The sequence below is a fragment of the Secundilactobacillus odoratitofui DSM 19909 = JCM 15043 genome, assembly GCF_001434895.1.
GTDB classification, from domain to species: Bacteria; Bacillota; Bacilli; order Lactobacillales; family Lactobacillaceae; genus Secundilactobacillus; species Secundilactobacillus odoratitofui.
Genome location: NZ_AZEE01000029.1, coordinates 331,952 through 447,294 on the forward strand (window position 1 = coordinate 331,952; position 115,343 = coordinate 447,294).

A 115,343-nucleotide genomic window follows, 5' to 3' on the forward strand; every position below is an offset into this window, starting at 1 on the left:
GCTTCAGTGATGCATCAATCTCATAATCAATCAACAGTTTATCATTACCAACAAACGCCTGTTTACCATCAACAGTAGCTTGAACCCCCTTACCTTCAATGGCCTTGAAATCGCTAGCTGCTGGGACCGTTAATTGATCCGAGGTAGCCTTGACTAAAATAGCGGCGGCCAGTGGATGCTCAGAAGCACTTTCAAGACTGGCAGCGACAGTTAACACTTGCTGGTGGTTACCAACGACGTCCGTCACTTCAGGTTTACCCATGGTAATCGTTCCAGTTTTATCGAAGACAACGGTCGTCACATCATTGACCGCTTCCAGAACTTCACCATTTTTAATCAAAATACCCATCTTAGCTGAACGACCAGTCCCAACCATTAAGGCAGTCGGTGTCGCTAAACCAAGTGCACATGGGCAGGCAATGACGACGACGGAAACTGCGAAAATCAACGCATTAGCGACACTGGCACCCAGAAAGACGTACCAGACTAAGAAAGTGAGAATCGCGATAATCAAAACAACTGGGACAAAAATGTCAGAAACTTTATCCGTTAACTTTTGAATGGGTGCGTGACTTGTCTGGGCTTTTTTAACCAGCTCAACGATTTGTGACAGCATCGTATCACGGCCAATTTTTTCAGCTCGGAACGTAAACGTCCCGTTACTATTGATGGTTGAGCCAATCACACGGTCGCCGGACTTTTTTTCAACTGGCATACTCTCACCAGTCACCATTGATTCATCTACTGACGACTGACCGTCAGTAATAATCCCATCTACGGCAATCTTTTCACCGGGTTTAACCCGAATTAAATCACCAACGACAACTTCGTCCAACGGTACCTTGACCAGCTGACCGTCACGTAAAACTTCCGCTTCCTTGGCTTGTAAGTTAACGAGTTTTTCGACCGCACTCGATGCATTGTTACGCATCCGTTCTTCAAAGACTTGGCCCAGCAGAACAAACGTTGTGACGAAAGCGGCACTCTCAAAGAATACGGCTTGGTGCGTAATCATCGCATAGATACTATAGAAGTAGGCTGTTGCAGTTCCAATCGCCACTAAGGTATCCATGTTGGAATGGTGCTTCTTAAATGACGACCAGGCACTTTGGAGAAATGGACCGGCCGAAACTGCCATGATGACGGTTGTTAATGCCAGCATCGTCCATTCGCCCCCAGGCAACATCCAGCCAAACGGATGAAATATCATTTCAGCCAACATTGGTAAAGACAGTACCAATGACACCCAGAATCGAGCCGTGATGCTCATTACTCAATCACCACTTTCCCAAAGAACATATCCATACCGCAACTAAAGCTATATTCACCTGCCTTATCGGTATTGATTGTCACCGTTTTCGTTTCATTCAACGGAAGGGCCTCTTCAAAGCCAAAATCCTTAGAGTGAACAACGTCTAAACAACCTTGATCGTTCGTTCTCGTAAAACTAATCGTTGCTGGAACACCTTGTTTCAAAGTGACAACATCTGGTTTGTACCCGCCTGCTACTTCAACACTTGCCTTTTGTACGTTTTCACTCATAATTATTTCCTCCTCAAAGTTCGATATTCTTGAATTACTTAATAATTAACTTGCCGTGAAACATATCCATCCCACAAGCCCACTGGTACTCGCCGGCCTTGCTGGTGTCGATTTTGATTGCTTCTAATTGCCCCTTTGGCAATGCACGATTGATGCCGAAATCTGGAAATACCACCCGGTCTAAACAGCTAGATGGGTCATGGCGCGTAAAGTTTAACACTGCTGGCACACCCTGCTTTAAAACAACTTGTTCTGGTGAATAACCACCGTTGACATCAACATCCACTTCCTGAACGTTATCAGTTACCTCAGCAGTTTGAGCAGCTACTTCGTGCTTACCAAAGAACCACCACCCGATAAATCCAATAATTGCTAAACCAGCAATCAATACAATGAGCTTAATCATGGGAATCCCCCTCTTAATGACTTTTATCGTTTACATTTGTAAACCTTGATTAAATACTACCCCCGGGGTTTACATTTGTCAATGATAACTGATTGAATTTAGGGATTGCCCTTACTCGCCAGTGCAACTTTAAGATACTAGGGGTGGGACAGGGACACTCACCTATTTAAGGTTTACGAGACTTCGCCCAAACTAAAAAGAGTACGATCTGCTCCTTTTGAGCAAGCTTCGTACTCTTATTATTTTTGAGACTGGAAACGTCTGTCAGCTATTCACCATGTTCAGTAACGTGGGCCTTCACTTGCCCGACAATTGTCATAATGTGTCGATCGGATAATTCGTAATGAATATTTTTGCCATTGCGTGTGCCTTTAACCAGGTTCTGCTGCTTGAGCAAACTGAGTTGGTGTGAGACCGTGGACTGATTTAGATCAAGGACTTCCGTCAACTCGGTCACACTGAGTGTCGTTTGCGCTAACGCTAAAATAATGCGAACTCTCGTCACGTCACCGAGCGCCTTAAACAGTGCCACCACACGCTCTAGTTCTGATGAGACCACCAAATGATGCTTTAGGTGGTCAACAATTTCAAGATGTTTAGGATCTTCCATTGATTCGTATTGCCTCCGTTTAGGGGATTTCCCCTATCTTAGTGATAATCTTCAACTACTGTTGCTTTCTATAAAGAAAGCAGTTACAATACATATTGAGATATGTTCATATGTTAATACGTATTGAGGTGATTATGATGAAATCTTTAACAATCTCCTCCCGCTCGCGTCAAACACTGCGGGGACTCATCGATCATAAGCTTGAACTACTTATGATAGCTAGCTCAACCATTATATTATTAATAACCCTTCATTTTCCAGTATCACAGTTAACTATTTTCTTCTACTTACTGGCTTACCTCATCATTGGCTTTCCGGTGATTCGTCAATCCATTAAAAACATTGCGGTTGGTGATCTCTTTGATGAAAACTTTTTAATGACGATTGCGACGGTCGGTGCACTGGCCCTCGGTGACTACGCTGAAGCCATCGCAGTAATGCTATTCTATCAAATTGGCGATTTATTCGAAGATATCGCGGTTAACCAATCCAAACAATCTATCACGGCACTCCTCAAAGTCAAGGCGACAACAGCTACTGTCAAAACACCGACCGGGCCAAAAGCCATGAAACCTGAGCAGGTTCAACCGGGCCAAATCATGCTCATAAAACCTGGTGAACGCGTTGCCCTTGATGGTCAGTTAGTCGCTGGACAATCTAGTCTAGACACGTCAGCACTAACTGGTGAATCACTACCACGCGATGTCAAAACCGGCGACACAGTGCTCAGCGGTACCATCAACTTAACTGGTGCGCTGGAAGTTCAGGTTACGAAACCTTATCAGGAATCCACAATTGCTCATATCCTGGACCTTGTCCAAAATGCTGGTCAAAAGAAGACGACAACGGAGAAGTTTATCAAGCGTTTCGCAAGGATTTACACACCGGTCGTCGTTGGACTGGCCCTACTACTGGCCATTGTACCACCGCTGACAGGTCTAGGAACCTGGGCGACCTGGATCAACCGTGCGCTGGTTTTCCTTGTCATCAGTTGTCCGTGTGCACTGGTTATTTCAGTGCCGCTCAGCTTCTTCGGCGGTATCGGTGCTGCTTCTCGTCACGGTGTGTTGATTAAAGGAAGTAACTTCCTTGAAGTGCTCAATCACGTTGACACGATTGCATTTGATAAAACCGGTACTTTAACTCAAGGGAAATTTACGGTTAGCAAAATTGCACCAGTTGCACCGATGACCGCTCACGAGTTACTTGGTTTGGCAGCGGCCGTTGAACAACATTCTAATCACCCCATTGCCCAGTCAGTTGTCGCCGCATATCCAGATAATCTGGTTGACTATGATGTACAAGATATCACTGAAACAGCCGGTCATGGTATCAGTGCCACCGTGAACGGCCAGGGTGTCATTATCGGTAATGCACAAGCACTGGCTGCTCACCAGATCAAACTCACTGATATCGAATTGACCGGCACTTGCGTCAACGTCGCCCTTGATGGTCAATACGTTGGCCAAATCACGGTTGCCGACCAACCAAAACCAGATGCTGAATCAGCCATTACTGCATTGAAGCAACATGATATTCAAACGGTTTTACTCACAGGTGATAATCGTCATATTGCTGATCGAATCGGTAAACAACTTGGTATTTCCCATGTTAAGTCCGACCTGTTGCCTGCACAAAAAGTAACTGCCATCGAAACACTCACACAGGCCGCGCATGCCAAAAATCACCGTGTTGCTTTCGTTGGTGATGGCATCAACGATACCCCCGTCCTAGCACGCGCTGATGTTGGAATTGCAATGGGTGGTCTCGGTGCGGACGCTGCGATTGAGGCAGCCGACATCGTCATCATGGATGACCAGCCGACTAAGATCAATGTTGCGATGAAAATCGCCAAGCGTACGAAAACCATCGTTTGGGAAAACATTACGTTCGCCTTGCTTGTCAAAATCGTGTTTCTAGCACTTGGTGCCGTTGGCATTGTTGGCATGTGGGAAGCGGTCTTCGCAGATGTCGGTGTGACGCTGATTGCTATTGTTAATGCTCTAAGGCTACAACGACTGTAACAATTAATTGTTCAATTACGTCAAAGCACCTCAATATAACCTATTGAGGTGCTTTTTATGTGGTTCGTCGACTGTCAGCTAACTATCTCCGTCAACAGTTGTTGTCATGACCTGAGGTAAACTATCTCGTTCTTAATTTCTGGTTGCACTCTGCTACACTGGTGTAAAAGCACTGTTTCAAATGTCAGATCAAAGAATCTGTTTAAAAAAATTTCCTGGAAGCGTGGTAACTAACATTGATGCTCACATTCATTAAAAAGGGGCTCGTCGTTATACTTGGAGTATTTTTCGCAGCGGAGGCAACGATATACTTAGACGAGACTATTCATACAAGAGTTGTACTGTTCTTAATTTTCTCGGTCCTGAACCTGATTGCTTTTAATGACTTGGCAATGACCAAAAATATTGTAAAAGTGTTAATCAAAGATAGCCATACCCCCATTCCTACTTGGCTAGAAATGCTCGGCGGGATAGTCGGGGTCATTTGGACACTGCAAGTCACGCCGGAGTTACCTTTTTGGGAAACAACCATTTGGATTATCACTAATACAGTATGCTCTGTGAGCTGCTTATATGTGATTTACAAATTCGTGCGACGATTTCTGCCACAGCAATAATAGAGCCTGAATCAAGAAAAAAGAAGAAGCGTTGGTATATCAACGTTTCTTCTTTTCATTTTTAGATTATCAAAATCACCCGTTAACCATATCGTTTAAGCTTACGCCGCTTGCAATAGTCCCAACACTAAGTGGAGTTGTGGCTGTAACTGGGCCGTTATCTCAGGTGTCATATGACGATTATTTTTAATTAATAATTCATCGTAGATCACCTTTTGATAAATTGAGACAACAACGCGTGCCAATGGATGACACTGATCCGACTGAATTGGTAAAATGGCGGAAATTGCCTTAAATTGAACCGCAATTTGATCCACCAAACCATTGAGCACACCCAATAACCAATCGGCCTGTCCTTGTGATAGTAGCATCCGTTCACGAATCGTTATCATGAACGATTGGTAGTTTTCCTCATTTTGAAAAATCGACCAAACTCGTTTGAAGACCGTTAGTAATCGCTGTTCTAAATCATCAGTTGATTCACAGTCCGTTAACGTAAAGTGTACCTGTTTCATTCGTTCTGTGATGCCTTGATACACAATAGTATCCAGAATTTCGCGTTTACCATGTGGAAAATAATAGTACATTAACCCCTCAGCAATTCCCGCTTCTTGGTTAATTTTACGTGTTGTTGTTGCTTCAAAACCATTTTCCGCAAACATTTCCCGGGCAATACTAATAATCTTTTCCCGTTGATGATCACTTTTGGTTGCGTTTTTTACCATGTCACCCATCCTTGATTTTTATGTTCAACTGGTTGCAATGATTTTACTAAAAAGGGGCGGCCCCATCTGTCGTTACTGGTACCCACCCTTTTTTAGCTACATTATTTTTTGAATATCGGTCAAGAACGTTTCAATGTACGGCATCAACGTTTGACCAATCAGGTAAATGTTCAAGATGATCAATACAACAGTAATCACCCAAGCACTGTACTTGACCCAAGTACGGTTAGCAAATTCGCCCATTAAGGTCTTACTACTGGTAAAGATTACTAGGGGAATGACGGCAAACGGTAAAGCGATACTCAGGAACACTTGCGAAATGGTCAGTAAATCTTCAATTTTAGCTTCGTTACCATGATAGTAAATCGCGAAAATTAAAACTGGTGTAACTGAGAGTAATCGTGTCACCAACCGTTGTACCCACAATGGTACTCGAAGACGGATAAACCCTTCCATGATAATTTGACCGGAAAGCGTCCCAGTAATAGTTGAACTTTGACCTGATGACAGCAATGCGATCGCAAAGAGCATACTCAACATAGGACTGGCAATCGCACCAACAATCTGACTATTACTTAAAGCGTTGAACAAATCAACGAATCGGCCGAGTGAGCTATCAGTTCCAAAGAATAATGCGGCACCTAAGATCAACAGCAAACTGTTCACGATGAACGCTAAGAACAATTGAATGTTAGAGTCAATTGTGGAGAACTTGATTGCCTTCGCAATGTCATTTCGATCCGAACGATCCAACTGACGAGTCTGGGAAATTGAAGAACCGAGATACAAGTCATGGGGCATAACGGTTGCCCCAACAATCCCAAGGGACAAGTAGAGCATTGAATGGTTAGTAATCACGTCGCTTGAAGGTACATAACCGCCCAAGATACCAGCGATACTTGGGTTTGATAACGCAACCTCGTAAGCGAAAACTAACAAAATGACAGTAACCAAAGTGGCCACAATCGCTTCAATTTTTCTGAACCCTAACTTCATCAATAACAGCAGCAACAAAACATCAGCCGCGGTAATGATAATGCCGACAATTAACGGGATGTGGAATAATAGCTTAAGTGCAATACCCGAACCAATAATTTCAGCAATATCAGTCGCCATAATGGCTAATTCGGCAATCACCCAAAGAACGATTCCCATTTTCTTAGAAGTCCGTTCCCGCGTTAGTTGCGCTAAATCCTTACCTGTCACGATTCCCAGTTTAGCCGACATCGCTTGAAGCAACATAGCAATCAAACTGGAAATCAAAACAACGGTTAAGAGCTTGTACTTAAACTGAGCACCACCGGCAATTGACGTAATCCAGTTACCTGGATCCATATAACCAACTGCAATTAAGATTCCTGGCCCTGTATAGGCCATCAAAGTCTTCCAAAAGCCAGCGTTCTTAGGAACTTGCACACTCCCATTGACTTCATCCAAACTCTTGCCGTCACCGCCAACACCTTGGACGAATCCTGCGCGCTTTTCTTCATCTGCTTCTTTCACAATTAAAACCTCTTTTCTATTGGCTTAGAAATTCGGTTGGTCATCGAAATACGTGATTTGATATAACGTTAAGCGTTGCCGTTTAAATTCATATCAAGTTATGCTTTCTTTGATCCAAACATTCAAAGCAATTCTATTCATTAGGTGGCTAATTGAGCGCCCGCTCAACTGCCACAACATACTATACCACCATAAATCTAAAACACAAGCGTTTCTTAATGATGTAAGCGGATTTAATTAAGGTTCTCATTCAATTCACCTATATTTATCCTGGAATTATAATTTTGGACTCCCTAATTTTGTTGATTGATCGTTTTTTCTCACCAAATTCAAGCAAAAAGACCAAGTTTCAAATCGAAACTTGGTCTTTTTCACCAATTACTTCAAATATCCATGTGCCTTTAAATATTCTCGCGCAACCACTGCTGCTTTTCGATGTTTAACAGTGACTTGATAGTTCATATTTTGCATATCACTGACTGAAATTTTACCGCTCAGCTTTGATAGGCTCTTAACGATACCTGGATGCTGTTTAGCAAACGACGTCTTCATCAACGGTGCACCTTGGTAAGAAGGGAAGAACGATTTATCATCCTTCAACGCGACCAAGTGATCTGCCTTAATCTGTGGATCAGTCGTGTAGCCATCCGTCACATCGACACGACCATTGGCAAGTGCCTCGTAACGTAGCGACGGCTCCATTGTCTTTGCTGCTTTGAGGTGTAACCCATACGTCTTCTTTAAGCCAGGATAGCCATCCGCTTGTTGATAAAAGTCCGGATCAAACGCCCCAGTGAATTGATCTGAAATGGCAGCTAAATCTGACACCGTTTTGAGATGATACTTTTTTGCTGTCGAAGCACGAACGGTCACGGAGTAGTCATTTTGATAAGCCATTGGTTTGAGATACGTCAGGTTAAACTGTTTTTTCAACGCTTGTTTGGCATCCTGATACGCAATTTTAGGATTCTTATTAACGCCCTTGTTCGTTTTAACTAATGATTGCATGACCGTACCAGTAAATTCCGGATAAACGTTAATTTTATCACTCTGCAACCCTTTAAATAGAAAACTGGTACCACCAAAATTAGGTTTTAGAATCACTTTTACGTTTGAGTTATCCTGCTCAATCAGGTCCTTATACATATTAATCAGGATTTCTGGCTCGCCGCCTAACTTACCGGCAATCGTGATGGTTTCAGTTGGCTTGGTGAACAATGCATGCCCAACACTACCACCAACACCTAACACGGCCAGTACTAACACACCGATTCCTAGGCGTTTTAAAGGTACTTTGGCTAACACTTTGATCAGTAAGTTTGCGAGTAAAGCCAAAATAGCTGATAAAATCGCTCCCACTAAGAGAGCCGCATTATTATTTGTCTGAATCCCCAGTAAGATATATGTCCCAAGGCCACCGCCACCAATCAAAGCAGCCAGTGTTGCCGTTCCGATGACTAATACCGTGGCAATTCGAATACCTGAGAGAATCATGGGCATTGCCAGCGGCAACTCAACACGAAAGAGTTTAAATCGTGGTGTTACGCCCAAGGCGTCCGCTGCCTCTAGTAAAACCGGATCGATATTCGTGAGTCCTGCGTAAGTGTTTTGAAACACCGGCATAATTGCATACAAAACCAATGCTATAATCGCAGGAACGGTACCAATACCAACAAACGGAATCAAGATACCTAATACGGCGAGGCTGGGAATAGTCTGTATCACACCCGCAACCTGTAAGATAAACTCGCCAACTCGCCGATGATTAATGAGTACAATCGCGAGTGGAACAGCGATTAAAATGGTGATTACCATCGCGATGAGCGAAATCGTAATATGCTGCCACAACGCAGTTAAAAGGTCACTCCCATTTTTTTGAACATACGCTACAATCGCATTAATGACGGTCACCCCCACTTTCCAATGAAGCCATATAGGCGATTAAGTCTTGATCAGTTAAAACCATGTTGCCCACAATAATTTGGTGCTTACCCGATTCATTGAGGGTGGCAGCCATTTCAAACAAGCTTTGGCCCTTACTCATCGTTAATCCAATATCTTCAGCCTCTTTAGGCCGCCCAAAACCAGCTGCAATCACCTGACCAAGCAACTGATTAGTCTGCTGCTCATCGGCAAAGAAATTACCCACAAATGCGTTTGCGGGTTCAGTTAAAATATTTTCCGGTGTTCCAACTTGTTGTAGTTGACCGTTATAAACAACCCCAATTCGATCGGCAAGTCGAAGCGCTTCATGCATATCATGAGTCACAAAAACAATCGTCGTATCGAGATCACGATGCAAATCTAGCACAATCTCTTGTAGCTGTCTTCGTGAAACAGGATCAAGCGCGCTAAACGGCTCATCCATTAACACTAACTTAGGCTGACTAGCTAAGGCCCGAACGATTCCTACCCGCTGAGCTTCACCGCCGGATAGTTCACTTGGCATTCGACTTAAAAAGGCATCGGGATCTAACCCAACCTGGGCCATAAGCTGCGCAACGCGTGCGTGTTTTTTATCCGTTGACCAGCCCAGATTATCGAGCTGCACGCTGGCATTTTCCTCAACCGTCATATTGGGAAACAACGCACCCGTTTGAAGGACGTAACCAATGCGACGACGCAGCAACTGTAAATCAACACTGGCAACATCTTGTTCATCAATTTTAACTTGACCGCTAGTCGGCACGATCAATCGATTAATGGTTTTTAAAAGTGTCGTCTTTCCGCTTCCAGACGGTCCGACCAACACGAATAATTCGCCATCGTTAATCGTTAAATTCAAATTTTCAAGGGCGTACTGCTCATCATAAGCCTTGTTGACGTTCACTAATTCAATCATTGGTTTCACCTCGATCTCACATTCAGTTTCTAACTATACTATTCTAGAATCGAACCGCAATCAATTTAACTTACAAGTTTTAATCAGATTGGTCTTTTAAATCAGAAAAATTGAGCTTTTTGGTAAATACGAAGGTAATCAGCACATAACCCGGGAAATAATCATCTGTTTTATTTACTGTTATTTTAAACTACGAAAAAACGCCCGCAATGTTGCTAAACATCGCACGCGTTTAATCTGAATCATGTTACTAGCTATCAATTACTCTGCCAGTAAAGCAGTAATCCCCACTGGTAGTTCTTCCGGTGATGTTACGATTGCCGTTGCATTTGCTGCTCTCAGTTCAGCTGCATCACCAAACCCATAGGTCACACCAAGCGTCTTAACTTGGTTTTCCTGGCCACCGTTCATATCAGTATAACGATCACCAATCATAACGCTTTGCGATGGCGTGGCGCGACTTTGACGAATACCATAGGCTAAAATATCGGCCTTTTTGCTCCGAATTCGCTCATCGACAGTCGCACCATACACACCAGTAAAATAATCCTTTAACTTAAACCGATTTAAAATGCGGTGCAAAACATCTTCCGGCTTGGCGGAAGCAATATTAAGTTGATACCCAGCTGTTTTAAGTTGGTCTAATGCCGTTTCAATACCAGGATAAACTTCAAGCTCAAAAATGCCATCTTGTGCGTAGCTCGTTTGATAGTAATCAACGCCTCGCAACACTTGATCTTCTGACAGCTCTGGGAAGTACTTATTTAAGCTAGTTGTCATTGCTGGACCAATAAACGTCCGGTATTGTTCATCCGTTAAATGAGGTAGTTTTAACTGGTCGATCATATACTTAATTGATAAGATAATGCCTTTTTCTGAATTAGCAATCGTACCATCAAAATCAAAAAATAACTGGTTACTCATAGGTTTTTGTACGCTCCGTTTCTTATATATCCTGTGTTATAGGTTACCCTATCACAAGCTCCAAGACAAGCGCACTTGATTATAATCACAGCTTACAACCGCTAATTAATTGCGTTTTAGGCCACCTTCAGTCATTCATCATTGAAACATCAGTATTTTGATTATGTACAAAAAGGATACAAAAATGGCGCATTAATTTTACAGTTACAAATTAATACACCATCTTCACTTTATTTTCATAACATATCACTTAATTTAAGCGAATGATTAACGGTGGAAAGTTTCACCATTGGCAAGTTTATCAAGCCATTCCTGACTAATTTTACGCTGCTTGAAGTAGTATTTCTTATCGCGTTCATCGAATTGGCGCACCACCCGCGCCGGATTACCGTATGCCAGTGAATTAGCTGGAATCGACTTCGTCACAACGGCGCCGGCACCAATCACTGAGTTGTCGCCAATTGTAACACCTGGACAAATCGTCACGCTACCACCGATCCAAACGCGATTTCCAATTTTTACGGGAACTGCGTACTCAGCACCAGTCCGTACACGAAGCTCAGGGTCTAGTGCGTGACCAGCAGTGTAGATACTAACGTTAGGGGCAATTAAAACGTCATCACCAATCTCAATTGGTGCGGTATCAAGCAACGTCAAGTTACTGTTTGCAAAGAAGTTCTCGCCAACTTTAACGTTAAACCCATAGTCTAAATGCAGTGGTAATTCAAAGAAATAGTTTTCACCAACTGAACCTAACAGTTCCTTTAAAATCCGCTTACGACTATCTAGGTCACGGTAGTTCAATCGATTGTATTCAAATAACAAATCACGTGCTTTCATTCGAATTTCAAGTAATTCAGGTGTTTGGTGATATAGCTCACCGTTCAACATACGTTGATAATTCAAACTTTCTGTCATTTTATCTGCCTCACATTTTTATATTTATCCGTACCAATATTATACTATATAATTTATTCGAATCAATATTAAAATGTAAGGGCTTTTATACAATGATTCAATCAGAAGTCAACATAAAAAGGCTTGTAGATTCCAATCCAGGAATTTACAAGCCTTTTCGATAATTCAAGCTTCAAAAAATAACGGGCAATTCGATATACCACAAATCGGCGATCATTCAGTTAATAGCGCTCTGATCCGTTGTTGTAAATCAGGAACCACATCAGCTTCAAACCATGGATGTTGGTGCATCCAACCATAGTTGAGTGGTGATGGGTGAACTAACGGAAAGTAGTCTGGCAAATAATCTTGGTAGTGTTCCACTGTCATCGTCAAATTTTTTTGTCGCCGTTTTTGTAAATAATACTTTTGGGCATACGCGCCAATCAATAGTGTCAGCGATACTTGCGGCATTAGGCTCAGCACTCGTTCGTGCCACTTTTCGGCAAAACCCTTGCGTGGTGGTAGATCACCTTGTTTACCTTTTCCCGGGAAATAAAAATCTAACGGCACGACGCCTAGCTTCCCCGAATGGTAAAACTCATCGCGGCTCATACCCATCCATTCACGTAACCGATCACCACTGGGGTCATCCCAGTAAGTCATCGATGCCTGCCCCTTACGACTCGGGGCCTGACTAATAATTAAAATTTTTGCATTTGGTTCAACGTGATAAAGTGGCTCAATTCCCTGCTCAGTAAACTGCGCGTTATCTGGATCAGCCATTATTGCTTGGTAAATTGATTCTGCAGATGTCATGCTGTCACTCCTAGAACCGTTTAGTTCCATAATACCACGCTACCCTTAGTAGTAGAAATAGCCCAAGTCACTGGCAACGCTTGGATAAATTGGTACCCAGTTCTTGATCTCATCGGCTGGCGTTTTTGCAGTGATCAGCTGCGTCAAGTCGTTGATCAATTCCTCAGCATTAATTGCTAAAACGACTGCACCCACTAAAAGACCGGACTGCTTGTCTTGAATAGTGGTTACTTGTGCATCTTGGTCTTGCAGTCGGTGATAAGTGTACCAGTTACCAACAGCTTGATGACGCACCGTATAACGTTCCGGTGACTGTTCTGCTTGCGTCAGCGTCACACCAACTTGAGCCAGCTCTGGCCCCGCAAAAACCGTGTGCGGAATTGGTGCATAGTGAATTGGTTCAACGGTTTCGGCCAACAGTGTTGACGCGACGTAACGACCTTCAATGCCAGAAACCGGCGTCAACTTAGGCGCTTGCTTGGCAATCACATCACCAATCGCGTAGATATTATCAGCCGTGGTCTTTAAATGCTCATCGACCAAGATACCACCTTTTTCAGCCTTAACACCAGCCTTTGATAAATCAAGCTGATCAATATTAGGCCGACGCCCCGCTGCGGCAAAAATAGCATCCAAGGTAAATGACGCATCACCATCCGTTGCCACACGGACTTGGCCCGTTTCTGTTTGCTGTAGCGCTGTTACGGTCGTATTCATATGAAAATGAATGCCTTTTTCGGCAAGGATGTGCCGTAAGCGTTGAGTCTCGTTCTCTGGGAATCCGCGAAGTAACCGATCATTGTGTTGGAAAACGTAAACCTCAGCACCGGCTTCAACGGCAATATTAGCAAGTTCAATTGCCACGTAGCCACCGCCAACAAACCCAATTTTGTTAGGTAACTTCGGCAGCGATAAAAAGTCGGTACTCGTTTGGTAAAGCTCACTACCTGTAATATCTGGAATTGTTGGTGTAGCGCCCGTTGCAATCACAATTTTATTTCCCGTCACAGTTTTTGTACCAACTAATAGCGTATGGGCGTCCATAAAATGGGCAGTCTCTGACAAGTGATCAATACCAGCGCTCTCAAGCCCGGCTGCCGTGCCCGTTGGCACCTTATCCGTATACGTTTTTTTGAACGCCATGAGCTTGGGCCAGTCGATCTGAGCAGTCGTCTTTAACCCACTATCTCGGTACCGAAGCCCCTGACGCTTTGCCTCGACAACTCCGTACAACATTTTTTTGGGGTCACAGCCAAAGTTTGGGCAGGTACCACCCCATAAATTACCTTCGACCACTAGCACGTGTTGCTTGTTGTTCAAAGCATACGCCGTCGCTAAGCCACCGGGTCCACCGCCAATTACAATCGTATCGTAGTCAAATGCCATGTGAGTACCTCCTGTGTTCAAGTTTTCAATTTATTAATTCTTACCTCCAAAATACTACATGAGCCCTAGTGAAACCACTATTTAGCCCCTAATTCCTGTTAGCCACATATAGCACGTGTGTCTTAATTTACGAAAGCTTTACACGTAAGATACAAACATTTACGAAGGATTTATCCCGACTTTACAATCACCCGTTAGTATTAAACCTGTTAAAAAATAGATAGGAGCTTATGCCATGAAATCATTGAAAACAAGTTTGTTTGCCGCCGGAATCTTAGGACTCGCCCTCACAGCTGCAGGATGTAGTTCTAACCATGCAGCCGGTGACTCTGCCAAGGCCAAGTCACTCACCGTTGTCTTTTTACCTGGTGATTCTGCTAAGGAAGCTGGTCCAGCTCGGACAGCGTTAGCTCACGAAATTAGCAAGGCCACTGGCAAAAAGGTTGATGTTAAAACAACGACCGACTACAACGTTGCAATCCAAGCCATCTCCTCTGGCAAAGCCCAGCTTGCTTTAATGGGTCCAGATAGTTACATCCAAGCTCACAAGCAAAACGCCGCTGTTGCCCCAATCTTAACGTATTCTGGCAAGTCTGGTACTTTGAAAGACGCTCAATATCACAGTTATGTAATGGTACCAAAGGACAAAGCCAGTCAATACAAGGTTAACGGTAAGTATAGTTTACAAAAGATCAAGGGAAAACGGATGTCATTCGTTTCTAACACGTCAACTTCCGGCTTTGCCATTCCAGCGGGTGCCATTGCGACAGCCTTCAAGGTTAGCAACAAGGATGACCTCCAACAAAGTGGCAAGTTCTTCTCTAAAGTCCTCTTCGGTGGTTCACACCAAGGTTCAGCCGTTAATCTGTTAAAGGGTGATGCTGATGTTGCTGCTTTCGATGATATGGACCTTGTTTCATACGGTAAGTTTACGAATGATTCAACTAAGGCCGGTGCAGACTTCAAAGTAAATGCTAACGCGCCAGCGCCATTTAACAGCGTTCGCGGCAAAGAAAGTATCGCCCTAGCCGCCTATCCAGTTCAAAACGAACCAATCGCTGTTAACTCAAAAATGGTCAGCAAGTCTGACATCAACAAAATCGTTAAACGTTTGACTTCAAAGGCCGTTACCAACAATCCTAAGTTCTTTGCGCCATCAGATGCTAAGGTGCACAGTCTGTTACCTAAGGACGGCAATACTCAATTTATCGGTATTTCAGATAAGTGGTATGCCCCTACTCACAAAGTACTTGGCGAATAATTAAGTGGTAAAGGAGGCCCAACATGTTAACAGTTAAACACTTAGCAAAAAGCTATAACGGTACTAAGAAGTCCCTAACTGACGTTTCTTTTAGTGTTAGTCCTGGTGAAGTGACGGTCATTATTGGGCCTTCTGGCGCTGGTAAAACGACAATTTTACGTAGTATTAACCAATTAATTCGCGACGACGACGGTGAGATCTTATTTGATGACGTTGACATGCGACAGTTAAACCGCCGGCAGTTACGTGATGCCCGTAGTCATATCGGCATGATTTTCCAAAATTACAATTTAATCGAACCGCTGACAGCACTTGAAAACGTACTCCACGGTTGCCTAGGTACCAAGTCTAACTTGGCTGGTATGTTTTCCCTCTACCGTAACAGTGAAAAAACCGAAGCGCTTCAACTCCTTCAAAAAGTTGGCCTCGGCGACTTTGCCTATCAGCAATGTCGTAATCTAAGTGGTGGTCAAAAGCAACGGGTTGGGATTGCCCGGGCCTTAATGCAGCACCCAAAAATCATTTTATGTGATGAACCAATCGCTTCGTTAGATCCAAAATCGACTACGGTCGTCATGGACCTGCTACGTGACTTAGCAACTAATGACGGTATTTCAGTGCTGATCAACTTGCACCAAGTCGACATTGCCCGAACTTATGCGGACCACGTTATCGGCATTAATAATGGGCAAGTCGTGTTTGATGACCGAACAGCCGCTCTAACTGACACGGCAGTCACCGATATTTACAGGAAGACAACTTCGTCAGAAAGGAGCCTTGTGTATGAAGGTTGATGTAAAAGCCGCTAATCAATTTTTTAACCAGAAACGGTTGCGATTAACGGCCATCATTGTTGTTTTCGGACTCGCCTACATCGGCGCTTCACTTGGCCTTGGGTTTCAAAGCCGCTCATTACTAGGCGTACAAGATGGTATTGCCTGGTTAGCTCAAAACTTCATTCCAAATGAGGCCTCAAAGGGCTATTGGACCGAAATTAGCCAACAACTCTTACGGACCTTTTTAGTCGCCGTTGCTTCAACGACTTGCACAGCAGCAGTTTCACTATTTTTAGCCATTCTCGGTGCTAAAACGCTCGCTGTCAGCCGCAGTATCAGCTGGCTAATTCGCGGTTTTGCGTCCTTAATGCGGAACATCCCAATCGTAGCCTGGGCAATGATTTTGCTGTTCTCGTTTAAACAAAATGATTTAACTGGTTTCTTAGCCCTCTTTTTCATGACGCTTGGGTTTTTAACCAGAGCGTTTATGGAAACCATCGAGGACTTTGGTACCGAAAAAATTCAGGCTCTCCAGGCTACTGGTGCAACTTATCTGCAGATTATTTTTCAAGGACTCATTCCTGAAATCGCAATCGCATTAATGTCTTGGATACTATACATGATTGAAAACAACGTGCGTGATGCAACCTTAGTCGGGCTGTTAACGGGTACTGGCATTGGCTTTATCTTTAACCTCTACTTTAAAAGTCTGCGCTATGGCGCCGCTGGATTGGTCGTACTTGCTGTGATTTTGTTGGTTGTATCCGTGGAACTCATTTCTAATCTGATTGGGAGGTTACTATCATGATCAAACCTGAAAACCAAGTTTCGCTACCCACACAACTACCAGCAGGCCCCCGATTTACGATTCCATTACGATTTAGAGATCGACGGCGCGTCACGATGTTGATCACCCTATTGATTTTGGGCTATGTCACACTGATCACGCTGCCGACTATGATTCCCGATCACTTTAAGTTAGTTGAAGCGATAACCGGATTCACTGAAAACATCAAAATTATGTTTTTACAGCCTCATCTCAGCAATACCAGCTGGTTGAGTCTACTAGGTGGACTCGGTCAAAGCATTCTATTAGCTTTTTTGACAACATTGATTGGCTCAGTACTCGCCTTTTTCCTTGCATTAGCAAGTACTCGGCGGTTTGCGCCCACAGCACTTGTGCTTGGCATTCAAAGCTTCATGGCGGTTATCCGTGCGATTCCAACCGTCCTGTGGGTCTTAATCTACAGTGTTGTGTTTGGCCTTGGTGCTAATGCTGCCGTGATTGGTATCACATTTCACAGTGTCGCCTACCTGACTAAGGTGTATGCCGACAGTATGGATGAACTCTCTCCTGAGGCAATCGAAACCTTACAGGCTATGGGACTCAAAAGACCGGCCATCATTTGTCAAGCGTTGATCCCCTATCTGAAGCCAAGTTACCTGAGTTGGACCTTCATCCGCTTTGAAATCAACTTTGCGGATGCAGTCGCCATTGGTGCAGCTGCTGGTGCTGGTGGTATCGGCTATCAGCTATTCATGTCCAGCAGTTTTTACTTCGACTTCCATGAGGTTGGCGTCATGGTTTACTTAATTCTAGCTTTTGCGGTAGTACTCGAAATCATCTCATACCGCCTACGTAGTAGTAACACAGCACAACATTAGCAACCGTAACCCCGTTATTCCAAGGAGGACTCAAAATGATTGAAGCGATTATCTTAGATTGGGCCGGCACAACTGTTGATTACGGCAGTCGTGCACCCATCATTGCCTTTAAAAATGCCTTTGCGCACTACGGCATTGAACTCAGCGAAGCAACTATTCGTCAAGACGTTGGTTTAGACAAAATGACCCACGTCCGCAAAATGCTGCAAGAACCAGCAATTGCAGAAACTTGGGAAGCTGACCACCACGATATCCCGTTAGCAACGGCCGCTGAAAAAATTTATCATCAATTTCAGATTGAAATCAGCAAGGTGCTGACTGAAACAGCTCAACTTAAAAGTGGTATGACAGATCTTATTCGGTTTGCTGATGAACACCACATCCAATTAGCCACTACCACCGGCTATACACAAACGATGCTGGATCAAATCTTACCACTGGCAGCCGACCAGGGTTACCATCCTCGCTACAACATCACCTCAGAACAGACCAATCACATTGGCCGTCCTCACGCCGATATGGTGAACCTGGCAATGGCAAAATTAAACGTCACTGATCCTAACCACGTCATTAAAGTGGGTGATACGATTAACGACATTTTAGAAGGTAAGAATGCCGGTACTTTCTCAATTGGTGTCGTTGACGGCGGTAACCTGATTGGCTTATCTCAAAGTGAATTTGAGCGTCTCAACATCGAAGACCAAGACCGTTATCAAGCAAAAGCAACTGCAATTCTCAAAGAAGCCGGGGCAGACGATGTCGTAAACAACATTGCTGACCTCATTCCGTTAATTGAGTCAATTAACGATCACCAACAAGAAATGCCCCTTCTCCTCACGCCTGGTCCATTGACTACTAGTCGGGCTGTCAAAGAAACCATGCTGGTTGACCATGGTACTTGGGATGATGATTATAAGGAATTAACACAGTGGGTTCGCCACGAGCTCGTTGCCCTAGGTCACGCGTCAGATGAAGACTACACAACCGTTCTCATGCAAGGTAGCGGCAGCTTTGGTGTTGAAGCCGCACTGGGAACCGCTGTACCTAAGCAAGATGCAACTCTATTGATTGCGGCGAACGGTGCTTACGGTGAACGAATGACCGAAATTGCAGATTATCTGGCAATTCCATACGTTGTCGTTGACGTTCCAGAAGATCAAACGGTCACGTTGAGTGCCGTTCAAACGGTACTCGAACAACATCCTGAAATTACCCATTTTGCAATGGTTCATTGCGAAACTACAACTGGTATTTTAAATCCTATCGAGACCATCATCCCCGTTTTAGCGGATAAAGGTATTGTCACGATAGTTGATGCAATGTCGAGTTTTGGTGGCGTGCCGATCGACTTAACTGCCTTAAACGTCGATTACCTTGTAACCAGCTCCAATAAATGCGTTCAAGGTGTCCCCGGTTTTAGCATCGTACTTGCTAAGCGTGAAACATTAGACTTAACCCAGGGCAACGCCCGCTCATTAGCCCTTGATCTTTATGCGCAATACCGTTGCTTTGAAGACAATGCCGGTAAATGGCGCTTTACATCCCCAACTCACGTCGTATACGCCTTCGCAAAGGCGCTTCATGAGCTTAACGAAGAAGGCGGAATCTCTGCACGTTTCCGGCGTTATAGCACCAATGAATCACTGCTACGTCAGGGTATGAACGACCTCGGTTATGAACTTGTCATTGACGAAAATGTTCAATCGCCAATTATCACATCGTTCAAATATCCGATTGCTGATTTTAATTTCCGTGCTTTTTACGAATATCTTAAAGACCGCGGCTTCATTATCTATCCCGGTAAGGTCTCTAAGTGCGATAGTTTCCGTATCGGTAACATCGGTGAAGTTTCAGCTAGTGACATCAGTCGATTACTAAACCTAATTGAAACCTATACAAAGGATACCCTTCAATTATCAGTTGCTCGCTAAATTATGCGGGTTGAAAAAGGGTCGCCATGACAATTCACGTCATGGCGACCCTTTTTCGTTGTATAGGCACTCGGATTAACCGGGTGTCGTTTCAAACCGGATGTAACTCCGATCATCAAATGACCGGTTACCGACTACAAGTCCCTTAGTCGACCGGTATTGCTGACAACACAGCGGATCGTTAGCAAGAACGGTGGCTAAGGCTGCCTCAGTGGACGCAAGTTCCAAGGTCACCTCTGGGTAGCCATCACTTGCCAAAGCAATCTCGTGTGGTGCATCATCCAACGTGATCACTTTCAGTAGCGCGTCAGGTATTGGGTCGCCATTTAAAACGGTATAGCCCCACTCGTTATCCGCGCTATTTGCAAACTGAGTCGCTTTTAAGAGCCACGGCAAAATCGCCTGCCGTCCGGGGTCAGCTTGCGGTTCTAAGGCCGAGTTAGACAGTCCGCTGGTTTTTAAAATCAAACTCCGAAAGTTAGCCAAGACATCATCACTAGGCTTAGTATTTGGCTGCATCTGACCATCTAAGTTAATTTGAGCATCGCCAATTTGCCAAAGCTGATGGTAATGACGCGAGTAAACGACAGTAACTGCTTGAAGGCCCTGGCTAGCCTTATCGTATGGAAAATCTACTTGTTCGTAAAACTGTGCGAAAAAGCTATTCACACGCGCTACAAACTGGTTAATTGTCATCTCAGGCGCACTATTCTTCAAAATTGATGCAATCATCGTTGACGCTAACTTACCACTAGTTTGACCGTTAAATCGAAAAGTTGATTTTGACGTGACGCCATCTACAATCCCGATGAAATCGGATGTATTAATAATCACATCTTCACACTGTTCATCACTGATTTTACCTTGATAAAACTGTTCTTTTACTTGAACTTGAACCATTCACTCACATCCTCAATTGTTTCACGTGAAACTATTATGAGCTCGAAGTAACTTGTTTGAGAGTTACTTCGTCACTAACTGTTTCTATTATAGATACTCTGAAGCCCTAGAGCCACCCGTCCGTCATAACTCACTGGTATTAAAAACCGCGTCAGTATCAAAATAATACTGACGCGGTAGTCTTGTAATAAAGTTTAATCTCTAAAATTTCAGTGCATCTAGTTCTCAGCACTCTTCTTCGTGTTTTCACCACGACGCATTTCCATTTCAATCTCTTCAAGCGTCTTACCACGAGTTTCAGGTACGGCGTAAATAACAAAGAAGATTGAAACGATAGCGAAGAAACCAAAGACGGCAAATGGACCACCAACGTTGTTGTGGAAGGTGCTCAACAATACCAAGAAGAATTGTGACACGATAAAGTTACCAATCCAGTTAGCAGCTGAACCGATTGAATTACCAACACCACGAACGTTTAGTGGGAAGATTTCACCAATCATCAACCAGCAAATTGGGCCCCATGAAACGGCGAAACCGAAAATGTAAACGGCAATCAGAATCATGGTTGGCACAGCGGCTGCTTGGACGCTTAACGTAAAGTTCAAGATTGACAAAACAATGATTGAAACAGCCATTACAATTGAACCAAACAATAGAATGGTTCGACGGTTAAACTTGTCCATGATCTTGTAGGCCAAAATCGTACATACAAAGTTGACAATCCCAATCCCAACTGAGATCCAGATGGCATTGCTTTCAGCAAAGCCAAAGCCTTTAATAAAGACTTGTGGCAAGAAGTAGATGACTGAGTTGATTCCGACGAGTTGTTGCAATAGCATCAAGCCAATCGCAACGAGCACGGCTGGACGTGCGAACGTAAATAGTTCACGCAGACCACCCTTAGGCTGATTAGCAACTTCTTGGATATCGCTTAATTCTTTATCGGGGTCTTCATCGGTGTTTTCACGCAAGCCGTGCAAAATCTCTTTTGCTTCATCCACACGCCCTTTTTCAACCAAGAACCGTGGTGACTCTGGTAAGATCAAAGAACCGATAAACAGAATTGCGGCAGGAATCAAAGCTGATCCAAGCATCCAACGCCAGTCACGAATACCTAACAAGTTGTGACCCAAGAAGCCCAAGTTAGAAACATAGGCTAACAAAATCCCTAACGTAATCATCAATTGAAACATCGTCCCAAGTGATCCACGGTGTGGCGCATCAGCTAATTCAGCCAAGTAAGCAGGTGTTAAAGCTGAAGCAGACCCAACGGCGAAACCTAAAATAATCCGAGCAATAACCATTGAGATAAACCCAGTTGCGACCATTGAGAGTCCTGAACCTAATAGGAACAAGATTGAAGCAAACAGTAACAGGCGCTTCCGACCAAACTTATCGGAAAGTGACCCAATTGATAAGGCACCCACTGATGAGCCAATCAGAACGGATGATGTAATAAACCCGGTCTGTTCAATATTGAGTTTGAAATCCGTTTCAATCAGAGAAGATGCCCCTGAAATAATCCCAGTATCAAACCCAAATAAGAGGCCACCAAGTGCGCCAAAAACAAAGATGAAGAAGATACTTAAATGATGTTTTTGCACAATACTCTCTCCTAACCTAAATACGAAATATTAATAATAGCTTTTCAACGTTTCCAATTCTAAACGCTTACAAGAAAAATGCAAGCGTTTACATTCAACATTTTCAAAATAATGTAACATGTTTACATTTGGTCTGAGTCCTAAGTAACAACGCCCAAACAGCGTCTGATTTTGTGCAATAGTACACACGGCCTGTGGTATATAGAACGCCACACCAATGTCGATGATAAGCGGCTATTTATGATTTGAACGGTCCGATTATTGGTCAAAATTGGTATACCCACCACCAAAATAAAAATTATTTTTTGATGGGAAAAGCGTACATGGCCTTACCTATATCAAGAACGGGATAGTATCACTTTAACCGTATTGAACTGTCGATTTTCACGAATTTTGAAAATAAACGCGTTAATTTCTGAAAAAAACGAGACCGTTCAAAACAATCCGCTTACATTCAGGAATTCGGATGATTTATGTCGCACTCACCACCTAATATCTGATACTATATAGGAACGATCTATTTTTATGGTCGATAATCAAAAAGTGAGGTACTAGCTTGTTAACAGTAACGAATGTGTCCATGAGCTTCTCGGACCGCAAACTATATGATGATGTTAATTTAAAATTTACACCTGGCAACTGCTACGGCATTATCGGTGCTAACGGTGCGGGTAAGTCCACTTTCCTCAAGATTTTGGAAGGCCGTCTGTCACCAACAACTGGCACTGTTTCCATGGGGCCGAACGAACGGATGAGTAGTCTTAAGCAAGATCACTTTGCCTTTGACGATCAGACTGTTCTAAACACCGTATTGCAGGGCCACGAACGACTTTACCAGGTCATGACTGAAAAGGATGCATTGTACGCTAAAGCTGACTTCTCTGATGAAGATGGCATTAAAGCGGCCGAGCTTGAAGGCGAATTCGCCGAAATGGACGGCTGGAACGCTGAAAGTGACGCGAGCCAGCTGCTACAATCCATGGGTATTACTGAGGATCGTCACCAGACTTTGATGAAGGATTTACCAGAAAGCGAAAAAATCAAGGTCTTGCTGGCCCAATCACTGTTTGGTAAGCCCGACGTCCTCCTTCTAGACGAACCAACCAATGGTCTTGATCCACAAACTATCAGCTGGTTGGAGAACTTCTTAGCCGACTACGATAACACCGTGTTAGTTGTGAGTCATGACCGTCATTTCTTAAACGCAGTCTGCACCCAAATGTGTGATGTCGACTTCGGTAAGATTCAGTTATTCGTTGGGAACTACGATTTCTGGCTTCAAAGTTCAGAATTAGCCTTAAAGTTACGTAACCAACAAAACGCTAAAAAAGAAGAACAAATTAAGCAATTACAAGAATTTATCGCGCGTTTCTCAGCTAACGCTTCCAAGTCAAAGCAAGCAACTTCCCGTAAGAAGCAGCTGGATAAGATCACCTTGGATGATATTAAACCAAGCTCCCGCAAATACCCGTTCATTAAATTCACACCTGAACGCGAGTTGGGCAACGATTTTCTCCGCGTTGAAAACGTCAGCAAAACCATTGATGGCCAAAAGGTACTCGATAACGTCAGCTTTATTCTCCGACCTGGCGACAAAGCCGCGTTAATTTCCCGTTCAGACGTCACCACCAGTATTTTAATGCAACTCATTGCCGGTACGATGACTCCAGATACGGGTAGTATTACTTGGGGCGTGACGACTAACCGTGCGTACATGCCAAAGGACTTAAACCCTGAGTTTAGTGACGACAGTCTTAATATCCTTGAATGGTTGCGTCAATTCGCAAGTAAGGAAGAAAGTGACAACACCTTCCTACGTGGCTTCTTAGGCCAAATGCTGTTCAAAGGCGACGAGGTTCTCAAACAAGTACCCGTCCTATCTGGTGGTGAAAAAGTCCGGAGTTACCTTTCCAAACTTATGTTAAGTAAAGCGAACGTCTTATTATTAGACGATCCAACTAACCACTTGGACCTTGAAAGCATCACCAGCTTAAACGACGCCTTAATTGATTTTCCTGGCTCCATGGTCTTCACTAGCCATGACCACCAGTTTATTCAAACCATCGCCAACCACATTATTGAAGTTGGCCCTAAAGGTGTTGTTGACCGTGCTGATACGACTTACGACGATTTCATGGCGCATGAAGTTGCACAGGCACAGGTTGCTGATATCTATTAATTAGAGTGTGTTACACAAAAAACTGCCGCATAGGCAGTTTTTTTATTTGCTGGGACTCTCGTGAAAGATAAACGACAATCTGTAAAATCTAACCAGACGGACGTTTGATGATTTTCAGTTATCGCCAATGTAAAAAAACTAGTAAATCCATAATTCCGATAATAAAACAGTCGTAACGACCAACCACTCGTACAAGTTTGGCGTTACGGCTGCTTTTTGTCGTTCAAGAGAGTCAGCTAGCTTTCCACTAACGCTATGTAAATAATCAACACAAAACATCATTTTTAACGAACGTAAAGCCGGAGCGTCAGCGGTTGTTGGGGACCTGTGGTGGCGGTGATATCAGGTGATTTCCCTGATATCACGGGACGACGTTTGAGACTCACAACGGTTCTGGGTGAGGCTCAAACGCGAGGGGCGAGACCGCTTTTCGGCTCGACCCGGTCCCCACTTCAGGTTCCCAATAACCGCTGGCCGGAGGCTGGCATTAACCCAGCAATGAAGCAGACATGCAGGCTGTACATATTTAATTGATCAACGTTTGGAATATTCAATATCGATTATTTACATAATCATGAATGGAACGTTTAATATGCAACGTTTGAATCAGAATAATAATTTGTGCAAAACACACTTATACCAGCATTTACCGGAAATGTTTATCAGTCAACTTCTATATTCCATAAATGAATAAAACCCGTTATTTGCCATAATTACTAAATATTTATTTAAAAAAGCGATTGTATTCCCATCTAAGTTAGAATATGATGAGAACAATCACACTAAAATGAGTTTTTAGTAAAATATCTGACAAGAAGCAGGTGAAAGAACCTTGACCGCACTCAACCAAGATCACAATTTAATGTATGATGCTCGTTTTGAACATGCCGCCTGTGGCATGGGGTTCATTGCGCACGTAGATGGCCATGCTGACCACGAGTTAGTTGAACAAGCACTGACGATGCTCCAACGAATGAATCACCGTGGCGGGACTGGCGCAGAACCGGACACTGGTGATGGAGCGGGTATCTTAATGGCCATGCCTGATGCTTTTTTCCGGCAGCAGATGGCCAATGTCGACCTCACGCTACCAAAAGCTGGCGACTATGCCGTTGCACAACTGTTCTTACCTCATGCTGAGGATGAACGGGACGCCATGTTACACGCGGTAGTCGATCACATTGACCAAGCCGGCTTCCCAGTATTGTGGACCCGTCTTGTACCATTTGTTTACGAAAACTGCGGCCCAGGTGCTCAAAAAGCAATGCCCGGGTTCGCACAGATCATCCTGCAACGACCCGCTGATATTAAAGCTGGCCGTGATTTTGAGGACCGACTTTACGCGCTTCGTCGTCAACTCGAAAAAACCTTCGATGATCGCCGTTCACTGGCCATTTGTTCCCTATCAAGTCAAACGATCGTTTATAAAGGGATGTTACACGCCTACCAAGTGGGGTTATTTTACCCTGACCTTCATGATGAACAGATGCAAAGTGCAATTTGTCTCATTCACTCCCGTTTTTCGACGAATACTTTTCCAAGCTGGGATCGGGCACAGCCATTCCGTTTTCTGGCCCATAACGGTGAAATCAACACGTTGAAGGGTGCCGAAAATTGGATGACGAGCCACGGTATTGAAATTTATGATGAAGATGATTCTGATTCAGCCAAACTCGAAAATTGTATGGAATATCTTTATCGTCACGGCCGTTCAATTCCTAAAGCGCTGATGATGATGGTCCCTGAAGCCTGGGGCAATGGGATTAAAATGTCACAAGATCAGCGTGCCTTTGACGAATATAATGCGACCTTTATGGCGCCATGGGATGGACCCGCTGCGCTGTGCTTTACCGATGGTATTCAAGTTGGTGCTTGTCTTGACCGAAATGGCTTGCGTCCTTCCCGTTACACACTAACGAAGGATAATACGTTGATTGTTGCCTCCGAATCTGGCGTTGTCGACGTTGAACCAACCGAAATTACTGAAAAAGGGATTCTCGCCCCAGCAGAAATGATTCTGGTGGATACCCACGCTGGTCGCATTTACAAATCTGACGAACTTAAACAACAATTTGCTTCAGAACATCCTTACCAGCAGTGGCTTAACGCTAATCGACTCTCATTGAGCCGGTTACCTGAAGTCAACCCAACGGACAGTATCAGTGATACCAAGCTAAAGGAACTCTGGCGCCGTAACGGCTACACCCATGAAGTCATCGAAACTGCTCTGATTCCAATGGCGCAAAATGGTGGTGAACCCACTGTTGCGATGGGCTTTGATTCACCGTTAGCGGTACTAAGTCACCATTCTGAATCACTCTTTACCTACTTCAAACAAGCCTTCGCACAGGTGACCAATCCCCCAATCGATCCATTACGTGAAAAAATTGTCATCAGCACCACCCTATATTTGGGACGAGATGCTGACGTCACACAGGATACCGCCGCTAACTGCCAAAAGTTGCGCATTGACGGTCCAATTTTGGACGATCAAAATTACGCTAAGATTACGAGCCTCGACTTACCAACGTTGAAGGTCGCAAAATTAAGCCTTGCTTATGATTTAACTGAGACACCTAACCGATTAGCTCATGCCTTGGATGAACTGTTTAAACAGGCGGAAAATGCGATTGACGAAGGGGCAACTATTCTGGTTCTCAGTGATCGACCAGTTGCTAAAAATCAAATGACGATTCCGATGTTACTGGCAGTTTCTGGCCTCCATAATGACCTCGTGCGACAGGGTAAAGGCACCGCTGCTTCAATCGTTGTCGATACCGCTGAAGCATCCGAAATTCACCACTTTGCCTGCTTAATCGGCTACGGCGCTACTGCTATTCACCCTTATTTGGCATTTGAAACACTCCGTTCTCGCGGGTTTAGTGCGCAAATTGACGATTATTGTCACGCTGCTACTAAAGGTATCATCAAAATTATGAGTCGCATGGGAATCTCAACCATCGCCGGTTATCAAGGCGCGCAATTATTCGAAGCAGTTGGCCTTTCCAATGACGTGATCAATCAGTACTTCACTGGCACGCCAAGTCGAATTGGTGGTTTGAACCTTGCTCAAATTGAAGCGGAATACGAAGCAAAGTACCGCGCCGCCTTTGATGCCCACAACATTGATGATTTACCATCGGGTGGCAGTTTCCAATTTAAATCAGATGGCGAACATCACCTCTACAACCCACTTTCGATTTACCAATTCCAAAAGGCTGTTCGGTCAGGTGACTATCAAGCTTACCAGAAGTACACTGCGCAACTGAACCAAGAAGCCACAACGCAACCCGTAACGCTCCGGTCAATGTGGACCATTGACAACGCCGGGCGAAAGCCGGTCCCACTGAATGAAGTTGAACCCGTTAGCACCATCGTTAAACGCTTCAAGTCTGGCGCAATGAGCTTTGGTGCCCTCTCTCAAGAGGCGCACGAAACCATTGCGATTGCGATGAACAAACTTGGCGCACGAAGTAACTCCGGTGAAGGTGGTGAAAACCGTAACCGTTTCAAAGTCGGTGCGGACGGTCTGGACCGCAACAGTCACATTAAACAGGTCTCCACTGCCCGCTTTGGTGTTAACACGGAATACTTGATGAGCGCTGATGAAATTCAAATTAAAATGGCCCAAGGTGCTAAGCCCGGTGAAGGTGGTCAACTGCCAGCTGGTAAAGCCTACCCATGGGTCGCTAGCATTCGGGGATCAATTGCCGGTGTGCAATTGATTTCACCGCCACCCCACCATGATATTTACTCGATTGAAGATCTTGCTCAGCTCATCTACGACCTCAAACAAGTGAACCCGGCCGCCATTATCAACGTTAAGTTGGTTTCATCGACTGGTGTCGGCACGATTGCAGCAGGCGTGGTTAAGGCCGGCGCAAATACCGTTGTGATTGCTGGTTACGATGGCGGTACCGGAGCCGCACCACGAAACTCAACGCGTGATTGTGGCTTACCGTGGGAAATGGGACTCGCCGATGCGCATCAAACACTAGCACTCAACCATCTACGGCAACGAACAACACTGGAAGTTGACGGCAAACTGCTCACTGGCCGCGATATTGCGGTGGCCATTATGTTAGGCGCTGAAGAATTTAGTTTTGCCACGCTCACCATGATTGCCATCGGTTGTGTCATGATGCGCAAATGCAACCTCAACACCTGTCCAATGGGCATCGCAACCCAAAATCCTGATTTGCGTAAATTATACGCAGGCAAGCCCGAATACATCATCAACATGATGCACTTCTTAGCACAAGATTTGCGTGAACAGATGGCCGCACTTGGTTATCGCACGGTGGACGAAATGGTTGGTCACGGCGAACACCTCAGCCCCCGTTACGTACCATCCGGCAAGGCTAAATCTCTCAATTACGACAAAATGATTGGTAAGACGATTACCATCGCCCGTAAAGTTACTGATCCATTCAAGCCAAAATTCACCTGGCCAGATCTCAACACCCTGACAGAAGCAAATCTGAAAGATGGTGCCACTACCAGCGTTGATTTACCTATCAACAACACGAACCGCTCAGCCGGCACTCGTCTTGGTGGCTGGATTGCTGCTCGTTTTGGTAATCACGGTCTCAAGCCCGGCGCACTGACTTTTAACTACACCGGAACAGCTGGTCAAAGCTTTGGTGCCTTTATCACTCAAGGCTTGGAAATCAAGCTTCATGGCGAAGCTAACGATTACGTCGGCAAAGGCCTCTCTGGTGGCCGCCTTATCGTAGCCGCACCAACTGGCGCCGAATCGTTGTATGCGCATGCCCCAATTATTGGTAATGTCGCCTGTTTCGGCGCGACTAGTGGGGAAGCCTACTTCAACGGTCGTGCCGGTGAACGGTTCTGTGTCCGAAACTCCGGTGCCGACGTCGTAGTTGAAGGAATCGGTAACAACGGTTGCGAATACATGACTGGTGGTACTGCCGTTATTTTAGGTGAAGTCGGCCGTAACTTTGCAGCCGGCATGTCCGGTGGCATTGCTTACGTTTATGACCGCCACCACACGTTTAAGCAGCAGTGTAACCCAGAACTAGTTGACCTGTATTCACTCGGTGAAAACGGCGATGACAGCATTTTAAAGACGCTTATCTCAAACCATCAAAACTACACCAACTCAACCATTGCCAAACAAATTTTGGCGAACTGGGAAACTGAACAACAGTACTTCGTTAAGGTCTACCCACGTGACTTCCACCGGATGCACGATCTCATTAATCAGTTTAAACAGAGTGGCACACCAGAAGCCGAAGTTATTCAAAAGGCGTTTAACGTCGCAACCCAAACAGACGCATAAGGAGGCGGACCAATGGGAAATCCAAGGGGTTTTATCAAATACGAACGGCAAAGTAATCCAATGCGCCCCATTATGCAACGCATCAAGGACTTTAACATTATGGAACTCGACTTAGACGATGCTTCACGTCGACAACAAGCGGCCCGCTGCATGAACTGCGGCATTCCGTTTTGCCATCATGGTTTATTTTACGGTGGTGGTCGAGCGGTCAGTGGTTGTCCAAACGACAATTTAATTCCCGAGTGGAACGATTTAGTGTATAAAAATCGCGACAAAGCTGCTTTTGAGCGGTTAACGCGAACCAATTATTTACCCGATATGACCGGGCGGGTCTGTCCTGCACCTTGCGAAGTCGCCTGCGTCAACGCCTTAAATGGCCCCGGTATCACGATTCGCAACAACGAAAAATTTATTATTGAACAAGCCTTCAAAAACGGCTGGGTCGTTGACTCTGGCAAACCAAGTCAACGAACTGGCAAAACAATCGCGGTGATTGGCAGCGGTCCGGCCGGTATTTCAACAGCCTGGCGGTTAAATCAACTCGGTCATTCAGTCACCGTCTACGAGCGAGCAGACCGCTTCGGTGGTTTACTCATGTATGGTATTCCAAATATGAAGTTACCTAAAGAAGTGGTCGAACGCCGCATTCAAGCGATGCGTGACGTCGGCATCACCCTCGTGGCTAACACAGAAGTTGGTAAAGATATCGATGTGGCCACCCTGCGCGAAAAATACGATCGTATCGTGATTTGTACCGGTGCTCGCACCGCCCGCGACCTGCAAGTACCTGGCCGCGACCTGACCGGTATTCGTCAAGCCGTTGACTACCTCACTGACGCTACTAAATCAGTCCTTCAGAATGGTACTGAAGCCACACAAACGCTTAAAGGACAGCACGTGGTCGTCCTCGGTGGTGGTGATACTGGTAACGACTGTATCGGTACCGCAATTCGACAGGGGTGTGCAAGTGTCACCCAACTCGAAATCAGCCCATCACTGCCAGCAGAACGCACGGCCACCAATCAGTGGCCAGAATGGCCAATGGTGCAGAAAAACGGCTACGGCCAACAAGAGGCCCGTGCCCTCTTCGGTGATGTCACGACCTACTCTGCAACAGCCACCCGCTTTTTCGGTAAAAATGGTGCACTCCGTGAAGTTGAAGTCAGCGAGACTGATCATTTCAAACCAGTGCCTGGCAGCCAAAAGCGAATCAAAGCTGACTTAGTACTACTCGCAATGGGTTTCACTGGTGCTGAGCAATGGTTGTTTGACCAGTTCGGTATTACTAAAGTGAACGATAACTACACTACTAATGACAGTCAGATATTTGTTGCCGGTGACAGTCGGCGTGGTCCTAGCCTGGTTATTTGGGGCATCTATGAAGGTCGGACTTGCGCAGAAAAAATCAACGCTTCTTTTGAAGTTTTGACGGCAGAAGTCTAATTGAATATTGCTACAAGTTAAAACGTCTTAGTCAGCAATCCGTTATGGGTTAATTGACTAAGACGTTTTAATATTGACGCTCCCACTACCACTCCAGGTAACGCGCTTTTTCAGTTGCTGTGGGACCGGCTTTAGCCACGAAATGCACGTGTCTTCCGCTTCGTCTGTGAGCCTTCAAAACCCGAAGGCTCACAGACGTCCAGTTCGAGTAAGCGGTAAACTGCTAACTCGGACTTGTCACTGCTACTGGAAAAGCGCGTTACCTTCCGTTTTCGTTACTGCTGTGTATTGTATTACCCGTGTTATTGCATTTTTTCTAGCGAATATTACACCCAGTATATGTAAGCCGTAGTGCCAGAAGCCAGTTTTTTGGTGGGTAGCAGTGACTAGTACCACTTTGCGCGTCAGCGTTTAGTGGTACTGGACGTTTCTGAGACTCGTGGGTTTCGAGGCTCAGGGACGAGACGGAAAACGCGAAGCGGTTGAAGTCGGTCCCACAGCTACCCACCAAAAAACTGGCTGGCGGCCGAAGGCGGACTTTCAGCACACACTAGCCTAACTACAACAATTAAATTTTGCTGACTATACCATAACTAGGAACTCACCACGGATAACAGCGATAATTAAACTTTTGTAACCGCCTCACTATGCCGCATAATCTATACCTGAAGCTAACAATAACCGAATCAATACATTAGTTTTACAACCAACAACATGATTTTTACATCTAATTGCTACGCTACCCTTGTAACAATGAGTGTTACAAAAAAATTGATGGAGTTGATTTTAGTGAAACCTCGAGCCATTGCTAGTGTCTTACTATGTACTGCAACCCTAATGTCCGTTACCGTACCAGCCGTTACTGCAGTCGCAGCAACCAGTCCGGTACAAACAACTGCCCAAGCAACACCCCAAGCAGCATTACCAACCCCTTTTGCTGATTTAAAGATGGAACCAATGTCCATTGGTGATTATCGAGGTCAGTTTAAGACGTTTAATAAGATTGGCATGCCATTAATTGCTAGACCCGGCGATGCCAAAAAGGACTCTGTCATTTTTAACGGCAGTAGCGCCTTTGCAATGCCAGTTAGTCAAGACCAGTACAACCAGATGGCTAATGGGATGGCAATCGAAACCTACTTTAAATATAACGCAGGTGCACCGCTCAGTGGCGAACACGATATTTTCTCTAACCAACAAGGAGGCGGCGTCGGTTTAGGTGTCGATAACGGTAACCTAACCTTCTTCGCTCACGTTGATGGACAATATCGTCAACCGCATGTCCGACTTACACCTGGTAAGTGGGTTCACGCAGTTGGGGTCGTTGATAAAGCCGATAACAAGGCCAAGCTGTACGTTAACGGTCGACTGGTTGACGCCGTAGAATTTAGCCACCTTAAAATGGACTGGCCCGTAAACGCTAAAGCCCACAACTTCGTCTTAGGTGGCGATAGTAATAGTGTCGGCGGTGCCGAATCATTCATGTCAGGGCAAGTTCAAACGGCTCGTCTTTATAATCACTCCCTCACTGCTAACGATGCAGCTCAACTCAGCAATGCTGCTCAAGGTGAAGTGGCACCGGAGCCAGAAGTTCAACAAAGTTTTGACTCTCGTTTAGTCGGCCCTAGCTCAATTACGGCAGGCCACGTTTATAACTTGAACGTTCAAATGCGCCAGAATAATGCAGGTGATATCAATAAACTTGAATACGATGTAAATTATGACGCCAACCTATTTGATTTTATCAAAGCGACTAACCAAAAAGATGGCTACCGTACCCGAGTGACACTGGTTAAGCCTGGCCAACTCCACATCTCAACGAGTTCTGTATTATCTAGTGCCAGCTATCGTCAATTTTCACAAACTAAAATTGCCGCACTGAAACTACGCGCCAAAAAGTTACCAGTCAACAAATCTGCTCAAACCAGTATCGACATTAAGGATGCCGTTGGGACCATCAACGGTAAAAAAGTCGACAACCTCAAAATGACGCTTGGCACTCAGGCCGTCAAGGTTATTGCCCGTGCCAGTCACGATTACAATGGTGACGGTATTGTCGGCGCCGGTGACATTGCCATGGCGCCTGCAGATCAACGAGAAGCAGTTGCCAAGGAAGCAGTCATTCGCCCCTACAAGCACGTGGTGGTCTTAACCACTGATGGTGGCGGTAACCCTTGGGATCCAAGTGGGATGTACTACGCAAAAGACAACAGCGTCGATCCAAAATGGACCACGAATCCTGAAATTTTAAAGAAACGTCGCAACAAGTACACCATGGACCTCTTCAACAAGAAATTTGCCATGAGTACCTCTGCTTCAGCAGTTATTCCAACGATTTCAGCTCAAAACTACATTTCAATGCTTCACGGTGTCACTTGGGGCGAACTGCCTACTGAATACCAAGGCACCAACGCAACAACTGGCGGTCAGTACTTTGCCGATTTTGACAAAACTAAACCACTCTTCCCATCCGTTTTCAAAGTACTCCAAGCGGCTAACCCTTACCAAAGTGCAGCCGAATTTTCTGAATGGACTAACATTTTAAACGGGATCACTGAACCAGAGGCCGCCGTTGATAAAAACAGCTCAAGAGCTTGGGAATCATTCAACGATGTTGCCAACTACATTGGTACCGAAGACTTCAACAATACCGCCCTCACTTACATGCAAAGTGACCAAATGGACCACCAAGGCCACACCAAGGGTTGGTTCAACGATAACTACTGGGACAACTACGCCAAGTACGATGACATGTTCAAAACTGTCATGGACAAACTCGAAAAAACCGGCCATGCCCACGACACACTCGTGATTGCCAACGCCGACCACGGTGGTTGGAAGCTCGATCATGGTCAAAACACCGAACGTTCAAACACCAATATCTTCATTGGTATCGGTGGTGAAACCATTGATAGCGGTCGCCGTCTCAAGGGTGGTAGTAACGCGGATATTAGCGCTTTGATCTTACACGCACTTCAAGTGAAGAAACCAAGTTCAATGACTGGGAAAGTCTTTGATTCAAGCGCCTTTCTCGATCAAACACAACTTACTAAGAAGCACCGTGACGTTGAAGATGTCACCTTGAAAGCCAACAACCGGCATGCTCAACTTCATTTGAAGACTAAGGCTACCAACCAACTTCGTTCACTTGATACTCGAATCGACCTAGCTGGCCGGACTGTTGACCAAATCACGACACCAGCAGGCACCAAAATCTTACGCCAAGAAGTAAAAGACGGCATTTTGTCACTCACCTTAGGTTTTGACAAGCAACCTACTGCTGACGCCTTAGCTAACATTAAGTTTGCTAAAACCAGCAAAACCGCCAAGAATGTGACGATTCAAAAAGCAATGGCCGGTACAGATAAGGGCCAAGAGATCTTGGTAGACTTGCACAACGAAGCAACACCAAACGAATCAGATAACAATAACAACGGTAACGGTAATGGCAACAATGACCACAAGCCAACGCCACAACCAGAGAAGCCAGGAAAACCAGAAAAACCTAATCACTCAGGTAATGACACAAACAAACCAGCACCTAAGCCTGATCAAAATCAAGGCGCCGATAACACATTGCCAACGCCAGGTACGTCTGATCATCACACCGGCAATACTGACAAACCTCACCACGGACATGGTTCAGCCGACAAAACTGAAACTAAGGGTCGCAAGTGGTATGCCATGAAAAAGATTGGCTTTTATAAGGGCACTCATTTTACCAAGCACAACCTAATGCGCTGGTTTAAGGCCACTAAGCAACAAAAATGGGCTCAATTTAGTTTCTTAAAGCGCGTTCATTCAAAGAGCGGCTACCGTTACCAAGTTAAGGACCTCAACAAGGGCTCCAAAACCTTTGGTAAAATTGGCTACATCACGACCAACAAGCGTTACGTCACCGTTTCAGATTATACTAAGAAGCCAAAGTACGTTAAGGTCATCCGGACCAAGGGCATTACTGCTTTCCGAAATGCAAACTTAACGCAAAAGGCTAAGCATTATCGTACCGCTAAAACGTTGAAGGTTAAGGCACTTATCAAGCAAAATGGGCGCGTTAGACTTCAATTGACAAATGGTCTTTTCATCACCGCTGACAAGCACGATATTAAGGCATTAAATCGTTAAACCAATCCTGCTATAACTGGGCTAAAATCAATAAACACCCACATACTTCAGCACCGATCCGTTTCCATTTCCTTTCCAAAACAGCTCACTGCACAATCACATCAACCGTCAGTCCCGTCCATCACCAGACGGTAAACTTGTCTCTCCCAATTTTCATTACTAAGTTGACGGATTGATCTGATTGAAGGCTGTTACCCACATACAAAAGAGAGCGAGACAAAACTCGTTTAGGTCCCAGAATATAATTGAACAGGCCCGTGGATTCCTGATTTTGGAATCTACGGGCCTGTTCAATTATGTGGTCGGGGCCTGAGTTTTGGTTCGCATTTAGACTAGATAACAGCATAGAAATCCAGTAAGACTTTTAACCAGCTTTGAATTAAGAAATCAGTTCGATGCTTACCAACATGGCTTTTTTCCAGTCGCCTTTTGCAGTTTAGTGCTCTTGTTTAATTTTGAAGAACGTCCCTCGAATGGTACCCGCTAACTTTGACTTTTGACGGGCAAATTTGAATTTTTCAGCTAACTCAGCTGGAATAGCCATGCCATCCGAAAGCTTAAAGCCCACAGCGCGCTTGCCATCCGGATCCAGTGTGTAAAGCACGTTGATCGACAAACCGTCTTCGTAAAAAACGTACGTCCACTTAACACCCTCCACCTCAAATTGAGATACTTCAAGTGGTGTGGCCTGAATCTCTAAATCACGTTCTGATAAGACCTCGTTCACATATGCAATGATATCCGGATGCTCACTGGCAGGTTCGGTCACAAATTCATGCTTAAACTTATTCCAGAAATACCGTGCTTCGTTAGCCCGTAACCCAGCTAATGCTGGTGCAACCGGTGACGTTTCCAATCCAACTTCTTCAACGTTTTTAAAATCGACTTTATACCCCATCATGCGACCTCACTTATTTTTAGTAATCTCAGTATACGGCTACTCAAAATGAAGGTAAAGCTCAAGTTAATTTGCCATTACATAAGCTTCTATAAAGCCGTCTAAAACATCGTGGCTATACTTAAAACCGAGACTTTCGTATAGGGGTGCCGGATCATTACCGTTGGAAACATAGACAAATAAATTTTCCGCGTCCGTATCCTGTTTTAGCCACTGCATGCCGCGTTTAATCAATGTGCTACCGACGTGTTGCCCGCGATATTCAGGCGACACGTACAGGTTATCAAGTGTCGCAATTTTGGTATTGGGTTCCAACCACTCCGGAAATAGCCACTGACTATCAGTCGAAAATTGTCTAGCAAACGCTGGCTTGTCGTTGCGCATCGCTTCTGTAAAAATCATCGCCATGTCAAAGATATAGCCAATTGGCCGATCGTCATCGAAGGCCACTAACAAAAACTTTTCATTAAAAGCCTCAAAATCAACCTTTAATCGGGTCTCAAAGGACATGTGTTTTAAAATTTCTGGATGAAAATTACCTTTAGCAGCTTGATGTGCCATTAACGCGTTGCAAAGGTCACGACAAACTTCTACTGGTCCCTCACTCATCTCTTCGTAACGAATTGTCACTTAATTTCGCCTCACAAAATAGATTCAAATACTGATTACACAAGCTTTTTGGTCCAAAAATGTTTCATATGAAACATTTGCCCGAGATTTCTATTTTACTTAAGTACAGCCGGTTAATCACTAACCACTGCTAACCGGTGCTTTGCTATGGCAACCAATAACGACTCGGGTAACGGTTGGTCATACGGCAAGTGCCAGCTCCCTTTAGTGGTCTTAAAATCCGCCAAATCGGCCGCAAGAAACGCCATCCCTTCACCGGTTGGATAGATGCCAATGTGGTGTTTATTAGCACCAAAATAGATTAACGCTTTCGGTTGAAAGAAAGCCGGCATGCCATACGATAAACGCTCTTCTGCATCGGGTAGCGTCTGCTTTAACACCTGATACACTCGTGTCAGTGCTGGCTGCTGCTCAACTGATTGCGCTTCAATATAGTCCGTGATTACGCCCATTATCATCACTACTCCATGACTTTGAGTTCAAGATCAATGTGGGGAATCTCGTCTTCCAAATACACATCAGAGACAGCTTTAAAACCAAATGATTCATAGAATGAACGTAAATAATTCTGTCCAGCAATTTTAATATCACGACCCGGAAAATCCTGCTTAATTTCATCGATCGTTGCACTGACAATTTGACGGCCAAGGTGGTGTTTTCTGAATTCTTCAACGACTAACACCCGACCAAAACTCATGTGAATGTGGTCTTCATGTTCAATGATACGAGTATAGGCGGCTAATTGACCGTCTACTCGCAAAATCATGTGCAAGGCATCGTCATCTTGGTCGTCAATCTCTTGATACGGACAGTTTTGTTCGACAACAAAAACTTTGACACGCGCCTTAGCGATTTCTAAAAATTCTTCAACTGATAATTCTGACGTCTTTTTTACACTTAACTTCATAACCACGCTCTCCTTATTTGACAAAAACACTAAGTTAATTGCTCACCATTATGGTGCCCTAGTGCAATTAACTTAGTGCTAGTTGATGCATCCATCCGGGGACGATGCTTAGCCATTCAATTTTATTGCCCACATTATAGCACATTCGTTATGGCCGGCATAGTGACATGCCATAACAGCGAAATTCCACTATTTCAAAAAATAATTGTCAAACATACTGTGAGCGTCTGAATCGACCCTAGTTTAAAACGCGCTCAAATTGACTGTTATACAGCTGGGCATAGTAGCCACCGGCCGCTAACAAAGACTGATGGGTGCCTCGTTCGATGACTTGACCGTGATCAATCACCAGAATTTGATCAGCCGCTTGAATCGTCGATAACCGGTGCGCAATGACAAAACTGGTTTTGTCGGCCATGAGTGCCGTCATCGCGCGCTGAACGTCGGCTTCAGTATTACTATCAATTGAAGCAGTGGCTTCGTCCAAGACTAAGATTGGCGCTTCAGCCACAAAGGCCCTCGCGATACTGAGCAATTGCCGCTGTCCTTGGGATAAATCGCGAGCATTTTCCGTTAGTTGCGTGTCGTACCCGTTCGGTAATTGGCTAATGAAGGTATGCGCATTGGCCTGTTTTGCAGCCCGTTCAACGTCCGAATCGGTCGCATCAGGTCTTCCTAGTCGAATATTTTCGCGAATGCTCATTGTAAATAGATAAGATTCTTGCTGTACCACTGTAATCAACCGTCTCAAATCGGCTCGCTTAATCGTTGTAACATCCCGATTATCCAGTAGCACCCGACCCTGCTGAAGCGGGTACAAGTTAGTTAATAAATTCATGATGGTCGTTTTTCCCGCACCGGTTTGCCCTACCAGCGCCACCATTTGACCAGGTTGGGCCTGCAGCGAGACGTCCTTCAAGATTAATCTTTGGTCGTATGCAAATGAAACGTGATCGAAGGTAACTTCACCACGCGTTTGGGTGACGCTAACCGCATCTTTGGCGTCCTTTTCAGGCACTTCATCAATCACCTCAAATACCCGTTCAGCACTGACAAGTGAGAGCTGGAGCGTGTTGATTAAGTCCAATAAGTTATTGATTGGACCAGTAAAATTGCGTAAGTAAATCAAAAACGTAAAAATAATCCCCACCGTCATAAAATGTTGCCCGCTTAGAATCGAAATCGCGCCAACCGCAGTAATCAAAACGTACACAACGTTATTAGTCATATTGTTAAACGGACCGATGACACTGGACAATGCTTGCGCGCGAAACGCAGCGTTCGTGTACTGTTGGTTCGTCTGTTCAAACGTTGCCATAGTGGGCACAACGTGGTCAAAAAGCTGCACCACTTGTTTGCCAGATACTGACTCTTCGATTTGTGTGTTAAGACTGCCAAGTGCTTGCTGCTGCGTCATAAACGCCCGTTGTGTGACTCGTGCCACTGCACGTGAGAAAAGGTAAGTTGCCACGCTTCCGAGTAAGGTTAGGACTGTCAGCAATGGTGATAGGACCAGCATGGCGATTCCCATCCCAATAATGCTGATCACCCCCGTAAACAGTTGGACAAACGTCTGCATGAGCGCAGTATTAATATTGTCCACGTCATTGGTTAATCGGCTCATCACGTCGCCATTATCATGCGTATCAAAGTAGCGCATCGGTAGCTGTTTTAATTGGTTAAAAATGTCATGGCGAATCTCAGCACTAGTGGACTGCGCCACTTTGATAACAATCGCGCTTTGAAAGTACGTAAAAATACTTGCAATAATGTACATCACGGTCATCAATCCGCAAACCACTAACAGCATATGCACGTTACTGTGCGTAATATAGCGGTCGATCACAATCCCGTTGATTCGCGTTCCAATCACCGTCACCGCGGTCGTGACAATGGTGAGTAGGAACACAACGCCCAGTTGTAACCGATGAACGGCTAAATACTGCCAAACGCGCCTTACCGTTTGGCGCCAATTTGTGAGATGAACCTTTTGACGGTGTAGGTTACGCGGCCCCCTTCTATTCATTTGCAAGCTGATCACCTCCAAGTTGCGTCTTGACCAAATCGCGGTAAAAGTTAGACCGCTGTATTAACTCTTGATGAGTACCTTGCGCACTGATGCGTCCATCCGTCACCACGATAATTTGCTGGCAATCCATAACGTTGGTGACTCGCTGGGAGATGATCAGCGTCGTTTTATCCGCCCGAGTTTGTTGTAGTCGTTGCTTAATGTGCGCGTTGGTTTCTTGATCAACGGCACTGGTGGCATCATCAAGTACTAACACATCATGATCAGGTGTGATGGCGCGTGCCAAGTTAAGCCGTTGCCGTTGACCACCAGAGAAATTTTTCCCCCGCTGTTCGACGACCGCCTGATACTGATCAGGTAGGTCGTTGATAAAAGACGCGGCATCTGCAACGGTGGCAGCTGCTTCAATTTCCGCTTGGGTCGCGGTCGGTTTACCATAGCTGAGATTACCTTGAACCGTCCCGGAAAATAAAATGGAGTCTTGAAGCGCCACTGAGATGCGTTCGTGCACATCCGTCAAAGACATTTCCCGAATATCGACACCACCAAGTCGAATCTGACCCGTGTATTGATCAAAGCTACGGGTCAATAAATTAATTAACGAACTCTTACCGGAACCCGTGGCACCGATGATACCCAACCATTGACCAGTGGGTACCGTTAAATTGATATTACTTAAAATTGGTTTACTAGCTTCGTAGCCAAAGGTCACATGATCAAATTCAATCTGACTGTTGATTGGCACTTGAGTCGTTAAAGTCGTCTCAGCAGGCGGTTCCTCAGCCAAAACAGCTTGAACTCGTGCGGAACTCGTGATTGCCCGCGAGAAAGAAGTCACGATATTAACCGTCTGAATCATGGCAGTTGTGATCTGAATCATGTAGTTCACAAAGGCAATGATCTGCCCATCACTGATAGTTTGACTAATAGCCAATTGACCACCATAGCCCAGTGCGGCGACAACACCCAAGTTCAGCATTAACTGAATCACCGGTGATAACGTCACCGTTGCCATTGCAGCCCGTTGACTGGTAGCCTTCAAGCCAGTATTTTCCACATCAAATTGACGCTGTTGCCGATTCTCCAAAACGTAAGATTTAATGGTTTTGATACCCTGTAAGTTCTCACGCATCGTCCGGTTCACACTGTCCACCGACCGTTGCATCTTCGTATAGAGTGGGACACTGCGAATAATAATCACGAGCAAAAAGATAACCAAGATTGGCATGATCACAAATAAAATCGGTGCTAAATCTGGACATACCAGCACTGACATGACTACGCCGCCCAACAGTAACATCGGTGAACGCACCATGCCTCGGGTAAGCAACATGACTAAGTTTTGCATCTGTGTCACGTCATTGGTGATCCGGGTAATTAGCGTTGCCGGTGCTAGGCCAGCGGGATCTCGGCTCAGAAGCGCAATATTGAGCATGTGTTGTCGGAGCTGCTCACCCATTTTGAGGGAGGCGTAGCTACCTAATGCACCACAGGTACCGCCAAAAACAAGGCCCATTACTGCAAACATTAACATGAGTAACGCATGACCGACGACGTAACTCAAATCCCCCTTTGCGAGCCCGTGGTCAATAATTTGCGACATCAGTGTGGGTTGCTGCAAGTCACACAAAACTTCACCCAACATAATCAATGGTGCAAGAAAGAAAGCCCATCGAGCAAATCTGTGCGTATGTTGCATAATCAAACGAAACACGTGCTTTGACACCTCCTAAAAAAAGCGTCACGAATCCCTGGGCCTAGTTTAAGGACTCAGAATCCGTGACGCTGTTTGAATTTAAATTAAATATTCGGCTCTGATTGATACCTTGCAACCAAGAAATCATACAGTGGCCGTGTAAAGGATGTATATTGAATTGCATCGGCAAATTCACCCGTAACCATGTCGTCATGGCCTGCCGTTAGCTTTTGAACCCACGTGGGGTCAACCAATAACTGTTGTCCCACTGCGACCAGGTCAGCATTTGCCAGCACGGCATCGACATCTTGACGCGTTCTAACACCACCAACGCCAACGAGTGGCTTGCGATCCTTTAAGTAGTCGTGGAGGTACGCTAGAATGGATTGTTCTTGATAACCGTCGGCAGTTGCGACCCGATCATACGTATCCAGTGAAACGTGTAGGTAGTCTACCCTAGTTTCAGCCAGTTGGTCAACTAAATAGAACGTATCTGCTAAATTGATGCCTGGGCTAGTAAATTCTTCCGGTGAAAACCGATATCCTACCGTAAACGGTCGAGTTGCGTATTCATCAACTGCGTCAAAGACAGCCTGCAGCAACTGCTTAATGAAAAAGTAGCGCTGTGCACGATTGCCGCCATACTCGTCTTGGCGGCGGTTTGACTGTGGTGAGAAAAATTGTTCTAAGCTTTAAGCATTCAATAATTTAATAACCGCTTCACCGACGCCACGTGCTGATTGCGGATTTTGTCCGGTGATCAGTCGACCATCCGTCACCACGTGTTCGGTATAAGGGTCACTCTTCGTGTGATGGGCGCCGGCAGTCTTTAAGGCATCTTCAGCCAGAAATGGGACGTCGTTAGTCAACTGATTGATTGCCTCTTCCTCGTTAGTGAACCCTGTCAAATTCTTGTCTTTGATGAAGGCACTACCATCAGCGTTTTGAATCGCTAATAACCCAACGACACCGTGACAAACAGCAGACACAATGCCGCCTTGGTCATAAATTTGTTTTGCAAGTTGACCTAACGCAGTGCTTTTGGGGAGATCCCAAACAGTACCGTGTCCACCCGCAAAATAAATCACGTCGTAATCACGAGGGTTTATATCACTTGGCTGTAACGATTGCCCTAACGCGCGGTTACGAAAATCAGCATCATTGTAGAATTGATTGTTAACCTCATCGAGTTGATCCGGCGCAATTGAACCGGGATCAAGTGGCACATAACCACCATTCGGACTGACATAATCAACATCAATTTGGTGCTCGGTCATGACTTGGTTAAAATGAGTTGCTTCACTTAACCAAACACCAGTGGCGCGGTTAATCGTTTCAAATTTAGCATGGTTCGTTAATACAATAAGTGCTTTGGTCATCTTACAGACTTCTTTCATAGTCAGATTAACCATTTTGAATTCTGGTTACGAATTGTAAGCTACTATCTATTGATAGTACGTTGGTCGATAAAGGATGTCAATCGATTCACTTTTACGATGACGTTACACGTCCACTTAACGGTGTGACGATGTACACGTGGACATTGAGTTTTTGGCAAAAAATGACAGTCAAAAAGCGTGAGCGCCATCTCACAGAATAGCCGCATCACGCCTTAACTTACATTTCAAAAGCCAACTCTGGTTGTGGATCAGCAACTAACCAACCGTCATCTAGCAGCTGGTGGTATTTCCGGCCAACTGGCACCCAGAGTTTCGCTTGTAAAATACTTCTGAGTTCATCCCAAAACAACGGATCGTCGCGTTCAGTATCAGAGAGATTAATGTGGAGATATTCACCAGTTTCAGTTTTAGCCAACACAAAGGGATAGAACACCTTGGTGATTTGTGCGGCAATAATATTCATCATTTTTGAATCGTGATCGAGTAGCATTAGCTTCACGCTCCTTATCTTTGAATCTGTAAACAGTATATGATGGGTGGCTTAAACCAACCTAAAAAGAAATTTGCGGATTGGTAAATGTGATTGGGATTTTGTTAAGGTCATTTGGCGGAGGTCAACGTGTCGGAATTATCTATATTAATGTTATCTAGCCGAAACGCGTTCCACAAAACTGAGACCCTATGTGAAAGGCCCCCCACTAAAAATCCAAGTTCAGAATTTTCAGTGGGGGGCCTTTCTCACCGGTCTCAACCCGTTTTGTTTCACGCTCTACTAATATGCCGTCCATCCACCATCTACTGGCATAATTGCACCGTTAACGTAGCTAGCTTCGTCCGACACTAAAAATAACGCGACTTCTGCGATTTGCTGTGCAGAACCAATTTCAGGTGCTGTTCCCATACCCGCGGCCTGCCGTTCATAGCCGTATTTATCAATATTTTTCATTGAATCTGCAATATTCGTGTTAATGCTACCAGGCGCGATTGCATTGGTTCGAATACCCTCTTTTTCATACATATAGGCCGTATTCTTCGTAATACCAACCACCGCATGTTTAGAGGCAGTGTAGGCTACCCCCGCACGTGCGCCGTTAGTGCCACCAACTGAAGCAGTGTTTAAAATCACACCCTGATGTTTTGGCAGAAACCGTTTAACAGCCTCACGCGTTGCGTAAAGGACACTGTCAGTGTTGATTGCCATGACACGATGGAACATATCGTCTGTCACGTCTCCTGCTGGCGCCATATTATCCATAATGCCAGCGTTGTTGACCACAATATCAACGCCACCATACGTCGTATCAGCCACCTGAAAAAAGTTCTGTACATCAGATAAATTTGAAACATCCGCCTGTACCGCAGTTGCAACTGTTTCACTTTGATTCAGTTCATCAACAACACCGTGCAAACGATCCATATTCAAATCAACTGCAATCACTTTAGCGCCTTCTTCAGTAAAGCGTTTAGCCATTGCAGCACCCATTCCGGAACCGGCACCAGTGATAATTGCGACCTTACCTGCTAAACGATCTGTCATTAAATGTCATTCCTTTCCAAGTTCGAGTTAATTTATTCAATATAGTAATCATAGCATCCACGTTATGACAGAGGGTGTAAAATGCGCTTTTATATTATTCTACTGAGCCGAAACGCGTTCCACAAAACTGAGACCTATGCGAAAGGGTCCCCCACTAAAAATCCTAGTTCAGGATTTTCAGTGGGGGACCCTTTCACGTCGGTCTCAACCCGTTTTGTTCCGCGCTCTATATACTTTCCCCCAGCCGCCTAATATAACTAAACACCTGTTCCTCCACCCGTTGGTCATGCAAATTACGCGTGTGGATAGTACTACCTGGTCGGTTGACCTTCGTGTACCTTAACGCGGGATCGTACACATACACACCTGGCGTTTTAGCCACGTAGCTGGCCGTAAACAAATAGTCTTCAGCAATTGACAGCGATTCGTCAAATTGTAAATTGGCTTCTCGAATGGCGGCTAGTGAGTACGCTTTATTCCAAATGTAGCCACCGACATCCGTTCCACGGTGACTCACCTGTTTGAACATTTCGCGTTGAGACATCGGCAGGTAGACATTGCGCTGATCAATGGTCGTATGCCACCACAAGTAACCGACTGCCACAGCGACAACTCCGTTTTTAAACCCATTTACTAAAGTTTTAACGTAATCAGGATCCAGTTGGTCATCGCCATCCGCAAATGCAATCACGTCACCCGTAGCGTGGGCCAATCCGAAGTTACGCGCTGCGGAAACACCGCGATGTTGCTTAAACCGTTCCACGTGAAACGTTGGTCGCCCTGATACAAAATCACTGGCTTTCTCAGCCGTACCATCCGTTGAATGATCGTCCACCAGCCACAATTCGAACTCAACTGTCTGATCGGCAATCGTCTGAAGTGTTTCATCAAAATAATGACCTAAATTATACGTTGGAATGACTAAGGTTAAGGTTGTCATGTCACCCACTCCTCCGAATTAGTTTGCGGTCATTATGCCATGATTCTTGCCTTAGTCAACTAATTCAACTTGTTTTTGGCTGCTTGCCACTCACCCCGCGTTGGCCGGAAAATGTACATCACAATAATTAACGTACCAGCTACTAGTGAGATATAAGGCAAATAGAAGCTTAAAAGTGCCCCTAACACTTGAAGCACCAACGTCGTAATAATGCCAACTCACCCAATAACATGGTCGGGAAAATCAGGATTAGCATTTCGACAAACGCGCGCTAGATTGAGCTGTAAGACCGTCCAGCCAAACTGGAGGACCATATAAAAAATCGTGCGGCAATTCAAGCCGCACGACAAGGTTATTTTTATCAATAATGTTCTAATTTAGAACGATTCACCGTCCGCAATCTTACCTAAAACTGAAAGTGACGGGATAAAGAACACTTCCCCCGTTTCGGGTGTTGAGAAGTCCAGCAAACGGTCTGACTTGGTAAACATCCCTTCAAGCATCCGCTTGGTGACTGTCCAGTGACGTGCGTACCCAATAAAGTAGGTCCCGTTTTCGCCTTCAGCTGGATTAGAAAATGGCACGTTCATCCGCACAATTTTATGCTCAATGCCATCCTTATTATCTTGTGACACAATGTTATGGGCATTCGGTGCTTTTTCATCGTCTTCAAGCTCCACGTCGTTAAACTTCTTACGACCGATAGCTTGTTCTTGCTGCTCCGTCTTTAACTTATTCCAAGCCGCCATATCGTGTGAATATTTTTGGGCAAAGGCGTATGACCCGTTGATAAAATCAGGATCTTCATCACCAATTACCGCGTAATCAGGTGTATCTAACGCACTAGGATTTTCGGTACCATCGACAAAACCAATGATTGCGCGCCCTTCAAAGTAACGGAAACCGTGCGTTTCATCAATTATAGTCACGTTATCTTCGATGCGTTCCATAACCAGCGTCATCAATTCAAATGGAACGGCTGAGTCCTTGGCCCGGATATGGAAGAACAGGTCAGCTGGCGTAGCAGGTGCCGTGTATTTTGGCCCCACAACGGGTTCAAATTCTTCCAGTTCTTGTGGTCGCTTACCATCTGGGAAGAGATAGTCCCACGCCTTACGCGAGAACCCAAACGCCACTGCTAGTCCACTATCTGGGTAACGGACATTTAACGAATTAATGAAGGCTGGTAAGTGTTCAGCCAAATCTTGGATCATCTCTAAGTCAGCCGCTTGATCCTGCCGCTTCAGGTCCATTGTCGCAAAAATAATGTTGCTCCCTGCGTCTTTATATACTGATTGAACATCTTTTAAATCAATTGCCATGATCGTATCTCCTCCTCAAACTTGGTTAAGTACACTAAGATTAATTTAGAATCATTCTTATTTTAACATAGTTTTGAGAATGCTGAAATTATGAGTTTTAAAAATTACGACCCCGCCGACAATTGTGACCACTCAAAATACCACTCATTGCAGACTGTAATGCAAAAAGGATTGCGTTTTATAATCATGGTGTTATTAAAGTAACAGGAAGACAATTATCATCGCTAAAAACACTCGAATTAATGATACTAACCCTTAGGAGGTCCAATCAATGAACTATCTCGTCACCGGTGCCACCGGTCATCTTGGTCAAAAAGTCGTGCAACAATTAGCCAATTTAGTCGACGTAAACACTATTACCGCAGCCGTTCATACACCCAGCAAAGCAGCCGAATTAATTAATCGTGGTCTCAACGTAGTACAGGCTGACTACCTTGATATCGCCAGCATGACGCACGCCTTTACCGGGCAGGACGTCGTCGTTTATATTCCCAGCAAAACTTACACCGTGCTACAGCGCATTACCGAATTTGAAAACGTCATTCAGGCACTCAAGCAAGCTCAGGTTAATAATTTGGTCTTCGTCAGTTTCTACGCTGATCAAGTTAATAATCCGTTCACCATGTCGCCTTACTACGCCTATGCACCACGAAAATTAGCTAGCAGCGGCCTCAATTACGGTATTGTCAGAAACGCGTTATACGCAGATCCACTGATACCATACTTACCCGAACTCATTGAACGGCAAGCACTGATTTATCCTGTCGGTGATCAAGCCATGAATTTTATCACCCTGGACGACAGTGCGACAGCAATCGCTATGCTGGCCACCCAGCCAGAGCATCGTAACGCTGGTCAAATCTACACCGTCACACAGGAACAAAGTCTCACCATGCCCGAACTAGGCCAAATCATGACTCAAGTTACTGGTCACCAAATTGGCTATCAACCAGTCACAGCGGCCGAGTTTGCTGACATTTACGCGGCCGAAGGTGATGGCGCAGAGCTAGCAAGTATGTATGCGGCGGGTGCACTTGGTCTATTTGACCAGACTACCCACGATTTTGAAACCATCACTGGCCGTGCCCCGGAGAGTATGACTGACTTTCTGACCCGGTCTTATCGTCCTGAAAACTAACACATTAAAAAAAGAAGCTTATAGCGCTTCTTTTTTTAATGCGAAAATTTGGTCATTAACCGATGACTGTACTGATCAAACCAATCTAAAACTTGTTCACTACCGGCTGTCGAGTTATCAGACGAGTCATCAACTGAAGCATCATAGAATTCTGAACTGATATTTATTTCGGTATGAAAAGTGTCGTCTTCGCTATTTTCTAGATGAGCTCGTAGAATTTTTGAATCTGCTGACAACTTATCTCGTAGCGTTGTTAACACTGATGTTTGTTTTAAAGCTGCCACTTCACTAAACGTAGGTAAGTTAAGGGGCAACATAATATCCATTATTGTCAGGCAATCCTCATCTGGGTGTTTCTCAACGCCATTCGAATAGATCAATGTGACACTAAAACGGCCAAAATCTAATGGATTGGTTTTTTGATAATACTGTAACCATTTGGATTGCTTGATTAGTTCTTCCTTAATGGTAGACGTCAAGAGGTGTGTTTTTTCTGCCAGCATGTTCATATCGATCTGACTGATACCACTCAATGATCGGTCGTGCTGCAACAGATAACGAGTTAATACTTCACTATTCTTCAATAGATAGAGTCTCCTTCATACAATCAAATCTCAAACGAGATGGTGCATACTTAACTATATCAAATTATCCAATACCGAATACGTATGGCCATTTTAGAATTTTAAGACGCCGTGCCGCTCTAACTCACTTAGGTCACATGACAATCAAAAACCACATACCAAATTCAGGTATGTGGCTCATCAATCATATAGAATGTCTTTCACAACGTCTTCGCATACGGATAATGCGCCATCACTGGCAGCTGATCCCACTTAACTGGATAACCAGCGCCGTGAGCACAGAAAACTGAATCTGGCGTGTTAGGGACGTCACCAGTTGGATTATAGTCTGCTGCCTCAATCACCTCATCGGCGTTATGACAAGGTTGATATCCAGCAACTAAGCACTCCAATTGTCCTCGACCATGGGTATAAGCGTTGACTTCTTGAGAGTAACCCTGCATCTCAGAAACAGGGGCCGTGCCAACAATCGTAACGGTCTCTCCCGTTGTGACTTCAGGGGCATCAAATTCACCGTGCATCCGCTGAATATCCGTCATGGCCCGTCCAACTTGATCTTGAGTTACCGTCAGCGTGAATTGGTACCATGGCTCTAACAATTGACTTTGACCAGCACTGGCAGCCATCATTAGGCCCTGGCGTACTGCTCGCCACGTTGCTTCGCGAAAATCACCACCGACTGAGTGCACGTTACTGGCACGACCACCAATTAACGTGATGCGCATATCGGTAATTGGCGCACCAACCAAAACCCCAAGATGCTGTTTAGCTCGCAGACTCGTTAGCACCTGATGTTGCCAATTCTTACCGAGTACTTCCAGCGAACAGTCAGTATCAAACGTCACCCCAGTCCCAGGTTCCGTAGGTGTCATCGCTAAATGAACCTCAGCGTAGTGTCGCAATGGTTCGAAGTGACCTACCCCTTCGACTGGCGCCGTAATCGTTTCTTGATACAAGATACTGCCTTGGTCAAACCCAACGGTCAGTTGGAACTGTTGTTGCAATAATTGCTGGAGCACTTCCAATTGCATCAAACCCATCAATTGAACCCGAATTTCTTGTAGTTGTTCTGACCACGTCACGTGAAGCTGTGGGTCTTCATCCTCCAACTGTTGCAACGCCGCTAAGCAATCATGGAGGTCGTTCCCATGTGGGTCGACTTTATAAGCCAAGACCGGCTGTAAGAACGGTGTCGCTAGGTCATCTAAATTGCCCAATCCTTGGCCTGGTCTGGTCCCAGTCAGGCCGGTGATAGCACAGACCTCACCAGCAGATACGGTTGGTTGCACGGTGTATTTCACACCGTTATAGAGGCGCAATTGATTGATCTTTTGTTCTGGCAACACTTCATCACGTGGTTGCAAGGTGCCGCCCGTCACACGCACCCAAGTTAAGCGTTCACCCTTTTCATCGTGGGAAACCTTAAACACGCGGGCACCAAACTCAGAAGCTGGCTGCCGTTCAATTGTCCACCGATCTAGGCCGCTCATCAACGTATCGATACCAGTTAATTTAAGTGCTGAACCGAAGTAGCACGGAAAAACTTGTCGAGATTGAATAAGTTGTCGTACTTGGTCATCAGCTAACGTACCATCTTCCAAATACTGATCCAACAACGTTTCACTTTGGACGGCCATCCCTTCATACGTATCATCGGTTAATTGGCCTTCAGCGTTGGGGGTAAAAGTCAAGCAACCTGGATCTAATTCGGTCTGTAACTGCTTCATCACTGCTGCCTGGTCAACACCATCGGCATCCATCTTATTCACGAAAATAAACGTGGGCACCTGATAACGTTTCAGTAACTGCCATAACGTCTTGGTGTAGCCCTTTACGCCATCCGTTGCAGAAACCACCAGAATCGCATCGTCCAAGACACTCAACACTTGCTCCGCTTGGGCGCCAAAATCGGCATGCCCTGGTGTGTCGAGCAAGGTTAAGTTGAGATGATCCGTCTGTAAACTCGCTTGATGTGAAAAAATCGTGATACCACGTTTTTTCTCTAAATCATCTGGGTCCAAAAAGGCATCACCATTGTCTACTCGTCCCAGTTCATGCACTGTCCCAGCTTGATACAGCAACGCTTCAGAAAGCGTCGTTTTGCCAGCGTCAACGTGGGCAACAATACCTGTTACGATATGTTTCATTGATTGAACTCCTTACATTTAGCATTAAAGTTGTTGTTCCACGTGAAACAACAACCCGTTAGTTTTGTTTTTTAAAGTGTAATTCCGTTAACTCACCCATAACGGTGGTATCGGCCAACGTTAACCGTTGTTCATCATCATTAGGTTCAAATAACCGCTTGCCCCGTCCGAGCAAAACCGGCGCAATCTGAATCCAGTACTCATCAATTAAATGAGCGGCCGCGAGCGCGGAGACGATGGCTCCACCACCCACGATCCAGATTGCTTTTCCTGACTGCTGTCTTAATTGCCGAACCAGTGTCACCGGATCAGTATTTTCATAGCGACCACCATTAACTTGACCTGCTTGGTGCCTGGACAGAATAATTTTTTCTTTATCCGGATACAACGGCTCATCGCCAAGAATCTTTAGCGTTTCTTGGTACGTTACACGCCCCATCACAACCGTATCAACTTGGCGCTCAAACGCTTCATACGTTGATTGTTGATTTAAATCCGTATCGAATAACCACTGTAAGTTGTCGTGATTATCTGATAGGTAGCCATCTAAACTGATGGCCCCATAGAAATAGACTGGTCGCATACCCGTACCTCCACAAAATGATTTCGAAGTTTAATTATACACCAGGTTAGTCATAATTGACGGTTCAACGACGTGTAAGTACTCGGTTGGTAGACAGTAAATCAACCATTCAAACCAGACAAAATATCAATAATGATTTATATTGCAACTTTCTAATTGTAAGGGGTTCCTAAATGAAAATATTTTTCGACCAATTTTAGACCTTTCCCATGATGTACTGTGCCCGTCAAATCAACGCTTGTGAATTCAAAAGACCGTTAGATTGCGATTTATCTCACAAACAAACTTGTTGTAACCGAATTCAAAAAACGCTATCATTCTGGTATACCATTATTAGCATTAAATTAGAAACCTACCTTTAGGAGGTACCCAATATGGCTTACGCAACAATTAATCCTTACAATAACGAAGTCGTGAAGGAATATCCTTACGCAACTGATGAAGAACTCCATGCTGCCTTAGCAACTGGTCACGCACTCTACAAGAAGACCCGTCAACAACCCATTGCTGACCGTGCTAAAATTTTGCACAACGTTGCTGCTAAATTACGTGAACATGCTGACGAATTAGCCCGCGCATGTACCATCGACATGGGTAAGTTACTTCGCGAATCTGAAGGTGAAGTTGAGCTTTGTGCCATCATCGCCGACTGGTTTGCTGATCATGGTGAAGAATTACTGAAGCCAGAAGTGCTTGATACCATTGCTACTGGTCACGCCGAAGTGCAACACCATGCTACTGGGATCGTCATGATGGTTGAACCATGGAACTTCCCATACTACCAAATCATGCGGGTTTTCGCGCCTAACTACATGGTCGGTAACCCAATGATTCTTAAGCACGCCGGTAACACCCCTACTTCAGCACAACTCTTTGCTGATATTGTCTTAGAAGCCGGTGCGCCTGCTGGTGCCTTAACGAACTTGTTCTTATCATATGACCAAGTAACCGAAGCCATCGAAGACAAGCGTGTGCAAGGTGTTGCCTTGACTGGTTCAGAACGTGGCGGTACTGCCGTTGCCGAAGCAGCTGGTAAGAACCTTAAGAAGAACACCATGGAACTTGGTGGCATGGATCCATTCGTTGTCTTAGGTGACGCAAACATGGACGATGTCATCGATATTGCTTGGCGTGCACGTCTCTATAACGCCGGTCAAGTATGTACCAGTTCAAAGCGTTTCATTGTGATGGATAACGTATACGACCAATTTGTCGATGCTTTAAAGGAAAAGTTCAGCAAGGTAGTGCCTGGCGACCCATTGGATCCTAACACTTCACTTGCCCCAATGAACACAAAACGTGCCAAAGAAAAGCTACAAAAGCAATTAGACGGTGCCATTGCTGCCGGTGCTAACGTAGTTTACGGTAACGAACCAATTGACTTACCAGGCCAATTCTTCATGCCAACCATCTTGACCGACATCGACAAGAACAACCCGGCCTACAAGGAAGAAATGTTCGGCCCAGTTGCTGCCGTTTACAAGGTACATTCAGAAGAAGAAGCTATCGAACTCGCTAACGATAACCCTTATGGTCTTGGCGGTATCGTCTTCTCAGGCAACGCCGATCACGGTGCCGAAGTTGCTGCCCAAATTGAGACTGGGATGGTCTTCGTTAACAACTTCATGGTTACCTTACCAGAACTGCCATTTGGTGGTGTTAAGCTCTCTGGTTACGGCCGTGAAATGAGTCAAATCGGTGAATTAGCCTTCACTAACGAACAATTGATTGTGAAAGCCGACAAGCCTAACTTGGACAACGTTGCTGGTGGTTTAGTTGCCACTGATCCAGCACCTGTTACACAGTAAGCGTTAAATAATAAAAGAAGTCGCCTGTAATTGGGCGGCTTCTTTTTTTAAATTACCTAGTGAAACGTATATGAAAGAAAAGAGGTAGTCACGCACACACGACTACCTCTTTTTGATTACTGTCCCTGAGCAACCTAAGCTTGCAAAGAATCATAGGTAAAACGGCTAGCGACAACAACAATAAAAATTCAGCGTTCAACATACGTATCATTATTATTTTCTATCTACTTAGCAAAAAGTAAACCAATACCCATTTTTTGATCATCGTTAAGCCTCCCAACTAAAAGTTCTATCTGGCATAACAATTGGATTTTCATTCGTTTGACTAAGTTTTACACCGATTGTTGTACTCCACCCGCCCAGTTCATCTTTACTAATGTAACTCAAATCGAAATTTAGTCGTTGTGACCTCGCATTCAATTTCACCTTCGATAAATTTCCGTAACTGAGTTTGGCACTAAGCGGTTTCATGGCATCAGTCAAGTGTGCTGTTGATACTTTTTGGAACCAAACCTTTCCAGATATAACGGTGAATAACACAGCTGTATTATTATCGTTTTGCACCAAAATTTGCTTCACAACACCTGATTGACTGTATGTTGCAACTCTGATTGCGACATTGGTTATTCCTTGATTCCAACCTATCCACTCAGCTTTATCCAATTTTGTTCGTGCATTGAAAAAATGAACCTGAGTTTGATACTTGCCCACATGTAATGCCTTGGCGTAAATCCAACTTAAATGTTTACCTCGAGCCGTTTCAACACGATAATAAATGCCATGTTGTCTTGTCTTAACTCTGCCCGTTACATACAAAGTTTGATGATTATAATTATCAGCAAAGTGAATTTCGCGGTTAGCTACCTGTGTTCCGGGCGCGAAGGTCCAAAAATTATGCTTTGTGTTCACTAAGTAATACGGACTTCTTGTAACTCGTTGGACCTTTCCTTGCGTATGGATTCGCCTTACCGTACTTTGAGGTACGTAAAACAGCTTTGCCTTTCGTTTGGTGGCACTGTATGGAATTGGTCGTCCCGGCACCGATCCAAGTTGTCGATACAACGTTTGGTTAGTGGCACGTCGAAGGCCAAAGTAGACTGTACCCCTAGCTTTTACCTGCTTGACATAAAAATATATCGTATGCCGACTTTTAGCTTTGCCTAAGTACCTCGAATTCGAATTTAATGCTCTTGGAAAACTATACTTTTTTACTCCAGTAGTTTTAAACACGTAACCATCTGTTGTACTGGCCTTAGCCGATTCTGACACACTTAATCCAATCAATAAACCCGTAAAAACACCCAAAAGTATGATACCCATCCATTTGCTTTTCACGTATTGCGCCCCCATTTTGATCACCAAATTACGCCTTTTTAAGAGTCATCTGTTACTTATCAGTACGTACTCAAATATCAAAATAACGAATCATTTTGATTCAATGCAGAACTATCGATGCCGATGAATGACCCTAAACTTATTTCCCAACACATTAATATACTGACTGATTGAAACTTCATCGTACATTTTCTTTGAAACCGACAGCCAGTACCGGTCAGATTTAATCAAGATATTCAAAAGATACCGTGGCTGGTTATCTCGTTTAATAGCATTACCAGCATACCAAAACGGATAGTAGTTGCCACTATCGACTGATTGTTGCATCGTACCAGGATTAGCATCTGTTCCCATATTTGCCGCTTTAACGGCCGAAAATGATGCGGTATGTTTACCCTTAGTTTCCACAATACTGGCATCCCGACTAGTCTCGACATAGCTCGGATAGCGATTTTTCCCGGTTCCAAGGTGAATGCCTTCCATATACGGCGTTCCTTCAAATAGAAATGACGTCTTTTCGTTGCGAACGATGTTCAGGCTTTTCTTATCCACTACCTCAGCCTGCATCGCACCGACTCCCTTTTGATCAGCGTCCGTCTTTACAGATTTTTGAAAGCCACAAGCGCTACAAGCTAGCACGATTACAAGTAACATCCCCATCAGCTTGATATTTTTAATCAAAGTGTGCCCCCCCTAAATTATCTACGTGTTTTTAGCCTATCGATGTATCGATGACCAGTCAAGCATTAAAACAATACCAGTCAGTCAATCTCAGTATCAAAATCAGAAACATACTATGAATGAACACGACAAAAAAAGCTGCCCCGAATGACTAAACTCATTCGAGGCAACGTTATTTTAAACACTATCTATCCTGTCTCATCTGCGACCACGGCTGTGAATGTAGCATCCAAGTGACACCATAGTGGTCAATAAACTGCCCCATTTTGCCACCCCAGAACTGTTCTTCGAACGGCATCGTAATGTCAACTTCACCAGAAGCAGCCAAATGGTCGTAAAAATCATCCGCTGCCTTAACGCTCTCAGGATCCTCGGCGTTAACGTCTAGTAGCAAACTAATCTGTTTACTGCCCTCAGTCGCACCATTAAACGCATCTGCACACTGTAAATCAACGCCAAGCACAGTAAAGCCGGCGTGCATGGTCAAATTATCCAAATCAGTACCCTCGGGAATACCGAACTGCTTCGCCTGCTCCGGCTGTGGGTTCAAGCGGTAAATATTGGTCGCACCAAATACCCGTTTGTAGTAGTCTAGCGCTTCTTTAGCGTTGGGAAAAGCAAGATAGGGATATAGCTTAGCTTGCATCGTTAACACCTCTGCTTCTGTATTTTTAAAACACCTTGATTATACTTGTTTCCACAATCTGGCGGTAGCGGTAAAACCGTATTTAACGCGATTTTACAACCACTCCTGGTAACCTATGGTAAAACAACCACCTTACCAAAACTGTCTGAACTGTCGAGGTAGGCCTGTGCATCAGCTGTATGGGCCAAGTCAAAGGTTTTAACGGGTGAAATAGTTAAATGATGCTGTTCAATGACTTGCAGAAGTTGATTGAACTTTGCCTCTGAAACACCATCCGAATTATACTCACCGTCCGAACTAAAGACCGTCATGTAAGCGCCAGAAGTCATCATTGCGATTGGATCAAAGTCCTTCACGCTCCACACGCCACCAAGCTCCCCAGTGATACAAACGATGCCACTCTCAGCGAGTACTTTCATCGAATCAACCATGGTCAGCGGACCAACCAGTTCGAGGATTTTGCTGAAACGTTGCTCAGTCTGCAGGTGGTTATCTCGGTCTTCAATCACAGCGTCGAACCCAGCTGCCAGCAGCCGGTCTGTCTTAGCCAAATTACGGGTAGTTGCGGTTACAGTGATACCCGGCACCATTGCCTTAGCAAGTTGTACCGCCGCCACCCCAACACCACTGGTTGCGCCGCGCACCAACAATGTGTCGGTCGCCGTTAGCTTCAAGTTGAGCAGCGACCCAAATGCCGTAAAGTAGGTCTCAGGAATTGCTGCCAGGTCAGCCCAATTTAAGGCGGTTTTGACCGGATAAATATTTTGATTGGGAATCAGCATATACTCAGCGTAACTACCGTCAAAATTACGACCCATGCCACCCATCAACGTCACCACTTTTTGTCCCTTGGGCAGCCGCGCTTCATCCGTCGTTTCAGCAATCTCGCCAACACCTTCAATACCCAAAATTCGGGGTAGTTTAACAGAGGGCGACCAGCCATTACGTGTGAAAATTTCGGAGCGATTGATACCAAATCCCTTTACTTTAATGAGTGACCAACCTGGCTTAACGGTTGGCGTTGGAACTGTCGTGTAGGTTAAAACGTCAGCGTTTCCTGGTTTTGTGAGCACAATTGCTTTCATGTTGGTACTTCCTTTCTTGATGAGGTGCGTTGGTGATGGATAGTTGAATTTTAGGATATCTGGCTTGTTTATGCGCCATAGCCGAAACCCCAAATAGGCTTCCTGACTTCGTCGGGTCGTGCGACAAAAGTCAGCACCGGGCTATATAAGGACCTCCTTCAAATATTCAGACGGAATATCTGAAACACTTTGTATGCTACATAGCCGAAACCTGCGACAAAAGTCAGCACCCGGCCATATAAGGACCTCCTTCAAATATTCAGACCCAGAATATCTGAAGGAGGTCCTTATATTCTGGGTGCTAAACGACTTTTGTCTCACTCTTGTTTTTTAACTGGCCCCCTCTTTTTCTCCTCAACTGGTGCTTGGTTCTTGGGGGCTTTCATCTATAATGAATCTTGTTGCCACGCCTTAGCCAACGCGTGGATACCGCCGATGATTTGGTCGTCGTCTGCTTGGCGTAAGCTTAACACGACACTGGGGTAAGCTGGGGTTAAATTGGCCCAGCATCGATCTGGGTCTACTAACCCCACGCTGGCATTCTCTGCCAACTGAATCAACGTTTTGACTGGCCGCTTATCATGTAGTCTTAACGTCACGAAACTACCAGCTGTACTACCCATTTCTGATACCATGTCGGACATTTCAGCTTGAACAGTTTTCATCAATAATTGGTGCCGATTGGCGTAAACGATAGTTAGCTGACGCATATAGCGTTCCAAGTCGTCGTTTTCAATCAGTTGACTGATGATCTGCTGCTGAAGCTGAGAATTCCGGTTCGGCAGGTGACCATACAACGTCTGATAGCGTTCAACTAGATCCTCTGGTAACACTAAAATCCCCATGCTAAGTGACGCACCTAGAATTTCGTCAAAGTTAGTGTAGTAAAAGCTACGCTCACCCGCCAAGTAATGGTGAACAGCCGGTGCCGGCTCGCCATTGTATGTTAAGTTACCGTCCGTATCTAGCTCAATCAAGTATCGTTGATTTTGCTGCAACCAGTCGGCAAAACGTTCTCGCTGAGCAACCGATAAACCGGCGCTATCTGGAAAATTATGGGTCGGCGATAACACGACACCAGCGGCCGTTGGGATATTTGCCAAGTCACGAAATTGCGTGATTGGCACCCCCAATGTTTGCCAAACCATCCGAGCATTGGGCGCAATTGGCTCTGCTACTGCTAACCCGGCGGTCTTAAACAGTGGCATGAGGTTGCCGATAATGCCAGCTGCCTCCGTGAACCCACTGGTAATGACAATCTGATCAGCCGTAATGTGCAAGTGTTTTAATCGGGCTAAATAATGCACGAGCTGTTCACGATACGCCAGGTCGCCATTTGCCGGTTGAATATGTTCAACGCCACGCTTTAAAACTCGTAACTCGGCCGCTTGCCACGCTTGAATTGGAAACAGGTGCAAGTAATCATACATTTCCGTAAAATCGTATTGATAACTTGGCCGGTGTGGCTTCGTTAGTGCTGGTGTCTTGACCACAAATGGTAACTGGTTGGTCACGTGATAGCCTGACGCGGGCCGGCTAACGAGGTAACCCTCCGCTACCAAATCTTGGTAAGCGTGCTCAACTGTATTGCGACTTAGCGCTAACTGATGCGCCAGATATCGGGTACTTGGCATCTCTTGACCAGGCTGACGAACACCGGTTTCAATTTCAGCACGAATTTGCCGGTATAGTTGCCGGTAAATCTGCTCTTTGGCTTGACGATCAATCATCAGCATTACGATTCCCCCTAATTCAGTCACTCATATTATACTCGAAAGGAACTTACTCATGAATATTTTAACGATTAACGCACACCCAGATTACCGTAACCCACAACGTTCTGCTAACCAACTCGCACAATTTGCTTCTCAGAAGCTCACGACACTGGCACCCAACGCACACGTTGAACAACTGACGTTATATGCGCCAGATGCACAGATCCCGGAGATTACCGGTGAGAACCTCAACAACCCCGCCTTAATTGCCGATGCGCAGGATGCGCTGATTGATCAATGGAAACGTGCTGACCTCATTTTAATTTTTACACCACTCCACAACTTTAACGTGGTTAGTCGTCTCAAGGATTATATCGACAACATTCTAATTGCGAATAAGACGTTTAAATACACGGCGGATGGCTCAGTTGGCCTTCTGGATGGTCATCAAAAAGTTGCGTTCATTCAAACCAGCGGTAGCGATTATGAACATGATATTCGTTACGTTAACGCCGACATTGCGCCACACTATATGCGCACCATTTTAAACTTTATGGGCATCACCAAGATGGAACTAATTCGTGCCCAAGGTCTCGACCTCGTCGAAAATGACAAGGCAGCATTAGTTGAAGCCGCTAAAAAGCAGTTGGGTGACTACCTAACAAGTGTCACGACCGATTAATGACTGACTCATTAATTTGATGATTTAAGTCAATATATCAAGAGCCCGAATCAGTGCGACTGCGCTGATTCGGGCTCTTAACTTTGTCGTTAATGCTTCATTTTACCTTGTCGAAAGGCTTCAATCATGGTCCAACTCAAGCTGGCAGTTGTATCGTCATGGGGAATATCGACCCGCTTGAACCATTTGGCCGCTGATAGCTCATCTTTTTCGAGTTGAATATCGGCTGCTTGGTCGAGTTCTGCAAAGAAACCGACTAGTAGCGCACCAGAGAACCCCCATGGTTGACTGTCAAAGTAGGTTATGTGACGAACAGAGAGGCCAACTTCTTCCTTCACTTCCCGCCGTACTGTATCCGCTAGTGTTTCACCAATCTCGTTATATCCCGAAATTAAGGCAAATTTGTCATAACCGTAATTGGATAGAAACTTTGTCAGTAAAATCTGGTCACCATGTGTCACCCCAACAATCACAGCCGGTGCAATTTTGGGAAATTCAACGTGACCACAATTGGCGCAATTAAGGGCCCGTTCTGTCTTATCCGGTACCATTCGATGCCCACAACGACCACAGTATTGATTAGTCTCGTACCAATTGCCCAAGTGAATCGCAATCGTACTGGCAAAGGCTAAGGACTGCGGTGAAAGCTGTCGTAATGTTGGCGTCCCTGCATAGTTCTCGCCAGGAATTGTCTGACGTAGTAAAAAGTAGGCTTGGTCGTCAATCGCAAATAAGTATGTGAACTGCTCCGGGTTAACCTGCCAATTTGCAACGGCTTCTTTGACAGTTGGTACTTCCTGATCAGCTAACAATAACACCTGTCGGTTGGCATAGATAAACAGCCGGTCATCAGGTCGCGGCAAGCGTTGGTCGGTATATTGATTCTTCAAAACTGCCGGCGTAATTTCGTGTAACATCCCATTCGTCTCCTCGTATTAGTGAATGGTTATCATTATAGCGACACGAATCAAAATTTGTCCATTTTAACATTAAAAGCCCGACACTGGAGGGATTCGGGCTTGGTTGAACACTAATTAAATTAAGCTTTGGTAACTGGAATATACGCGGTTAACTGACCGTGGTCGTAGGACTCAAGGTTAAAGTTACCAGCCACGTTCCAATCGCCATCTTGAGCAATAGTGCCATACGCATGGGCGACCGTGTTATAGGCCAGTTGTGGCGTATCTGATTCACCGGTAAAAACAGCGTAGTCGCCACCTGGCAACGTATAGGTTTCATCGCCAGCTGCATCTTCGACGAAGTAATACTGATGACCTTCCAGATTGGCATTAGCCGCGACGTAAGTACCCGACGTCACGTGAGCACTTGCAGCCGTTTTAGCTTGACTGAAAGCCGCCATTTCCGTCGGTGCCGGTAAAGTATGGCGGGTGGTCTTAAAAGATTGCGCTGGTCGCGTCTCGATAGTTAAAGTCATGGATATCTGCTCCTAATCGATTTAATGGGTCAAGTATAGCTGACTAAATATGACATCAGTTTGTCATATTAAAAACTATTTAGCTTTTTCCATTAAATAATTTCGGAATTCAATTTCGCCAATCGTTGCGATATTTGGCCGAAGTACGACAAACCCATGCGCTTCAAAAAATGGTAGTGCCGTAATTGATGCGTATGTGTAATAGCGTGAGCTTGGCACGGTTCGTTCCAATGCCTCAAGCAAGGCGCTCGCATACCCCTGGCGTTGATGTAAATAACTGATGAATAGTCGATCTAAATACCCGTCAGCCGCCATATCAGCAAACCCCAGGATTGTCCCTGCTGCATCAACAGCTACCATTGTCGTATGCGCCATCAAGCTTTCGTGCCATGCCACCATACTCACCGGTCGTTTGGCCCAAGCTTCAATTTGGGTAGGGGTGTAGTCTGCCACGTTAATTCGGTGGACGGTCGTTTGGAACAAATCGCGCGTACTGGCAGCATCAGTTGGTTGATACGGTCTAATCCGTACTGGGCCGTGACTTATTTGTGCCATGTCCTACAATTCCGCTTCTTTCACCTGTGAGCGTAACCGTTCGCGATACTTGAACAACCACTGGTCATCTGGATACTGCGCCATGATTGATTCAGCGAATTCGACCGGATCATCACCGACGATATTTTGCACCGGCACGTTTTCGCTGGCACTTTCTTGAAACATCCGTAAAATCTCGTCCAGCGCATCCATCATGCCAGCTGAACTGGCAAAGTTCCAGATGTAGGCCTGTAACGCCTTTAAGGTTTTCGCATACGGTTCAGGTAGTGCTTCGATGTCTTTTTGATACTGACGCCAACGCTTTTTATCGCCAATGAATGTTTTTAAAATGTTAGCCATGTTACTTCTCCTTTAACTTGGTCATTGTGTCAGTCAAGAACGTCCACTTCTGCCAAAATTCAGTCAAATACGCCTGCCCAGCATCGTTTAACGTATAGAACTTTCGTGGTGGTCCCATTTCCGACTTACGACGTTCAACGTCTAATAGCCCCTTTTTTTCTAGTCGCAACAAAACGGTATAGACGGTGCCTTCAACAATATCTTCAAAGCCAAGATCAATTAGGTAGCTAGTGATTTCATAGCCGTACGTTTCGCCCTTACTGATGCGCTGGAGCACGATACCTTCCAGAGCACCCTTTAATAGCTCGGTTAAGCCTTTCAAAGTCTGACCTCCTTTGAACTAAATGATTTTAATTGATAGGTTATTCGTTAATACTAGGTACTGGTAAATCGTATCAATTTGTAGTTCATTGGTCAAGTCAGCCGATTCTCACCGGAAACGTGAGGTCGCTTGTCAACCATCACCGTCAGTGCTACGCTCACTTTAACAAAGCCATCAACTAGGAGGTTCCATCATGGATAAGCGACTAACAACGCAAGCTAACCACCGTTCCGTACGTCGTTTTACTAATCAGCCCATTACTGAAGCAATTCGCTCAGAGTTAGTTACGATTGCACAACACACCGCTACCTCACACTTTTTGCAGTCATTCAGTATCATTCGCATCGACAATCAAACGCTCAGACAGCAAATTGCTGACATCAGCCATCAATCATATGTGAACGGCAACGGTGATTTGTATATTTTTGTACTGGATCAATTCCGTGCGGCAACGTTAGCCAACGCCGCTGACGTCCACGAACTAGGTTCCGCTGACAAATTTATGCAAGGCGTCTCCGATACCATCCTGGCAGTGCAAAACATGGTGAACGCGGCTGAAAACTTAGGCCTCGGAACCGTTATTTTAGGTAGCATTCTGAATGATCCGCACTCACTTATTCAACTACTCAAACTGCCCAAGTACACTTTTCCAGTCTTGGGGGTCATAGTTGGCTATCCTGACCAAGCGACGGCACCCAAGCCCCGAATGCCACAATCAATGATGCACTTTACTGACGCCTACTCAACGGAATCAGCCGTGGCTGAGATTGACGATTACGATCGTATTATTCATGATTACTACGCCAACCGCCAAACTAATGCGCGGTCTGAAAGTTTCACAAACCTCCTGACTAAATCAGCCACAACTTCACCGGCAAAGCGTCGCGAGATTTTAGCGGCTATTCATCAACAAGGTTTCTTACTCGAATAGTTGATTTTAATCCGCTGTTCTGGCTCCGTGCGTCCCCAATCACTGTCCCCGCAACTATTGCTCTTCTACAACCGTAGCGAACTGTGCTAAAATAACAAGCGCTGCACTATCTATCACGAGGAGCTACTAATTTAATGAACGAAATTCTAAAAGAACAGTTTTTTGTCGACGATTTATCGGCTGATCAAAAAACAGTGATTACTGATATTAACGCCTATATCAAACAAGGCCTACAGAGCAACCAACACTCTGTTGCCATTATCGAAGGCGCTGCGGGGACCGGTAAATCCGTGGTGTTAATGGAACTTGTCCGTCAGTACATGACTGATAAGCACTATAAGACCTCTCTAGTGGTCAACCATCCCGAACTCTACAAAGCCTACCGTGATTTGGGTGCCTCAATTCCGGGTATGCGAACATCTGAGATTCGTCGCCCAACCTCACTGATTAATTACGCTCAAAAGAACCATAAAACGTATGACGTCATTTTCGTTGATGAGGCTCATCTGCTTTACTCAAAGTCAGAGCCTTACGCACACTATCGTGGTCAAAACCAGCTCACCGACTTAATGAATTTAGCCAAAATGGTAGTCGTTGTGTACGACTTCGACCAAGTCTTCCAGTCTAAGATGTACTGGGACAAAGACCTGCTATTCAATACGATCGGCAAGCATCCCTACAAGTTGTTCAGCATGAACTTCCAGTACCGGATGGTAGCCAGCGATGACCAAGTTGACTGGATGGACAATCTTACCGCCGAAAAACCCATGGCTGTATTTCCAGACGACAGTGACTTTGAATACAAGGTCTTCGATAAGGCTGGTGACATGTTTGAGGCTATCAAGAAACGTAACAAGGAAGTTGGCATGAGTCGGATGGTGGCCACTTCAGGCTTTCCTCGCATCGATGGCCGTCATAACGTGGAAATGGACTCCTTCAGCCTCCCTTGGGATGAATGGGACCCACAGCGAACTCACTGGGCGAAGCGGGAAGGCTCCATTACGCAAGTTGGAACGATTTATACGCTTCAAGGCTTTGACTTAAACTACGTCGGCATGGTTATTGGCCCGTCGTTTGGCTACGACAAGGCCACAGACACCATGACCATTATTCCTGAAAAATACTCGCATAAGGAGATTTTCAAGAAGCGTAAGGATATCAAATTTACCCGTGACGAGTATAAAGCGTTCATCGCTAACGTTTTGAACGTGCTCATGAAGCGTGGTAAGTACGGCCTGTACCTGACCGCTTACGATCCAGATTTGCGGGCTCGATTACTCGAATTGTACGAAGAACGGCAGTAATAACGCTGAATAAAACGCCAGAATGGACTTACAACTGTTAAGTCTCATTCTGGCGTTTTTGGATACGCTGAAGCGGTTCATGGCGCGCAACAAAAAAATTGTGCACAATAAGGCTTCTCACAACTAATTGACCTCATCAAGTGTTACACTATTGGTAAATAGTTTAACTCGGAGGTGAACCAGATGACATCTTACGCACTGATTTTCAACCCACACGCCGGTCATAACGGCGCCACATCCGTCGCAAATCATATTGCGCAACGCATCAAGGCAGCGGGCCACCAAGCTTTAAAACAGCCGACTTCAAAACCCGGTGACGCCACGACCTTAGCCTTTACGACCTTAGCTGACGTGGCCGTCGCAATTGGTGGTGATGGCACCATCAACGAAGTAGCGGCTGGCCTAGTTAAGCGACGCCGACCACCGAAGCTCGGCATTATTCCGCAGGGCACCGTCAATAATTTAGCCCGAGTGTTACACATTCCATTAAACGCTGATCAGGCTCTAGATAATTTGCTTCAAGGGACGCCAAACCCCCTTGATATCGGAATGGTCAACGATCACGTCATGATTTCAACCATGACACTCGGTGTATTGGCCAACGCTGCGGTCTCTGTTTCGCAAAAGGAAAAACAGCGGTTTGGCCCACTGGTGTTTCTCGTTCGCGGATTGAGAAGTCTCAGTAAAAACCAACACTGGCATCTCGCAATCAAGGGCGCTCAGAAAACCTGGGAACGCAACACTGCCTTTCTATTAGTGACCATGACCAATTCCGTTGGCGGCTTTCTCAACTTTGCGCCACAAGCTAAGTTTGACGACGGCATGTTTCACGTCTTTGTGGCGCCTGAATTGACTTGGCGGCGTACGTTCCTATTAATCCCTTATTTTCTCACGGGTAACTTCAGCAAACTTCCCGGCATGACCTACTTCGCCACTAATCAACTCACCATCACCAGCCTGACTTCACGTTTAAAGAGCCGTGTTGACGGTGATCCGCGTGACAGATTACCGCTAAAAATGCGTGTAATTTCGGATAAAGTGGAAGTCATGATAAAACCGGCGTAGGTATCTCATTTGATAGCCAATAGTTGAAAAATCACCGATTACCATGCTGCGTGCACATTGGTAATCGGTGATTTTTTCGGTTCACTCGTCATCGTCTTTATTCTCTGGCTAGGACCCGTTTATTTGCTGAAGCGAAAGAATTCTAAATATGATTTCAGTTCTCGGCAAATGTCGGGTTACTTGAAAGAATAGGTAATTGGCTAATTTTTAATTCAACAAGTATCTCTAAAATAACTGGTATTCTTGTTAAATCGTCGGATTAATCCTCACTATTCAACCACTCTGAAATTAACGTTTCGTAAATCGGCATAAGTTGCTCCTGCTCCACGTATTTACCAAATATGGAAATGGCGGTCATCTGCTTTTGTAACGCCGGTGTTTTTACCATCAATCGCTTAGTCCGTTTGACTGAAGGATGGCCCATCAGTGTTAACCATTCTGAAACGCGCGATTCAGTTTGTAGCGCTAAAAAATCTTCAATTGAAGTTTCCTTAAGTTGACAAAATAATGTATCTGCGATTTGGATACCCTTTGCATCCAAATCTCCTAAATAAGTAAACCGGATGCCACGAGCCTCTAAACGTTGCATTAACGTCACATAATCAGTCTGAAAGTCGTTGCCGCCTTGATTAATTAGTGACCAGTTAGGGTGTTGGGTAGCTAGTAACGCAAAAATACCGTTATTCTCTACAATTACAGCCCGATCTGTAGCCAATGGATAGTCTAACATCTGATCTCGCTGCCACGGGTTTAAAGAAAGTGGCTGTGGTAAATCCGTTTTAAAAATGTGATTGCAGACAAACGCCATTCCAATTAACTTAGCTGTTAATTCATTGAGTGTTTGATTTTTAAAATAGTGACGCAACACCCACTGATAGTAATTATACAGTGACGGATTAGCAGTTGAATCATTCAGGCTGTGAGCGGGCAGTCCTAGATTTACGGCCTGTTGTCCGCGTGGCGGCAACAACTGTCGAGATTCAATTTGATTAAAAAGGGACTCTAGACGCCAAGCATCTGGTGGTGCTATGCGTCCTGTTGCATGCTCATATTTTTCATAATAGGTCATTGTTTTACCGCCAAACTAACGCTGGGCGCACTTGATTAGTGTGGAACTTACCATCATTTTGAGTTTGAGGCGCCAGTACCTCCCACGCTACGTTTTCAACACCATCCGCCAAAACCTTTGTTTGACCACCACTAGGCATGGTCGCAATAAAACTAAACCCGAATCGAGAGATTGTTTGGGCAAATACCTTAGCGGTGTCAGCATCTAACTTATCAGCAAACTCATCAAACATAACGACATGTGGTGCGTCTTTTCGTTTTGCTTGGCCTAATATCATTTTAGGCACCAACAATAATGGTAAAACCATTGCCTGGGCTTTCTCTGCACCAGAACCACCTGAGCGAACGAACGTATCATCGACCACTTCAAACTCACCAGCTGCACTCTGACGTCGATGAATCATCACTCGAAAGACTGACCAATCTCGTGTATCCAACGTCTCCTTTGCGGCCTTAAAAAAGGCATCATCATCATTAGCTAAGGTCTCATCGTTGGTGAATTGACCAATCTTACTCAAGATAAGATCTCGCAGTGCTGGTCGTTGATCCAACTGAGCATCGCGAGCTTCGTTAATTGCATCAAAGGTTCCTAATTGTGGGTGTAATTCAATTCGTAATTGAATACCATCTGCACGCTGACCCTCAGCTAGCATCTCGTTATAAGTTGCCACAGCCTTATACTGATCGACAATACTGTGCATTACCGCCGTTGTATATGTTTGAATTGCCACGTTATTACCTTTTTGAGACTCGTTTACTGCCTCAGTTAATCGTTGCTCGTCTTCCTGCATCACTTTTATCGCTTTATTTATATCAAAAGCAACTACTGTCATACCCATTTCATTGGCTGTCCGCTGCTGTCGCATTTCACTCGCAATTACCGAATAGCCGCGTTGCTCAAAAATTGTATCCAGCGCATTTATTTCAATTCTAATCTGATGTGCCGTCGAACCGTTAATCGCATTACGAACCGCAACACCAACATCACTACTAGGATTTTGTCGAATTTTCGAACGATTACTCTGTTCAAAAGTCAACACATCTGCAACCGTCTTTAACTTAATTACCTCTGGATTATAAGGTAAGAGCACTGCTAATGCATTCTCAATTATGGTTAACTCAGTTTGTAACTCGCTCTGATGAGTCGCTAATTGTTCCTGTGTCGTTTTTCGACTGCCAATCGCTTGATTCGATTGTTGACTAAACTGATTTAACTGTTCTTGAAATTGATTGAGATTTTGTTTGGCAGTTCGTAACCGATCGCCAATTGTTAAATCAACCCCCAAGGTCTCAAGCTCTGCTGTCAAGCGATCTAATTCCGCTAGCGTATCAGCTTCATTAAAATCAGAAAGCAATGACTCTTCCAATCGCTGAATTTGTTGTCGTATACTACCTTGATCATGTGTCAACTGTTCTTGTTTTTGCTGTACCTCTGTCAACTCATCTAGCGTATTCTCGTAATCGTCAATTGTGTCCCGCAACTGATTCAATGCGTCTTCATCGGTCAAATACAGTTTTAAATCTGGTTGCTGCGCTAACTGTTGCTGTTCTTCGGTAACAAGCTCATTGTACTCATCGCTCATTTGACCGGCACCGCGTTGGTGAATTTTTAGGTTGTCAACTTGCAGTTCTTCCCGGCTACGTGCGACGAAGGGTCCCTGTAACCGCTTGTCGATTGCCTCGCCCATCTTAGTTTGCATGCCATTCACAATTTTAATCGAAGCCGTCAATTGCTGCATTGTAGTTTGTCGACTCTGATAAGTCATTATTTCCTGATTCATGCTACTTAAATAAGTTCGAAGTGCCGATAATTGTGCTTGACGATCCACTTCTGCCAATACCCGACCTAGTTGCGTGTAAGTTGCCGAACGACTATTGAGCACGGTTAGAATTGGTGTTAACTGTTGTTGCTCAATTTGATTCATTTTCTGTTCATTTTGTCGAAAGTTTTCGTTTATATGCGTCAATTCTTGATTAAGCTCGGCAAGTTGCTGTTGCTGTCGTCTGTATTGTTCAAGCTGTTGATTCAAGAGTGTTTGCTTTTGCTTCAGTGTATTTCGCCGTTCTTGAATCGTTTTTTGAACCCGTTCCTGTTCTGCCAACATGTCAATTTCAGTTTGAGTGTGGCTAATACTATCCTGAGTCAGCCGTAATTGTTCTTGAAATTCAGTGATTTGTTTTGAAATTTCGATTAACGCAGTTTGTTCACCTTGAATTTGATCATCTAGGTCAGTGTATCGGTTTAGGTGCTGCGTTTTTAAACCGTTTAAATTCCCCCAAAAAATCACTGATTTAATCCGCTGTAATCGGTTCTGAGCTGATTTAATCTGCGACAAGAGTGCCTGCTGTTGATTTAATTTACGTTGCATGTCAGCCACTGGATAAATGATTCCGGGTGCATCAATCGGTTCTTGCGCTTCTTTTAAGGCGGCTAAAATTGGCTGGAACCGGGCGTTACCACCTGTCAAAATTGGCGATGCTAAAAGTCGATACGTATTAGCTAGTTTAGCCAATGATTCAACGTCTTCGAATTCATAGACCGTTTTGGCTATGTACGCTCGATAGTCGTCAGCCCGTGAAAATACGCGCAGTTGTTCACCTAACGCTTCGTTTTGCTGAATAAACGCTTCTTTTTCTAATGAACGTCCCTCAGCATCGGTGGTAATTAACGAAATCACGCGATCAGGATCCGAATCAATCGCGACAAACCACCACGTTTTACTGCGACTGCCATCAGTTGCACGATGTGCGCCAATTCCCAGAATCACTTGGCGTTGTGGCGATTTTAACAGCATGCAGGCATATCCAGTTCGCACTTTTTTAGCACCTGGACCGAACCCCAAGAGCATGCTCTCAAAAGTTCGGGAATCCTGTTTACTATTTCGAACCGTCGTAGACTGATCCAACTTTTCGGTTCCTTTTGCTGCATTGAAGGATGGTGTCGCAATTGAACCATCAATTAGCATCGGATAAAAGCAGTTCGCCAGCGTTGTTTTTCCGGCCGTATTCCGACCGACTAGGGTCATATTGCCCATTTCAGAAGCGGTTAAAGCAAGAACGTGATACTGATTAAAGTCCTGTAAGTAAAATAGTGTGGGGCTTAACCTACTAGTCATGACCATTCCTAATTCTCCTTCTTAGTTGGAATTACGTACCGCTTAGCAAGCGGTGTCGCCACCACATAGCCATTCACTTCCGTGGCCAACGCGGCATCGGTAATTGTTTTTTTCACCAGCGACAAATTAAACGTTGCGTCAGGATACAGTTGTTGCCAAACCGTTTTAATCCGATGATGGTATTTAGCTATTGGAAGGCCTGATCCCAATGATTGTGCCACTCGAATGGCAGCGTAAAACTGTCGTGACTCACTTGGTTTGCGAAAATCGTCAAGTAGTAACGCATATTGATCACCACACTCTAAATAAAAACGTTGTAGCTCTCGCCACTGACTTTCAATTGCAATCTTATTTTGAGTGAGAGTAACCCACAGGTCTGGAAATTGCTTGGCATCTAAATACCGGTGCTGTAACAGATGTCGATTAACTCGTTGAATATCTGTAAGGTCTTGCTTGGTTCGATCAGCACGTAACCATCCCACCAGGCACTCAACAAAATTAGTGAAGTCCGGTACCACATCCCAATATTCCTCCACCTCCGAGACAGTCTCTTCTTCTGATTCGACAGGTCGATCTACGGTGAACAACTTAAACCGGTCTACAAATAATTTGGTAATAAGTTTGCGAACCTTGCGTTCATCAATTTCGGTAACTTCACTATTAACCGTTGTCACCAAGGAGACACAGGCAATCACCCGGTCCGCGGTTACGCCCTGCAATTCAGGTGCGTTGATTACTGCTTTGCAAGTTGCCAGCAACACGTGAATTTCTACTGCTGTTAGTGATTCAGCTCCAGAAAGGAACAACAAATTTTCCTGAAAATTTTGCGGTGCTTCACCAAACATGGTCTTAAAAGTCGCATTAATTCGTTGCTGGGTTGCAGGTTTTTGAAGTGCATAAACCGCTAATTTTTGTCCTCGTTTTGTTTCAGAGGTAATTGTGCTCGTAAAAACACCGGAATCAATTAACTCGTTAATAATCGTTCGTTCAGTCTGATATAAAGTTGCCATTTACTGATCCTCCTTATACCAAAATAGCTTGGAATCCAAAAGGTAACGTCACATGAAAATTTTCCTCAACAACACTTAATTGAATGGGGTGACCACCATTCAAACGCGTGATTGTCGAAACAGCACGCCCAAAAACGTTAAACCCCGCTGGTGTGGCATAATAGGTAGCCGGTAACAGCGCTACCAGTGCATCTCATGCGCCGACTGTTTGAAACTTCAGATCACGGTCCAGTACAAGCGTGTGTTCATCTTGCATCACTAAGTTAACCAGTTCCGATAGGGCAGCTTTAGTTTCGTCGATATACGCATCGTCCACCGCTTCTGGCGGATTATCCGCCTCGGTCACTGCCATTTTTACGTTGTCCTCAATTTGACGGTTAATCGGTAGCATTGCCCCTGCTGTCAATAAATCCTGACGCTCGGTTTCCGCTAGCTGGTCTAACTTAGCGGTTCGTTCTTCAGTCGTCAGTTCTCGATTCTCAATCTCAATCAATACATCTTGTTGATGCCGATCCATTGGTAAATGCTGCGGTAATGCCACTGGTATCTTTAGTCGTTGATACCGACTCATTAAAGCGTCTAACTGATGCGTTAGCGCGCCCAAATCAACTGATTGTCGCTGATACTGCTCCATTTCACGACTCAATAACCGAATTGCATCCATTAAAGTTTGGAAAACCAAGAAAATTGAATCAAAGCTATTTTGGACGCCACTTGTACTTGGGTCAAAGCTACCTGCAAGTCGTCGCAACTGACGTCGAACATATTGTTGCGTCTTATGCCGTTGCGTTGTCATTGCACTGGTATCTTGAATTGCCTGAGCTGTATCAATATTTCCGTTTCCTTGGCGACTCCGTGCAACCGCGACTGCGAACTCTGAGTTATCAGCCAAGGCTTGGATTCGAGCAGCTTGCTGTAACATTTGTTGATAGGCTGGAATTGCTATTTCATTCAGCATCTGTCTTAAATGTTGAGCTGCTTCACTACCATGGTTAAAGGCTAAGTCTATTGCCAGGTCATGAAGATCGACATCCAGTTTACGCATACCTTTCATCACATCATCATATGTCACTACCATGCGATCAAAGTCGTTATATAAGCTAGTGGTACTGGTATCCAACAACCTTTGAGAGAGTTTAACTACCAACTGACAGTACTCACCGATTCGTGCAGTATTAGCTACTACCGTGTTTTCTGCTTCAATTACCCGATGCATCATCTTAACGTACTCGATACCACGACTCGAGATGCGGTAAACCGCTGTTTCTTTATTCCGTAATTTACCACTTATCCACCGTTCACGAACCTTTCTATTTGAGACGTTAATCAATCGAGCCTGCTCAGTAAGTAGCTTCAACAGACTACTCATCGTTGCTGGTGGCATCAGCGATTCCCCAACTTCTAATTCTCGATAACTTTGATTATAAAGTTGTAGTAATCGATTCGCTGTCATCGGCTCAGTACTAGTCGTACCATCTTGATAAAGCATGGTTAAAACGTACCACCCTGCTAAAGGGTGACTAGTGCTATGGCCTAAATTCATCGCCAATAATAAATCACGCATTTCTTGAGATATATTGATTGTGATGATCATCACCCTCTCATTTAATTAAATCTTTATTGTGTTGTAAATCCACGCCATTATTCTCTTTCTTTGTTTACCTTATCGGAGGTTATGAAATCATTCCTGAGCAGTGGCAATTTGGACTATATAACGCATACTATTAACACCAAAGAATGTGACGTGAGTGATACTCATCTAAATTTTTAGAAACACAAAATGACCAACCATGATAAATTACGCTGATTAGTCATTATTTGTGTTTTTACTCAAAATAAATTTTATCAAGGTACAATATCGTTGTTTCACATGAAACATCAAACGCATGGTAATGGTTTACTTCGCCTGCACCGGAATCCATAACTCACCATGCACGCCATCCGCATCCGTACCCAATTCAACTGAGGCATTCGGTCCACCAACATAGGCGTATTCGTCATTACTTGGTAACACTTGACCAAACGCCTCTCCTTCCAGTCGACCAAATAATTCACCTGGCGTTGCCGCTGTTCCAGTAACCACCAAGTACTGCGCATCTGGAAAGGCAATGCTCCGTGCGCCAGCTGGTGCTTCAGCGTCCGATTTCACGCCAGCGTAGTACCACATTTCGTCTTGATAAGCTTCGTTGATAGCAAATAAGTTAGACTCTGGCGCAAGGTCGGTCAGTTGTTTTAAACGGCCGTCAGCCTCGGCGTCTGCCCACAACTCCGCTTTTTGGCGAACGATTTGTGTGAATTTGTCATCACCCGCCCCATATTGAACGGTGCGGCCAAAGCCGATGAGGTTAAATGCAGTTTTGTGTTGGATTGAAAAAGTCATATTCGTTAGCTCCTTTTAGTTGATAGTGATATCATAAGTCGCAAACGTATCATTACTTGAGACCTTTGGGAGAAATCATGAAAAAAAGTTTACGCATCCAAACCGAAATGCGCTTCATTAATAATCGTGAACGCTTTACGATTGCTGATTTACAGGCCGAATTTGACATCTCACGCGCCACAGCAATTCGTGACCTACAAGAAATTGAAACTTTAGGGTTACCACTCACCAGCCAACCAGGTCACGGTGGCGGTTACGCCGTACTCCGCAACCAAACGCTGGTCCAAGTTCAATTCAATCAATCCGAGTTGGCCGCCCTCTTCACGGCCATGCAGGCATCCACCAACACCCAACTGCCCTTCCTGAAAAGTCGCCAGGCCATCGTCGAAAAACTTCTCAGCCAAGCCAGTCCAGCTCAACGCGCGCAGCTTCTGGCGCTTCGGCAGATTCTGGTGTTTGAAAATACCAACCCTGACGATCCCGACCTACTGGAACTGACTGACCACGCGCCGGATCAGTTGGCGCCATTGATTGGACTTGCCACAACCACGCCAAACTTAACTTTCACCTACACAAAACCAGACAGCACTGTCACCACCCGTCACGTTTACCTACTACACATTTATCAACGGCAGGCGCGCTGGTATTTAGAAGGCTTAGACCGTGACCGTCATGCCAAGCGGTTGTTTCGAGTCGACCACATTACCCAACCTGCGGCGGATAACGATGCCGAACCTCTGACGAAGCAGACAATTGCCGAATGGACACGAGACGTTGCGCCCAACGTTGATCTCACATTAGATACCACCGCCATTCAACGCTTCCGCCGGTGGCACCAGCCTGGTCGCAGGCTACAGTTTTTAGATCCGTATCAGCAACGGGCAAGATTGCAGGATACGGTTAACGTTGCAAATCCGGATGCCGTGAAGATGTATGCGGATTGGGTGCTGTTTCTTGGTGATGGCGTGGATGCGGTTCGGTTGCCTGAAGAAGTACGGGAAAAGTTACGCAAAAAATTAGGGCGTTGGGCTTAACCGTATTCTTTAGACACGTCATTAGGGCGAAGGCCCATCAGAGCAACTGTAATCAACGCAGTAGCGTCAAAATGATCCTCATCGTTAACATTGACTGCCAACAATAAAAAAGACCCCCATCAAGGAGATCTTCCACATTACTAAAACTCATTTTCCAAACGCCGGTTAGTCATTAACCTGCCCGATCTGCTCAATCAGATAGTTTTCCATTCCAATATCCTTGATCAACCCAAGGTGCTTCTCAAGCCACAGCTTATGCCCCGCTTCTTCAACGATAAAGGTTTGAATCATCTTGCGTGTCGTATAATCATCGTCAAATAGCGCCGCTAAGCGATCCAAAGCACCTTCGTTTTCACCGATAAAACCCTGATACGTTGATTCAAGTTGCTCTTTAATGTCGGTGTAGATTGGTAACGCATCTGCCGCTGGTTGTGGGGTGTAACCCAGTTCAACCAACCGTTTAACAATCGTTTGGGCGTCCTCAAAGTCCTCTTTGGCTTCACCCTCTAAAACATCGGCTAGTTTCCCATAGCCGCGCTTTCGATCAAGTTCAGCTTGAATAATCCCCTGCTAAGCGGTCTTGAACCACGTCTGTGCTAAGCCCTGAAGCGCATCTAACTTTGCTGTCATGATGAAGCCTCCAATTCGTTATTTGATGATTTTAAAATTAAACTTATGGGACAGCAACCACTGCTGCTAATCAATTATTGCAATCGATTTCGGTTTCTTTAATAACCCGCTTAAAGATCGACATCATTGTCCACCCTACATAATCGCCACCAAATGCTTCGCCACCAACAACGCCTTTTGCGCCATTACATCAGGCGTATCCACCGCACCAGTCTGTAACCAAGCAACCATCATGTTCCAAATACCGCCAGCAGCAAACGCATAGATGTAAGGCTCAGACTGCGGAAATAAGCGCGCCAACAAACTATCAGTCGTCGCTTCTGTCAGTGCTGTTAGTAGTTGCGGTAACAGCTGATTATCTTTTAGGCTCCGCAAAAAATTCACGTGAGCTTGCCAATAGTCAAAGTATACGTATACCAGTTCCTGAAAGTGGCGGGGTTTTGCGTCATTAATCGTCGTAAATAATTGCGCGACCTCTGTAGCAATCAACTGGGTCAACACCTGATCGATTGTTTCATAGTGTCGGTAAAACGTCCGCCGGGATAGCCCCGCTCGCGTTGCTAAAGCACTGACGGTGATTTGCTGGTACGGGGCCTGTTGAAGAAGCTGCCCCAGCGCTTCTTGAAACCATTCACGGGACTGGTTGACTTGTTGAATTCGTACTGGCTGTTTATCTGTCACAATTACTCCTCCTATGTGCCACATCGCTTGAGATGACTGGTATTTAGCGCTGGTGTCAGTATAATACGAGTTATTAAATGTCACAAGTGAGACATGGAGGATAGATAAATGGATCATTTACGAAAGCACTGGTATCAATATGGCGGATTAGGATTGATACTGATTGGCGGCTGGCTTTTAATTGCCCGCCCGCAGTTCGCCCCATTACAATTGATGATGATTTTAAACCTGTTAGCGTTGTTAGCACACCAGTTTGAAGAATATCAGTTACCGGGTGGCGCACCGATGGTCATCAACCGAGTTGTTTACGATGAAACCGAGCAACCAGATCGCTATCCTGGTAACGAATTGTCAATCATGTTGGTGAATCTCAGTGCGTGGGTCATCTACGTCATTGCAATCGTGATTCCCCAGATTGTTTGGTTTGGCATGGGCGTTATGCTATTTAGCCTATTTCAGATTCTTGGCCACTGCTTCGAAATGAACATCAAATTGAAGACGTGGTATAACCCTGGCATGGCAACTACCTTACTCCTATTCTTGCCGTTAGGTTGGCACGACATCGCTTATGTTATGGGTAATAACCTATTAAGCCTCGGTGGTTGGATAGCCTCAGTATGCATGCTAGTTATCTGCATCGGGTTAACGATTCTATTGCCGGTACAAGGATTGAAAGATCGTCGTACCCAATACCCCATTGACACTTGGCAGGTTCACCGGTTTGAACAAGTGACGCACTGGGCACGACTTAAAAGATAGGGGGGAAAACTTATGAAGAAAATTGTTGCTCACTGGTATGAACTCGCCATTTATATTGCGGCGGGAATCGCAATGTTATTAGCACTTGGTACGTGGTCATTTGAACAACGAATCTTGCTATTAAGCCTTTGTCTACTACACATTCACTTCTTTGAAGAGTTCGGCTTTCCTGGCGGCTTTGTCTGGGGCGGCCTCAAAGTGGAGAATGGGCAGGTTGATTCCGACGTCGGTAAATGGCCCCTCAATATGCTGAGTGCATGGTGGGGTAACGAATGGTTCGCACTCTCGGTCTACACCGTCCCGTTGTTTTTACCTCAGTATCACTGGCTAGCTTTAGCAGCGGTGATCTTTGCCTTTGCTGAAGTTTTGATGCACGTAGTGGTCTTTAACATCGGTCTGCGGAGTTGGTATAATCCCGGTCTGGTTTCTGCGTTAGTTGGCTTGATGCCGGTTTCAATCTGGTATCTGCTGCATACGCTTCCGCAAGGTCAGTTCAATTGGTTAGATTTAGTACTGGCAGTGATTTGGATTGCTTTTAACTACTGGATGGCATTCAAGTCACCGATTTGTCAGTATTTAACGGCTAAGGTGGACTTTCGTTTGAGTAAGCGTGAGGTACTAAAAGCCAAGCCTTATATGAAACGATTGCACGCTGACCTTAAGGCATTGCATAATTTTGGTGCCGATGAGTAATAGCGCTATCCAAATTCACGCAAAATAACCCGCAACCTACTGCAACAAGCACCTACCTTGTATTTTAGCGAGGTAGATGCTTGTTGCTTTTTTTATGAGTTTGAGCCACCAACACTAAATAAGTTATAATTAGCGGCAAACCACGAAAGAAGGCAATCAGATTGAAACAAGAATCACTGTTTTCCGGTTCAGCCGACAACATGCCGTTGGCCAACCGGGTGCGGCCGCAGACTTTGGATCAATTTGTTGGCCAGCAACACTTATTAGGCCCCGGAAAGATTTTACGTGAACTCATTGAAAACGATCAAATCTCTTCAATGATTTTTTGGGGACCACCTGGCGTTGGTAAAACCACGTTAGCCCGAATCATCGCTAAATCAACCAATTCAAAATTCCTAAGTTTCAGTGCGGTAGATAGCAGCATCAGTAAAATTAAAAAAATCATGAAAGACGCCGCCCTTGAACGAGAAATTGGCCAAACCACCATGGTCTTTGTCGATGAAATTCATCGTTTCAACAAGGCACAACAAGACGCCTTCTTACCGTACGTTGAAAATGGCAGCATCATTCTAATCGGCGCAACGACCGAAAACCCCTCTTTTGAGGTTAACTCAGCGCTACTGTCACGGTGTAAGGTCTTTGTTTTACAAGAGTTAACGCCGAATGACATTAGTACCCTCCTACAAAATGCGTTAACGAATCCCGACGGCTTTGGCAAGCAATCAATCACCATCGGGCAAGAAGAAATTACAGCAATTGCCAAATTCGCAGATGGCGACGCTAGAAAAGCATTAAATACGCTAGAAATGGCCATCCTCAATGGGGATAAACAAAACGATAAAACCGTCGTCAACATGGCCGATCTGTCTCAACTGATCACCAGGAAATCGGTGCTTTACGATAAAAATGGTGAAGAGCATTACAACATCATTTCGGCGCTTCATAAATCCATGCGTAACAGCGATGTCGATGCTGCAATTTACTGGCTCTCGCGCATGCTTGAAGGTGGCGAAGATCCGCTTTACATTGCAAGGCGTTTAGTTCGATTTGCCAGTGAGGACATCGGTTTAGCCGACACCAACGCGCTCAACTTAACCATCAACGTCTTTCAAGCATGCCAGTTTCTTGGTATGCCTGAATGCGATGTTCATCTTGTTGAGGCTGTCACCTATTTATCGTTAGCGCCAAAATCAAATGCGATTTACAAAGCCCGACTTGCTGCGGCCAAAGACGTTAAGCAAACCGCCAATGAGCCGGTACCACTCCAAATTCGAAACGCACCCACTAAATTGATGAAAGATTTGGGGTATGGTAAGGGATACGAGTTGGCCCACAATGCAGCAGATAAGCTCACCACCATGAAAACCATGCCACCGTCGCTTGAAGGTCACGAATATTATCTGCCAACCAACCAGGGACATGAGACCCGGTTCAAAGATCGTCTGGCTCAAATACAGGAATGGCACAAGCGGAATGACGATTGAGTTTCGTTTGATAATAAAGTTGTTAGCGTACTTTGACGATGCGGCAAAAACCACTTTGATCAGGTAGTCTGACAGTAATTTAAGGAGGTTCATGCGCTCTAGTGTGCATGGCCTTTTTAAGATTATAGCTAAGATTGAACCCACTTTTAAAACAAAAAATTAAAAATAGTTGTTTTTAACTGACTAATTAGTTATTATAGATTCACCGACAAAATTACTTAACATTTTTACTTAATTCGGTGAGTTTTAACTCGCCATTTATTTTAATTTTTAAGTGACTAACTAATCAGTTATTGGAGAAAATCATATGCACGCAAGTACCGTCTTAATCGCCGACGCCATTGTGGTCGCCGGATTGGCAGCCGTCTTTGGCCACCGACTCATCAAAAATTATCACCGTAAAGTTGAAACGCCGAATGCTTACATGATTAAAAACGTGAAATCTGGGCTAGTTATTCGGCCAAAAGATGCTGGAATCGCTGATGGCGTCCCAATCATTCAATACACGCCGCAAAACTGGGAGTGCACCACTTGGCAGATGATTAAAATTGACGAGGAAACCTACCTGCTTAAGGATCTCTATACTCAAAAATCATTTGCGCCGGTCGATGAACCCGTTGCCGGTGCCCGATTAGCACAACGCCCGATTGGTGGCGACAAGCAACAACACTGGCAATTTAATCGACAAGATGATGGTACCTACACCATCCAACTTGCTGGTAGTGACCTGTATATCACCAGCACCTCAAGTACCGTTGACGATCGATTGATCCTACAACCAGCCAGCGATGACGCTGATCAACGTTGGACCTTAACGCAACAACACCCCATCATCTAACAACACTTCCCTAGTTCTGTTAGATCACCCAATTTAATCAATCAACATTCCCCAACTCACAAATAAGGAGTAAATTTATGTCCAAAATTATGTTAATCACCGGTGCAACTGATGGTATCGGCAAAGTCACTGCTCAAGAACTCGCAGCCCAGGGCAATCAAGTTATCATCCATGGTCGCAATGAACAAAAAGCCCAGCGGGTGGTTACCGAAATCAAAGCAGCGACTGGCAATCAAAACGTCAGTTATCTCATTGCCGATTTGTTTTCAATGCAAGCAATCAAAGACATGGTCACCGAATTTAACACTCGGTTTGATCATCTTGATGTCTTGATCAACAATGCTGGCGCAGTCCTTGATGCCAAGCGTTTCGAAACGGTTGATGGTATCGAGGGTACGATGGCCTTAAACGTTATGGCGCCACTCTTACTCGCTGAATTATTATTACCTCAGTTACGCAAATCAAAAGATGGCCGCATTATCAACATGTCCTCTGGCACTCACCGATTAGCCCGGCCGGACATGCACGACCTTAACTTGGAACACGTTGACTCAGGTCAAACCCGTTACGGCATCAGCAAGCTATTTGTCATTTGGAACACCCAGCACCTCGCTGCGCAATTGCAACAGGCCGGCATCACCAATGTGACAGTTAACGTGTCGCATCCAGGATCAGCAACGACCAACTTTGGTCAAGACAGTGACAACGGTTTTTGGGTCAACCTGGTCTATAAAGTTGCTATCGGAATCGGAAAAACGTTCCATATTGCTACACCAGAGCAAGGCGCTGTTACCAATGTCTATCTAGCTTCTGATGACGCAGTAAAAGGCGTTAACGGTAAATTCTTTGACAACAAAAAACGGCAAATTCAGCCCGCGACCCGTGAATACTCCCCTGCCAAAGAACTGCAACTCTGGAACTACTGTATGTCAAAAATCCAACCCTGGATTGACGAAAACTGATTAATCAGTTAAGGTTAGCCTATGAGAACAAAAGACGAAAATAAAATCAAAGCCATTAAGGATGCCGTCATTGCGCTATGCGAAGCGGATGGTTTTACCAACCTAACCACTGCCAAAGTCGCCAAACGCGCTGGCGTCAGTCCCGCAACCATCTACCTCTACTACCAAGACAAAACCGATCTGTTGAGTCGCTTATACGAAGAAGTTAAAGACGATCTCCATAAGGGCCTTGCTGGTGTCATTGCTGCAGCCGGTGATGACGTAGAATCTCAAGTCCGGGCAATGTTACGTTATTCAATCACCCAAACCCAACAACATCCTAAAGAATCCCACTTTGTTTCTACCCTATGGACGAATCAGGAACTATTGGACGATGCTGCTCGCGCATATGGCCAAACAACGGCTGGTCCGTTAGCAAAATTGTATCAACGAATTACCGATTCTCCTGACTTTATTGATGCACCAGAGGTAATTGTAGCCAGTATTGCAACCGTTCCACAGTTAGTTTTGCAAACGGCGAACACAGTGGTTGACGAAGCGACAATTAATCAGTCTATCGAGCTTGTGATTAAAACATTGAAACGTTAATTATGAATCTTTTTGAGCACTAAGTAATCAGCCACGCTAGCATCAACTTTATAACGACAAAAATCAGCATCTGACAAATCTGCCAGATGCTGATTTTGTGTTTACCAAGATCGTTCAATTGATTAAATTTAAAGTTAAGGGTATAACAAAAATTACAGGGTTTAATTTTTGTTTTTTAACAATATACAATTGAAAAGGGGGATCAATACACATGGCAGATGAAAGCAGTCAATTAACACGGCACTCGGTCAGAAACTTCAGTGACAAACCAGTGGATACCGAACTCATAAAAGAGATCATTGCCGAAGCGCAACACGCACCATCGTGGGAAAATGCCCAGCCATGGAAAGTATATGTAGCGGTAGGCGAGACCGCGAGAAAATTACGTGAAGCAAATGCCGAAGCTATCAGCCAAGGGCACAAGAGTTGGGCCGAGGTAACACCACCACAAGCGTGGGCTGACAAGCCACAACAAAACATTACGTACTGGCAGCACGGTATGGCTGCGTACATGGGTGATGATGTCCAGTCGTTCCGCAGTGCGGGCCAGAAACTATACAATGCGCCAGCCATTTTATATATTACGATTCCTAAAAATTCAACCAATTATAGCGCATATGATACCGGTGCTTTTGGCTATGGCATTTTGCTGGCAGCTGAAGCGCATGGCGTCAATTCTTTACCAGCATATTCTTTTGCCCGTTACCCTGATATCGTCCGTCAATATTTCGATATTCCAGAAGACGAAGCGATTTTATTGGGTATCGGCTTAGGCTATGCAACGGATGCTAAAATGAATCAACTGCAAACGAAACGTGAGCCTTTAGATGCAGCCCTACAAATTAAGGACTAACTTGTTTTAACCTGAAAAACCAGCATTTGACGATATTGTCAGATACTGGTTTTTTATTATGATGTATCACCATTTAAATTGAAACACGCTAGCACTTATCATGTACAGACAGATTCCCAGACGGTGGTAAATGCTACTCTGCTTACCCGCGCTTATGTCGCGCAGCTTTCATTTTTTGTTTCATTAACTTTTTACTACCAAACATCCGGTTGATTTTTTCGTTCTCGCGGGCTTTACCACGTAACTGATTGTTAGTGGCCTGCTCAGCTATCAGCTGCTGATAGCTTGTTAACCTGTCAGCATTTAACTCACCGTCACCTACTGCGGCTTGCACCGCACACCCCGGCTCATTAGTATGAGTACAATCCTTAAATCGACAACCTACGGCTAACGCTTGAATGTCACTAAAGGTAGTTGTCACGTCGGCTTCCAGCAGACCAAGTTCGCGCATACCCGGTGTATCAATCACAATACCACCACTAGGTAACCGCAATAGCTGTCGTGCCGTAGTCGTATGGCGACCATGATTGTCACTGATGCGTACAGCATTAGTTGCATACGCCTGTGTACCTAATAACCGATTGATCAATGTTGTCTTACCTACCCCAGAAGAACCAAGGAATGCGTATGTCATCCCTGGCATTATGAAAGTCGCCAAGGTATCAATTCCTGCTGCCGACGTGTCGCACACAATTACCGGTGCATCGGTGATTGCCTTAACTGCCTCAACTTGGTTGATAAGCGTACTAGTGGTATCTGCCTTGGTCAACACCACTGCAGGTTGAGCTCCTGAAGCATTAGCAACTGCAAGATAGCGCTCAAGTCGTCTCAAATTAAAGTTAGCATCTAACGCCATACACGATAGTACCCAGTCGACGTTAGCAGCAACGAGCTGTGCGTTGAAGCGACGCCCCGCCACTTTTCGTAAGAACACACTTTGCCGATTACAGATCCGTTCGATTGTTGCAAGGTCCTGAGCATTCTGTGGCAATCGTACCTGTACCCAGTCACCAACCGTCGGAAAATCGGTTGCGTCCATTGCCATATTAACGATTCGACCAGTAACTTGGGCAAAAAATTGCCCAGCGTCACAGACTAAGGTGTATTGCTGGTGACTAAGCGCAGTAACACGCGCTAAAGTTAAACCAGTAGTTGCAGTTTGATTAGTAATACCATATTCAGATAGTTTCAATGTTTTGTCCTCGTATTGACGAGAGGACTATGCGTTTCTAGTCCTCCAGCGACTAACAACGCCAAATACAATGTTCAACATAAACTGTCTTCCTTTCTATTCCGGTTTAAAATACCAGATTCACTTTATTATATCAGAAACTTATTTTTACCATCAAAGATAACAACTGTATCATTTAATCGTCACCACCAGCTTACCAACAACCTGATTGGCCGCCAGTTGTTCAAGCCCGGTCGATAAATCAGTTCCTGTCCGTACTTGAGATATCGACAAATCAACACGGGTATCGATGTCTTCATGTCGATAATCGATCATAGTCTCAGGTTCGACTGCTGCAACAAACGCTTGCTTACGATTGGAAACCGTCGTGAATATTCGTTTATGCGCCTGCTTCAATAATTGACACTAGTATTGGTAACTTCAGTTTTGGTTTACTAGTCTTCTAAATCCAAAATCTCATATTGATACCCAATGTTCTTCAAGAAAGTTTGCAAGTCTTCAGTCCCCACAAAAATCGTGGCTGTGTTGTCATTTGGATGGAAGCTCATACGTGCCTCACCCATAATGGCTTCATCGAAGTAGACTTGAACATCATGATCAGCGTTATTTAACAGCCCAAAAATAGATACGATACCTGGTTGTAAGCCGAGCTTGTCCTTCAGCAGTTCATCAGAAGCCATTTTTACCCGCTTAGCGCCAGTTAGTTCTTCGAATAGATGGAAGTCCATTCGCTTACTATCGTCCATAATGAGTAAGTAATACGCCGTCTTTTTCTTATTAGTTAAAAACATCGTCTTCGTTCGAACGCCTTCAATACCCTCAATGAACGCGTCCGCTTCTTCGGTTGTATGAGCAACACCGTGATGCACGAGTTGATAATCGATGGCCATGTTATCCAATGCTTGAGTCACTTTTTCGATTTGTTCCACATGAAACACTCCCCTCGGATTTTAAGTTTAATATACATCATTACGTGTGGTTGGTACAGCCGTTTTAATGGCTGCTTTAACGAACGATAAAACAGACCAATCAAAAACGACGACTCATTAAGGTCGTTGCTACAAAAAGACAGTTAAATTGCTAAAAAACATATCGTACTCACCAACGCGTCTTCGATGATGTAGATCTACGTTGGATGATTAACTTACACTACTTACGCGCCGCTGGCATGTCAATCGTTGAATTACAGTACTACACTGCCTTAGTCCGTGAAGGTAATAGTAGCTTACCCAAGCGAATAGAACTGATGCGGCAACAACGTGAACGCGTCGTGGCGGCGATTGCTGATAAGTAGGAACAGTTAAAAGTGATTGACCACAAACTGGCGCGTTACCTGGCAGAAAATAGCAAAAAAGCCTAATTCAAATAATCGATACTCCTTAGTTATAGCACGGTATCCATTATTGGTATTTCACATAACGTTCATTACACGCTATACTAAATCAACATGAGAGATTACCAGATTGGAGTGATAACCATGACAACTGATACAATGCAAGCTACCAGAGTCCAGCCAGAAGATGAATACTATATTTTTGATTTGAATCCACAGGTACACCGTGAACATGTCTACTATCGAACGCGTTATGGTGTAGAAATTGCCGCTGATTTGTATTTTGCTAAAGATTTGGACCTAACTGTGAAACACCAGGCGCTAGTCGTCGGACCGCCCTTTGGTGGAGTGAAAGAACAAAGCCCCGGCGTTTATGCTAACCAACTGGCACAGTCTAGTTTCGTGGTACTTGCCTTTGATCCAGCCTATCATGGTTATTCAGGTGGTCAGCCCAGATATAGTGGTTCACCCGATACCTACGTGGAGGACTTCTCTGCCGGAGTCGACTATTTAGGATCATTGGACTACGTTGATCGAAATCAAATTGGTGCACTCGGCATCTGCGCCTCTGGCGGTTTTGCGTTAGCCGCTGCGGCCCAGGATGCTCGAATCAAAGCCGTGGCAACTAGTGTTTTATATGACATCCCTCATCTTGCCGGCCTGGCATCCGGAGAGGCGCGCATTGAACAGCTTCAAGCATTGAGTCGTCAGCGGTGGGAAGACCAATCTGTAGCGCCTAAAAATTATCCAGACCAGCCCGTCACTTCATTTCCTGATGGCTTGGATCCAGTCACTCACGAGTTCTTCAGCTTCTATGGTTTCAAACGGGGCTGGCATCCACACGCCTTACGTAACATTACGGCGGTTTCTAACTTAAGCTTCATGAATTTTGAAGCCACTCGCCGTATCAATGAAATATCACCACGCCCCGTCATGATGGTGACCAGCGAAGAGGCGCATTCAAAAGCTTTCACAGATGAAACGTTTGAACGACTGAACAATCCAAAACAGTTAGTCGTCCTACCACACGGGCAACACGTCGATTTCTATGACGACTTATCGATCATTCCGTTTGATAAATTTGTACAGTTCTTTAAAGATCATTTGACAAAAAAATGAGTGTGAAAAACTCAAGTACCAGCCATAGAAGCAAGAAAATCGTGGATTCCTCCAAATCAGGAATCCACGATTTTCTTGCTTCTATTCTGAGACTTAATCGATCTTTGTCCCACACTCTTTTTCAATTATTTCAAATTTCGAATACGTTCCGCATAACCGCTACGTTCAAATTCCGCTTTGGGAAATGGGTACTTTGAGTCTGGGTCTGCCAGTACACCATAACCTTACAAATGCAGATTCGCGAAAAAATGGCGAGCTTCTTCCAAACAAAAATGTTGCCAGAACTTCAAACAACCACAGACATGGACCAATTGACATCAGAATATACTGCACGCTTTTACACGAGTGCCATTTTCGGTGTTTTACAGCATTGGCTTCAAAAGACGCCGCGTCAAACGCCTGAAGAGATGTCTCAAATTTTACGGACAATATTAGTGAATGGATTAGCAATTAAATAACTTGTTCCGCTATGCCGTTACCAACATTTTGACGCCAAAGTAAACGATCACTAAGCCAAGAAAGATGCCCAGCGGCCGATCGAGCTTACAAATGTCAATTTTGGTAAGCACCAGTGGTGTTAGGATTGAGCCGATAATTGCGCCGATCATTAACGTAATGCCCGCCGTCCAAGCAATCGTGCTAGTCATCAAGTGGCTCATAAACCCAACAAGTGCCATCGCACAGAGCACATAAGTTGTCGTTCCCGCAGCTTCAAATGTGGTCAAGCCCATCATCGATAGACCAGCAACCGTTGTGGCACCACCACTCAAGCCGCCTAATCCGACCATGAAACCGCTCAGCGCGCCAAGTAAATAAGCAACAATTGGGCGATGATGCCGCGTTTTGCTGATCCCAGTGTGTCGCCGCAAATTCTTGCGTAGGACGATACCGCCCATCACCGTCAGCAACAAGCCAATAATGATTGTGTAGACCACTTCGGGAATGTATTTACCCAGAAATGTCCCAACGATAATGCTTGGAATTGCTGCGATAATCAGCTGATTGCCCACTTTAAAGTGCACATTGTGAATGTGAATTTGGGTCAGCGTGCCAAAAAACAGTGCGGGTAAAGCAACGAACAGTGATGTGGATACCGCTGTGCTAGTGGCTAACTGACCACTCAACACACCCAGATATAGCGACGCACCACCCCCACCAATCAAGCTTACGAAAATCCCAATTAGTAATCCTAATAAAATATTGTACAAATAATCGCCCCCAACAGAATACTGTTGTATAATAATCGGAGAGTTATCCGTTTGTCAAATAGGAGGTCACGTCATGCGAAGTGATGCCAAAGAAAATCAACGCGAAATTTTAGATTGTGCCAAGCAGCTGTTCAACAACCAAGGCGTTGCCGAGGTGAGTATGAACCAAATTGCCAAAACGTTAGGAATTGGTGCTGGAACGCTATACCGTCACTATACCAACAAGTCTGAGCTATGCATGGCGTTGGTTTATGATGACCTAGCAACCTTTATCGGTGAAAGTCAGCACTATCTTGAACGCACTGCAGATTCTCCGCAAATTCAATTTCGAACCACCCTATCACGATATCTGGAATTTCGTGAAGTTAATCGTGAATTATTAATTAATGTCGATGCGGGTACTGAGTCAACGAGTGGCAGTTACTTCTACGCAAGTGATCTCTATCAAGCTGTCTGTGCTGTATTTGCTCAAATCTTACATGCCGCGACGCCAAAACTTACAACTCAAACCTGTCAATTTCGTGCCGACATGTTATTAGCAATGTTAAAAAGTGATGCTTATGCCTATCAGCGACAAATACGCCAGGTTGAACAATCTCAGTTAGTTGATGAAATAACTGAGTTGTTTTTGGAACAGTAATCGCATACGTAGCTTATCACCGAAAAAAGTTTGACTTTTTTAAGTTCCCCCGATAAATGATGTATGCGCGTTTGACTGATATCAACTGTAAGGCAATCTGTTTCATGTGAAACATTTGATTCAATTTTAGTTTGGATTTCTGACCATAATCAACACGAATAGGCGATTGTCCTGCCGGACGACCGCCTGTTTCGCTTATACGTCTTTAGACCCAGTTTAACCTTGGAGAAATTTCAGTGTGACCACAATCCAACTACTATTTCGTCGACTTGAACTTCTCAACTTAATGTTTGCCGTGTCGTTTGGTATCAACTGAATTCATTTTACTTCAAGACCAGTTAATTGATTGTGAGGTGCCAGTACATGGGGCACGATGTGGATGAAAACCACGGCGGAAAATACTGCCGCCAAAACATCACAAAGCGGCTGTGCGGCAAAGGTCGTCGCTGGCGTAAAGAAAATCGGAAGCAAGATGACCCCGAGAATATATAGCCCTTTGCGTAGTAATGAACAGATCAACGCAACCTTGGTTTGCTCCATGGCAATACTCATATCCGTCACCGTCCATTGTGCAGCCATGAATAATACCCCAGATGCGTAAAGTTTGATGTATGGCACTGCCCGTTTCATTAAATACGCGTCTGTAGTAAATAAATGAACAAATAACGGTGTCGCAAATAAAGTAACCATCAACATCACAAAACAAAACCCAAAACAAACGCCGTAAACTGACCACAGGGCCTCCTTCACTCGATGATAGTAATGGGCACCTAAGTTAAAGCTCACGATGCCTTGGCATCCCATGGTAATGCCACTTAAAGGCGAGGTAATTAAGAGCATGTAACTTTGAATCAAGGTCGCACAAGTCACCAGCATATTCCCTTCAGTTGGCCCACCGGTTCGCTGCAGAACCGTATTTAACAGGATCAATAAACCGCTATCTAAGGCATAAGTGAAAAAAGGTGCTAGTCCCAAATGAATCATTTGACGACACAAACCTGGATTTATTTTTTTCCAATGAAGACGAGCCACCAGTGGCATCCGGTGCAAACAAATAATAGCAAAGCATGCTGAAACTGTCTGTGACATCACCGTCGCAATGGCTGCTCCAGCAACCCCCAAGTGTAGGCTAAAGATCAAAATGGGATCCAAGATGATATTAAGCACCGTGCCAATCAATACCGTCCCAACACCCAAACCAGCATGGCCTTGCGCAATTAAAAAGCTGTTCATTCCGCCAGATAAAAGTGCAAACACCGTGCCACACAGATAAATGGTCAAAAACTCTGAGGCGTATGGATAAATCTCTGGACTAGCACCAAACCACCATAACAGTTGTTTTCGCAGTAATAAAAAAATCAGGGTCAAAACAAGACCAATTCGAATCAATAAACGTAAAGCGTTAGCAATCACGGTTTCTGCTTTTTGGACATGTCCTGCCCCTAAGGCCATTGCCATCACCGGCGTCCCACCTTGTCCAATCAAATAACAAAATGCATACAGTACTGCAATAATGGGACCGCAAATACCGACACCCGCCAATGCATCGGTGCCAATACCTGGAATATGACCGATAAACATTCGGTCCACCACACTGTACAAAACGTTGATGAATTGTGCCAGCATCGTTGGAATTGCTAATTTTAATACCAGCGATACAATCTTGTCCTTGCCTAAATCATTCGCTCTCTTTTGCCGCATTGTTAATCTCCTCTAACTGTCAAATTAAAGGAGTCTACATAATTCAATCTTGGTATTTTTGACTCATTTTTTTCACTGTTGCCTTCAATAATTTGCGGATCTCGACTGGCTGCACCAATTCAACGTGATCACCAAATGACAACAACCATTGAATCAAACTTTGACTATCGCTGTACTCGCCTGTAAGTCGCAACATGCCATTGGCATCAGGCAATAACTGTTCAGCACTAAACTCATCCAAAATACGCCATTTTACGCCAGAATCAAACACTGCTGTGAAGTGAATCGCATCTAGACCATGGTCAACTGGCTTCATATCAGGCATAGGAACCGCTCTGGGGACAAATTGAGTTGAGTTGACATGCAACGCTGACATCCGATTCACCTTATAGAGACGAAAATCATCATCTTGCAAACTCCATCCCCATACATACCAACTCGACCATCTAAAGACGACAAAATAAGGCTCCACCGTACGTATGCCTTCGTGTGACTTCGAGACATAAGCAAATGATAACAGTCTAGCTTGTTCAATAGCCTCTTGTATCGTCGTAAGTTTCGGGGTCAAATGGGCATGGTACCAAGATGAAAGATCAATCAACATGTAGTCTCGTCCCGTAACAACCTCGGTTGCGCCAGCCTGGAGCTTCTCCATCAGCACTTCGTAGTAGTGACTCCCACTGACACTATCGAGACTGCGCAAACCCGCAAGAATACTGTTCATATCCTTCGAAGTCAACAACGTCCGGTCCATTCGATAGCCATTGACAATGGCAATACCGCCACCAGTACCACGAGTCGTGTATAACGGCACGCCTGCTTGTGTCAGTGTATCGATATCGCGATTAATGGTACGTTTGGAGACTTCAAATTTCTCAGCCAATTCTGGCGCCGTTACACGATCTTTTTGCAGCAAAATCGTTAAAATTCCAATCAATCGATCAATTTTCATGTAAACTCCCTTATTGGCCTTAGATTAGCAAACGCAACACGACATCTGTATGTCATGTTCAGTAAATAAACTGGATTAATCCAAACAAAATTAGGCCATCGAATTCGAGTGCCTCAGTTTTTTACCGCATTGTAGCTTTTTCACGTTATTCAAAAGTCTCATTCATCACTTCGACTGTGCAGCTTGCTCTTCACCCCAATAACAAATGTCGTCCATTACCGGAATGAGCGACTCTCCACGCTCAGACAATGAATATTCAACCTTAGGTGGTATCTGTGGATATTCTTTGCGTATAACGAGACCATCTGCTTCAAGCTCTCGTAAAGTGTTGGTGAGCGTTTTAAACGAGATTGGCGCCAATAAGCGTTTGAGCGCATTATACCGAATCGGCTCGTGCTTCAATTCCAACGCGTAAAGCAATTGCATCTTGTATTTACCACCAATCAGCCGCAAGGTATACGCAAACCCTGTATCCTCCAGACGATTTTCAGTAATATAATCAATATCAGCCATAACACTCTCCTTTGGGTTAGTACCGCACTTTAATTACCGTACTTGTTCTGCTGTTAAGCATACCATATGCTAAGTATAGAAACTTAAAGGAGTAGTTGAATATGAAAACAATCGTTTACGTACACCCCTATTCAGGTAGCTTTAACCATGCGATTTTAACGCGACTTACCACATCTTTTGAGGCCGAAAAACAGCCTTATCAAGTGATTGACCTCTATCAAGATGGTTTCGATCCCCGTTATTCAGCTGAGGAACTGAGACTATTTAGTCGTGGGGAAACACCCTACCAACTGGTCAAAACCTATCAACAACTCATTTCAAATTCGGATGAGTTAATCTTCATCACTCCAATTTGGTGGCACAACATTCCGGCAGAACTCAAAGGTTTTTTCGATAAGGTAATGCTGAAGGGCTTCGCTTATACCGAAGATCCAGAATGGCGTGGACTGTTAACCTACATCAACAAGGCAACTGTCATTACGACTGCAACACTCACCAAGGATTACCTTCGTCAGCAATCTGGTGACCCAATCCAAGGTAATTTAATCAATCGTACCCTCGCCGATATTGGTATTGATTCGACCAAGACTAACTGGATTCACTTTGGTGAAGTTAATCTCACAACGGATGACGTTCGTAAACAGTTTTTGACTGACTTGCCTGAACTTTACCGTAACGGGCAACAATAATCCAATCCTAATTGGCAATTATCATTTATTTTGGTGTAGTTTTTGATCGTACCGCCAGGCATGGACGTGACCAAATTCAGACTAAAACGAAGAAATCTACCGACGCCAGCAATCACAAACGAATCAGCAGCTCTCAACTAAAATGCCCTTTGAGCATTTAACAAAATAGTTTTAGGCATTGTACACCCCAAAAAAATTGCACTAAAATACTAGATGTACTCAAGTTGCACGAATATAAAAAAAGTAATTTATCTCCGCATTATTCATCAACACGCTATACAAGGAGAATCAACCATGAAATATACTAAACTTGGCAACACAGAGATTAACATTTCTAAGCTATGCGTCGGCGCTATGAGCTTCGGTCAGGCCGGCACGATGCACGATTGGACGCTTGACCCAACCCAAAGTGAGGCCGTCATTAAGCAAGCTTTAGACCTTGGCATCAATTTTTTCGATACTGCCAACGTCTATTCAGCTGGGACCAGTGAAGAATACCTTGGTGCCGCAATCAAACGATTAACCGCCCGAGATAAGGTCGTCTTGGCCTCTAAGGTCTACTTCAACCTTGGTCGTCTTTCTAAAACTGCCATCAACCGCGAAATTGACGGCACTCTGAAGCGGCTTGGAACGGACTATCTCGATCTCTACATCATCCATCGGTTCGATTACGATACACCGATTGAAGAAACCATGTCCGCACTTAACGACCTCGTAAAGGCTGGTAAAGTCCGGGCACTTGGCGCCTCGGCGATGTATGGCTACCAATTCTACAATATGCAGTTAGCAGCCCGTGATCACGGTTGGGCACCTTTTGTGGCAATGGAAAATCATTACAACCTGCTGTATCGCGAAGACGAACGTGAAATGATTCCCCTCTGTCGCCAAATGGGTGTTTCGTTAATGCCTTACAGTCCCCTAGCTGCTGGCCGCTTAGCTCGACCAAACTGGTCCACAGATACCAAGCGAAGTCGTACGGATCGAGTCGCTGCGGGCAAATACGACCACACCAAAACAGCCGATTTGCTGATTACGCAACGGGTTGCAGAACTTGCATCACAACACCACGCAACGATGGCGCAAATCAGCATTGCGTGGGAATGGGCCAAAGGCGTTGCCGCGCCGATTATCGGGGCGACGAAATCAAAGTACCTTACCGATGCAGCCGGTGCATTTGACGTGACGCTCTCCCCTGAAGAGATTGCGTACCTTGAAGACGCTTATCTGCCACATAAGGTCATCGGGGCAATCGACCACAATCCTGATGATGGCGTTGTGTTGCTGGATGCGGATCGTAAATAAATTCAAAAACCAGATTGCCGTTGAGCGGATAGCTGCTCACTGGTGATCTGGTTTTTTAATTAATTACATTATTTTTACTGCGGACCCGGATAACACCACTGAAATCGGCCAATCAGGCCATTAAGTCATCAACCAATTGCTTGACGCTTGGTACTGTGTTCAGCATATCAACACCATTATTCACACTGATAATTCCTCGCTCAAAATCCCCCAGCAACATGCCCGGTCTCAATCCGCCATTAATGCTGATTTCACGATCAAGCATGGGATCTTGATTGTCGCAATATCGACGTGCATACTTCACCGCTGCCGGTGTTTTCACCGAACGTTGAGTTGGCGACACTCTCAAGATATCGCCAAATTGGGCATCAAGAACAGCTTGCTTGGCAATGTCAGCCATTGGCGATTCTTCAGTCAGCAAAAAACGACTACCGATATATACGCCCTGTGCGCCAAGTGCATACGCCGCGCGAACGCCACGTACATCATTGATGCCACCAGCCGCAAACACTGGAATTGAAACTGCATCGACCATGGCGGGCACCACTGTAAATGTCCCAAAGTCTTGCCGTGGCATTACCCCACCTTCATCACTACCAGTTGCAACCAAAATATCTGCACCGAAGCGTTCGCCCATTTGCATTTGTGCCACGGTTGGTGTTAAAGGACGAAAAATCAAGGTTCCATTGTGCGCCTTGATATCTTGAAAAAGCTCCTCATGTGCGCTTCCAACTACTGCAAAGTGCAAAACCTTCTCTTCATAAGCCATCTTCAACAGAGCAGCCGTAAATACACTCTCTGCAACGTTCTGACCTGACTTCGGCGTCAAAATATTTAACCCAATCGGCTTATCAGTTAACTGTCTTGCCTTGCGCAATTCCTGGCGCATCCGCTCTGCAGTATCGATTGGATCATCTGTCACCTCAATTTGTCCTGCATTCGGCCCAAGCACGCCGAGACCCCCGGCATTGCTCACCGCGGCTACTAGTCGTGCATCTGTTACCCAAGACATCGGTGCTTGAATCAATGGATACTTAGTCCCTAGTATTTCTGTTACACTTCGCATTATGAATGAAGTCCTCCATTAAAAATTGGTAACTGGCTTAGTCCTTGATGCAAATTCAGTGCATCCCAGGGCATATGTTCTGAAATACTCAATCCAACTAAATCGGTTTGACTTCCTATGGTCGTCAGTAATGAAATTACCTGGTCAAGGGCCATGCTACCGACTGCTGCACCAAACTGATTTCGATCAAGATGAGGGCGTGCAGGTAATATCGAACGAAAGTCATCTGGATCCAGTACATCTAAATCAAAGTGGACCGCAACATGTTGAATGTTATTTGAAATGAGCCAATCCTGAATCGGCTGGCCGTTAATGAATTGTTCAGGCATGGCATAGGCCATGCCTAAATGCTTCACCAGTTGATCCATCGGCCGCAACTCTGCTGTCTGCAAACCAGCAAAAAACACTTGCTGTGATTGCAGTGGGTTTTGGATTTGTTGCGCAAAAATTGAATCACTCACTTGCAATAAATCCGCAACCACCATTTCATGCAGATGGTGCGTATCATTGATCGTTGAAATATCAGGATGGGCATCCAACCAAATAACGCCAAAGTCATCCGGATACAGCCCATTCAAATAATCAAATGGAACTTCAGAAACCGCACAATCCCCACCAAGTGTGATGATACGCTGCGGTTGAATTTTTGATAACGTGTCTCGAACAATGCTTTGCTGTTCTGTCAGTTGCACACCGCCATCAATACCACCAGCACTATCAGCATCCGCGGTAACGGGAACGTCCACCCATTGAGCGCCAGATACTTCGGGTACAATTGCACTCAGTACCTGATTGCCCATTTTATAATCAGGATTCATGCCACCTTGCCACTCCGGCCAGTTGATTATCGTCGTTGTCATCTCGTCACATCTCCATATCTATAAATCGCAAACTATCGATTTATTACACCAAAAATATCGGCACCTTTAAAGTGCCGTAGCAACTAACCGAGCTAATGCCTGCAAATTAGTCTCATTTCGTCGATAATAGGTCCATTTTCCGTGTCGCTCAGAGTCCAATAAACCACAATCTTGCAAATCGCTCAGATATTTAGATACCGTCGATTGAGCTAAACCTGCTTTCTTGACGATATCTTGAACACAGATTCCTCCCTTTTCAGTCATCATGTACCGCACCGTTTCACACGATACGCTAGTAATCTCCTTTTCTGGGTCCTTAAGCCACTGCAAAATATCTAGTCGGGTCTGATTTGCCAATGCTTTAAAAAGTTTTTCATTCAATTCCATGTTTCAAGTCTAACAGAATTTCAGCAAAAGTAAATATCGACTTTTTTCGATTTGTCGATTGACAATATTAAAACCAACTGTTAATCTAATGTCAGTGATTCACTAAGAACGCATTAGACGGCCACTAACACGCGTTTAACATTCACTAACTTAAATACGTGGAGGTCATTTTAATGACAAATACTCAATTACACAAGGATATCGTCACCAAATTAATTGTTGAAGCACTACCAACTAATGATGTTACGTACGTTGAATCTGTTGTGACTCCTGACACAATCACTCGCCGTGCCGGTTTCGCAAGCCTCTTGCAGGCAACCGACAATATCGAACCCTTGCCAAGCAACTTTATGGACTGGGTGCACCATGGCTGGGACAGTCTGCATGCTGCCCTCAGTGAACAGAAAGTCACGATGCGCGAAGTTGTGGCAGATGGCAACCAAGTGATTGCACATTACACCTATACTGCTAAACACGCGGGAACTTTTGCTTCGGCACCTGCGACTGGTAAAACAATTCATTGGGATGAAATCGGTATTTTTAAATTTAACGAGAATGATAAACTCGTTGATATGTGGTACATGATCGACGAATTACGTGTTGCAGAAGAACTTGGACATCAACTGAACTAAGTAAAACCAAACCAAGCTGGCATCCTTTTGATGATGCCAGCTTGGTTTGGTTATTACGTTACGATACTGAGACTATGAAATGCGGTACTTCAAATATTATTCTATTTAGCGAACAACCTAATCATCAAAATGTTGCCAAAATCAAACTAGCAATCTCACTTGCATGAGTTTCTAATGCGAAGTGACCCGTATCTAGCAGTTCAACCCGCGCGTTAGGTAGATCGTCTTTAAATGCCCGTGCACCTGCTGGAACGAAAGAGACATCATTCTTTCCCCAAACCGCCAACAATTTAGGTTGGTAACGACGCAGATATTCTTGAAATTTCGGATACAAGTCAACGTTGGTTCGGTAATCATAAATCAGATCCGATTGTCGTTTAGCGTAGCCTGGCGTGTTTGTGTAGGCGATATCTAATGTGTATCCATCTGGTGAGACAGTCCCCGGCTTAGTACCAGTGAGGTACTGCCCTCGGATAGTGGCTGGAGCAAAGGCACTTTCATACTCGTGACGCAACTCTGGCGTTGGATGCGCCCAATACTTTGCTCGTTCTGCCCACTTGGGACCCAATCCCTTTGAATAAACGTTACCGTTTTGGCTGATGATACCCAAAATCGTATCAGGCTTTGTCATTGCCAAGCGAAAGCCAACTGGAGCACCATAATCAAACACATACATGTAAAAACTCGGAATCTTCAATTTTGCTAGTAATTTTGCAGTAATCGAAGTGAGATGATCAAACGTGTATTCAAAGTCTGTAGGTGCAGCTGATTGACCAAAACCCACGAAATCAGGCGCAATGATGTGATATTTTGCTTCTAAGTGCGGAATGAGATCTCGAAACATATGACTTGAGCTAGGAAATCCATGTAACAAAAGCATAACTGGGAGATTAACATCTCCAGCTTCTCGATAGAAAATGTGTAAGTCTTCAATTTCAACAGTATGATATGAAATCATTGTTATACCAGCTTTCCTGTATTTTCGACTAGGGCTCGGTCACTACATGCTCTTATTTCTGAAGAGTATACCAGTTGCTTTACGCCACTGTAAAAAATGCTTGGTTGTTACGACTTAAACGGTCGGCTTGTCAGCGTCAATCTGCATGGTACTTACCTGCAATTGTCTTCACTAGCCGATGAGTCAATCACTTAACCTCGAATCACCGCATGGGCACTACTCCAAAGCGAACCCGTATTGATGTACTTCGGATATAACGCCAGCATGTCCTGATAGAGTGATTCTGCAGACTTCGCATCCGCCGCAAGTCGGTTAAAATCACTGATGTATTTAATCGTCTGATCGATAATTACCGGATCATCACTGTTTTCAGGATTCTTATGTCCAGCAACCACGTATTTCGGCTTCAACGTCTTCAAGTGTTCGTTGACCTTAATCCAATTACTTCTGGCGTTCAGCGTAGTTTCTTGCATGTAGGCGTGAATGCCATTATAAGTCGCGTCACCAGCAACAACCAGTTTTATATCTGGCACCCATAAGCTAGTAGTATCGTGAGTATCGGTAAAGCCATCTTGAATGATTTCAATACGATGCCCATCCAGATCAAATGCTGAATCAACCACTTCATCGACGCCGACGATTGGACTCGGTAAATTGCCAGGAAATAGCTTTTCCCAAGTTCCAGCAATATTGGCTGGTGTCATCACTGCCGGAATCCCGTCAGCAGTCGCCCGTGTACCAATGATTGTGGCACCATGAAAAGACGCTTTGATCATGCCAGCACCAAAAAAGTGATCAGCATGGGCATGCGTCAGATAGATGTACTTAAGTGCCACATGATGGGACTTAATCCAATCTATCAACTCTTGATTAGCAGAACGGGTCATGTAGGTATCGACCAAGACAGCATTGTCATCATCAAAAATTAACGTCGCTGTGTTTGATACCCACTGTAAGTCTTTCGTGTCTTCTGGGACACCGCGCGTAACCCCGTTGCGTCGATTATTTAATACATCATATTTTAAATTACTCAATATTCACAACCCAAATCTCGCCATTACGGCGTCATCGTTTACTATTTCATTCATCGTGATCCTTATTACCAAACCTCATTGGGCTTCTAACTTACGTGTGTTGGCGACCAAAGCGTCTACCATCACCTGCTTGCCCTGACCAAGCCGCTCGTTAGCAACACGATCCCATTCAGCCAAGCAAGCGTTAGCAACTGGCAACCAGTCAGTCGCTTGCGCACCGAGGTCGACTTGGGTGGTCCGTCCCTGCGCGGTCAACGTCACAAGGTGCTTAGTGGCTAACGTTTTAACCATTCTTGAAATGCTGGAGCGCTCGTAGCCCAAAACCTCAGCAAGGTTAGTAATGCTTTGTGGGTGCGCATCCTCAAGTGTGAGCATAATGTAACTATATGCCGGTTTCATCCCCGTTGGCGCAAATGCTGCATCCGCGTGACGTTCAACTGCACGCATGTACTTTGCTGCGGTGAAGTAGGCGCATGATTCTTGAAAATGGTGTGCCATAGTTGATCCCCTCTTTCGTGTATATACACGTTATACTTCATAATTGTTAATCATGCAAGGATAAATTTGTAACTGCCGGTTGATTATCAGTCAAATTAGAGGCCGTCCGTCTCAAGCCGTTAAAATATGATGTCGTTGTAAAACGCTGACACCATCACGTTCTAAAACGATTGCGAAAACAGTTTTTGGGAATAAAATCGGCAACGAACAACTCAACAAATTTTTCGTAATCAAAAACTCACGTCATCAGATTTTTCAACCATCTGATGACGTGAGCCATTTTAATAGACAACTATTAAACAAAGAACCCAAATCACTCACAATCCGGTTCTTCTTATCGGAAATTGCGGGATTCACAGGGTGAATTTTATCTTATTACTTTTTGATACGAACTTGCGTAACAATGACAGTTACGATAACGCTCACCGATTTAGTTCAACGATATCGACGTCATTGCCATGCGCTTTAATGAGATTAACAAGCACGTCGGCATTCAGCCAGACTGTGGCAGTATTGTCATTAGGATGTACCCCAATGAGATTACCTGCAAACTCAGCATCAAGGTAAAAATGCACTTTGCGGTCTGCATCATTCAAAAGCCCAAGTGGCGTCACAGAACCGGGGGTTAACCCCATAATGGTTAGTAAGTCATTCTCTGATGCAAAGGATAGTGCCCGTAAGCCGTATCTTTTGCGGAAGGCTTTCAAATCAACCCTTTTATCACCTCTAACCGAAATCAGGTAGTAATGCCGTTTTTTATCATCTCGAATAAATAGGTTCTTGGCATCCCATTCAGGATGAGCCAAATTTACAGAGTCTAGCTCCCCCATATTGAAGACTGCTTGATGCTCACTGACTTCAAATTTTACGCCATGGTTTCTCAAATATTGGTAGGTTTCTTCTTTATTCATGACTACTCCTTTGAGGTATTGGGTTGGTGTTATACCAGTAAGACAATTATGAATTCAGTTGTTTGGCCTCTTTGATTACGAAAACCGCATCACTTATGATACGGACTACCCTCATTAATCATAAATGCCCGGTAAATCTGCTCCGTCAGCACTAACCGCATCAGCTGGTGTGGCAACGTGAACTTACCAAACGAAATCTGAGTATCAGCACGTTTCAACACAGCCGGTGCCAGGCCGAGTGAACCACCAATCACGAAGGTGATATCAGAGTGACCGTAAGTTGTTAATTGGGCGATTTCCTTCGCAAATTCTTCCGAAGCGCGCTCCTTACCTAGAATGGCGAGCGCGTATACATATTCACGATCTTTTATCTTGTCGAGGATTCGTTCTCCCTCTTTGGCCATAACCTGGGTCATTTCAGAATCACTCAACGATTCGGGTGCTTTCTCATCCGGTACCTCGATAATTTGAAATTTACAAAAGCGTGATAACCGCTTTGCGTACTCCGCGATACCTTGTTTAAAGTACTTTTCCTTTAACTTACCGACGACCACTAATTTGATGTTCATAACTCTTCCCCTTTTATTTTAGTTATCCACAAAGTTATCCACAGCCGTTGTGTATTGAAAGCCGTTCCATTTTTAAGGCGCCTTTAATTATATTGGTGCTGTTTTTCTTTTCAAAATCGGCACTTCGTCCTCACTATTGTACCAGTTAAAACCCTATTATATCAACGTTTCTTTACATATTTTTGACACAAGCTTGAAAGTTATCCACAGCCTGTTGATGAAATGCGTGACACGCCGGGCGAAACCTGTTAATAACACGGATTCTGCGAAATCCAAAGTTATGCACAAAGTTATCCACAGTTTTCGGTGAATAACTCACAGGCCCGAATTTTCCACAGTAACGCTTCTACTCTTATTCGGATTACACCGGGATTTAAAGCCGGTATCCGGTAGTATTTCCATCAATAGAGACCCGAATATTCGTTTTTTCAGTGCAAAATGAAAAGGCTGAAACCAGTTTATCCGGTTTCAGCCTTTTTGCTATCATCATGGTTTAATCTTTAAAGTTATCCACAGCCTGTTGATTAATTATTACTGTTCAACTGACTCGTGGTTTCGGTTAACTTCACTTTTTCGGTCTTTTGACTACCGTTGTGGTAATACGTAATCGAAACTGTGTCGCCAACTTTGTACTTATACAGCAAGTCACGTAATGTCGACTCAGTACTGATCTTCTTACCACCAAGGGCGGTAATCACATCGTACTTCTTGATGCCCGCTTTACCAGCTGGTGTGCTTGAACTTGGTGTCGTCATCACAACAACCCCGTTATCAACGCTAGTAGGCAACTTCAAGATCGACTTTTGTTGCGCCTTAGAAATTTCAGACAAATCAACGTACTTGATGCCCAGCGCTGGTCGAACGATCTTACCGTTCTTGATTAATTGGTTGATGACGGAAACGACTTCGTTACTTGGAATTGCGAAGCCCATGCCTTCAACACTTGTCCCAGAACTGTCACTCGATAGCTTCATTGAGTTGATTCCAATGACTTGACCCGAGATATTTAATAGTGGTCCACCTGAGTTACCAGGGTTAATGGCCGTATCAGTCTGAATAACGGTTGTGTTACCAGTCTGTTGGTTAGTCGTTGAATCGGTGGTCGCCACGGTCCGCTTTTTAGCTGAAATAATCCCTTCAGTTAACGAACTTGCATAATCAGTGCCAAGTGGTGACCCGATTGCTAAGGCTGTTTCCCCAACTTTAATGTTATCGGAGTTACCAAACGTCGCAACACTCTTTACATCCGTCCCGTTAACCTTCAAGACGGCCAAGTCGGTCACTGAATCCTTACCAACGATCTTGGCATCCAGCTTCTTACCGTTACTTAGAATCACTTCAACGGCATTAGAACCTGACACCACGTGATTGTTCGTCACGATATAGGCTGCGTTACCAGACTTCTTATAAACAACCCCAGACCCTTCAGAACTGGTCTGAAGACTGCCACTTGAATTAGAACTGCTATCGCTGCTACTGTCGCCGCCTAAGATACCACTTAAGCTGTTTGATGACGTATTTTCCTTCTGCAAGTTAATGACCGACACAACGGAAGGTTTCACACTTGAATACACCTTCGAGGCTTGTGAACTGACGTTAACCTTCAGATTACTGGTGGAAGCAGTCCCGCCGCTATTCGAGCCGGTCGGAACCGCTGTTGAGTTGTGGTTGCTAACGTAAGTAGCACCGCCGTATGCGATACCGCCACCGACTAACCCTGCCACAACGGCTGTTAAAGCAACTTTAACGAGTAAACTGCGACTGCTTGAATGACGCTTTGGTTCATTTGTTTCTGGTGCTTGTTGATTATCCATAATTCGCGCGAAACGCGCTTCCCTCCTTTTTTGTACGACCACGGGTCATTACTAGACATTGGACGCCGCTGGCACTTCAATCAAATCGTGTCACACAGCCCCTAACTGCGATCTACCTACTTTTGAGTATCATTTTACCTGTAAGATATGAAAATTGTTTGACGATTGACTCACAGAAAGTATAAGTTTTTACTAAGCCGACTTAAACTTTACAGTGTCACTAACCCGCTCGCTTTTTCTGGGTCAGTATCTAAAATTTGGAAATCATGGTTCACGCCAAAGTCGTGATCTTCCATAATCGACGCCACGGTGAGGTGGGCCAGCGACTTCATGTTATTTTCTTGACTCAAATGACCTAGGAAAATACGCTTAGTATGATGACCTAAAACGTCCATCATGACGTCAGCACCGTCTTCGTTACTCAAATGACCCGTGTCGCTCAGGATACGCTGCTTGAGTGGCCAAGAATAGCTCCCCATTCGCAGCATTTCAACGTCATGGTTACATTCCATCAAGTAAGCATCAGCGTCCTTAATGACCCCTTCTACGTGGTCTGACACGTAACCCGTATCTGTCAGCACCACGAAGCTCTTACCGCCACTGTGCACTGCGTAGAACTGTGGTTGAGCAGCGTCATGTGACACCGTGAAGCTTTCAACGTCCAAATCACCCATACTCAAAACGGAATCTGGTGCGATAATGTTCTTTTGCTCCGCTGGAATTTTGCCAATTTTATCACCCATGGCATCCCAAGTCCCCTGATTCGCGTAAACATCCATGCCATAACGACGCGCTAAAATACCAACGCCCTTCCGGTGATCCGAGTGTTCATGTGTCACGAACAGTGAATCAACATCTTGTAAGTCACGCCCAATTGAATTCATTAGATTTTCGATTTTTTTGCCGCTTAACCCAGCATCAATCAAAATCTTGTGCTCTGCAGTTTCAATGTAAGTGCAGTTTCCTGTACTACCGCTGGCTAGAACACTCACTCTTAACCCATCGTTTTGTGCTTGCATAAATTGCCCAACTTCCTTTTTAATCAATACAAAAGACCCCGCCAACAACGTCATTGGTCGGGGCGTGAATAATGGTCCTTTTCACATCAATGATTGCTTGTCGTTACTATTACAACGCATTTTGCGGTGAAACGCAATCATTAAATATCATCTGGGAATTACTGTCTGAAACTAAAATGGGTCCGCGCGCCCACTACCACTGCGGGCTAGCGTGATTGACCAGTTGCTGCGGGACCGAAGGCGGCATCATACACAAAAATCCCAAATAACAACAATTGCTGTTATTTGGGACCACACTCATTTCATTTTAAATTGTCATCGACATTACGTAATCGTAAAAATCTCCGAGTTGGCATTGCTAGTCTGGTTGCCATCGCCGGTCTTAATCACTTCACCGGTATAAGCATTCACCCGCTTCAATACAAAGGTTGAGCTACTGCTAATTTTGACGGCAAAAACCCAAGTTGGCAGGAACACGTACTGCCCCCGCGCCGTCAACAACCGCGTATAAGCCAGGTTGGACCAAGCAACCTTAGCGCCGTTAGGAATTTCATTGTACTGGTACAACCAAGTCAATGCCCGTTCCTCGCTAATAGTCTTCGAAGCTTCCTTGAGAAGTTTAACGTTTTCTAGGTAATTTTGGCTGTAACCAATCACCCGCTTTTGACTGTTAAGTGCAAACCGGATTTGACCAAAGTGAGAATAAACCGGTCCCTTTGCCACACGTTGGACGTAAATAATCTCACTGTCACTTGAAAGCTGTGAACTATAACTATACTCACTGCCACGTGCAATCAGCGATGGGTTAGCCACGATTTTATCCAGCGTCTTCTTGGTTTCACCCGAAGGCAGCTTAACGGGTTTTTTAAATTCACTCACGAGCTCTGTACCGCTAAACCGTAAGCTCTGTTCCTGCAAACTAGTGGCAGCTTGCCGTAATACCGACCCATTATCAGCAGAGAAGTAGTAACCTTCATGGCTTTTGGTAGTCGGTTTACTAAAACTGATTTGATCTTTGCGCATCTCTTCTAACACGTTGTTATTGCCGGCAGCATCCGAATTGCCAACGCTACTCCGGTTAAACAACAGGAATAAGAACACGTCCATTGCGATAAAAATAACTAGGAAAATAATTTGAATTCGTTTAAAGTTCATACCCGACTACCCCCTTTCGCACTTGTCCATTAACTAAGATACTGTTGATACGTCCGCCAGTGCCCATCGACTTTAATAAACCAAGTTGGTGACAAATTAACGGCCTTTTCAAGCGTCTTATCGCGAGTCCATTCGTAGCCGAGTTGAATATCTTCAATTTTGTCGTGGCGTACACCAGCGTTTTTCAATTCAGTCATCAACGTCTTAGTCGACACCACTGTTGCGGTGCTTTGAACGGGTGGAATTGGAACCTGCAAACTATCAAGTGAGAACGTCATCTGGTAGGAAGTCTGATCGAGCACCTTCATCTGAATAGCACCATAGCCGCGGTCGTCGTATACCGGCAGCCCGCCAACGTAAGTTCGAAATACCGCCGTGTCACTACCCGTATCGTAATCAAAGAATCGCATACCATCCAGTGGCATACCAACCATCACAAGCTGTTGATAGATGTGGTTCATCGTATTAACGAAGCTACTACTCTTCACTTGTGAATTGTAGTTGGTAAATGTGACAGCATCCGTCGTCTTGTTAACACTCATGTGACGGAATCCGTGATCATCGTAAGTGGTGCTGTTCTTATGGTGTTTGATCTGCATACTACTATTGGAATTAGTTGTCATAATTCGGTTAGCATAGTAGCTTTGAGTCTGCTGGGTTAATTGATAACTATAAGCCTTCAACTTCACACTGTTGGCATAACTCAGTACTGGTTTACCATTCAACATCATAAACGATACAGGGTGCTTGACCATCTGATCACTCAGCACATGCCGTAATTTACCAGCATGATTATTCTTTAATTTAACTTTTACCACGTGTAACGTCTGATCATTGAGCAAATACAGGTGGTCCGGGTCATTTAACGGTAACTGAACCCGGTTAAAGCGCTGATTGGGAATCTTGAGCTGGTTACCGAAAGCTTTGCGGAAAAAGTTCACGGTCATGGCAGAATTATAGTTCAACAACACCGTGTCTTTTTGGCGTAATTGAGCGAGGTACTTCTTACTGTTGTGTTCGCTGATTTCCTGGACATCGGTAGCCGTAAATCGGCTCATTTTATCCCGTAATTCCGACGCCACGTTGATTCGATTGTTCGTCAGCATCTCTTGCTGACCAGTTTTACTGGTTGACACAATTTGAGCTGGCAAATAAATATCTTGAAAAGTCGTGTTATTAGAACTATCGGTATTTTTAGTGACCTTCGTTCTGCTACTCAAATTAGAGTGGGCCGGGTTGGTCCAAAGCATGCCTGATAACCCAAGACTGACCAAAATAGCAGTCACTAACCCCGCAGGTAGCCAAAGTTGTCTAAGCTTCATCCCAAAGATCCTCCCCTTCATCGTAAGGTTCGTATGGCAACGAGATATAGAAGGTCGAACCGTGTCCTTCACGACTTTCAACCCAAATCTTACCGCCTAGAGACTGGATGACTTCCTTAGAAATGGCTAGGCCAAGTCCAGTACCGCCTTGTGCCCGTGACCGTGCTTTATCAACCCGATAGAACCGGTCAAACACGTGTGGAATATCAGCACGCGGAATCCCCAGACCCTGGTCAGCGATGCTCATGATCACGTTATTGTGCGTCTCAATCAGGCGACAAGTGATCACACCGCCATCCGGCGAGTATTTGATTGCGTTGTTCATGATGTTATCAAGCACCTGGGTAAAGCGATCAGTATCGATTTCAACCCACAGATCACGCTTGGTAAATTCTCGCTTGATTGAGTAATGCTTGTCGGACCGGTCGTTTTGCTCATTACTATCAATAATCATGTCAAATCGGTTGAGCACGTAGTTAAATAACTCGTTTAAGTTAACCAACTCAAGGTTCAGCTTCTGTGTCCCAGAATCCATCCGTGACAGAGTTAACAGATCGTTGATCATTCGAATCATCCGATCAGTCTCTTCTTGGGTGACTTTTAGGAACTTAGGTGCAATTTCGGGATCCTGCCAAGCACCGTCTGAAAGAGCCTCAATGTATGACCGCACACTTGTAAGTGGCGTCCGTAACTCGTGAGACACGTTCGAAACGAATTGCTTACGATCCTGATCAATTTTTTGTTGTTCAGTGACATCGTGCAAGACACAGGCTAACCCACTAATGAACCCAGACTCACGTTGGATCAGTGAGAAATAAGCCTGTAAGATCAAGTCGTGATCGTCACTTGAGAAGTCCAACATGATTTCGTCAGGATCTTCCAAAAGATCTCGCAGCGTATAGCGTTTCCGAATATTTAAGATGTCCAAAATTGACTGACCAATAGCTTGGTCAGAGTCAACGTCAAGAAATTCAACGGCAGTTTCGTTAATAATCGTCACGTTCCCGCGCCGGTCAGTAGCAATAACACCATCGGTCATGTGCGCCATTACCGAATTTAGTCGCCTTCGCTCCGACTCGGTGGACTCTTGGGCCTCCTCGACACGAACAGACAGGTTATTAACCGCACTGGCTAATTGCCCCAATTCGTCATTACCGTAAATTTCAACTTGGCCAGAGTAGTCCCCACGCGCAATTCGCTGGGTTTGCTCCTTCATTTCGGTAATCGGAACAGTAATTGCCCGGGAAATAACGATGGATAATACCAGTCCTAACCCAACCGCAACAACGGCAGCTACGAGGTAAATCCCCGTCACCTTACTGATACTGTCGTAGACACTCTCTAGACTAGCACGAATGTACACGACACCAACGGGCGTACTACTCCCGCTACTTTGTTTGATTAATGGTGTCACTTTAATGTAGTAATACTGGTTAGCAGACGCATCAAACGTGGTCGTTTCGCTACCAGCACTATTGTTATAAATCACCTTTTTGACAGTATCATCAGTGGTTTTTTGACCAACAATCTGCTGATTATTAGCTTCATTGGTGCCACGAATGGTGCCCTTACTGTCAATAACGCGAATCTGGGCATTAGCCGTGCTAGGAATATTGGCATCGGATAGTAAAATCCGGATCTGCTTATTGGCTGCAGCTGAATCAGACCGCGACAATTGAGACGTTAGGTTAGTACTAACGTAGCGTTGCAGCGAGATTTGATTTTTAAACTGCCGTAAGTTCTGCGTTTCAAGTTGTTGCACAAACACAGCACCAACGATTTCCAACGTAATAATTAACATCATTGCGAACACAAACGCAATTTTGAATTGGATCGAATGATACCATCTAATTTTTCGTTTCACGTTACCGTTTACCCCTTACACGTCGTTCATGCGTAAGCTTACGCCTGGCCTGACTCACTTTCTGTATTTCGTAGATAATAGCCCACACCACGGCGTGTTACTAACCAGGTTGGGTGGCTTGGATTATCTTCAATTTTTTCGCGTAACCGTCGCACCGTTACATCGACCGTTCGTACGTCACCAAAGTAATCGTAGCCCCAGACGGTCTGTAGTAAGTGTTCTCGCGTCATGACTTGACCAATATGCTGTGCCAAATAATGTAGTAATTCGAACTCACGGTGGGTCAATTCGATGTTTTGACCGCGTTTTGAGACAGAATAAGCGTCTGGATGGATCACCAAATCACCAATCTCAATATCCTTATTCTCTTCTTCTTCAGGTTGCGCAGCACTTACGCTGTTTTGACGGCGTAGGTTAGCCTTCACACGAGCCACTAATTCGCGGTTTGAGAACGGCTTAGTCACGTAGTCATCGGCACCCAATTCGAGGCCTAACACCTTGTCTAATTCAGAATCCTTGGCAGTTACCATGATAATTGGCATGTCATGCTTCATCCGTACTTGACGAGCGACTTCCAAGCCGTCCATCTTAGGTAACATCAGGTCCAAAATAATGAGGTCTGGGTTAACTTCTTCTACTTGTTGAAGGGCTTCTTCTCCATCATGAGCCACCGCCACTTCGTATCCTTCTTTTGTTAAGTTAAATTTGATAATGTCTGTAATTGGTTTTTCGTCGTCGACCACTAGAATATTTTTTTTCATCTGAAATGTCCTCCTTCAGATAACGATTCGTTCAGGTATATTAGTTATAAGTTAGGTGCTGTTCGGTTGTTCCAGTGCAGTAGCACGGGCCACACTGGCAAATTCAAGTAAGTGGTAAGCCCATTTGAATCAGGCCTACACAACTTTCATTATATCACAGTCCATTCAATTCGCGAAATCGTTAAAACATAAGCCTATCATGGCCTGACACCACCTTGAATTTGTTTAATTGTATGGTACAACTACCTTAATTTAATGCCATTTTTATTCAGCTTTGGTAATTAAATTCAATTTTCGGAAATTTTTTACAAAAAATGGTTGCCAAGTGTTTTTTAACATGATATATTAGTAAACGTTGATTGAGCGAGTTGCTTAATCACAGAGCGATTTACTTAGTAATATGGGCAGTTAGCTCAGCTGGCAGAGCAACGGACTCTTAATCCGTGGGTCCAGGGTTCGATCCCCTGACTGCCCATAACAAACCATTAACCAGTTTCCATGCAGTGTTGTAATCACCGTGGTTGCTGGTTTTTTTGTATTCTCAGTTATCATGGAATAGTATATATTCTCAAAAAAAGTAAGCCAAAAGGTAAGCCAAAAAGAACCGACTTGCGAAGGGCGGAAAATAAATAACGTAGTAGGTGCTGTGAGCATCCGCTACGTTATTTTTTCTACCTATTAGTTATGCCCCGAATTAAGTGATAATTACAAAGGGTAGTAATGACCACTAATACGGTTGAACTACAGCCTAGAATACGCTTGAGAAACTGACTTTAGTACATTTGAATCTATTAAGCCTTCTAAACCATCAATTCCTTCGCGCATATCATTAATAGTATTCAATACAGGCTTACCTAAGTCATTAAATGCCTCAATAACGAGATTAAGTCCAGATAACACTTGCTTTCTATTTTCTTTCTCTACTACTAAAGGTACAACATTTGTCCTCCAGTTTGTAAAAACTTGAACCAGATTATTTTTTTGATTCGTCCAATTCTCAGCACCATATATAACAATATTCTCTAGATCAAAATCTTTTTCAAATTGAATAAATAGTTTATCCGAATTAGAAACTTCCTTAATATAACCTCGTTTAACACAATCAGGTAAATCGGGTAAGTCCAGTGCTCTAATTTTTGCATGTAAAAATTGAAAGTTATCCCTATGTTTTATGATAACTTTCAACAAATTAACTTTAGTATCATAGTCTTTCATTTCCGCTTCTTGCTTAACATTTTGCATAGCCTGCAATCTAGCAACTTTTAAGGTTATGTATACTGTTCCAGCTACCCCAACAATAGCACCTAAATACCCTCCCCAGAAACCTAACCAATCACCGTTACTACCAATTCCGTTATTAAAAATACTCATTAACCATGCCATGAATAGCGGAACTATTACAACAGCTAAAACTAAAACACGAATCACAATTACCACATTCTCTTTTATCCACTTCAATACAGTTCACCTCAGTAACCAGCATATCAAACTCACAGTAGTTCTACCAGCCACCTCATAATAGATATTTAGCCGATGCACTGGACCGATTATTATGTGAGTGCATAATTGTAAGGTCCCCACGAGGATCAGGTGCAAAACGAGTACTTGGTGGAATTTTCGCTGAGTAACATGGCGAATTAAGCTCACATCTGCTTCTGTGGTATTTGGTACTATGATAGGGTTCAGAGTCGGTCGATTATAACAAAAAAATCCCCCTGGCACTCATATCGAGCCATGCTTACATTCTCTTTCATTATTTGTATTAAAAAACGCTCATGGTGAGTGGCTATTTTTGATGCCTCCACAACTATTATCCTCGCCATGATTACACATTCTTTCAAATTTATGTACAAAAAGTCGTCATTTATAGACGACTAAAACTTAATTATCCTTTTCTACATTTTGTAGTTGTTTCTTTAATATTTTTTCTTTAGCTTCCTTAGTTTGGCGTTCCTTATCTTCTCTCTTTAGCTTATCAACATCATATTTTTTGTATAGATATGCCTTACGTGCCTCAAAAGTTTGGGCAAGTTTGGGTAAAATAGGTTTATCAGCCATCTGTCTTTCCAACAAATCAAGTGCAGTAACCAAATTTCCTAACTCAGGTTTTGACAATTTTTTATCAGTACCACGTTTTGTGAATATTCTCATAAAGTTACAAACATAGACAACACCTTCTCTTAATAAGGGTCCCTCTAGTAATCCAAGTTGCTGTGCACTGATTAAGGCCCCCGTAAAATTTCCAACTATGTTTCCTTTTGCGCTTTGATCCTCTATAGTCTGAGTTAATGGTAGCAAGCTACCAGTGGAATCAATTTGCATTCGGGCATTTGATGTAATTGTAAGTTTTAGTTTTTCATTTAACTCATTGGCCTCTTTTACCTTATTTTTGAGATCATCAATGCCGTAATCCTTCTTAAATTGAATCTTCATTTTCTCAATTTGTTTATCGGAAAAACGCCACTGTAAAACTCCGGTAAAAATTGCACCCAAACTAATAATTGCAATAAAAATAGTTAAAACCGTAATTAAATCATTATGTTGCTGATCTGTAATTTGGGTCAAATACTGAATTACATCAACATCTTTCAATCTTTTCATCCCCTAACTTTTAAAGCATAACAAAACCCTAGCATCTCTGCTAGGGCTTCTTTGGCGTGGGCTTGTATTCACATGTCTTCTTAACGACTGATAGCCGCCAATTCCGGAACGTCACTAGCGTCATATCGTACAGCGCCGCCATATCTTTATCGCTAACCGGTTGTGATCCCTTACGACAATACTTGTGGTGCAACATCTCTAATTCTCGTTTATCTAAGTAGGATAGCCGATAAAAGAGCTGTTTTGCTTGGGCTAAACCTAGCCCTCTAACGTACTAAATTCATTCTCAGCCTGATACCACATCGTATCATTAAGTGTGCTGCTTGTCGTGGTTCCCAACTTTCGTCCCACCATTCTGTCATGACGTCACCTCAGGCAAACTTAACATGGTGGCCACCCCGACACTAGCATCATGGACTGGCTCTAAATGAATGTCCTGTTCCAGCCCAAAACGCCAACTAACAGCCTCTAATATCTGGCCAATTTCAGCAAGCGTACGCTCTTCTAAACCCACAGGTAGAGTTATGTTGCTACGGATGAGTAACACCCCTAGCCGGTTCTGTTCGTCTGCTGTGAGGGTATCTGTGAACCGCTTAAACTGGTAACGTGCATACTCTACAATCTCAATATTGTGAGTAGCTTCCTGCTGAGTACGTACCAGGTCTTCAACCATTAAATACCAGGGTTTTGGCCCGCAATGGCCTCCACTTTCATCAACGTCCAATGATGAACCCATGAAGCTGTGGGCATGGATAAATTCACGATCTAACTCAGCTATCCGTTTCTGCATAATCTGTATTTTATGGTTGAGTGTTATAAACTCAACTATTAAATTACGTTCTAGTAAGTCCACACTCATACCACCTCAAACGTTAGCGTAATTTAGCATTAGTAATAACATGTTTTAACAAGTTCTCTTACTGGCACAATGTTAAGTTTTGACAAGTCCCACTTTACCAGCATTCAGGTTTTCTGAGGTACCTCGCTGCCAAATAGGTGAAGGTCTATCCTCTGATAAAAATGTAAGGTTTTGTTAGGTTTTCACCTATGAGATACCTTGAAAGTACGCCATCCGAATCAATAGTTTAGCCGGGTATTCGTTGCTTTTCTGCACTCATTATCACTCTTACTCAAACTCAGATAATTTGACCATCATTAACTCTAACGGCAGCTAAATACAGGCTTATTTATGGTGCAAAAATATCACAAAAACGAATTTATTCAAACGCAAGCTGGTGTGTCCGCTCCTCTGAGATGCGTCATATCAACATTTCAAAGGTGGGGGGCTATCAAAAAATTGCACCATCATACTTTATGATGTAGGTTATCCTACTAATTCGATGGTATCCATGCATAGGAGATAAGCACATTAAAATCTTCGATAGTAGTTTCGACATCATAATTGCTTGTAAATTTGATGTCTTTAACCAGGGAAAACGGGATCCCTTTTAAAAATTCATTTACTTGTTTATCTAATGCCTTAGTCGAATCAGTCTGAATAGTTTTAATTTGCATAACAACATTACTCATTTGGTCATCTTCCTTTCTGGTTAAGCCCACAAGAGAAATAGAACATTGTGCCAGTTTGTTACAACTTTTGTTCCAATAAAAAGTGCTCTAATACCTTGTGTAGCAACAATTTGTTCCAATTATCCAGTTTTTAACCCCATAGTCTCCCCACTACGCATACACACATACACACACATTGTTATCTATCCATTTTTACTATTTAATTAATATAGGGTATATAGTTGGAACAATTGGAACGGTAAGCGGTGCTATAGGTTTTCAGCCAATTTTTCTTGGAGCGTAGTTGGAAAAAACTGGCACATTGTTCCAAATTTAATCACTACGTAGCTTTTCAATATACAGCTGTGAAAGAGACCAACACCAAGCCTGTCTACCACTAATTCTCTTTTTGAGTTTCAATAAGCTAAGCCGTTCAAGGTCGTCATAAAATCCATTGCGTCCCTTGGGTTTATATCCATTTTCAGAACACCAAGACCGGTATGCGTCATATATTCCAGCAGCGGATGCGTAACCTTCACCCCACAAGGCACTACCATCCTCTAAACTATCCAGTAGCCACTGCTTAACCGGGTCGTTATCGTCTTGCCATTGTTTGGTTGCTTGAACAATCCCACTAGTAAGACCCCAGTCCTGCCCGTCAATATTCTCTTTGGCTCTCTTGAACGCCATCATAGCACCGTACACAAACGCCGGGGCCTCATTCAGAATTTGATTGAACGGATGTTTTGATTTAAATTCATTATCCACTTTGGGCGATACCACTGGGACAACTCTAAAACGCCGTCTAAGTCCGCTATCACCCACTTTTGCAGATGGTAGGTTATTAGCACTAAACAATAGCCGAGCCACGTTTCGGGAGTTGAATAACTGGCCGCCTTTCATCTGCATTGCAAGGTAATCGTTACCAGAAAGTGCTTTAAGCATTTCTGTGGACTGAATGAAGTCGGCTCCAATATCCGCAAAGTAATTTAACGTTTTTTGATACAATCCCGAAGTATTAAATTCACTATTGCTAGTCAATTGTTTCAAAGATATATTGGATGAATTACCAAATCCTAATAGGCCCCGAATGTAATTCAGAAACTTTGATTTCCCGTGTCCGCCTTCTGATTGCAGAATCAAAATTACTTGAGCGTAATCGTAGCTTCGATAGAACAGATACCCAATGTATTGCTTCATGAACGTTGCACTTTCACCGAACAACGCTTTCAACCAATCATCCGTTACCGGTGTCTCTTTACCCGATACGTCTAACTCGTATTCGTGGGCGTTGATAATGAAGTTCTCAGGCTTTGATTTTTCCAGTTCACCAGTAGCAATATTAAATGTGCCGTTCTTAAAGGCCACAAGGTTCGGGTTAGAGTTCTCAAATGGCAATTCTGATTGATCTTTGTCATAGGCAGCATTTGTTACAAAGTCGGCCACATTAACACCAATGCTTCGTTCCCAATTGGTGATTTCTTTTACCTTGCGTAATGCGATGTGTTTCACGAACATCTCCAACTCATGAGGTTTGAATAACTTCCACACCCCTAGTTTTGGTACATACACAGTTCCATTTGGTAACTCTGGATAAATCACCAACTGGTTCTCACTCATAATCTCTTCACCTAGTACATCCGGTACAATACGGATTCTCAATCGCTGATTACGTTTCCCGGCACATACTAATTCGTAGAGTACCCATTCAGGTGGTTGGGCATTTAAATAGTCCACAAGTTTTATGCCTAGCTCTTCCCAAGCAACGGAAGATGCTTTACCCTCGGCGTAGTCATCAAAGTCTAACTTACGGAAGTCTGGTGGTTGCTCAACACTATTTTTACGTGTCTTACCAGAATCAGTCTCGTCATCTTCTATCCAGTCACTAAACTCTTCGGCTGCACTTAGCTTACGCGGATGTGGGTTATAGGTTTCATGCGTGTGCTGAATTGCGTTGTTAAGTGTCATAGCACCATACGTTTCTTTCCCATGCCTCTCGTCCCATTTTTCGCGCATTAATGCAGATTTACGGAAAATACTATCCATCAATGAGAAGTCTTTATTAGTCCAAAACGCCAGCATATTAGCGAGGGCAATATCTGCCTCTGATTGACTAGGATAAAACTCTTGCCAACCATCTTTGAACAAACTTTTAAATAATCCACGGCCTTTTGCCTTACAAGCCTTCTCAATAACCTGTTCATCCGTTAAATAGGATTGACCACCACTCTCTGCACCCTGTGTGGGCTTAACTGGGACACGAGGTTCTAGGTACCTCTCTAGCACCGAGTTAAACTCATCATCAGGTATTGAACGGATGACCCCGGTACCATCTATCACATCACCGGTAATGGCAAAGAAACGCTTCTCGGAATATACCTCTAAATTAGCGTTGTTGTTCCGATTGCGTCCCGTATTGTTGTTACCACGGATGACTGCATGAAGTCCTTTACCAGACACGCTGCGTTCTGTATAAGTGCCCTTAACTAACTGCAAAAAGTCCTTAGCTGCATTCGTTGGCGAATCCACAGTGGTATGATCTAGGTCGATAACCGTGTAAGGTGGTTGCACCAACATGGCTAACCCTTTAGCGTTATGCACATGGCGCTGATATCCTTTCAGTGCTTGCGAGAAACTACCCCACTGGTCTGGCTTGTTAGTGCTCAATGTATTACCACTCTGTGGACTTAAAGCTAGCTTCCTTAACTTATCCTTGCCCGATTGTGACTCTGTGATAAACAGTCCCCATATTGGTAACTCCTGTAATTCCATTGGTATTACTTTTTCATAGTCGATGGTTACCACCCGTTAGGCCCCCTCTCTCTGAATTTTTAGCCGTTCATCCGCTAACCGTTTCAATTCATCTCTGATGTCACTAAGGTTTACAAAACACTGGAACACTAATTCATTAAGTATTAATACATCTGAAATTGAAGTGGCAAACACCATGTCTTTATTAGCTTGAGTAGGTTTTCTACTATACGTGTCCACAGCCCTACTTGCGTCTTCCGTTTGCCTTAATGCTGCTTCCAATAAATTGATTGTATGATATATTTCACTCGCTGCTTCACCGTAGTTCGCTATGCTAATTCCCATTGCTTAAATTCTTCCTTTCGATTACAATGAGAGTAGATAGAAATGTTCCACAAATATGTTTCGCATCTTCTCGAAGACCACACATCTTGCTTGCCGGCTGTCTGTGTAGTCTTTTTTTGTACGCTCATTAAATGTCATGTTATTTACCTTTTCGTGTAATTTGAATAGTGATGTTGAATAGTGAACCGGCAAACATTCCAATACCCAAGCTACTCAAACAGCCAATTATTAAGATGTTCAGTACATCCATATAGATCACCCCTCCTCAGATGTATCTAAGAGTGTTGCAGCAGCGGATGCCAAAACATTAACAGCACCGAAATAGTCAGTTTCACCCTCAAACGCTGCCGAATCATCTAACAATTCCTGATATGAATACATTCTGTCGGGTTTTAATGCCATAATCTGTTGGCATAACTCGTAAGCCTGGTCAATAACTTCCACGTTGGTCATTACTTGCACCTTCCTTTTACATAATATGTGTAACGGATGAATCTAACCGCCCTTCGCATAGTCGATTTAGATTTCTTTATCTCGTAAAAACTTGTCCAGTGTCTGCTTTGAAATACGCTGAATTGAACCAGTAACTTGAATGACTGAAAGCCCCTCATTAACTAGCTTAGTTAATGACGCCCTGCTAATGCCCACATACTGAGCCGCTTCACCAAGAGAAAGATAGGGACCATAGTTGTGCTGTTTAGACGCCTGTTTAAACGCATCCGTTGCGCTTTCCAACATGGCCGCCTTAATTTTGGCCGAATCTTCCTCAGAAATTGATAAATTAATTGGAATCAATTACTTCACCTCCTAAGAATGCCGATATAGCCATTCGTTCAACCGATTCAATGTACCGCTTTGAATCTTGGAACGTTTTCCATTTAAAATATCGGATAATGTCCAATGGCTAACTCCCGTTTCCTGTTCCATCTGGCGATAGTTCAAGTTGAGCTCACCACGTTTTCTACGAATAGCCGTTCGCATTGTTTCTGTTACTATTGGCATAACTTTCACCTCACTCTCATTTCGTGAACAAGAATACTTTCATTTTGTGAGTGAGTCAACCATAAAAGTCTTGTTTTTGGAATATGCCTAATTTCAAGTTCACATTTTGTGAGTATAATGTTATTCTTTAGTTATTGGAGGTCCTCTAAATGAAAAAGAATAATATAGCCCAAGCACGAACAGAAAAAGAGCTGACGCTAAAACAATTAGAAGCACTCACTGGCATTCGGGATAATACAATTAGCCAATATGAAACAGGTAAGCGTGAACCTAAAATGGAGACTTGGGAAAAATTAGCCGCTGCGCTTGATGTTTCTGTTCCCTATCTTCAAGGAATTTCGGAAG

Annotated in this window: 108 protein-coding genes, 1 tRNA gene and 1 pseudogene (2 of these 110 running past the window's edge); 33 read left to right on the top strand and 77 right to left on the bottom strand. The window is 44.4% G+C overall.

What is annotated here, in order from left to right:
- The 4 genes from FD04_RS09595 to FD04_RS09610 all read right to left on the bottom strand — a co-directional run.
- On the bottom strand, positions 1 to 1,270 hold the 5' portion of the coding sequence (locus FD04_RS09595) for a copper-translocating P-type ATPase (protein ID WP_056948519.1). The gene continues 662 nt to the left of window position 1, outside the view; 1,270 of the gene's 1,932 nt are visible here — the first part of the coding sequence; its start codon is at positions 1,268 to 1,270; the stop codon falls past the left edge of the window.
- A complete protein-coding gene (locus tag FD04_RS09600) occupies positions 1,270 to 1,542 on the bottom strand; it encodes a cupredoxin domain-containing protein (protein WP_054700113.1) in 273 nt (90 codons plus the stop codon). Before FD04_RS09600 ends, FD04_RS09595 begins: the two co-directional genes overlap by 1 nt.
- Before the next feature lie 34 nt (positions 1,543 to 1,576).
- Positions 1,577 to 1,948: a cupredoxin domain-containing protein gene (locus FD04_RS09605; RefSeq protein WP_054700111.1), complete on the bottom strand. Its 372-nt coding sequence runs from the start codon at positions 1,946 to 1,948 to the stop codon at positions 1,577 to 1,579.
- Between the two features lie 268 nt (positions 1,949 to 2,216).
- Positions 2,217 to 2,558, bottom strand: a complete 342-nt coding sequence (locus FD04_RS09610; protein ID WP_054700109.1) for an ArsR/SmtB family transcription factor — start codon at positions 2,556 to 2,558, stop codon at positions 2,217 to 2,219.
- A 137-nt stretch (positions 2,559 to 2,695) separates the two neighbouring features.
- Between FD04_RS09610 and FD04_RS09615 the strand changes: the two genes are divergently transcribed.
- The gene (locus FD04_RS09615; RefSeq protein ID WP_054700107.1) at positions 2,696 to 4,582 is read left to right on the top strand and encodes a heavy metal translocating P-type ATPase; all 1,887 of its coding nucleotides are present in this window, start codon (positions 2,696 to 2,698) and stop codon (positions 4,580 to 4,582) included.
- A 718-nt stretch (positions 4,583 to 5,300) separates the two neighbouring features.
- Here the strand turns inward: FD04_RS09615 and FD04_RS09625 are convergent.
- The 8 genes from FD04_RS09625 to FD04_RS09660 all read right to left on the bottom strand — a co-directional run bounded on the left by FD04_RS09625 (position 5,301) and on the right by FD04_RS09660 (position 14,295).
- The gene (locus FD04_RS09625) at positions 5,301 to 5,924 is read right to left on the bottom strand and encodes a TetR/AcrR family transcriptional regulator (RefSeq protein WP_056948524.1); all 624 of its coding nucleotides are present in this window, start codon (positions 5,922 to 5,924) and stop codon (positions 5,301 to 5,303) included.
- A gap of 96 nt (positions 5,925 to 6,020) precedes the next feature.
- A complete protein-coding gene (locus tag FD04_RS09630) occupies positions 6,021 to 7,427 on the bottom strand; it encodes an Nramp family divalent metal transporter (protein ID WP_056948526.1) in 1,407 nt (468 codons plus the stop codon).
- Between the two features lie 378 nt (positions 7,428 to 7,805).
- Positions 7,806 to 9,329, bottom strand: a complete 1,524-nt coding sequence (locus FD04_RS09635) for an ABC transporter permease/substrate-binding protein (protein WP_235805688.1) — start codon at positions 9,327 to 9,329, stop codon at positions 7,806 to 7,808.
- Positions 9,325 to 10,269, bottom strand: a complete 945-nt coding sequence (locus FD04_RS09640; protein ID WP_056948531.1) for an ABC transporter ATP-binding protein — start codon at positions 10,267 to 10,269, stop codon at positions 9,325 to 9,327. Before FD04_RS09640 ends, FD04_RS09635 begins: the two co-directional genes overlap by 5 nt.
- Before the next feature lie 261 nt (positions 10,270 to 10,530).
- Positions 10,531 to 11,193: an HAD hydrolase-like protein gene (locus tag FD04_RS09645; protein WP_056948533.1), complete on the bottom strand. Its 663-nt coding sequence runs from the start codon at positions 11,191 to 11,193 to the stop codon at positions 10,531 to 10,533.
- A 267-nt stretch (positions 11,194 to 11,460) separates the two neighbouring features.
- On the bottom strand, positions 11,461 to 12,111 hold the full coding sequence (locus FD04_RS09650) for a sugar O-acetyltransferase (RefSeq protein ID WP_191981754.1): 651 nt from the start codon (positions 12,109 to 12,111) through the stop codon (positions 11,461 to 11,463).
- Positions 12,112 to 12,324: 213 nt separating this feature from the next.
- A complete protein-coding gene (locus FD04_RS09655) occupies positions 12,325 to 12,909 on the bottom strand; it encodes a uracil-DNA glycosylase family protein (RefSeq protein WP_056948535.1) in 585 nt (194 codons plus the stop codon).
- 45 nt (positions 12,910 to 12,954) lie between these two features.
- Entirely contained in the window at positions 12,955 to 14,295 is a 1,341-nt protein-coding gene (locus FD04_RS09660) for a dihydrolipoyl dehydrogenase family protein (RefSeq protein WP_056948537.1), read from the bottom strand.
- A 235-nt stretch (positions 14,296 to 14,530) separates the two neighbouring features.
- On the opposite strand from FD04_RS09660, the gene FD04_RS09665 reads away from it, so the two are divergent.
- The 5 genes from FD04_RS09665 to phnW are packed head-to-tail and all read left to right on the top strand — an operon-like array spanning position 14,531 to position 19,928.
- Positions 14,531 to 15,556, top strand: a complete 1,026-nt coding sequence (locus tag FD04_RS09665) for a phosphate/phosphite/phosphonate ABC transporter substrate-binding protein (RefSeq protein ID WP_056948539.1) — start codon at positions 14,531 to 14,533, stop codon at positions 15,554 to 15,556.
- Positions 15,557 to 15,579: 23 nt separating this feature from the next.
- Positions 15,580 to 16,350, top strand: coding sequence for a phosphonate ABC transporter ATP-binding protein (gene phnC, locus FD04_RS09670; protein WP_056948541.1), 771 nt, complete (start codon positions 15,580 to 15,582; stop codon positions 16,348 to 16,350).
- A complete protein-coding gene (locus tag FD04_RS09675; RefSeq protein WP_056948543.1) occupies positions 16,340 to 17,140 on the top strand; it encodes an ABC transporter permease subunit in 801 nt (266 codons plus the stop codon). Before phnC ends, FD04_RS09675 begins: the two co-directional genes overlap by 11 nt.
- Complete coding sequence (locus tag FD04_RS09680) at positions 17,137 to 17,997, top strand: PhnE/PtxC family ABC transporter permease (RefSeq protein WP_056948545.1); 861 nt, start codon at positions 17,137 to 17,139, stop codon at positions 17,995 to 17,997. Before FD04_RS09675 ends, FD04_RS09680 begins: the two co-directional genes overlap by 4 nt.
- Positions 17,998 to 18,032: 35 nt before the next feature.
- Positions 18,033 to 19,928, top strand: coding sequence for a 2-aminoethylphosphonate--pyruvate transaminase (gene phnW, locus FD04_RS12950; RefSeq protein ID WP_082603202.1), 1,896 nt, complete (start codon positions 18,033 to 18,035; stop codon positions 19,926 to 19,928).
- A 75-nt stretch (positions 19,929 to 20,003) separates the two neighbouring features.
- On the opposite strand, the gene FD04_RS09690 is transcribed toward phnW, so the two are convergent.
- Both FD04_RS09690 and FD04_RS09695 read right to left on the bottom strand, forming a co-directional pair.
- On the bottom strand, positions 20,004 to 20,828 hold the full coding sequence (locus FD04_RS09690) for a hypothetical protein (RefSeq protein ID WP_054701732.1): 825 nt from the start codon (positions 20,826 to 20,828) through the stop codon (positions 20,004 to 20,006).
- Positions 20,829 to 21,046: 218 nt separating this feature from the next.
- Positions 21,047 to 22,432, bottom strand: a complete 1,386-nt coding sequence (locus FD04_RS09695) for a sugar porter family MFS transporter (RefSeq protein ID WP_054701729.1) — start codon at positions 22,430 to 22,432, stop codon at positions 21,047 to 21,049.
- Positions 22,433 to 22,988: 556 nt separating this feature from the next.
- Here FD04_RS09695 and FD04_RS09700 point away from each other — a divergent pair.
- From FD04_RS09700 to FD04_RS09715, 4 genes are all read left to right on the top strand, one after another.
- Entirely contained in the window at positions 22,989 to 24,611 is a 1,623-nt protein-coding gene (locus tag FD04_RS09700) for an ABC-F family ATP-binding cassette domain-containing protein (protein ID WP_056948547.1), read from the top strand.
- An 862-nt stretch (positions 24,612 to 25,473) separates the two neighbouring features.
- Entirely contained in the window at positions 25,474 to 29,913 is a 4,440-nt protein-coding gene (gene gltB, locus FD04_RS09705; RefSeq protein ID WP_056948664.1) for a glutamate synthase large subunit, read from the top strand.
- A gap of 12 nt (positions 29,914 to 29,925) precedes the next feature.
- Positions 29,926 to 31,356, top strand: coding sequence for a glutamate synthase subunit beta (locus FD04_RS09710; RefSeq protein ID WP_056948549.1), 1,431 nt, complete (start codon positions 29,926 to 29,928; stop codon positions 31,354 to 31,356).
- 789 nt (positions 31,357 to 32,145) lie between these two features.
- Complete coding sequence (locus FD04_RS09715; protein ID WP_056948551.1) at positions 32,146 to 35,481, top strand: LamG-like jellyroll fold domain-containing protein; 3,336 nt, start codon at positions 32,146 to 32,148, stop codon at positions 35,479 to 35,481.
- Between the two features lie 436 nt (positions 35,482 to 35,917).
- Here the strand turns inward: FD04_RS09715 and FD04_RS09720 are convergent, their stop codons facing one another.
- The 12 genes and pseudogenes from FD04_RS09720 to FD04_RS09775 form a co-directional block, all read right to left on the bottom strand.
- Positions 35,918 to 36,379, bottom strand: coding sequence for a hypothetical protein (locus FD04_RS09720; RefSeq protein WP_056948553.1), 462 nt, complete (start codon positions 36,377 to 36,379; stop codon positions 35,918 to 35,920).
- A 66-nt stretch (positions 36,380 to 36,445) separates the two neighbouring features.
- Complete coding sequence (locus FD04_RS09725) at positions 36,446 to 37,009, bottom strand: GNAT family N-acetyltransferase (RefSeq protein ID WP_054701716.1); 564 nt, start codon at positions 37,007 to 37,009, stop codon at positions 36,446 to 36,448.
- Between the two features lie 113 nt (positions 37,010 to 37,122).
- A complete protein-coding gene (locus FD04_RS09730; protein WP_054701713.1) occupies positions 37,123 to 37,461 on the bottom strand; it encodes an iron chaperone in 339 nt (112 codons plus the stop codon).
- Positions 37,462 to 37,469: 8 nt separating this feature from the next.
- Complete coding sequence (locus FD04_RS09735; protein ID WP_056948555.1) at positions 37,470 to 37,916, bottom strand: GNAT family N-acetyltransferase; 447 nt, start codon at positions 37,914 to 37,916, stop codon at positions 37,470 to 37,472.
- Between the two features lie 238 nt (positions 37,917 to 38,154).
- A complete protein-coding gene (locus tag FD04_RS09740) occupies positions 38,155 to 39,942 on the bottom strand; it encodes an ABC transporter ATP-binding protein (RefSeq protein WP_156660451.1) in 1,788 nt (595 codons plus the stop codon).
- On the bottom strand, positions 39,935 to 41,659 hold the full coding sequence (locus FD04_RS09745) for an ABC transporter ATP-binding protein (RefSeq protein WP_054701705.1): 1,725 nt from the start codon (positions 41,657 to 41,659) through the stop codon (positions 39,935 to 39,937). Before FD04_RS09745 ends, FD04_RS09740 begins: the two co-directional genes overlap by 8 nt.
- Positions 41,660 to 41,745: 86 nt before the next feature.
- A pseudogene (locus FD04_RS09750) lies at positions 41,746 to 42,318 on the bottom strand (oxidoreductase); the annotation flags it as partial.
- Positions 42,319 to 42,333: 15 nt separating this feature from the next.
- Positions 42,334 to 43,020 carry a type 1 glutamine amidotransferase domain-containing protein gene (locus tag FD04_RS09755; protein WP_054701699.1) on the bottom strand — a complete coding sequence of 229 codons (687 nt, stop codon included), beginning with the start codon at positions 43,018 to 43,020 and terminating at the stop codon, positions 42,334 to 42,336.
- A 238-nt stretch (positions 43,021 to 43,258) separates the two neighbouring features.
- Complete coding sequence (locus FD04_RS09760; RefSeq protein WP_054701696.1) at positions 43,259 to 43,531, bottom strand: hypothetical protein; 273 nt, start codon at positions 43,529 to 43,531, stop codon at positions 43,259 to 43,261.
- Positions 43,532 to 43,813: 282 nt separating this feature from the next.
- Positions 43,814 to 44,578 carry a glucose 1-dehydrogenase gene (locus FD04_RS09765; protein ID WP_056948557.1) on the bottom strand — a complete coding sequence of 255 codons (765 nt, stop codon included), beginning with the start codon at positions 44,576 to 44,578 and terminating at the stop codon, positions 43,814 to 43,816.
- A 226-nt stretch (positions 44,579 to 44,804) separates the two neighbouring features.
- Positions 44,805 to 45,518: a glycosyltransferase family 2 protein gene (locus FD04_RS09770; protein ID WP_054701694.1), complete on the bottom strand. Its 714-nt coding sequence runs from the start codon at positions 45,516 to 45,518 to the stop codon at positions 44,805 to 44,807.
- A gap of 377 nt (positions 45,519 to 45,895) precedes the next feature.
- Positions 45,896 to 46,840, bottom strand: coding sequence for a Dyp-type peroxidase (locus tag FD04_RS09775; protein WP_054701691.1), 945 nt, complete (start codon positions 46,838 to 46,840; stop codon positions 45,896 to 45,898).
- A 271-nt stretch (positions 46,841 to 47,111) separates the two neighbouring features.
- Between FD04_RS09775 and FD04_RS09780 the strand changes: the two genes are divergently transcribed.
- Complete coding sequence (locus FD04_RS09780) at positions 47,112 to 47,978, top strand: SDR family oxidoreductase (protein WP_056948559.1); 867 nt, start codon at positions 47,112 to 47,114, stop codon at positions 47,976 to 47,978.
- A 35-nt stretch (positions 47,979 to 48,013) separates the two neighbouring features.
- Here FD04_RS09780 and FD04_RS09785 read toward each other — a convergent pair whose 3' ends face one another.
- From FD04_RS09785 to FD04_RS09795, 3 genes are all read right to left on the bottom strand, one after another.
- Complete coding sequence (locus FD04_RS09785; RefSeq protein WP_056948561.1) at positions 48,014 to 48,562, bottom strand: hypothetical protein; 549 nt, start codon at positions 48,560 to 48,562, stop codon at positions 48,014 to 48,016.
- A gap of 200 nt (positions 48,563 to 48,762) precedes the next feature.
- The gene (locus tag FD04_RS09790) at positions 48,763 to 50,709 is read right to left on the bottom strand and encodes an elongation factor G (RefSeq protein ID WP_056948563.1); all 1,947 of its coding nucleotides are present in this window, start codon (positions 50,707 to 50,709) and stop codon (positions 48,763 to 48,765) included.
- 58 nt (positions 50,710 to 50,767) lie between these two features.
- Positions 50,768 to 51,292, bottom strand: coding sequence for a dihydrofolate reductase family protein (locus FD04_RS09795; RefSeq protein ID WP_056948565.1), 525 nt, complete (start codon positions 51,290 to 51,292; stop codon positions 50,768 to 50,770).
- A 374-nt stretch (positions 51,293 to 51,666) separates the two neighbouring features.
- On the opposite strand from FD04_RS09795, the gene FD04_RS09800 reads away from it, so the two are divergent.
- Positions 51,667 to 53,100 (top strand): NAD-dependent succinate-semialdehyde dehydrogenase, encoded by a 1,434-nt coding sequence (locus tag FD04_RS09800; RefSeq protein WP_054701684.1) that lies wholly within the window; start codon positions 51,667 to 51,669, stop codon positions 53,098 to 53,100.
- 267 nt (positions 53,101 to 53,367) lie between these two features.
- Here the strand turns inward: FD04_RS09800 and FD04_RS09805 are convergent, their stop codons facing one another.
- The 5 genes from FD04_RS09805 to FD04_RS09825 all read right to left on the bottom strand — a co-directional run bounded on the left by FD04_RS09805 (position 53,368) and on the right by FD04_RS09825 (position 58,583).
- Positions 53,368 to 54,435, bottom strand: coding sequence for an SH3-like domain-containing protein (locus FD04_RS09805; RefSeq protein ID WP_156660442.1), 1,068 nt, complete (start codon positions 54,433 to 54,435; stop codon positions 53,368 to 53,370).
- Positions 54,436 to 54,546: 111 nt separating this feature from the next.
- Positions 54,547 to 55,116, bottom strand: coding sequence for a hypothetical protein (locus FD04_RS09810; RefSeq protein WP_054701680.1), 570 nt, complete (start codon positions 55,114 to 55,116; stop codon positions 54,547 to 54,549).
- A gap of 184 nt (positions 55,117 to 55,300) precedes the next feature.
- Entirely contained in the window at positions 55,301 to 55,762 is a 462-nt protein-coding gene (locus tag FD04_RS09815) for a VOC family protein (protein WP_056948570.1), read from the bottom strand.
- A 113-nt stretch (positions 55,763 to 55,875) separates the two neighbouring features.
- Positions 55,876 to 56,847: an alcohol dehydrogenase catalytic domain-containing protein gene (locus FD04_RS09820; protein ID WP_056948572.1), complete on the bottom strand. Its 972-nt coding sequence runs from the start codon at positions 56,845 to 56,847 to the stop codon at positions 55,876 to 55,878.
- Positions 56,848 to 57,233: 386 nt separating this feature from the next.
- A complete protein-coding gene (locus tag FD04_RS09825) occupies positions 57,234 to 58,583 on the bottom strand; it encodes an aminotransferase-like domain-containing protein (protein ID WP_054701673.1) in 1,350 nt (449 codons plus the stop codon).
- Between the two features lie 52 nt (positions 58,584 to 58,635).
- Here FD04_RS09825 and FD04_RS09830 point away from each other — a divergent pair, with 52 nt between their 5' ends.
- A complete protein-coding gene (locus FD04_RS09830) occupies positions 58,636 to 59,244 on the top strand; it encodes an FMN-dependent NADH-azoreductase (RefSeq protein WP_054701670.1) in 609 nt (202 codons plus the stop codon).
- Between the two features lie 89 nt (positions 59,245 to 59,333).
- On the opposite strand, the gene nudC is transcribed toward FD04_RS09830, so the two are convergent.
- The 5 genes from nudC to FD04_RS09855 form a co-directional block, all read right to left on the bottom strand.
- Complete coding sequence (nudC, locus tag FD04_RS09835) at positions 59,334 to 60,161, bottom strand: NAD(+) diphosphatase (protein WP_056948574.1); 828 nt, start codon at positions 60,159 to 60,161, stop codon at positions 59,334 to 59,336.
- Between the two features lie 122 nt (positions 60,162 to 60,283).
- On the bottom strand, positions 60,284 to 60,679 hold the full coding sequence (locus FD04_RS09840; RefSeq protein WP_056948576.1) for an effector binding domain-containing protein: 396 nt from the start codon (positions 60,677 to 60,679) through the stop codon (positions 60,284 to 60,286).
- A gap of 75 nt (positions 60,680 to 60,754) precedes the next feature.
- Positions 60,755 to 61,234, bottom strand: coding sequence for a GNAT family N-acetyltransferase (locus tag FD04_RS09845; protein WP_056948577.1), 480 nt, complete (start codon positions 61,232 to 61,234; stop codon positions 60,755 to 60,757).
- 3 nt (positions 61,235 to 61,237) lie between these two features.
- Entirely contained in the window at positions 61,238 to 61,573 is a 336-nt protein-coding gene (locus FD04_RS09850; RefSeq protein WP_054701664.1) for a DUF1048 domain-containing protein, read from the bottom strand.
- A gap of 1 nt (position 61,574) precedes the next feature.
- Positions 61,575 to 61,895, bottom strand: a complete 321-nt coding sequence (locus FD04_RS09855; RefSeq protein ID WP_056948579.1) for a PadR family transcriptional regulator — start codon at positions 61,893 to 61,895, stop codon at positions 61,575 to 61,577.
- A 193-nt stretch (positions 61,896 to 62,088) separates the two neighbouring features.
- Here FD04_RS09855 and FD04_RS09860 point away from each other — a divergent pair, with 193 nt between their 5' ends.
- The 3 genes from FD04_RS09860 (at position 62,089) to FD04_RS09870 (ending at position 65,195) form a co-directional block, all read left to right on the top strand.
- Positions 62,089 to 62,826 (top strand): nitroreductase family protein, encoded by a 738-nt coding sequence (locus FD04_RS09860; RefSeq protein ID WP_054701661.1) that lies wholly within the window; start codon positions 62,089 to 62,091, stop codon positions 62,824 to 62,826.
- 134 nt (positions 62,827 to 62,960) lie between these two features.
- Positions 62,961 to 64,130, top strand: coding sequence for a DUF2075 domain-containing protein (locus FD04_RS09865; RefSeq protein WP_056948581.1), 1,170 nt, complete (start codon positions 62,961 to 62,963; stop codon positions 64,128 to 64,130).
- 183 nt (positions 64,131 to 64,313) lie between these two features.
- Complete coding sequence (locus FD04_RS09870) at positions 64,314 to 65,195, top strand: diacylglycerol/lipid kinase family protein (protein WP_054701658.1); 882 nt, start codon at positions 64,314 to 64,316, stop codon at positions 65,193 to 65,195.
- A gap of 259 nt (positions 65,196 to 65,454) precedes the next feature.
- Here FD04_RS09870 and FD04_RS09875 read toward each other — a convergent pair whose 3' ends face one another.
- The 5 genes from FD04_RS09875 to FD04_RS09895 all read right to left on the bottom strand — a co-directional run bounded on the left by FD04_RS09875 (position 65,455) and on the right by FD04_RS09895 (position 72,769).
- Entirely contained in the window at positions 65,455 to 66,264 is an 810-nt protein-coding gene (locus tag FD04_RS09875) for a DUF2399 domain-containing protein (RefSeq protein ID WP_056948584.1), read from the bottom strand.
- Between the two features lie 4 nt (positions 66,265 to 66,268).
- On the bottom strand, positions 66,269 to 69,385 hold the full coding sequence (locus FD04_RS12820; RefSeq protein ID WP_235805684.1) for an SbcC/MukB-like Walker B domain-containing protein: 3,117 nt from the start codon (positions 69,383 to 69,385) through the stop codon (positions 66,269 to 66,271).
- A gap of 2 nt (positions 69,386 to 69,387) precedes the next feature.
- Positions 69,388 to 70,389 (bottom strand): hypothetical protein, encoded by a 1,002-nt coding sequence (locus tag FD04_RS09885; protein ID WP_056948586.1) that lies wholly within the window; start codon positions 70,387 to 70,389, stop codon positions 69,388 to 69,390.
- A gap of 193 nt (positions 70,390 to 70,582) precedes the next feature.
- Positions 70,583 to 71,953 carry a hypothetical protein gene (locus tag FD04_RS09890; protein ID WP_056948588.1) on the bottom strand — a complete coding sequence of 457 codons (1,371 nt, stop codon included), beginning with the start codon at positions 71,951 to 71,953 and terminating at the stop codon, positions 70,583 to 70,585.
- Positions 71,954 to 72,286: 333 nt separating this feature from the next.
- On the bottom strand, positions 72,287 to 72,769 hold the full coding sequence (locus tag FD04_RS09895; protein ID WP_056948590.1) for a GyrI-like domain-containing protein: 483 nt from the start codon (positions 72,767 to 72,769) through the stop codon (positions 72,287 to 72,289).
- 77 nt (positions 72,770 to 72,846) lie between these two features.
- On the opposite strand from FD04_RS09895, the gene FD04_RS09900 reads away from it, so the two are divergent.
- Entirely contained in the window at positions 72,847 to 73,803 is a 957-nt protein-coding gene (locus FD04_RS09900) for a helix-turn-helix transcriptional regulator (protein ID WP_056948592.1), read from the top strand.
- A 165-nt stretch (positions 73,804 to 73,968) separates the two neighbouring features.
- Here FD04_RS09900 and FD04_RS09905 read toward each other — a convergent pair whose 3' ends face one another.
- Positions 73,969 to 74,367 (bottom strand): ferritin-like domain-containing protein, encoded by a 399-nt coding sequence (locus FD04_RS09905; protein ID WP_082603204.1) that lies wholly within the window; start codon positions 74,365 to 74,367, stop codon positions 73,969 to 73,971.
- Between the two features lie 201 nt (positions 74,368 to 74,568).
- Positions 74,569 to 75,114: a TetR/AcrR family transcriptional regulator gene (locus tag FD04_RS09910; RefSeq protein ID WP_056948594.1), complete on the bottom strand. Its 546-nt coding sequence runs from the start codon at positions 75,112 to 75,114 to the stop codon at positions 74,569 to 74,571.
- A gap of 108 nt (positions 75,115 to 75,222) precedes the next feature.
- Between FD04_RS09910 and FD04_RS09915 the strand changes: the two genes are divergently transcribed.
- The 7 genes from FD04_RS09915 to FD04_RS09945 all read left to right on the top strand — a co-directional run bounded on the left by FD04_RS09915 (position 75,223) and on the right by FD04_RS09945 (position 81,291).
- Positions 75,223 to 75,873 (top strand): HXXEE domain-containing protein, encoded by a 651-nt coding sequence (locus FD04_RS09915; RefSeq protein WP_054701630.1) that lies wholly within the window; start codon positions 75,223 to 75,225, stop codon positions 75,871 to 75,873.
- 12 nt (positions 75,874 to 75,885) lie between these two features.
- The gene (locus tag FD04_RS09920; RefSeq protein ID WP_054701629.1) at positions 75,886 to 76,566 is read left to right on the top strand and encodes an HXXEE domain-containing protein; all 681 of its coding nucleotides are present in this window, start codon (positions 75,886 to 75,888) and stop codon (positions 76,564 to 76,566) included.
- A 161-nt stretch (positions 76,567 to 76,727) separates the two neighbouring features.
- Entirely contained in the window at positions 76,728 to 78,050 is a 1,323-nt protein-coding gene (locus tag FD04_RS09925) for a replication-associated recombination protein A (RefSeq protein ID WP_056948596.1), read from the top strand.
- Between the two features lie 307 nt (positions 78,051 to 78,357).
- Positions 78,358 to 78,888 carry an RICIN domain-containing protein gene (locus tag FD04_RS09930; RefSeq protein ID WP_054701625.1) on the top strand — a complete coding sequence of 177 codons (531 nt, stop codon included), beginning with the start codon at positions 78,358 to 78,360 and terminating at the stop codon, positions 78,886 to 78,888.
- Between the two features lie 77 nt (positions 78,889 to 78,965).
- Complete coding sequence (locus tag FD04_RS09935; protein ID WP_056948598.1) at positions 78,966 to 79,850, top strand: SDR family NAD(P)-dependent oxidoreductase; 885 nt, start codon at positions 78,966 to 78,968, stop codon at positions 79,848 to 79,850.
- Positions 79,851 to 79,871: 21 nt separating this feature from the next.
- Complete coding sequence (locus tag FD04_RS09940; RefSeq protein WP_054701616.1) at positions 79,872 to 80,438, top strand: TetR/AcrR family transcriptional regulator; 567 nt, start codon at positions 79,872 to 79,874, stop codon at positions 80,436 to 80,438.
- Positions 80,439 to 80,649: 211 nt separating this feature from the next.
- The gene (locus FD04_RS09945; protein ID WP_054701613.1) at positions 80,650 to 81,291 is read left to right on the top strand and encodes a nitroreductase; all 642 of its coding nucleotides are present in this window, start codon (positions 80,650 to 80,652) and stop codon (positions 81,289 to 81,291) included.
- A 142-nt stretch (positions 81,292 to 81,433) separates the two neighbouring features.
- On the opposite strand, the gene rsgA is transcribed toward FD04_RS09945, so the two are convergent.
- The 3 genes from rsgA to FD04_RS09960 form a co-directional block, all read right to left on the bottom strand.
- Complete coding sequence (gene rsgA / locus FD04_RS09950) at positions 81,434 to 82,483, bottom strand: ribosome small subunit-dependent GTPase A (protein ID WP_056948600.1); 1,050 nt, start codon at positions 82,481 to 82,483, stop codon at positions 81,434 to 81,436.
- A gap of 171 nt (positions 82,484 to 82,654) precedes the next feature.
- Positions 82,655 to 82,798, bottom strand: coding sequence for a hypothetical protein (locus FD04_RS12490; protein ID WP_156660444.1), 144 nt, complete (start codon positions 82,796 to 82,798; stop codon positions 82,655 to 82,657).
- Between the two features lie 119 nt (positions 82,799 to 82,917).
- Positions 82,918 to 83,412, bottom strand: coding sequence for a prolyl-tRNA synthetase associated domain-containing protein (locus tag FD04_RS09960; protein ID WP_054701606.1), 495 nt, complete (start codon positions 83,410 to 83,412; stop codon positions 82,918 to 82,920).
- Between the two features lie 206 nt (positions 83,413 to 83,618).
- Between FD04_RS09960 and FD04_RS12495 the strand changes: the two genes are divergently transcribed.
- From FD04_RS12495 to FD04_RS09970, 3 genes are all read left to right on the top strand, one after another.
- Positions 83,619 to 83,777 carry a MerR family transcriptional regulator gene (locus FD04_RS12495; RefSeq protein WP_156660445.1) on the top strand — a complete coding sequence of 53 codons (159 nt, stop codon included), beginning with the start codon at positions 83,619 to 83,621 and terminating at the stop codon, positions 83,775 to 83,777.
- Between the two features lie 183 nt (positions 83,778 to 83,960).
- Positions 83,961 to 84,935, top strand: a complete 975-nt coding sequence (locus tag FD04_RS09965) for an alpha/beta hydrolase (protein ID WP_082603206.1) — start codon at positions 83,961 to 83,963, stop codon at positions 84,933 to 84,935.
- 230 nt (positions 84,936 to 85,165) lie between these two features.
- Positions 85,166 to 85,393: a TetR-like C-terminal domain-containing protein gene (locus FD04_RS09970; protein ID WP_082603207.1), complete on the top strand. Its 228-nt coding sequence runs from the start codon at positions 85,166 to 85,168 to the stop codon at positions 85,391 to 85,393.
- 9 nt (positions 85,394 to 85,402) lie between these two features.
- Here the strand turns inward: FD04_RS09970 and FD04_RS09975 are convergent, their stop codons facing one another.
- Complete coding sequence (locus FD04_RS09975; protein WP_082603208.1) at positions 85,403 to 86,143, bottom strand: sulfite exporter TauE/SafE family protein; 741 nt, start codon at positions 86,141 to 86,143, stop codon at positions 85,403 to 85,405.
- Between the two features lie 73 nt (positions 86,144 to 86,216).
- On the opposite strand from FD04_RS09975, the gene FD04_RS09980 reads away from it, so the two are divergent.
- Complete coding sequence (locus FD04_RS09980) at positions 86,217 to 86,783, top strand: TetR/AcrR family transcriptional regulator (protein ID WP_054701601.1); 567 nt, start codon at positions 86,217 to 86,219, stop codon at positions 86,781 to 86,783.
- Between the two features lie 318 nt (positions 86,784 to 87,101).
- Here FD04_RS09980 and FD04_RS09985 read toward each other — a convergent pair whose 3' ends face one another.
- From FD04_RS09985 to FD04_RS09995, 3 genes are all read right to left on the bottom strand, one after another.
- Positions 87,102 to 88,484 carry an MATE family efflux transporter gene (locus FD04_RS09985; protein WP_056948602.1) on the bottom strand — a complete coding sequence of 461 codons (1,383 nt, stop codon included), beginning with the start codon at positions 88,482 to 88,484 and terminating at the stop codon, positions 87,102 to 87,104.
- 43 nt (positions 88,485 to 88,527) lie between these two features.
- Positions 88,528 to 89,436 (bottom strand): helix-turn-helix transcriptional regulator, encoded by a 909-nt coding sequence (locus tag FD04_RS09990; RefSeq protein ID WP_056948604.1) that lies wholly within the window; start codon positions 89,434 to 89,436, stop codon positions 88,528 to 88,530.
- Between the two features lie 165 nt (positions 89,437 to 89,601).
- Positions 89,602 to 89,949 carry a winged helix-turn-helix transcriptional regulator gene (locus FD04_RS09995; RefSeq protein WP_054701587.1) on the bottom strand — a complete coding sequence of 116 codons (348 nt, stop codon included), beginning with the start codon at positions 89,947 to 89,949 and terminating at the stop codon, positions 89,602 to 89,604.
- A 101-nt stretch (positions 89,950 to 90,050) separates the two neighbouring features.
- Here FD04_RS09995 and FD04_RS10000 point away from each other — a divergent pair, with 101 nt between their 5' ends.
- Both FD04_RS10000 and FD04_RS10005 read left to right on the top strand, forming a co-directional pair.
- The gene (locus FD04_RS10000) at positions 90,051 to 90,638 is read left to right on the top strand and encodes an NAD(P)H-dependent oxidoreductase (protein ID WP_056948606.1); all 588 of its coding nucleotides are present in this window, start codon (positions 90,051 to 90,053) and stop codon (positions 90,636 to 90,638) included.
- A 294-nt stretch (positions 90,639 to 90,932) separates the two neighbouring features.
- Positions 90,933 to 91,940 (top strand): aldo/keto reductase, encoded by a 1,008-nt coding sequence (locus tag FD04_RS10005; RefSeq protein ID WP_056948608.1) that lies wholly within the window; start codon positions 90,933 to 90,935, stop codon positions 91,938 to 91,940.
- A 112-nt stretch (positions 91,941 to 92,052) separates the two neighbouring features.
- Here the strand turns inward: FD04_RS10005 and FD04_RS10010 are convergent, their stop codons facing one another.
- From FD04_RS10010 to FD04_RS10020, 3 genes are all read right to left on the bottom strand, one after another.
- A complete protein-coding gene (locus FD04_RS10010) occupies positions 92,053 to 93,006 on the bottom strand; it encodes an NAD(P)H-dependent flavin oxidoreductase (protein ID WP_056948610.1) in 954 nt (317 codons plus the stop codon).
- The gene (locus FD04_RS10015) at positions 93,006 to 93,866 is read right to left on the bottom strand and encodes an arginase family protein (protein WP_056948612.1); all 861 of its coding nucleotides are present in this window, start codon (positions 93,864 to 93,866) and stop codon (positions 93,006 to 93,008) included. The genes FD04_RS10010 and FD04_RS10015 overlap by 1 nt, the downstream gene beginning before the upstream one ends.
- Before the next feature lie 66 nt (positions 93,867 to 93,932).
- The gene (locus tag FD04_RS10020) at positions 93,933 to 94,253 is read right to left on the bottom strand and encodes an ArsR/SmtB family transcription factor (RefSeq protein WP_056948614.1); all 321 of its coding nucleotides are present in this window, start codon (positions 94,251 to 94,253) and stop codon (positions 93,933 to 93,935) included.
- A gap of 173 nt (positions 94,254 to 94,426) precedes the next feature.
- Here FD04_RS10020 and FD04_RS10025 point away from each other — a divergent pair, with 173 nt between their 5' ends.
- Positions 94,427 to 94,885, top strand: coding sequence for an ester cyclase (locus FD04_RS10025; RefSeq protein WP_054701579.1), 459 nt, complete (start codon positions 94,427 to 94,429; stop codon positions 94,883 to 94,885).
- A 124-nt stretch (positions 94,886 to 95,009) separates the two neighbouring features.
- On the opposite strand, the gene FD04_RS10030 is transcribed toward FD04_RS10025, so the two are convergent.
- The 11 genes from FD04_RS10030 to yycF form a co-directional block, all read right to left on the bottom strand.
- The gene (locus FD04_RS10030) at positions 95,010 to 95,843 is read right to left on the bottom strand and encodes an alpha/beta fold hydrolase (RefSeq protein WP_054701576.1); all 834 of its coding nucleotides are present in this window, start codon (positions 95,841 to 95,843) and stop codon (positions 95,010 to 95,012) included.
- Between the two features lie 191 nt (positions 95,844 to 96,034).
- A complete protein-coding gene (locus FD04_RS10035; RefSeq protein ID WP_056948616.1) occupies positions 96,035 to 96,877 on the bottom strand; it encodes an MBL fold metallo-hydrolase in 843 nt (280 codons plus the stop codon).
- A 75-nt stretch (positions 96,878 to 96,952) separates the two neighbouring features.
- Positions 96,953 to 97,375: a MarR family winged helix-turn-helix transcriptional regulator gene (locus FD04_RS10040; RefSeq protein ID WP_054701567.1), complete on the bottom strand. Its 423-nt coding sequence runs from the start codon at positions 97,373 to 97,375 to the stop codon at positions 96,953 to 96,955.
- A 422-nt stretch (positions 97,376 to 97,797) separates the two neighbouring features.
- Positions 97,798 to 98,286, bottom strand: coding sequence for a prolyl-tRNA synthetase associated domain-containing protein (locus FD04_RS10045; protein WP_056948618.1), 489 nt, complete (start codon positions 98,284 to 98,286; stop codon positions 97,798 to 97,800).
- Positions 98,287 to 98,375: 89 nt separating this feature from the next.
- Complete coding sequence (gene rlmH / locus FD04_RS10050; protein ID WP_054701564.1) at positions 98,376 to 98,855, bottom strand: 23S rRNA (pseudouridine(1915)-N(3))-methyltransferase RlmH; 480 nt, start codon at positions 98,853 to 98,855, stop codon at positions 98,376 to 98,378.
- 524 nt (positions 98,856 to 99,379) lie between these two features.
- Complete coding sequence (locus tag FD04_RS10055) at positions 99,380 to 100,669, bottom strand: S1C family serine protease (RefSeq protein ID WP_082603210.1); 1,290 nt, start codon at positions 100,667 to 100,669, stop codon at positions 99,380 to 99,382.
- Positions 100,670 to 100,878: 209 nt separating this feature from the next.
- Positions 100,879 to 101,688: an MBL fold metallo-hydrolase gene (locus FD04_RS10060; protein WP_056948672.1), complete on the bottom strand. Its 810-nt coding sequence runs from the start codon at positions 101,686 to 101,688 to the stop codon at positions 100,879 to 100,881.
- A 324-nt stretch (positions 101,689 to 102,012) separates the two neighbouring features.
- Positions 102,013 to 102,843 (bottom strand): two-component system regulatory protein YycI, encoded by an 831-nt coding sequence (locus FD04_RS10065; protein WP_056948619.1) that lies wholly within the window; start codon positions 102,841 to 102,843, stop codon positions 102,013 to 102,015.
- A 29-nt stretch (positions 102,844 to 102,872) separates the two neighbouring features.
- Positions 102,873 to 104,165: a YycH family regulatory protein gene (locus tag FD04_RS10070; protein WP_054701555.1), complete on the bottom strand. Its 1,293-nt coding sequence runs from the start codon at positions 104,163 to 104,165 to the stop codon at positions 102,873 to 102,875.
- A complete protein-coding gene (walK, locus tag FD04_RS10075) occupies positions 104,155 to 106,029 on the bottom strand; it encodes a cell wall metabolism sensor histidine kinase WalK (protein WP_082603212.1) in 1,875 nt (624 codons plus the stop codon). The genes FD04_RS10070 and walK overlap by 11 nt, the downstream gene beginning before the upstream one ends.
- A gap of 38 nt (positions 106,030 to 106,067) precedes the next feature.
- The gene (gene yycF / locus FD04_RS10080) at positions 106,068 to 106,790 is read right to left on the bottom strand and encodes a response regulator YycF (RefSeq protein ID WP_056948621.1); all 723 of its coding nucleotides are present in this window, start codon (positions 106,788 to 106,790) and stop codon (positions 106,068 to 106,070) included.
- Between the two features lie 402 nt (positions 106,791 to 107,192).
- Here yycF and FD04_RS10085 point away from each other — a divergent pair.
- Positions 107,193 to 107,265: transfer RNA gene (locus FD04_RS10085), tRNA-Lys, on the top strand.
- A gap of 266 nt (positions 107,266 to 107,531) precedes the next feature.
- Here FD04_RS10085 and FD04_RS10090 read toward each other — a convergent pair.
- The 10 genes from FD04_RS10090 to FD04_RS12375 form a co-directional block, all read right to left on the bottom strand.
- Positions 107,532 to 108,248, bottom strand: coding sequence for a hypothetical protein (locus FD04_RS10090; RefSeq protein ID WP_054701552.1), 717 nt, complete (start codon positions 108,246 to 108,248; stop codon positions 107,532 to 107,534).
- Between the two features lie 423 nt (positions 108,249 to 108,671).
- Entirely contained in the window at positions 108,672 to 109,382 is a 711-nt protein-coding gene (locus FD04_RS10095) for a hypothetical protein (RefSeq protein ID WP_056948623.1), read from the bottom strand.
- 49 nt (positions 109,383 to 109,431) lie between these two features.
- Positions 109,432 to 109,587, bottom strand: coding sequence for a hypothetical protein (locus FD04_RS12500; protein WP_156660446.1), 156 nt, complete (start codon positions 109,585 to 109,587; stop codon positions 109,432 to 109,434).
- 162 nt (positions 109,588 to 109,749) lie between these two features.
- On the bottom strand, positions 109,750 to 110,244 hold the full coding sequence (locus tag FD04_RS10100; RefSeq protein WP_054701543.1) for a hypothetical protein: 495 nt from the start codon (positions 110,242 to 110,244) through the stop codon (positions 109,750 to 109,752).
- 479 nt (positions 110,245 to 110,723) lie between these two features.
- A complete protein-coding gene (locus FD04_RS10105) occupies positions 110,724 to 110,921 on the bottom strand; it encodes a hypothetical protein (protein WP_054701541.1) in 198 nt (65 codons plus the stop codon).
- A 312-nt stretch (positions 110,922 to 111,233) separates the two neighbouring features.
- Positions 111,234 to 113,705: a phage/plasmid primase, P4 family gene (locus tag FD04_RS10110; protein WP_056948625.1), complete on the bottom strand. Its 2,472-nt coding sequence runs from the start codon at positions 113,703 to 113,705 to the stop codon at positions 111,234 to 111,236.
- A 3-nt stretch (positions 113,706 to 113,708) separates the two neighbouring features.
- Positions 113,709 to 113,996, bottom strand: coding sequence for a hypothetical protein (locus FD04_RS10115; protein ID WP_054701527.1), 288 nt, complete (start codon positions 113,994 to 113,996; stop codon positions 113,709 to 113,711).
- Positions 113,997 to 114,251: 255 nt separating this feature from the next.
- Positions 114,252 to 114,449 carry a hypothetical protein gene (locus tag FD04_RS10120; RefSeq protein ID WP_054701524.1) on the bottom strand — a complete coding sequence of 66 codons (198 nt, stop codon included), beginning with the start codon at positions 114,447 to 114,449 and terminating at the stop codon, positions 114,252 to 114,254.
- A gap of 66 nt (positions 114,450 to 114,515) precedes the next feature.
- Positions 114,516 to 114,791, bottom strand: coding sequence for a helix-turn-helix domain-containing protein (locus FD04_RS10125; RefSeq protein ID WP_054701522.1), 276 nt, complete (start codon positions 114,789 to 114,791; stop codon positions 114,516 to 114,518).
- Positions 114,792 to 114,803: 12 nt separating this feature from the next.
- The gene (locus FD04_RS12375) at positions 114,804 to 114,998 is read right to left on the bottom strand and encodes a helix-turn-helix domain-containing protein (protein WP_082603213.1); all 195 of its coding nucleotides are present in this window, start codon (positions 114,996 to 114,998) and stop codon (positions 114,804 to 114,806) included.
- Between the two features lie 149 nt (positions 114,999 to 115,147).
- On the opposite strand from FD04_RS12375, the gene FD04_RS10130 reads away from it, so the two are divergent.
- Positions 115,148 to 115,343 carry the 5' end (the start) of a helix-turn-helix domain-containing protein gene (locus FD04_RS10130; RefSeq protein WP_056948627.1) on the top strand. It continues 401 nt past the right edge of the window, so only the first 196 of its 597 coding nucleotides appear in the window; its start codon is at positions 115,148 to 115,150; its stop codon lies beyond the right edge, outside the window.

Excerpts from the sequence above, each read along its gene's own strand:
- FD04_RS09600 (WP_054700113.1), bottom strand. The coding sequence starts at position 1,542 with ATGAGTGAAAACGTACAAAAGGCAAGTGTTGAAGTAGCAGGCGGGTAC.
- FD04_RS09605 (WP_054700111.1), bottom strand. The coding sequence starts at position 1,948 with ATGATTAAGCTCATTGTATTGATTGCTGGTTTAGCAATTATTGGATTT.
- FD04_RS09610 (WP_054700109.1), bottom strand. The coding sequence starts at position 2,558 with ATGGAAGATCCTAAACATCTTGAAATTGTTGACCACCTAAAGCATCAT.
- FD04_RS09615 (WP_054700107.1), top strand. The coding sequence starts at position 2,696 with ATGAAATCTTTAACAATCTCCTCCCGCTCGCGTCAAACACTGCGGGGA.
- FD04_RS09625 (WP_056948524.1), bottom strand. The coding sequence starts at position 5,924 with ATGGTAAAAAACGCAACCAAAAGTGATCATCAACGGGAAAAGATTATT.
- FD04_RS09640 (WP_056948531.1), bottom strand. The coding sequence starts at position 10,269 with ATGATTGAATTAGTGAACGTCAACAAGGCTTATGATGAGCAGTACGCC.
- FD04_RS09645 (WP_056948533.1), bottom strand. The coding sequence starts at position 11,193 with ATGAGTAACCAGTTATTTTTTGATTTTGATGGTACGATTGCTAATTCA.
- FD04_RS09650 (WP_191981754.1), bottom strand. The coding sequence starts at position 12,111 with ATGACAGAAAGTTTGAATTATCAACGTATGTTGAACGGTGAGCTATAT.
- FD04_RS09655 (WP_056948535.1), bottom strand. The coding sequence starts at position 12,909 with ATGACATCTGCAGAATCAATTTACCAAGCAATAATGGCTGATCCAGAT.
- FD04_RS09660 (WP_056948537.1), bottom strand. The coding sequence starts at position 14,295 with ATGGCATTTGACTACGATACGATTGTAATTGGCGGTGGACCCGGTGGC.
- FD04_RS09665 (WP_056948539.1), top strand. The coding sequence starts at position 14,531 with ATGAAATCATTGAAAACAAGTTTGTTTGCCGCCGGAATCTTAGGACTC.
- phnC (WP_056948541.1), top strand. The coding sequence starts at position 15,580 with ATGTTAACAGTTAAACACTTAGCAAAAAGCTATAACGGTACTAAGAAG.
- FD04_RS09675 (WP_056948543.1), top strand. The coding sequence starts at position 16,340 with ATGAAGGTTGATGTAAAAGCCGCTAATCAATTTTTTAACCAGAAACGG.
- FD04_RS09680 (WP_056948545.1), top strand. The coding sequence starts at position 17,137 with ATGATCAAACCTGAAAACCAAGTTTCGCTACCCACACAACTACCAGCA.
- phnW (WP_082603202.1), top strand. The coding sequence starts at position 18,033 with ATGATTGAAGCGATTATCTTAGATTGGGCCGGCACAACTGTTGATTAC.
- FD04_RS09690 (WP_054701732.1), bottom strand. The coding sequence starts at position 20,828 with ATGGTTCAAGTTCAAGTAAAAGAACAGTTTTATCAAGGTAAAATCAGT.
- gltB (WP_056948664.1), top strand. The coding sequence starts at position 25,474 with ATGTATGATGCTCGTTTTGAACATGCCGCCTGTGGCATGGGGTTCATT.
- FD04_RS09710 (WP_056948549.1), top strand. The coding sequence starts at position 29,926 with ATGGGAAATCCAAGGGGTTTTATCAAATACGAACGGCAAAGTAATCCA.
- FD04_RS09720 (WP_056948553.1), bottom strand. The coding sequence starts at position 36,379 with ATGGGGTATAAAGTCGATTTTAAAAACGTTGAAGAAGTTGGATTGGAA.
- FD04_RS09730 (WP_054701713.1), bottom strand. The coding sequence starts at position 37,461 with ATGGGCGTAATCACGGACTATATTGAAGCGCAATCAGTTGAGCAGCAG.
- FD04_RS09735 (WP_056948555.1), bottom strand. The coding sequence starts at position 37,916 with ATGAAGTTAAGTGTAAAAAAGACGTCAGAATTATCAGTTGAAGAATTT.
- FD04_RS09740 (WP_156660451.1), bottom strand. The coding sequence starts at position 39,942 with ATGAATAGAAGGGGGCCGCGTAACCTACACCGTCAAAAGGTTCATCTC.
- FD04_RS09755 (WP_054701699.1), bottom strand. The coding sequence starts at position 43,020 with ATGACCAAAGCACTTATTGTATTAACGAACCATGCTAAATTTGAAACG.
- FD04_RS09760 (WP_054701696.1), bottom strand. The coding sequence starts at position 43,531 with ATGCTACTCGATCACGATTCAAAAATGATGAATATTATTGCCGCACAA.
- FD04_RS09765 (WP_056948557.1), bottom strand. The coding sequence starts at position 44,578 with ATGACAGATCGTTTAGCAGGTAAGGTCGCAATTATCACTGGTGCCGGT.
- FD04_RS09770 (WP_054701694.1), bottom strand. The coding sequence starts at position 45,518 with ATGACAACCTTAACCTTAGTCATTCCAACGTATAATTTAGGTCATTAT.
- FD04_RS09775 (WP_054701691.1), bottom strand. The coding sequence starts at position 46,840 with ATGGCAATTGATTTAAAAGATGTTCAATCAGTATATAAAGACGCAGGG.
- FD04_RS09780 (WP_056948559.1), top strand. The coding sequence starts at position 47,112 with ATGAACTATCTCGTCACCGGTGCCACCGGTCATCTTGGTCAAAAAGTC.
- FD04_RS09790 (WP_056948563.1), bottom strand. The coding sequence starts at position 50,709 with ATGAAACATATCGTAACAGGTATTGTTGCCCACGTTGACGCTGGCAAA.
- FD04_RS09795 (WP_056948565.1), bottom strand. The coding sequence starts at position 51,292 with ATGCGACCAGTCTATTTCTATGGGGCCATCAGTTTAGATGGCTACCTA.
- FD04_RS09800 (WP_054701684.1), top strand. The coding sequence starts at position 51,667 with ATGGCTTACGCAACAATTAATCCTTACAATAACGAAGTCGTGAAGGAA.
- FD04_RS09815 (WP_056948570.1), bottom strand. The coding sequence starts at position 55,762 with ATGCAAGCTAAGCTATATCCCTATCTTGCTTTTCCCAACGCTAAAGAA.
- FD04_RS09820 (WP_056948572.1), bottom strand. The coding sequence starts at position 56,847 with ATGAAAGCAATTGTGCTCACAAAACCAGGAAACGCTGACGTTTTAACC.
- FD04_RS09825 (WP_054701673.1), bottom strand. The coding sequence starts at position 58,583 with ATGCTGATGATTGATCGTCAAGCCAAAGAGCAGATTTACCGGCAACTA.
- FD04_RS09830 (WP_054701670.1), top strand. The coding sequence starts at position 58,636 with ATGAATATTTTAACGATTAACGCACACCCAGATTACCGTAACCCACAA.
- nudC (WP_056948574.1), bottom strand. The coding sequence starts at position 60,161 with ATGTTACACGAAATTACGCCGGCAGTTTTGAAGAATCAATATACCGAC.
- FD04_RS09840 (WP_056948576.1), bottom strand. The coding sequence starts at position 60,679 with ATGACTTTAACTATCGAGACGCGACCAGCGCAATCTTTTAAGACCACC.
- FD04_RS09845 (WP_056948577.1), bottom strand. The coding sequence starts at position 61,234 with ATGGCACAAATAAGTCACGGCCCAGTACGGATTAGACCGTATCAACCA.
- FD04_RS09850 (WP_054701664.1), bottom strand. The coding sequence starts at position 61,573 with ATGGCTAACATTTTAAAAACATTCATTGGCGATAAAAAGCGTTGGCGT.
- FD04_RS09860 (WP_054701661.1), top strand. The coding sequence starts at position 62,089 with ATGGATAAGCGACTAACAACGCAAGCTAACCACCGTTCCGTACGTCGT.
- FD04_RS09865 (WP_056948581.1), top strand. The coding sequence starts at position 62,961 with ATGAACGAAATTCTAAAAGAACAGTTTTTTGTCGACGATTTATCGGCT.
- FD04_RS09870 (WP_054701658.1), top strand. The coding sequence starts at position 64,314 with ATGACATCTTACGCACTGATTTTCAACCCACACGCCGGTCATAACGGC.
- FD04_RS09875 (WP_056948584.1), bottom strand. The coding sequence starts at position 66,264 with ATGACCTATTATGAAAAATATGAGCATGCAACAGGACGCATAGCACCA.
- FD04_RS12820 (WP_235805684.1), bottom strand. The coding sequence starts at position 69,385 with ATGGTCATGACTAGTAGGTTAAGCCCCACACTATTTTACTTACAGGAC.
- FD04_RS09885 (WP_056948586.1), bottom strand. The coding sequence starts at position 70,389 with ATGGCAACTTTATATCAGACTGAACGAACGATTATTAACGAGTTAATT.
- FD04_RS09890 (WP_056948588.1), bottom strand. The coding sequence starts at position 71,953 with ATGCGTGATTTATTATTGGCGATGAATTTAGGCCATAGCACTAGTCAC.
- FD04_RS09895 (WP_056948590.1), bottom strand. The coding sequence starts at position 72,769 with ATGACTTTTTCAATCCAACACAAAACTGCATTTAACCTCATCGGCTTT.
- FD04_RS09900 (WP_056948592.1), top strand. The coding sequence starts at position 72,847 with ATGAAAAAAAGTTTACGCATCCAAACCGAAATGCGCTTCATTAATAAT.
- FD04_RS09915 (WP_054701630.1), top strand. The coding sequence starts at position 75,223 with ATGGATCATTTACGAAAGCACTGGTATCAATATGGCGGATTAGGATTG.
- FD04_RS09920 (WP_054701629.1), top strand. The coding sequence starts at position 75,886 with ATGAAGAAAATTGTTGCTCACTGGTATGAACTCGCCATTTATATTGCG.
- FD04_RS09930 (WP_054701625.1), top strand. The coding sequence starts at position 78,358 with ATGCACGCAAGTACCGTCTTAATCGCCGACGCCATTGTGGTCGCCGGA.
- FD04_RS09935 (WP_056948598.1), top strand. The coding sequence starts at position 78,966 with ATGTCCAAAATTATGTTAATCACCGGTGCAACTGATGGTATCGGCAAA.
- FD04_RS09940 (WP_054701616.1), top strand. The coding sequence starts at position 79,872 with ATGAGAACAAAAGACGAAAATAAAATCAAAGCCATTAAGGATGCCGTC.
- FD04_RS09945 (WP_054701613.1), top strand. The coding sequence starts at position 80,650 with ATGGCAGATGAAAGCAGTCAATTAACACGGCACTCGGTCAGAAACTTC.
- FD04_RS12490 (WP_156660444.1), bottom strand. The coding sequence starts at position 82,798 with ATGATCGATTATCGACATGAAGACATCGATACCCGTGTTGATTTGTCG.
- FD04_RS12495 (WP_156660445.1), top strand. The coding sequence starts at position 83,619 with ATGATTAACTTACACTACTTACGCGCCGCTGGCATGTCAATCGTTGAA.
- FD04_RS09965 (WP_082603206.1), top strand. The coding sequence starts at position 83,961 with ATGACAACTGATACAATGCAAGCTACCAGAGTCCAGCCAGAAGATGAA.
- FD04_RS09970 (WP_082603207.1), top strand. The coding sequence starts at position 85,166 with ATGCAGATTCGCGAAAAAATGGCGAGCTTCTTCCAAACAAAAATGTTG.
- FD04_RS09980 (WP_054701601.1), top strand. The coding sequence starts at position 86,217 with ATGCGAAGTGATGCCAAAGAAAATCAACGCGAAATTTTAGATTGTGCC.
- FD04_RS09985 (WP_056948602.1), bottom strand. The coding sequence starts at position 88,484 with ATGCGGCAAAAGAGAGCGAATGATTTAGGCAAGGACAAGATTGTATCG.
- FD04_RS09990 (WP_056948604.1), bottom strand. The coding sequence starts at position 89,436 with ATGAAAATTGATCGATTGATTGGAATTTTAACGATTTTGCTGCAAAAA.
- FD04_RS09995 (WP_054701587.1), bottom strand. The coding sequence starts at position 89,949 with ATGGCTGATATTGATTATATTACTGAAAATCGTCTGGAGGATACAGGG.
- FD04_RS10000 (WP_056948606.1), top strand. The coding sequence starts at position 90,051 with ATGAAAACAATCGTTTACGTACACCCCTATTCAGGTAGCTTTAACCAT.
- FD04_RS10005 (WP_056948608.1), top strand. The coding sequence starts at position 90,933 with ATGAAATATACTAAACTTGGCAACACAGAGATTAACATTTCTAAGCTA.
- FD04_RS10010 (WP_056948610.1), bottom strand. The coding sequence starts at position 93,006 with ATGCGAAGTGTAACAGAAATACTAGGGACTAAGTATCCATTGATTCAA.
- FD04_RS10015 (WP_056948612.1), bottom strand. The coding sequence starts at position 93,866 with ATGACAACGACGATAATCAACTGGCCGGAGTGGCAAGGTGGCATGAAT.
- FD04_RS10020 (WP_056948614.1), bottom strand. The coding sequence starts at position 94,253 with ATGGAATTGAATGAAAAACTTTTTAAAGCATTGGCAAATCAGACCCGA.
- FD04_RS10025 (WP_054701579.1), top strand. The coding sequence starts at position 94,427 with ATGACAAATACTCAATTACACAAGGATATCGTCACCAAATTAATTGTT.
- FD04_RS10030 (WP_054701576.1), bottom strand. The coding sequence starts at position 95,843 with ATGATTTCATATCATACTGTTGAAATTGAAGACTTACACATTTTCTAT.
- FD04_RS10040 (WP_054701567.1), bottom strand. The coding sequence starts at position 97,375 with ATGGCACACCATTTTCAAGAATCATGCGCCTACTTCACCGCAGCAAAG.
- FD04_RS10045 (WP_056948618.1), bottom strand. The coding sequence starts at position 98,286 with ATGAATAAAGAAGAAACCTACCAATATTTGAGAAACCATGGCGTAAAA.
- rlmH (WP_054701564.1), bottom strand. The coding sequence starts at position 98,855 with ATGAACATCAAATTAGTGGTCGTCGGTAAGTTAAAGGAAAAGTACTTT.
- FD04_RS10055 (WP_082603210.1), bottom strand. The coding sequence starts at position 100,669 with ATGGATAATCAACAAGCACCAGAAACAAATGAACCAAAGCGTCATTCA.
- FD04_RS10060 (WP_056948672.1), bottom strand. The coding sequence starts at position 101,688 with ATGCAAGCACAAAACGATGGGTTAAGAGTGAGTGTTCTAGCCAGCGGT.
- FD04_RS10065 (WP_056948619.1), bottom strand. The coding sequence starts at position 102,843 with ATGAACTTTAAACGAATTCAAATTATTTTCCTAGTTATTTTTATCGCA.
- FD04_RS10070 (WP_054701555.1), bottom strand. The coding sequence starts at position 104,165 with ATGAAGCTTAGACAACTTTGGCTACCTGCGGGGTTAGTGACTGCTATT.
- yycF (WP_056948621.1), bottom strand. The coding sequence starts at position 106,790 with ATGAAAAAAAATATTCTAGTGGTCGACGACGAAAAACCAATTACAGAC.
- FD04_RS12500 (WP_156660446.1), bottom strand. The coding sequence starts at position 109,587 with ATGTTGCACCACAAGTATTGTCGTAAGGGATCACAACCGGTTAGCGAT.
- FD04_RS10105 (WP_054701541.1), bottom strand. The coding sequence starts at position 110,921 with ATGAGTAATGTTGTTATGCAAATTAAAACTATTCAGACTGATTCGACT.
- FD04_RS10115 (WP_054701527.1), bottom strand. The coding sequence starts at position 113,996 with ATGGGAATTAGCATAGCGAACTACGGTGAAGCAGCGAGTGAAATATAT.
- FD04_RS10120 (WP_054701524.1), bottom strand. The coding sequence starts at position 114,449 with ATGACCAACGTGGAAGTTATTGACCAGGCTTACGAGTTATGCCAACAG.
- FD04_RS12375 (WP_082603213.1), bottom strand. The coding sequence starts at position 114,998 with ATGCCAATAGTAACAGAAACAATGCGAACGGCTATTCGTAGAAAACGT.